This window comes from Peribacillus sp. NPDC097284, from assembly GCF_044761765.1.
Lineage (GTDB): Bacteria > Bacillota > Bacilli > Bacillales > DSM-1321 > Peribacillus.
Window position 1 is genome coordinate 246505 of the sequence record NZ_JBIWCZ010000003.1, and the last position, 115343, is coordinate 361847.

Annotated in this window: 114 protein-coding genes, 1 pseudogene and 1 riboswitch (2 of these 116 only partly in view); of the genes and pseudogenes, 99 read left to right on the top strand and 16 right to left on the bottom strand. The window is 37.7% G+C overall.

Going from position 1 to position 115343, the window contains the following annotated elements; all coding sequences use genetic code 11:
* Positions 1-27, bottom strand: the 5' portion of a protein-coding gene (locus ACIQXU_RS09205) for an OsmC family protein (protein ID WP_402988461.1). The gene continues 426 nt to the left of window position 1, outside the view; the window shows 27 of its 453 coding nt (coding positions 1-27); the start codon lies at positions 25-27; its stop codon lies beyond the left edge, outside the window.
* 202 nt (positions 28-229) lie between these two features.
* Here ACIQXU_RS09205 and ACIQXU_RS09210 point away from each other — a divergent pair, with 202 nt between their 5' ends.
* Genes ACIQXU_RS09210 through ACIQXU_RS09220 form a run of 3 tightly spaced genes read left to right on the top strand, consistent with a single transcriptional unit; the run spans position 230 to position 2527 of the window.
* A complete protein-coding gene (locus ACIQXU_RS09210) occupies positions 230-1006 on the top strand; it encodes an SDR family oxidoreductase (protein ID WP_402988464.1) in 777 nt (258 codons plus the stop codon).
* A gap of 22 nt (positions 1007-1028) precedes the next feature.
* Positions 1029-1463 carry a hypothetical protein gene (locus tag ACIQXU_RS09215; protein WP_402988467.1) on the top strand — a complete coding sequence of 145 codons (435 nt, stop codon included), beginning with the start codon at positions 1029-1031 and terminating at the stop codon, positions 1461-1463.
* A gap of 2 nt (positions 1464-1465) precedes the next feature.
* Complete coding sequence (locus ACIQXU_RS09220) at positions 1466-2527, top strand: alpha/beta fold hydrolase (protein WP_402988470.1); 1062 nt, start codon at positions 1466-1468, stop codon at positions 2525-2527.
* Between the two features lie 165 nt (positions 2528-2692).
* Here ACIQXU_RS09220 and ACIQXU_RS09225 read toward each other — a convergent pair whose 3' ends face one another.
* Positions 2693-3292 carry a nitroreductase family protein gene (locus tag ACIQXU_RS09225; protein ID WP_402988473.1) on the bottom strand — a complete coding sequence of 200 codons (600 nt, stop codon included), beginning with the start codon at positions 3290-3292 and terminating at the stop codon, positions 2693-2695.
* 578 nt (positions 3293-3870) lie between these two features.
* Here ACIQXU_RS09225 and ACIQXU_RS09230 point away from each other — a divergent pair.
* The 11 genes from ACIQXU_RS09230 to ACIQXU_RS09280 all read left to right on the top strand — a co-directional run bounded on the left by ACIQXU_RS09230 (position 3871) and on the right by ACIQXU_RS09280 (position 16492).
* Positions 3871-4479 carry a flavin reductase family protein gene (locus tag ACIQXU_RS09230; RefSeq protein WP_402988476.1) on the top strand — a complete coding sequence of 203 codons (609 nt, stop codon included), beginning with the start codon at positions 3871-3873 and terminating at the stop codon, positions 4477-4479.
* Positions 4480-4686: 207 nt separating this feature from the next.
* Positions 4687-5133: an SRPBCC family protein gene (locus ACIQXU_RS09235; protein WP_402988479.1), complete on the top strand. Its 447-nt coding sequence runs from the start codon at positions 4687-4689 to the stop codon at positions 5131-5133.
* A 136-nt stretch (positions 5134-5269) separates the two neighbouring features.
* Positions 5270-5533, top strand: coding sequence for a metal-sensitive transcriptional regulator (locus ACIQXU_RS09240; RefSeq protein WP_402988482.1), 264 nt, complete (start codon positions 5270-5272; stop codon positions 5531-5533).
* A 248-nt stretch (positions 5534-5781) separates the two neighbouring features.
* Positions 5782-7239 carry a cardiolipin synthase gene (gene cls / locus ACIQXU_RS09245; protein WP_402868691.1) on the top strand — a complete coding sequence of 486 codons (1458 nt, stop codon included), beginning with the start codon at positions 5782-5784 and terminating at the stop codon, positions 7237-7239.
* 48 nt (positions 7240-7287) lie between these two features.
* Positions 7288-8037 (top strand): (S)-benzoin forming benzil reductase, encoded by a 750-nt coding sequence (locus ACIQXU_RS09250; RefSeq protein WP_402868690.1) that lies wholly within the window; start codon positions 7288-7290, stop codon positions 8035-8037.
* Between the two features lie 323 nt (positions 8038-8360).
* Positions 8361-9620: a glycoside hydrolase family 18 protein gene (locus ACIQXU_RS09255; protein ID WP_402988485.1), complete on the top strand. Its 1260-nt coding sequence runs from the start codon at positions 8361-8363 to the stop codon at positions 9618-9620.
* Between the two features lie 178 nt (positions 9621-9798).
* Entirely contained in the window at positions 9799-10569 is a 771-nt protein-coding gene (locus tag ACIQXU_RS09260; protein ID WP_402958723.1) for a hypothetical protein, read from the top strand.
* A gap of 200 nt (positions 10570-10769) precedes the next feature.
* Positions 10770-11765, top strand: a complete 996-nt coding sequence (locus ACIQXU_RS09265; RefSeq protein ID WP_402868684.1) for a cation diffusion facilitator family transporter — start codon at positions 10770-10772, stop codon at positions 11763-11765.
* Positions 11766-11884: 119 nt separating this feature from the next.
* Positions 11885-12625, top strand: a complete 741-nt coding sequence (locus ACIQXU_RS09270) for a Cof-type HAD-IIB family hydrolase (protein WP_402868682.1) — start codon at positions 11885-11887, stop codon at positions 12623-12625.
* Positions 12626-12783: 158 nt separating this feature from the next.
* Positions 12784-13782, top strand: coding sequence for an NAD(P)H-dependent flavin oxidoreductase (locus tag ACIQXU_RS09275; protein WP_402958727.1), 999 nt, complete (start codon positions 12784-12786; stop codon positions 13780-13782).
* A 319-nt stretch (positions 13783-14101) separates the two neighbouring features.
* Positions 14102-16492 (top strand): YhgE/Pip family protein, encoded by a 2391-nt coding sequence (locus ACIQXU_RS09280; protein WP_402988490.1) that lies wholly within the window; start codon positions 14102-14104, stop codon positions 16490-16492.
* 176 nt (positions 16493-16668) lie between these two features.
* On the opposite strand, the gene ACIQXU_RS09285 is transcribed toward ACIQXU_RS09280, so the two are convergent.
* Positions 16669-17268: an exonuclease domain-containing protein gene (locus ACIQXU_RS09285; RefSeq protein WP_402868676.1), complete on the bottom strand. Its 600-nt coding sequence runs from the start codon at positions 17266-17268 to the stop codon at positions 16669-16671.
* A 201-nt stretch (positions 17269-17469) separates the two neighbouring features.
* The gene (locus ACIQXU_RS09290) at positions 17470-18096 is read right to left on the bottom strand and encodes a CAP domain-containing protein (RefSeq protein WP_402958731.1); all 627 of its coding nucleotides are present in this window, start codon (positions 18094-18096) and stop codon (positions 17470-17472) included.
* Positions 18097-18440: 344 nt separating this feature from the next.
* Between ACIQXU_RS09290 and ACIQXU_RS09295 the strand changes: the two genes are divergently transcribed.
* The 8 genes from ACIQXU_RS09295 (at position 18441) to ACIQXU_RS09330 (ending at position 27559) form a co-directional block, all read left to right on the top strand.
* Complete coding sequence (locus tag ACIQXU_RS09295) at positions 18441-19676, top strand: NAD(P)/FAD-dependent oxidoreductase (RefSeq protein WP_402988493.1); 1236 nt, start codon at positions 18441-18443, stop codon at positions 19674-19676.
* Between the two features lie 63 nt (positions 19677-19739).
* Positions 19740-20321: a GNAT family N-acetyltransferase gene (locus ACIQXU_RS09300; protein WP_402868670.1), complete on the top strand. Its 582-nt coding sequence runs from the start codon at positions 19740-19742 to the stop codon at positions 20319-20321.
* A gap of 531 nt (positions 20322-20852) precedes the next feature.
* Entirely contained in the window at positions 20853-22487 is a 1635-nt protein-coding gene (locus tag ACIQXU_RS09305; RefSeq protein ID WP_402988495.1) for a peptide ABC transporter substrate-binding protein, read from the top strand.
* A 119-nt stretch (positions 22488-22606) separates the two neighbouring features.
* The gene (locus ACIQXU_RS09310) at positions 22607-23536 is read left to right on the top strand and encodes an ABC transporter permease (protein WP_402869855.1); all 930 of its coding nucleotides are present in this window, start codon (positions 22607-22609) and stop codon (positions 23534-23536) included.
* Positions 23536-24465 carry an ABC transporter permease gene (locus ACIQXU_RS09315; protein ID WP_402988497.1) on the top strand — a complete coding sequence of 310 codons (930 nt, stop codon included), beginning with the start codon at positions 23536-23538 and terminating at the stop codon, positions 24463-24465. The genes ACIQXU_RS09310 and ACIQXU_RS09315 overlap by 1 nt, the downstream gene beginning before the upstream one ends.
* Before the next feature lie 48 nt (positions 24466-24513).
* A complete protein-coding gene (locus ACIQXU_RS09320) occupies positions 24514-25524 on the top strand; it encodes an ABC transporter ATP-binding protein (protein WP_402868665.1) in 1011 nt (336 codons plus the stop codon).
* A 12-nt stretch (positions 25525-25536) separates the two neighbouring features.
* Positions 25537-26529, top strand: a complete 993-nt coding sequence (locus ACIQXU_RS09325; RefSeq protein WP_402868663.1) for an ABC transporter ATP-binding protein — start codon at positions 25537-25539, stop codon at positions 26527-26529.
* A gap of 199 nt (positions 26530-26728) precedes the next feature.
* Positions 26729-27559, top strand: a complete 831-nt coding sequence (locus ACIQXU_RS09330; protein ID WP_402868662.1) for an enoyl-CoA hydratase-related protein — start codon at positions 26729-26731, stop codon at positions 27557-27559.
* 218 nt (positions 27560-27777) lie between these two features.
* Here ACIQXU_RS09330 and ACIQXU_RS09335 read toward each other — a convergent pair whose 3' ends face one another.
* Together ACIQXU_RS09335 and ACIQXU_RS09340 are read right to left on the bottom strand one after the other, a co-directional pair.
* Positions 27778-27978, bottom strand: coding sequence for a cold-shock protein (locus ACIQXU_RS09335; protein ID WP_071349777.1), 201 nt, complete (start codon positions 27976-27978; stop codon positions 27778-27780).
* A gap of 180 nt (positions 27979-28158) precedes the next feature.
* Positions 28159-29124: a D-2-hydroxyacid dehydrogenase gene (locus ACIQXU_RS09340; protein ID WP_402958739.1), complete on the bottom strand. Its 966-nt coding sequence runs from the start codon at positions 29122-29124 to the stop codon at positions 28159-28161.
* Between the two features lie 393 nt (positions 29125-29517).
* Here ACIQXU_RS09340 and ACIQXU_RS09345 point away from each other — a divergent pair, with 393 nt between their 5' ends.
* From ACIQXU_RS09345 to ACIQXU_RS09355, 3 genes are all read left to right on the top strand, one after another.
* Positions 29518-30858 carry an aspartate aminotransferase family protein gene (locus ACIQXU_RS09345; RefSeq protein WP_402868657.1) on the top strand — a complete coding sequence of 447 codons (1341 nt, stop codon included), beginning with the start codon at positions 29518-29520 and terminating at the stop codon, positions 30856-30858.
* A 314-nt stretch (positions 30859-31172) separates the two neighbouring features.
* On the top strand, positions 31173-31787 hold the full coding sequence (locus ACIQXU_RS09350; protein WP_402868655.1) for an NUDIX hydrolase: 615 nt from the start codon (positions 31173-31175) through the stop codon (positions 31785-31787).
* Positions 31788-31877: 90 nt separating this feature from the next.
* Positions 31878-32675, top strand: a complete 798-nt coding sequence (locus ACIQXU_RS09355) for an endonuclease I family protein (protein ID WP_402988500.1) — start codon at positions 31878-31880, stop codon at positions 32673-32675.
* A gap of 159 nt (positions 32676-32834) precedes the next feature.
* Here the strand turns inward: ACIQXU_RS09355 and ACIQXU_RS09360 are convergent, their stop codons facing one another.
* From ACIQXU_RS09360 to ACIQXU_RS09370, 3 genes are all read right to left on the bottom strand, one after another.
* Positions 32835-33896: a lactonase family protein gene (locus ACIQXU_RS09360; protein WP_402988815.1), complete on the bottom strand. Its 1062-nt coding sequence runs from the start codon at positions 33894-33896 to the stop codon at positions 32835-32837.
* A 136-nt stretch (positions 33897-34032) separates the two neighbouring features.
* Positions 34033-35796 carry an adenine deaminase gene (ade, locus tag ACIQXU_RS09365; protein WP_402988505.1) on the bottom strand — a complete coding sequence of 588 codons (1764 nt, stop codon included), beginning with the start codon at positions 35794-35796 and terminating at the stop codon, positions 34033-34035.
* Between the two features lie 35 nt (positions 35797-35831).
* A complete protein-coding gene (locus ACIQXU_RS09370) occupies positions 35832-36299 on the bottom strand; it encodes a nucleoside deaminase (RefSeq protein WP_402958745.1) in 468 nt (155 codons plus the stop codon).
* A 340-nt stretch (positions 36300-36639) separates the two neighbouring features.
* On the opposite strand from ACIQXU_RS09370, the gene yknW reads away from it, so the two are divergent.
* From yknW to ACIQXU_RS09440, 14 genes are all read left to right on the top strand, one after another.
* Positions 36640-37314: a YknW family membrane protein gene (gene yknW, locus ACIQXU_RS09375; protein ID WP_402988510.1), complete on the top strand. Its 675-nt coding sequence runs from the start codon at positions 36640-36642 to the stop codon at positions 37312-37314.
* Positions 37314-38435 carry an efflux RND transporter periplasmic adaptor subunit gene (locus ACIQXU_RS09380; RefSeq protein WP_402988513.1) on the top strand — a complete coding sequence of 374 codons (1122 nt, stop codon included), beginning with the start codon at positions 37314-37316 and terminating at the stop codon, positions 38433-38435. Before yknW ends, ACIQXU_RS09380 begins: the two co-directional genes overlap by 1 nt.
* Positions 38432-39121, top strand: coding sequence for an ABC transporter ATP-binding protein (locus tag ACIQXU_RS09385; protein WP_402988516.1), 690 nt, complete (start codon positions 38432-38434; stop codon positions 39119-39121). Before ACIQXU_RS09380 ends, ACIQXU_RS09385 begins: the two co-directional genes overlap by 4 nt.
* Positions 39121-40314: an ABC transporter permease gene (locus tag ACIQXU_RS09390; RefSeq protein WP_402868645.1), complete on the top strand. Its 1194-nt coding sequence runs from the start codon at positions 39121-39123 to the stop codon at positions 40312-40314. The genes ACIQXU_RS09385 and ACIQXU_RS09390 overlap by 1 nt, the downstream gene beginning before the upstream one ends.
* Positions 40315-40554: 240 nt before the next feature.
* Complete coding sequence (locus ACIQXU_RS09395; RefSeq protein WP_402869851.1) at positions 40555-40965, top strand: hypothetical protein; 411 nt, start codon at positions 40555-40557, stop codon at positions 40963-40965.
* A gap of 459 nt (positions 40966-41424) precedes the next feature.
* Entirely contained in the window at positions 41425-42153 is a 729-nt protein-coding gene (locus ACIQXU_RS09400; RefSeq protein WP_402868643.1) for an amino acid ABC transporter ATP-binding protein, read from the top strand.
* Positions 42154-42175: 22 nt separating this feature from the next.
* On the top strand, positions 42176-43003 hold the full coding sequence (locus ACIQXU_RS09405; protein WP_402868641.1) for a transporter substrate-binding domain-containing protein: 828 nt from the start codon (positions 42176-42178) through the stop codon (positions 43001-43003).
* A 122-nt stretch (positions 43004-43125) separates the two neighbouring features.
* Positions 43126-43764 (top strand): amino acid ABC transporter permease, encoded by a 639-nt coding sequence (locus tag ACIQXU_RS09410; protein ID WP_402958753.1) that lies wholly within the window; start codon positions 43126-43128, stop codon positions 43762-43764.
* A 14-nt stretch (positions 43765-43778) separates the two neighbouring features.
* The gene (locus ACIQXU_RS09415) at positions 43779-44429 is read left to right on the top strand and encodes an amino acid ABC transporter permease (protein ID WP_402868637.1); all 651 of its coding nucleotides are present in this window, start codon (positions 43779-43781) and stop codon (positions 44427-44429) included.
* Between the two features lie 141 nt (positions 44430-44570).
* Positions 44571-44837, top strand: coding sequence for a DUF4190 domain-containing protein (locus tag ACIQXU_RS09420; protein ID WP_402958759.1), 267 nt, complete (start codon positions 44571-44573; stop codon positions 44835-44837).
* Between the two features lie 123 nt (positions 44838-44960).
* The gene (locus tag ACIQXU_RS09425; protein WP_402988520.1) at positions 44961-45311 is read left to right on the top strand and encodes a hypothetical protein; all 351 of its coding nucleotides are present in this window, start codon (positions 44961-44963) and stop codon (positions 45309-45311) included.
* A gap of 472 nt (positions 45312-45783) precedes the next feature.
* Positions 45784-46206, top strand: a complete 423-nt coding sequence (locus ACIQXU_RS09430; protein ID WP_402988525.1) for a nucleoside 2-deoxyribosyltransferase — start codon at positions 45784-45786, stop codon at positions 46204-46206.
* A gap of 114 nt (positions 46207-46320) precedes the next feature.
* Positions 46321-46443: a hypothetical protein gene (locus ACIQXU_RS09435; protein WP_402868629.1), complete on the top strand. Its 123-nt coding sequence runs from the start codon at positions 46321-46323 to the stop codon at positions 46441-46443.
* 563 nt (positions 46444-47006) lie between these two features.
* The gene (locus ACIQXU_RS09440) at positions 47007-47465 is read left to right on the top strand and encodes a YueI family protein (RefSeq protein ID WP_402988534.1); all 459 of its coding nucleotides are present in this window, start codon (positions 47007-47009) and stop codon (positions 47463-47465) included.
* A 93-nt stretch (positions 47466-47558) separates the two neighbouring features.
* Here ACIQXU_RS09440 and ACIQXU_RS09445 read toward each other — a convergent pair whose 3' ends face one another.
* The gene (locus tag ACIQXU_RS09445) at positions 47559-48635 is read right to left on the bottom strand and encodes an AI-2E family transporter (RefSeq protein ID WP_402988541.1); all 1077 of its coding nucleotides are present in this window, start codon (positions 48633-48635) and stop codon (positions 47559-47561) included.
* Positions 48636-48918: 283 nt separating this feature from the next.
* On the opposite strand from ACIQXU_RS09445, the pseudogene ACIQXU_RS09450 reads away from it, so the two are divergent.
* Positions 48919-49126: pseudogene (locus tag ACIQXU_RS09450) on the top strand (IS1595 family transposase); the annotation flags it as partial.
* A 73-nt stretch (positions 49127-49199) separates the two neighbouring features.
* The gene (locus tag ACIQXU_RS09455) at positions 49200-49514 is read left to right on the top strand and encodes a hypothetical protein (protein ID WP_402988546.1); all 315 of its coding nucleotides are present in this window, start codon (positions 49200-49202) and stop codon (positions 49512-49514) included.
* A gap of 120 nt (positions 49515-49634) precedes the next feature.
* On the opposite strand, the gene ACIQXU_RS09460 is transcribed toward ACIQXU_RS09455, so the two are convergent.
* Positions 49635-50447 (bottom strand): formate/nitrite transporter family protein, encoded by an 813-nt coding sequence (locus tag ACIQXU_RS09460; protein ID WP_402868623.1) that lies wholly within the window; start codon positions 50445-50447, stop codon positions 49635-49637.
* Positions 50448-50820: 373 nt separating this feature from the next.
* Positions 50821-52092, bottom strand: coding sequence for an L-lactate MFS transporter (locus ACIQXU_RS09465; protein WP_402988551.1), 1272 nt, complete (start codon positions 52090-52092; stop codon positions 50821-50823).
* Between the two features lie 549 nt (positions 52093-52641).
* Here ACIQXU_RS09465 and ACIQXU_RS09470 point away from each other — a divergent pair.
* Entirely contained in the window at positions 52642-53730 is a 1089-nt protein-coding gene (locus ACIQXU_RS09470) for a branched-chain amino acid aminotransferase (RefSeq protein WP_402988556.1), read from the top strand.
* A gap of 198 nt (positions 53731-53928) precedes the next feature.
* Here the strand turns inward: ACIQXU_RS09470 and ACIQXU_RS09475 are convergent, their stop codons facing one another.
* The gene (locus tag ACIQXU_RS09475) at positions 53929-54183 is read right to left on the bottom strand and encodes an alpha/beta-type small acid-soluble spore protein (protein WP_402868617.1); all 255 of its coding nucleotides are present in this window, start codon (positions 54181-54183) and stop codon (positions 53929-53931) included.
* 240 nt (positions 54184-54423) lie between these two features.
* Here ACIQXU_RS09475 and ACIQXU_RS09480 point away from each other — a divergent pair, with 240 nt between their 5' ends.
* The 7 genes from ACIQXU_RS09480 (at position 54424) to ACIQXU_RS09510 (ending at position 65176) form a co-directional block, all read left to right on the top strand.
* Positions 54424-55158 carry a YqcI/YcgG family protein gene (locus tag ACIQXU_RS09480; protein WP_402868614.1) on the top strand — a complete coding sequence of 245 codons (735 nt, stop codon included), beginning with the start codon at positions 54424-54426 and terminating at the stop codon, positions 55156-55158.
* Positions 55159-55328: 170 nt separating this feature from the next.
* Entirely contained in the window at positions 55329-57125 is a 1797-nt protein-coding gene (gene pepF, locus ACIQXU_RS09485; protein ID WP_402988559.1) for an oligoendopeptidase F, read from the top strand.
* A gap of 216 nt (positions 57126-57341) precedes the next feature.
* Positions 57342-59588 carry an AAA domain-containing protein gene (locus ACIQXU_RS09490; protein WP_402988562.1) on the top strand — a complete coding sequence of 749 codons (2247 nt, stop codon included), beginning with the start codon at positions 57342-57344 and terminating at the stop codon, positions 59586-59588.
* Between the two features lie 271 nt (positions 59589-59859).
* On the top strand, positions 59860-60858 hold the full coding sequence (locus tag ACIQXU_RS09495) for an LLM class flavin-dependent oxidoreductase (RefSeq protein WP_402988565.1): 999 nt from the start codon (positions 59860-59862) through the stop codon (positions 60856-60858).
* Between the two features lie 88 nt (positions 60859-60946).
* Positions 60947-61969, top strand: coding sequence for an LLM class flavin-dependent oxidoreductase (locus tag ACIQXU_RS09500; RefSeq protein ID WP_402988568.1), 1023 nt, complete (start codon positions 60947-60949; stop codon positions 61967-61969).
* Between the two features lie 89 nt (positions 61970-62058).
* Positions 62059-63807 (top strand): aminodeoxychorismate synthase component I, encoded by a 1749-nt coding sequence (gene pabB / locus ACIQXU_RS09505; RefSeq protein ID WP_402988571.1) that lies wholly within the window; start codon positions 62059-62061, stop codon positions 63805-63807.
* Positions 63808-63841: 34 nt separating this feature from the next.
* Complete coding sequence (locus ACIQXU_RS09510) at positions 63842-65176, top strand: D-serine ammonia-lyase (protein WP_402988574.1); 1335 nt, start codon at positions 63842-63844, stop codon at positions 65174-65176.
* Between the two features lie 13 nt (positions 65177-65189).
* Here the strand turns inward: ACIQXU_RS09510 and pdxR are convergent, their stop codons facing one another.
* A complete protein-coding gene (pdxR, locus tag ACIQXU_RS09515; RefSeq protein ID WP_402988577.1) occupies positions 65190-66617 on the bottom strand; it encodes a MocR-like pyridoxine biosynthesis transcription factor PdxR in 1428 nt (475 codons plus the stop codon).
* Between the two features lie 132 nt (positions 66618-66749).
* On the opposite strand from pdxR, the gene pdxS reads away from it, so the two are divergent.
* The 25 genes from pdxS (at position 66750) to ACIQXU_RS09640 (ending at position 89332) form a co-directional block, all read left to right on the top strand.
* The gene (pdxS, locus tag ACIQXU_RS09520) at positions 66750-67637 is read left to right on the top strand and encodes a pyridoxal 5'-phosphate synthase lyase subunit PdxS (RefSeq protein ID WP_402958802.1); all 888 of its coding nucleotides are present in this window, start codon (positions 66750-66752) and stop codon (positions 67635-67637) included.
* Positions 67638-67639: 2 nt separating this feature from the next.
* Entirely contained in the window at positions 67640-68221 is a 582-nt protein-coding gene (gene pdxT, locus ACIQXU_RS09525; RefSeq protein WP_402988580.1) for a pyridoxal 5'-phosphate synthase glutaminase subunit PdxT, read from the top strand.
* Positions 68222-68426: 205 nt separating this feature from the next.
* On the top strand, positions 68427-68963 hold the full coding sequence (gene ssuE / locus ACIQXU_RS09530; protein ID WP_402873154.1) for an NADPH-dependent FMN reductase: 537 nt from the start codon (positions 68427-68429) through the stop codon (positions 68961-68963).
* Between the two features lie 241 nt (positions 68964-69204).
* Positions 69205-69312, top strand: a riboswitch (SAM riboswitch).
* 168 nt (positions 69313-69480) lie between these two features.
* Positions 69481-69597 (top strand): YezD family protein, encoded by a 117-nt coding sequence (locus tag ACIQXU_RS09535; RefSeq protein WP_402873240.1) that lies wholly within the window; start codon positions 69481-69483, stop codon positions 69595-69597.
* A 167-nt stretch (positions 69598-69764) separates the two neighbouring features.
* Entirely contained in the window at positions 69765-70469 is a 705-nt protein-coding gene (locus ACIQXU_RS09540; protein ID WP_402958856.1) for a phosphoadenylyl-sulfate reductase, read from the top strand.
* 27 nt (positions 70470-70496) lie between these two features.
* A complete protein-coding gene (gene sat / locus ACIQXU_RS09545) occupies positions 70497-71645 on the top strand; it encodes a sulfate adenylyltransferase (protein WP_402988583.1) in 1149 nt (382 codons plus the stop codon).
* Between the two features lie 29 nt (positions 71646-71674).
* Complete coding sequence (gene cysC / locus ACIQXU_RS09550) at positions 71675-72274, top strand: adenylyl-sulfate kinase (RefSeq protein ID WP_402958809.1); 600 nt, start codon at positions 71675-71677, stop codon at positions 72272-72274.
* 16 nt (positions 72275-72290) lie between these two features.
* Positions 72291-73919 carry a nitrite/sulfite reductase gene (locus ACIQXU_RS09555; RefSeq protein ID WP_402988586.1) on the top strand — a complete coding sequence of 543 codons (1629 nt, stop codon included), beginning with the start codon at positions 72291-72293 and terminating at the stop codon, positions 73917-73919.
* A gap of 14 nt (positions 73920-73933) precedes the next feature.
* On the top strand, positions 73934-74152 hold the full coding sequence (locus ACIQXU_RS09560) for a DUF3906 family protein (RefSeq protein WP_402988589.1): 219 nt from the start codon (positions 73934-73936) through the stop codon (positions 74150-74152).
* 18 nt (positions 74153-74170) lie between these two features.
* Complete coding sequence (gene cobA / locus ACIQXU_RS09565; protein ID WP_402988592.1) at positions 74171-74947, top strand: uroporphyrinogen-III C-methyltransferase; 777 nt, start codon at positions 74171-74173, stop codon at positions 74945-74947.
* Positions 74947-75708 (top strand): sirohydrochlorin chelatase, encoded by a 762-nt coding sequence (locus ACIQXU_RS09570; protein WP_402873138.1) that lies wholly within the window; start codon positions 74947-74949, stop codon positions 75706-75708. Before cobA ends, ACIQXU_RS09570 begins: the two co-directional genes overlap by 1 nt.
* A complete protein-coding gene (locus tag ACIQXU_RS09575; RefSeq protein WP_402873135.1) occupies positions 75689-76303 on the top strand; it encodes an NAD(P)-binding protein in 615 nt (204 codons plus the stop codon). The genes ACIQXU_RS09570 and ACIQXU_RS09575 overlap by 20 nt, the downstream gene beginning before the upstream one ends.
* Positions 76304-76900: 597 nt before the next feature.
* Entirely contained in the window at positions 76901-77122 is a 222-nt protein-coding gene (locus ACIQXU_RS09580) for a hypothetical protein (protein WP_402988595.1), read from the top strand.
* Between the two features lie 227 nt (positions 77123-77349).
* Positions 77350-77856, top strand: a complete 507-nt coding sequence (locus ACIQXU_RS09585; protein ID WP_402988597.1) for a mismatch-specific DNA-glycosylase — start codon at positions 77350-77352, stop codon at positions 77854-77856.
* A 25-nt stretch (positions 77857-77881) separates the two neighbouring features.
* Positions 77882-78619: an AzlC family ABC transporter permease gene (locus ACIQXU_RS09590; RefSeq protein ID WP_402988600.1), complete on the top strand. Its 738-nt coding sequence runs from the start codon at positions 77882-77884 to the stop codon at positions 78617-78619.
* Entirely contained in the window at positions 78610-78936 is a 327-nt protein-coding gene (locus ACIQXU_RS09595) for an AzlD domain-containing protein (protein ID WP_402873123.1), read from the top strand. Before ACIQXU_RS09590 ends, ACIQXU_RS09595 begins: the two co-directional genes overlap by 10 nt.
* A 269-nt stretch (positions 78937-79205) precedes the next feature.
* Positions 79206-80219 carry a glycoside hydrolase family 15 protein gene (locus ACIQXU_RS09600; RefSeq protein ID WP_402988603.1) on the top strand — a complete coding sequence of 338 codons (1014 nt, stop codon included), beginning with the start codon at positions 79206-79208 and terminating at the stop codon, positions 80217-80219.
* 257 nt (positions 80220-80476) lie between these two features.
* Positions 80477-82417: a 1,4-alpha-glucan branching protein GlgB gene (gene glgB / locus ACIQXU_RS09605; protein ID WP_402988607.1), complete on the top strand. Its 1941-nt coding sequence runs from the start codon at positions 80477-80479 to the stop codon at positions 82415-82417.
* Entirely contained in the window at positions 82417-83583 is a 1167-nt protein-coding gene (locus tag ACIQXU_RS09610; RefSeq protein ID WP_402873115.1) for a glucose-1-phosphate adenylyltransferase, read from the top strand. Before glgB ends, ACIQXU_RS09610 begins: the two co-directional genes overlap by 1 nt.
* A gap of 16 nt (positions 83584-83599) precedes the next feature.
* A complete protein-coding gene (gene glgD / locus ACIQXU_RS09615; RefSeq protein WP_402873112.1) occupies positions 83600-84706 on the top strand; it encodes a glucose-1-phosphate adenylyltransferase subunit GlgD in 1107 nt (368 codons plus the stop codon).
* A 13-nt stretch (positions 84707-84719) separates the two neighbouring features.
* Complete coding sequence (gene glgA, locus ACIQXU_RS09620) at positions 84720-86156, top strand: glycogen synthase GlgA (RefSeq protein WP_402988610.1); 1437 nt, start codon at positions 84720-84722, stop codon at positions 86154-86156.
* Positions 86157-86258: 102 nt separating this feature from the next.
* On the top strand, positions 86259-87764 hold the full coding sequence (gene cls / locus ACIQXU_RS09625; RefSeq protein WP_402988615.1) for a cardiolipin synthase: 1506 nt from the start codon (positions 86259-86261) through the stop codon (positions 87762-87764).
* A gap of 77 nt (positions 87765-87841) precedes the next feature.
* Entirely contained in the window at positions 87842-88597 is a 756-nt protein-coding gene (locus ACIQXU_RS09630) for an exodeoxyribonuclease III (protein ID WP_402873103.1), read from the top strand.
* A gap of 64 nt (positions 88598-88661) precedes the next feature.
* Positions 88662-88865 carry a hypothetical protein gene (locus ACIQXU_RS09635; protein WP_402988621.1) on the top strand — a complete coding sequence of 68 codons (204 nt, stop codon included), beginning with the start codon at positions 88662-88664 and terminating at the stop codon, positions 88863-88865.
* Positions 88866-89053: 188 nt separating this feature from the next.
* Positions 89054-89332 (top strand): HNH endonuclease, encoded by a 279-nt coding sequence (locus tag ACIQXU_RS09640; RefSeq protein ID WP_402873097.1) that lies wholly within the window; start codon positions 89054-89056, stop codon positions 89330-89332.
* Positions 89333-89372: 40 nt separating this feature from the next.
* On the opposite strand, the gene ACIQXU_RS09645 is transcribed toward ACIQXU_RS09640, so the two are convergent.
* A complete protein-coding gene (locus ACIQXU_RS09645) occupies positions 89373-89903 on the bottom strand; it encodes a DUF2179 domain-containing protein (protein ID WP_402958845.1) in 531 nt (176 codons plus the stop codon).
* A gap of 347 nt (positions 89904-90250) precedes the next feature.
* Here ACIQXU_RS09645 and ACIQXU_RS09650 point away from each other — a divergent pair, with 347 nt between their 5' ends.
* From ACIQXU_RS09650 to speD, 4 genes are all read left to right on the top strand, one after another.
* Positions 90251-90829 carry a histidine phosphatase family protein gene (locus tag ACIQXU_RS09650; RefSeq protein WP_402988627.1) on the top strand — a complete coding sequence of 193 codons (579 nt, stop codon included), beginning with the start codon at positions 90251-90253 and terminating at the stop codon, positions 90827-90829.
* Between the two features lie 60 nt (positions 90830-90889).
* Positions 90890-91567 (top strand): oxidoreductase, encoded by a 678-nt coding sequence (locus ACIQXU_RS09655; protein WP_402958851.1) that lies wholly within the window; start codon positions 90890-90892, stop codon positions 91565-91567.
* 268 nt (positions 91568-91835) lie between these two features.
* Positions 91836-92981, top strand: a complete 1146-nt coding sequence (locus ACIQXU_RS09660; protein WP_402988632.1) for a S1C family serine protease — start codon at positions 91836-91838, stop codon at positions 92979-92981.
* A gap of 356 nt (positions 92982-93337) precedes the next feature.
* Positions 93338-94153: an adenosylmethionine decarboxylase gene (gene speD, locus ACIQXU_RS09665; RefSeq protein ID WP_402988637.1), complete on the top strand. Its 816-nt coding sequence runs from the start codon at positions 93338-93340 to the stop codon at positions 94151-94153.
* 74 nt (positions 94154-94227) lie between these two features.
* Here the strand turns inward: speD and ACIQXU_RS09670 are convergent, their stop codons facing one another.
* Positions 94228-94896, bottom strand: coding sequence for a VTT domain-containing protein (locus tag ACIQXU_RS09670; protein WP_402873077.1), 669 nt, complete (start codon positions 94894-94896; stop codon positions 94228-94230).
* Between the two features lie 703 nt (positions 94897-95599).
* Here ACIQXU_RS09670 and ACIQXU_RS09675 point away from each other — a divergent pair.
* The 21 genes from ACIQXU_RS09675 to ACIQXU_RS09775 form a co-directional block, all read left to right on the top strand.
* Positions 95600-97558 (top strand): lasso peptide isopeptide bond-forming cyclase, encoded by a 1959-nt coding sequence (locus tag ACIQXU_RS09675; protein WP_402988641.1) that lies wholly within the window; start codon positions 95600-95602, stop codon positions 97556-97558.
* 4 nt (positions 97559-97562) lie between these two features.
* Positions 97563-97694: a paeninodin family lasso peptide gene (locus tag ACIQXU_RS09680; protein ID WP_402988644.1), complete on the top strand. Its 132-nt coding sequence runs from the start codon at positions 97563-97565 to the stop codon at positions 97692-97694.
* 115 nt (positions 97695-97809) lie between these two features.
* Complete coding sequence (locus ACIQXU_RS09685) at positions 97810-98745, top strand: HPr kinase/phosphorylase (protein ID WP_402988647.1); 936 nt, start codon at positions 97810-97812, stop codon at positions 98743-98745.
* Positions 98738-99034 (top strand): lasso peptide biosynthesis PqqD family chaperone, encoded by a 297-nt coding sequence (locus ACIQXU_RS09690; RefSeq protein ID WP_402988650.1) that lies wholly within the window; start codon positions 98738-98740, stop codon positions 99032-99034. Before ACIQXU_RS09685 ends, ACIQXU_RS09690 begins: the two co-directional genes overlap by 8 nt.
* A 30-nt stretch (positions 99035-99064) precedes the next feature.
* Positions 99065-99538: a lasso peptide biosynthesis B2 protein gene (locus ACIQXU_RS09695; protein WP_402988653.1), complete on the top strand. Its 474-nt coding sequence runs from the start codon at positions 99065-99067 to the stop codon at positions 99536-99538.
* A gap of 1 nt (position 99539) precedes the next feature.
* The gene (locus ACIQXU_RS09700; protein ID WP_402988656.1) at positions 99540-100727 is read left to right on the top strand and encodes a nucleotidyltransferase domain-containing protein; all 1188 of its coding nucleotides are present in this window, start codon (positions 99540-99542) and stop codon (positions 100725-100727) included.
* Positions 100724-102514 carry an ABC transporter ATP-binding protein gene (locus ACIQXU_RS09705; RefSeq protein ID WP_402988659.1) on the top strand — a complete coding sequence of 597 codons (1791 nt, stop codon included), beginning with the start codon at positions 100724-100726 and terminating at the stop codon, positions 102512-102514. The genes ACIQXU_RS09700 and ACIQXU_RS09705 overlap by 4 nt, the downstream gene beginning before the upstream one ends.
* 114 nt (positions 102515-102628) lie before the next feature.
* A complete protein-coding gene (locus ACIQXU_RS09710) occupies positions 102629-103348 on the top strand; it encodes a YveK family protein (RefSeq protein ID WP_402988662.1) in 720 nt (239 codons plus the stop codon).
* Between the two features lie 39 nt (positions 103349-103387).
* Complete coding sequence (locus ACIQXU_RS09715) at positions 103388-104092, top strand: CpsD/CapB family tyrosine-protein kinase (RefSeq protein ID WP_402988665.1); 705 nt, start codon at positions 103388-103390, stop codon at positions 104090-104092.
* A 279-nt stretch (positions 104093-104371) separates the two neighbouring features.
* A complete protein-coding gene (locus tag ACIQXU_RS09720) occupies positions 104372-106198 on the top strand; it encodes a polysaccharide biosynthesis protein (RefSeq protein WP_402988668.1) in 1827 nt (608 codons plus the stop codon).
* 12 nt (positions 106199-106210) lie between these two features.
* Positions 106211-107089 (top strand): UTP--glucose-1-phosphate uridylyltransferase GalU, encoded by an 879-nt coding sequence (gene galU / locus ACIQXU_RS09725; RefSeq protein WP_402988671.1) that lies wholly within the window; start codon positions 106211-106213, stop codon positions 107087-107089.
* 35 nt (positions 107090-107124) lie between these two features.
* Positions 107125-108279 (top strand): glycosyltransferase family 4 protein, encoded by a 1155-nt coding sequence (locus ACIQXU_RS09730; protein ID WP_402988674.1) that lies wholly within the window; start codon positions 107125-107127, stop codon positions 108277-108279.
* Positions 108264-109370: a glycosyltransferase family 1 protein gene (locus ACIQXU_RS09735; protein ID WP_402988677.1), complete on the top strand. Its 1107-nt coding sequence runs from the start codon at positions 108264-108266 to the stop codon at positions 109368-109370. Before ACIQXU_RS09730 ends, ACIQXU_RS09735 begins: the two co-directional genes overlap by 16 nt.
* A gap of 7 nt (positions 109371-109377) precedes the next feature.
* Positions 109378-110259: a glycosyltransferase family 2 protein gene (locus ACIQXU_RS09740; RefSeq protein WP_402988680.1), complete on the top strand. Its 882-nt coding sequence runs from the start codon at positions 109378-109380 to the stop codon at positions 110257-110259.
* Positions 110260-110281: 22 nt separating this feature from the next.
* A complete protein-coding gene (locus ACIQXU_RS09745) occupies positions 110282-111364 on the top strand; it encodes an EpsG family protein (RefSeq protein ID WP_402988683.1) in 1083 nt (360 codons plus the stop codon).
* Between the two features lie 24 nt (positions 111365-111388).
* Positions 111389-112459 carry a UDP-glucose 4-epimerase GalE gene (gene galE, locus ACIQXU_RS09750; protein ID WP_402988686.1) on the top strand — a complete coding sequence of 357 codons (1071 nt, stop codon included), beginning with the start codon at positions 111389-111391 and terminating at the stop codon, positions 112457-112459.
* Positions 112460-112478: 19 nt separating this feature from the next.
* On the top strand, positions 112479-112622 hold the full coding sequence (locus tag ACIQXU_RS09755) for a YwzD family small protein (protein WP_402988689.1): 144 nt from the start codon (positions 112479-112481) through the stop codon (positions 112620-112622).
* A gap of 19 nt (positions 112623-112641) precedes the next feature.
* A complete protein-coding gene (locus ACIQXU_RS09760; protein ID WP_402988692.1) occupies positions 112642-113256 on the top strand; it encodes a sugar transferase in 615 nt (204 codons plus the stop codon).
* Positions 113253-113897, top strand: a complete 645-nt coding sequence (locus tag ACIQXU_RS09765) for an acetyltransferase (RefSeq protein WP_402988695.1) — start codon at positions 113253-113255, stop codon at positions 113895-113897. The genes ACIQXU_RS09760 and ACIQXU_RS09765 overlap by 4 nt, the downstream gene beginning before the upstream one ends.
* A 49-nt stretch (positions 113898-113946) precedes the next feature.
* Positions 113947-115053, top strand: a complete 1107-nt coding sequence (locus ACIQXU_RS09770) for a DegT/DnrJ/EryC1/StrS family aminotransferase (RefSeq protein WP_402988818.1) — start codon at positions 113947-113949, stop codon at positions 115051-115053.
* A gap of 69 nt (positions 115054-115122) precedes the next feature.
* Positions 115123-115343: the 5' portion of a helix-turn-helix domain-containing protein gene (locus tag ACIQXU_RS09775; RefSeq protein WP_402988698.1), read on the top strand. It continues 118 nt past the right edge of the window; only the first 221 of its 339 coding nucleotides appear in the window; the start codon lies at positions 115123-115125; its stop codon lies beyond the right edge, outside the window.

Genomic DNA, 115343 nt, shown 5'->3' on the forward strand with positions numbered 1-115343 from the left:
GCGTAAATGAAAATGATGTAATGTCATAAGTCTCCCCCTTACATTTCTTTAGTTTAAACCTTATTGGAGGATTTTGCTCGTGTAGAGTATGCACCGTCCATAAGCTGTTGAAAATGATAATTCCAAACAGGCTGGGGCATGAGACTATTTTAAGCACAATATCGTATAGGCTTTTCTATAATAATATAGATTGTAAAAGAAATGATTTTATAATGAAGGGGCTGGGGAGTTGACTACATTTGATCTATTCGACTTGACGAATAAAACGGCTATTGTAACAGGAGGCGGGAGAGGTCTCGGAAAACAAATAGCGTTGGCACTGGCTATGGCGGGTGCAAATATTGTAATTGCTTCACGGAAACTTTCTGTATGTGAAGAAACTTGTAAATACTTACATTCAATGGGTACGAAGGCGTTGGCCATTGAATGTGATATTACGAACAAAAGCGATATTGATTCAGTTGTAAAAGAAACAATGGATCATTTCGGTAGCATTGACATTCTTGTCAATAATAGCGGGACCTCATGGTCTGGTCCGTTAGAAGATATTCCCGAGGATAAATGGGAAAAGGTAATGAACGTTAATGTTACAGGTACATTCTTGTTTTCACAGGCCGTAGCAAAAATCATGATGTCACAAAAATCCGGGAAAATTATTAATATCGCATCGGTATCAGGGCTTGGAGGCACTCACCCTGAGTTGATGGTGACCATTCCTTATAACACTAGCAAGGGAGCTATCATTACCTTGACAAAAGATCTTGGTGTCAAATTAGCTAGACATGGTATTCAGGTGAATGCGATAGCACCAGGCTTTTTTCCAACTAAGATTACAAAGAAAATCCTTGAAGAATCCGATTATGACATTCTTGGAAAAACTCCGGCACATCGATTTGGTAATGGTGAGGATTTAAAAGGAGCGGCAATACTTTTAGCGTCGAAAGCTTCAGACTATATAGTGGGGCATGTTCTGATCGTTGATGGAGGCATCGCCGCTACAATCTAAACAAAGAAGAGGGGAAGCATAAATGCCAAAAAAAACAGATTTTTATAAAGGGTTAAAACTCTTGGGCACTCAAAAAGAACAAGAGTTAAATGATAAAATTCGTGAGTTCATTAATAATAGGAGTTTTATTGAATCCATCAGCAACAATTCACAGCAACAGGTTCCGCGTATAAATAAGTTTCAGGAAGCTTCGGAGAGAATGTCCATCATCATGAATTACCCAACCAAACAGGATGTTGCTAATGTAGCCAAATTAGTCATTCAACTTGAGGAAAAAGTAGACAAGGTTGAAGAGCTACTTTTACATCTCACTGAAGGGGAAAAACGATCCAGTAGAAGAAGTTCACGAAATAAAAAAAGGGAAAGTACAGGGCAGGTACGTGATAAAAAGAAGATCAGTGACTTTCTTTTTGATTCCTTATTATCCAACGCCAAGGTACAAGTAAAAGGTTTATGAACATGAAGGAAATGAATAAATCAGGTCGTAAAACTATGGCGACGCCTAAATGGAAACACTTTTTGGATATTCCAAATCAGCCGATGCCGGAAATGGGCACTACACCGAGGGTACGGGTTTGGAACAAGAACAAATCAACATTATGGTATTATCCGCCGATCAAAAAAAAATATAAAGTACCAGTATTTCTCATCTATTCATTGATTAATACACCTGTAATTCTTGATCTAGGACCAGGAAATAGTTTGATAGAAGCTTTTGTTAACGAAGGCTTCGAAGTGTATTTGATTGATTTTGGTAGTCCAGGCTATGAAGACGGAGATACGACGATAGATGATTATATTATAAAATATATCCGGAGTGGGGTACGGCGTGCGCTTCTTCACTCAGGTGCATCGGAAATTTCCATAATGGGCTTTTGCTTGGGTGGGACGATAGCTACGATGTATGCTGCTATTGCAAATGAGCCAATTAGAAACCTGATTCTTTCGGTGACACCCATCGATTTTAGTGATTCGCAAGTATTCGATCAATGGCAGGCATCGATGAGGGATGGAAGTGCCAATTTTGATGAAGTGCTTGACATCATGAAAGTCATACCGGCCAGTGGGGTGAAAAATGGCATTCGATTAATCACTTCACCTATTTACTTTTCTCCATATTTATCTTTGCTAAATCAAGCGGATAATGAACAATATGTTCAAAACTGGCGTAGGTTCAACGCTTGGACGAATGGTCATGTCCCTTTATCTGGTGCAGTTGCAAAACAACTAACAGATGACCTTATTATCAATAACCGTCTGGTTAAGGGACACTTGAAAGTGAAGGGTGAAAAAGCAAAAATCACCAATATTGATGCAAATGTTCTAGTGGTTGCAAGTGAAAACGACCGTTTAGTACCACAGGAAATGATTTTCCCCATAATGAAGCTTCTAAAAAGTAAGGACAAAACCTACAAACTCCTTCAAAGTGGACATGCTTCCAACAACTATGCCGGTAAGCTACCCCAGTATCTTAAAGAGTGGCTTCCTGCGCGATCTTCACCCATCAAGAAAGTAAAATAGTACGGAGAAGGGGGCTATATACCATGATAAAGGAAAATAATGAATATAAAGTTATGTCAGTGTTAGGATATTTAGGATTTGCATCGGTCATATTCTCAAGGTTTTTTGCAGGGGAACTTTAATTTAGAACAAATGAGGCTGGCTCACTCATGAACCAGCCTTTCTTTATGGAAAATATTTCACTCGCTCATCAAGCGGAACGATTTCTTTATCCCCTGGCTCAGCAGTTGGTTTTCCGAATGGCATCTGCGCAATTAGTTTCCACTTCCTCGGCAAATCCCATGTTTTTGTAACTTCCTCATCAATTAATGGATTGTAATGCTGGAGGCTGGCTCCAAATCCTTCACCCTCCAAGGCGGTCCAAACCACAAATTGTAACATGCCTGAGGATTGATTGGACCATATAGGGAATTTATCCGCATATGATTTAAATTCTTCTTGAAGATGTTCCACTATTGATTGATCTTCAAAAAATAGTACAGTTCCATATCCATTTTTAAAGGAAAGCATTTTGTCTTCTGTTTGTTTAAAGTCTTTTTCGTCAACGATTTTTCGGAGGGTTTCTTTGGTGATATCCCAAAACTGATCGTGGCTTTTACCTGTTAGAACGACTACTCTTGCACTTTGAGAATTGTAAGCCGTTGGGGAATATTGAACAGCATGATCGATCACTTCCTTAATCCTGCTATTTGGGACAACCGTTTCTTTGCTGATTCCATAATAGGACCGTCTATCTTCAATCGCCTGCCAAAAATCTTTCTTCATATTACTAACCTCCATTAAATCTACTACATAATTATGGTGCCTCGTAATGGTAGGAATATGTTAAGAAATAAATGGATTCAGGCCAATGGTGTTTACTTTTGGCATTGGTGAGGGTAGGTAAGTGGGGTATAAGCGGCGAGTAAAATCCGTCTTCTTCTGCAATTTCAGGCTGACTTTTTGTTTTTCTTCTATATAATAGAATTATAGATAGCTTTCACTCGATCCTCATAGAGACCGCCCGGTGTTTCAACGAATTCTACAGGTTCGGCGTAGTGTTCATGGTCGTAGGGATTCATTAAGCCTAGGGGTGTTTACAATTGAGACACGGAATCGCTCGCCTAGGCATTTGGTGAGTTTGCGGTGCAACTTTTGCTATGGTCCGAGTACATAGGAGATGTTCTTTCGCGAAGAAGAGATGACGAATCATATAAATAAGTATTTCTGAGTAAGAGTATGAAAATATAAGAGGAATTCAGTCAGGCTTTGGCAATGAGGTGGTCCATTCACACTCTCTTTGTGGAGGTAATCATGGCTATTCTTTGATCTGAGCACTAATGATAATTGAGAGGGGATAAAAAATGATTTCAATAAATCCTGAAAGCTTAAGTGAGCGGGAAAATTATAAATTTCTGACGGGGAGTATAATTCCAAGACCCATTGCTCTTATTACGACACAATCAGAAACTGGCATAATAAATGCAGCACCTTTTAGTTTTTTCAATATAGTCAGTTCCAATCCTCCTATGCTTTCTGTTTCTGTTCAAAGAAAAAAAGGAGTCCAAAAGGATACCGCCCGAAATGCGATTAAAAGTGGGGAATTCATCGTTCATATCTCAGATGAGGACATTGTTGAAGATGTTAACCAAACGGCGGCAGAGCTCCGACCTGAAGAGAGTGAATTAACTCTCACTAAATTTACCACTGTTGCTAGTGATAAAGTGGCAGTGCCTGGCTTGAAAGAAGCAAAAGTGCGTTTTGAATGTAAATTGGAACGAGCTATTCCTTTAGCGGGTTCAGTGGACGATCCAGGCTGTGATTTATTAATAGGTAGAGTAGTCTGCTATCATATCGACCAAGGCATCTATCAAGAAGGAAGAATCGACCAGAATGGCCTTAAGCCGGTAGCTCGTTTGGCTGGACAAACTTATACGAAACTTGGGGAGTTATTTGAACTACAACGTCCTTGATTCCCCCTCGACCCTTAATTTGACAAATGGCGATATCTATCAAAAGATATCGTCCTTTTTCATAGAGAAGATTTCTTGTAAATTAGGTAACCATTTCAGGTGGCATGGCTCATTTTTTCAAGTGCATTCTGGGTTTAAAGTGGTTCTAATAATGTATGGAAGGCATAGGGTTTGATGATATAGTAAAATATGTAAGGGGGACCCCCAGTGACAGAAGGATTACATAGTATTGACTTATCCGTACCTATTGAGAAAGTTTGGGCATTTGTCAGTGATATTGAACAATGGGCACCGCTAGTGCCAGGCTATATCAAGCACGAACTGTTAAATGAACGCACCCTTATTTGGGAGTTTAAGAGTGATCTCGGTTTAATGAAAAAGAAAATCAAGTTGGCAGTTGAGATAATGGAATGGCAAGTACCAAATAAGATCACGTTCAATCTTCAGGGAATAAACGAGAAGTTTGATGGATCTGGTTACTTTTTGGCTGAAAGTGTAGAAATGAAGCGAACAAAGATGACTGGGTGCTTAGATATTACAGCAAAAGGAGCAAAGGCCCCTATTATCAACGCATTAATGAAATCCCATGTCCCACAAATGACGGTTGAATTTGCTGAAACCATTGCTCAAAGGCTTCATTTGCAAAAAAGGTGATTTGGTACATTGGCTAAAACATCTCTCATGGGGTATAAGATGTAAAATACGTTTAAACTCTGGGAAAAGGGATGAACATAGTAATAAGCACGTGGTAAGATAAAGGATGTAAAGTGAAATAGGAGGTAAACCTCACATGGAATATGAAAAGCAAATGAAGAACCGTGTTAAACGGATAGAGGGTCAACTACGGGGTATCTTGAAAATGATGGAAGATAATAAGGAGTGTAGGGAGGTAATCACCCAATTGTCTGCTACAAGATCTGCCATAGATCGGACGATAGGTGTAATTGTAAGCTCCAATCTTGTAGAGTGTGTACGTGAAGCAAACGAGTCTGGAGACAAGAACCCGGATGATCTTGTTAAAGAAGCAGTTAATTTGTTGGTGAAAAGTCGCTGATGATTAAAGATTCTTCTTACTTTTACATGGTAGAGGCAGATCATAATATGGGTAGAGGATTACGTAGGTATCATCAATTTTCATTAATGGATTGGATCCAGCACCGCTTATATAGGGAAGCTGGATTTTTTATTTGAAATCTCGGGAAATGCAACTACATCTTGGCCAGTTAGAGCATGATATCGCTTTGTTATAAAAGGATTTGCGTGTTATTCTTAAAGGGATAAAAATTATGTGAGGGAATTGCCATGGAAATAACGCAAATTACATCCGTATTATTCGGTCTCATTCTTATTTTAAATATATTATTTGCCACGGTCGTAATATTTTTTGAAAGAAAAGAAGCAAGCAACACATGGGCCTGGCTGTTAGTCTTGTATTTCCTTCCCGTTGTTGGTTTTATTTTATATCTCCTTTTCGGGACGAGTTTGAGACACGCCCACTTGTTTCAGTGGGAGGACAAAAAGAAGATCGGGATTGAGGAAATCCTAAAAAAACAAATGATTGACCTTAGCACAGACGATTTTCCATATCGTAATAATTCATCGAGCCATTATCGTGATTTGATCTATATGCACCTTCGATATAATGATGCCGTATTAACGGAAGATAATCAGGTTGATATTTTTACGGACGGAAGAGAAAAGTTCGAACAACTTTTTAAGGATATTGAGGCGGCTGAAAATCATATACATATTCAATATTACATTATCCAAAGAGATGTTCTGGGCAAGCGGTTCATCGAGGCTTTGACCAGAAAAGCCAATGAAGGAGTGAAGGTCCGCTTATTATATGATGAATTGGGATCGAGGAAATTGACAAAAGGCTTTTTTAAGGAGTTTAGACAAGCAGGTGGGCGAGTGGAAGCGTTCTTTCCATCTAAGTTGAAATTCATAAATTTACGCTTGAATTTTCGAAATCATCGTAAACTCGTCATTATTGATGGGGAAGTCGGTTATGTTGGCGGCTTTAATGTAGGAGATGAATATTTAGGGTTGAATCCCAAATTTGGATATTGGCGTGATACACACCTTCGAATCAAGGGCCCTGCAGTTAAAGCCATCCAAACCCGTTTCATTCTGGATTGGAATCAAGCATCGAAGCATCATGACATAACCTATCAACCGCATTATTTTCCGACCCCTGTTTATCAAGGTACTACCGATTTGCAAATTGTAACCAGCGGACCCGATTCGGAATGGGAACAAATAAAGAATGGCTATATTAAATTAATTTCTTCAGCGAGACATTCAATTCTTATTCAAACTCCTTACTTCATTCCGGACGCAAGCTTATTGGATGCGCTCCGAATTGCAAGTTTATCGGGTATTGATGTAAATATCATGATTCCCAATAAACCTGACCATCTTTTCGTATATTGGGCAACCCTCTATAATGTTGGAGAGTTATTAAAGGCAGGGGCTAAAGTATATATCTATGATAAGGGCTTTATCCATGCAAAAATGATTGTCGTGGATGAAGAAGTTTCTTCGGTCGGGACGGCAAACATCGATGTCCGAAGTTTTAAACTGAATTTTGAAGTGAATGCTTTCATTTATGACGAAGGAATTGCCGAAAAATTGACGAAGATTTTTTATAGGGATATAGAGGTTTCCAAACCGTTAACCATAGAAGAATTTGAAAAACGTTCTAAGTGGATTCGATTTAAGGAGTCCATCGCGAGACTGGTATCACCGATTTTATAATGCGGTGTATCGGATAAAAATACATTTAGAAAAAGGCGGGATATTGCGGTGAAAACTTTTATAATTACAGGGGCTTCAAGAGGTCTAGGAGCAGCTCTAGCAGAGCAGTGCTTGAGCGACGGGAATCATTGTATCTTAATTTCTCGTACCCCTCATCCTGAAATGGCTGAAAAAGCAGTTATGGCCGGAGCGAAGCTTAGTTTCATCTATATGGATCTATTCGACGGTTCACAACTTGCGCCATTAATCGATAAGATTTTTACAGAATTGGATGAAGATAGTGATGTTTATTTTATCAATAACGCAGGTGTTATTGATCCAATCAAGACAGTTGGGAATTTAGCACAAGAAAATATAGAACTCAGCCTACGTGTGAACTTCATGGCACCTGTTGTGTTGGCGGATGCATTCATCAAACGTACAAAGGAATGGAAACAAAAAAAGGTGATGGTCAATATTTCATCAGGAGCAGCCAAGAATCCTTATCATGGCTGGGCAGCCTATTGCAGTACAAAAGCGGGTCTTGAAATGTTCACCCGTGTAGCTGGACTAGAACAGGAGAAAGAAACTTATCCGACGACGCTCATATCTTTTTCACCAGGGGTGATGGATACAGGAATGCAAGAAACCATCCGTTCTGCTGATGAAAAGGACTTTTCAGACAGAACTAAATTTCATGACTATAAGGAAAAGGGGCTGTTGAGGAGCCCAGAACTCGTGGCAGAAAAACTGTTGCAATTGTTAGAGGTCAATAAGCTGGAAAATGGGAAGTTTTACGAACTCAATCAATTACTTTGATCTTTATGAATAGGTAGCAAATAAGCTCTAGTAAAAGGGGACCTCCATATAGAAGGTCCCTTTTGCCTTCCTTAGAACCTGATTATCCATGGAATTGTTGAAAAATCAAAGCCTCTCCTCTATGTGTGAAACTAAGCTCCTATTTACATAACAGCGTCTAAGGGTACAAGCTACATCCCTGCTATCCCCATGTTAAAACTAATTAGATGAAATTACACATTTAGGCCATATCAATAGAATACATTAATGATAAAGGTCAAAATGAAAAGGGTAGTGACACTAGTATAACTTTACATTTACTTTTGTGAGGAGTGGAGGGTGAGATGACAATCCAGGTCGTCAAAAGAGGAGATACTTTAGAGGCCATAGCTCAAAAGTACAAGGTTGATTCTGCAAGGATAGTGGAAGTGAATGGTCTGGAAACGACAGCACTGGTTCCTGGTTTAGCCCTATATATCCCCGAGACAGGAGTTAGAAACCGTACATATCTAATCAAACAGAATGACACGCTTTCAGGGATTGCAAAGAGATATATGACGAGCGTATCAGCCATTAAAAAAGCTAATCCGGGTCTATCAGCCATACTTAAGATAGGGGAAAGAATACTCGTTCCTTCCCCCTATAAGAAAAGATTGATTACGATGGGCTTTTCTTTTCCAGTTTCAAGCGGTACAGTGTTTGAAATGCTTGAGGAGAACGGGGATAAGCTAACCTATCTGGCTATTGTAGCCTATTCATTTACGCAGGCAGGCTTTGCCTATATAGAAGGTGACGATTTACCCCTTATAGAGAAATGTGAACAAAATGGAGTGACACCTTTATTGATGATTCGGAATTTTCAGAACGGGAATTTTGATGCGGACTTGGCGGGTGATGTCCTCACCAGTTCCATTTATCGTAGAAATCTCATCACAAGTATGATGAATTTCGTGAAGGAAAAAGGGTATGGCGGAGTGAGTATGGACCTGGAATTCGTCCCTCCAGGTAAACGGGAGGAATATGTGACTTTTTTACAAGAGCTAAAAGCGGAATTGAACGGACTGACTTTACAAGTTAATGTACATGCGAAAACGGAAGATAATCCAGAAAATCGAATTGTTGGCGGACATGATTATAAGGGCATTGGAAAGGTTGCCGATTTAGTCGCCGTAATGACCATCGATTATGGTTACCCGACCGGCCCCCCAGAACCAATTTCCCCTATTTGGTGGATGACTGAGGTCATCCAGTATGCTATATCTACGATGCCTACGAATAAATTACAGGTAGCCATTCCTATGTACGGATATGGTTGGCTCGTCCCTAGCAATGAGACGAGCGCGATGTCAGCACAAAATGCCCAAAACTTAGCAATCGCAACAAATTCAGAAATTCGCTTTGATAGGAAAGCCGCCTCTCCTACTTACTCATATACACAAGAAAAATCAGAACATATCGTTTGGTTTGAAGATATTCGCTCAATAACTGCAAAATATCAAGTGATTGATGCATATGAACTGGCTGGTACCACCTATTGGCATATTGGTTTGCGTTTTCCACAGAATTGGGCATATATACAGGAGAATATTTTGATAATAAAATAGTTATACAGTTTTTTTCGATACGAATAGGGAAACGATGAGAGACAGAAATAATTTATGTAATACCACTCAAAGCATACAGAGTAATGACAGAAGTTTTTAGTAAATCATGCCCATTCATTTGCAACTTGCCATTCCTTTGCTAATATATAAGCATACAGAAAAAATAGGAGTGTTGACTGTGGCTGAAACTCCAGCAGAAACTAAGGAACTGGTTCACTATATTGAACCAAAAGGAGATTATATCTCTTTTTCAGATGAAGAGGATTATATTGCAAAAGGGGTAGAGTGGAAACTGTTCACTGCTCGATCAGTAAAAAAAGAATTACTATATAAAAGTGGAAGCTTTCAAACAAAAGTAAAGTTGGCCGGTTATGAACAATATGGAAATGGTCTGGATACTATTGTTGTCGAATTTGATAATGGCAGGCTTAGCTGTATTCATCCCGCTTATTTAAAGGAAATGCAAAGTTCGAATTTTGGGAAAGAATTATTGAGCGGTCCTGCTGCTCCAGGGTCTTTGACCGAAGTTGTACAGGATGCGAAAGGTAAGGGAACAGAGGACCCTGGAAAGAGCAGCACTGAAGCGCCGAAAGCTACACCAAAAAAGGAAAAGTCAAAGAGTAAAAAGGAACCGGCTAAACCGAAATTGGACTTACCTGCTGAAAAAGTTCATTTTACGGCAACAGTCAAAGAGTTTACAGTCAAAATGAATCATTTTACGGGTGAAGAGGATGAAGTCATCTTATTAGAAAACGTAAAAGTTACCTCGGATCCAGAACTTCTCATTGGGGATGCATGGTGTGGTTATAGCAAAACTTTAAAAAAAGCTGAACTTATAGAAGGCGACGCTCTAGAATTTGACGGTAAAGTCGTAGAGAAGAAATACAATAAGGAAATTCGTTATAAAGTGAACAACCCATCCAAACTGGTTAAAAGCACGGAAGCTTGATTCTATAATCATATTTTTTAAAAAAGTGGTAATAGGCCCTTGGTCTACTACCATTTTTTGTGTTATAAAAGATTCAAAATACGGCGTCGGATGGCCCTTTGTAAGTACAATCCCGTTTTGCTTTTATTATGATTCATTTAAATGGCTTTGGAGATAATACAACTTATGAAATCATAAAAAGTGAAGAGGGTATGCCTGATATGAAAAAATTAATGTTATTGCTTAAGCAGGGCAATAAATCAGCTTTTATTGCAGCCTGTGTTAATAGTATCATCGCCATTTTAAAGGGAATTGCCTATTTTATGACCGGAAATGTCGCGATGTTCGCCGAAACACTCCATTCTTTGGGGGATGCTGCCAATCAGTTTTTCGTTTTCATTGGTTCTGCCTTAAGTAAAAAGGCACCGACAGAGCGCTTCCCGGAAGGCTTTGGCCGTTTGGTGAACCTGGTGCTTTTAGGAGCTGTATTGATTGTTGGGATCATGTCTTATGAAACGATAAAGGAAGGCTTCCATCATATTTTGCATCCTACTGAATCAACTGGGATTGTCATTAACTTAACCGTTTTATTCGCAGCGGTTGTCCTTGAATCCTATGTCCTGTTTAAAGCAATGAAAGAAGTGGTTAAAGAAGTGAATATCGAAGCAAAGGGGGCTGCTGCGGTTATAGTTAAAAGCTTTTCGGGTTTAAGGCGTGCAAAACCAGCCACAAAACTGGTGTTTATGGAAGATATGGTAGCGACAGGTGGTGGTCTACTCGCAATCATAGCGATTTTACTGGCGAACTTCACTCCTTTTAGGCAAGCAGAAGGGATAGCTTCTGTATTCATTGGACTCGGAATGTTTTACGTAGTGGGTCGGGTATTCCTTGAAAATGCAGCAGGTGCACTAGGTGAAGCTGACGTTGATATGCGCCTGAAAATCGGAACGATGGTCATGAAAGATCCAGAAGTTCGTGATATTCAGAAACTTGCCGTTATTAAAGAAGGGGAAAACTTTCATGTGGAACTTGAGGTTGAGCTGGATGCGCATATAACGATTGCTGAAGCAGATATGATAAAGGACAGATTGATTGCAGAAATCTTCAAAGAAAGAGGAGTCACGGATGTCATTATAGAGTTCGATGAAAATGACGGTGTTGCAAATTGGCAGGAAAAGATTCATTCCAAAGTGAAGGAAGAGAAAAAGAAGAGATGAGCAAATTTTTGACTAAGTAAGATGAGATCTTTTACCTATACAATCAGATTTCTTCCTTGGAACAGCAAGATACAGTATGCTATAGGTATCTACATAGAAAAGAGAAAGGGTGTTTATTCATGGATAACATAGACATACGATTAGTTGCACTCGATATGGATGGGACGCTTTTAAATGAAAAAGGGGAGATTTCAGAAGAAAATCGACGTACGATTAAAGAAGCAGAACAGCGGGGAGTTCATGTAATTTTGAGTACGGGAAGATCCTTTGCTACATGTAATGACTTTGCCAAGTCCATGGAACTTCAATCATACTTAATAACGGTCAATGGCAGTGAAATATACAATAACGATGGTGAATTGGTGGAAAGGCATATTGTCGATAGCGAATATGTACAATGGATGTGGGAATTAAGCCAAAAGCATGGAACCCATTTCTGGGCAACCAGCTGTGATCGTGTCTACCGGGCTGAGATGCCCGAAAAAATTAATGAATCACAATGGCTTAAATTTGGATTCGATACCAAGGACGATGCCATCCGTCAACTGATTATGGAAGAGCTTAGGACAAAAGAGAATCTTGAAATCAGTAATTCCAGCCCAACGAATATTGAAGTGAATGCTCATGGCGTAAATAAGGCAAAGGCAATTGAACGTGTTTGTTCAATGCTCGATCTTACTATGGACCAAGTCATGGCAGTAGGGGATAGTCTAAATGACCTTGCCATGATTCGAGAAGCAAAAATAGGAGTAGCTATGGGGAATGCCCAACAAATCGTTAAGGAAGAATCCGATTGGGTGACCTCGACCAATCAGGAAGATGGAGTGGCAAAAGCGATACGTAAATGGGTACTTTCTTAATAATGAAAACGATGCTGTATGTGGAATCGCCTTCCATATGCAGTTTTTTTCTACACGTTAAAATGGACAATTATTTCTTGAAAATTTTGTATTTTAGAAGTATGATACTCTTGTAGTGTAATATTTTGGTAATATATTAACATTGGGAGGTTATAATGATGAGCAAATCTATTCCTGAGCACTGGTGGAGTCAACTTTCTTTACCGGTCATATCTGCACCCATGTTTTTAATTTCTGGTCCGGATTTAGTAAAAGAGTGTTGTTTGAATGGGGTAATAGGCTCGTTTCCAGCTCCGAATGCAAGGCCTATCGAAGTCTTGGACCAATGGATGGGTGATATTAATGATACACTCATTTCGGCAAGGGACAAGGATCCAAACAGCAAAATCGCGCCGTGGGCAATGAATATGGTAGTACATCGGACCTATAGTCGCCTAGAGGAAGAATTGGAATTGGTCAAAAAGCATCAGCCTCCCATCATCATAACTTCACTCGGATCGCCAAGACATGTTGTGGATGTTGTACATAGCTATGGAGGCCTAGTTTTTTCTGATGTCAGCAGTGTGGATTTTGCAAAAAAAGCCGCTGAATCCGGCGTGGATGGTTTAATCCTTGTAGCATCAGGTGCAGGAGGACATGCAGGTGAAATAAATAGCTTTGCTTTTGTGGACAGTGTCAGGACATTCTGGGATGGAATCATTCTACTCGCCGGATCAATTAGTACGGGTCATAGTATATTGGCCGCCCAGGCTGCAGGAGCTGACTTGGCTTACATGGGCACCCGTTTTATCGTGGCAAAAGAGAGCATGGCGAATGACCAATACCGTCAAATGCTTGTAGAGTCTAATCAAGATGATATTATTTTGACTGATGCATTTTCAGGTGTTAACTGCAATATGCTTAAACCAAGTATTAGAAAAGAAGGATTGGATCCAGAGCAATTAGCCAAAAAAGAAAAAGTCGATTTTGATAGCATGTCAAAATCATCGGAATCTAAAGCATGGCGTGATATCTGGTCTGCAGGTCATGGTGTCGGCGCCATAAAGCAGATTGATACAACAGCTGGTATTATCAAGCAACTCGAAAATGAGTATCGTGATTCCCTTGGAAGATTAACCGAACAGGCCGGAAAAATAAAAGGAATCATATCTAGATGAATTGAAAGCGCTTTAGCTGATTTGTGAAAGTTGTAGAGGGTCCATACTGGGCCCTCTATTTTAATTGGACATGATCCTATTGCATGAATTTGGTAGTGATTTGGAATGGATAATTTCCGAGCATTATATACAATTCTGATGATAGCTGAATAACGCAAAGCCCAAAATCCTATCCATGACCACATTCAGGAAAATCGTTATCATTTTGAATTCTAACGATTAAAAGGTTGAAAAATAACATAAGAAATGGTATATTACTCGCAGATAATGACCGAATGAATGAATTGGTCAGTACTTCTTGGAGGAGGATTTGAAAATCATGTTTAAATCGTTAAAGGGTGAATTTTTGGCGATTATAAAGAATCCTATAATACTAATCTCAATCATAGGGATCATCAGTATTCCCCTTCTTTATAGCGGAACGTTTTTGTGGGCATTTTGGGATCCATACGGAAAGGTTGACCAACTGCCGGTCGCCATTGTCAATAATGACGTTGGGGCTGAATTTAATGAAGAGGAACTCACCATTGGAAAAGATTTAGTGGGAGAGTTGAAGGAAAAGAAAGACTTTGATTGGCATTTTGTTAGTCAAAAAGAAGCGGATCAAGGACTGAAAAATCTGGACTATTATATGAAAATAGAAATTCCAGAGGATTTCTCTAAGAATGCAACCACTTTGCAAGATGATGAACCGGAAAAATTGGATTTGATTTACACATCTAATGAAGGCTATAACTACATTTCCACTAAGATTGGTGATGCCGCATCCGAAAAAATCAAGGCAGAGGTTTCTTCAGCAGTTACGAAAACTTATGCGGAGTCGATGTTCGATAGTTTGCAAGATGTTGCCAGCGGCCTTAAAGATGCTAGCGATGGAGCAGGTGAGCTGAAGGATGGTACGGATAGTGTGAAAGACGGAACAAAAGAACTAGGTACCGGAATTAACTCTGCCAAAGAAGGCGCAGAGAAAGTGGATGAAGGAATTAGTTCTGTTCAGTCAGGATCGGTTGAAATCCAAAATAACCTTGAAAAGTTGGCCGAAAAATCGGTGACCTTCTCGAATGGTGTCGGTTCAGCAGCGAGTGGCTCAAAAGAGCTAAACCAAGGATTACAGCAATTCAGTTCTGGTTTCGGGCAAATGAAAGCAGGACAAACGGAACTTTTAGAGGGAGCAAAGAAATCTGAAGCAGGAACGGGTACGTTAGCAACAGGTTTGCAACAATCCTTGGAAGGTTTCAATCAGATTGAAGGAAAACTTCCAACTCTGTCTGAAGGAGCTAATGGTGTAGCGGCGGGTGCAAGTCAACTTTCATCTTCATTGAACGATTGGAGTGCTGCTGCCAGTGAAGCAAAAACAGGTGCGGCTCAAGTTTCTGCGGGGCTCGATGAAGTTATTTCCGGATTGAAACAACAATCTCAGGCTTCGGAAGACCCAGCTGAAAAAGCGCGTTTGGAAGGTCTTATTACATCATTGACTAAAATTAATGAGGGAAGCAAGGGAGTTTCCGAGGGAGTAGGTAAACTTTCAGCTAGTGCTTCTGAAATTTCCAAAGGCAGTACAAGTCTTAGCAATGGTGCCAGTCAAGTTGGAAAAGGAACGGACGCGCTTAGTGATGGTTTCAGCCAATTGTCCGAAGCACAAGGAAAACTGGCTAGTGGAGCAAGTGAACTAGAAAGTGGACAGGGACAATTGGTAGCCGGTTTAACGACATTCGGTGAAAGCATAGATACGGCTCAGAATGGACTTGGTCAATTAACGGAAGGCAGCAATAATTTGGTCACGGGACTTGACCAATTAGAAGATGGTTCCAAGCAATTATCTAGTGGAACTTCCCAACTTTCAGAAGGATCGAAAAGTCTGGTTGCTGGAACAGATAAATTGAAAGACGGATCATCGAGCCTGACCAATGGAATGGGAGAATTGGCCAATGGAGCCATTAAGCTTGAAGATGGCGTTGCCAAACTCTCGGATGGATCAAAAGAATTACATGATGAATTGAAAGATGGAGCGGAGGATGCAAGTGACATCAAAGCGGATGATGATGTCTATGATATGTTTGCAAGTCCGGTTAAAGTCGATAAAATCCCAATAAATAATGTACCGAATTATGGTACAAGTTTTGCACCATATTTGGTTTCATTGAGCTTGTTTATTGGAGCAATCGTATTGACGATTATTTTCCCGTTGAGGGATCCAGCCGTCATTCCTAAAAATGGGTTCGGTTGGTTTATCAGTAAATATAGTGTCATGGCTCTAGTCGGGCTAGGTCAAGCCATTTTGGTGGATACGATATTGATATTAGGCTTAGAAATTGAAGTTACAAGCATCCCGCTATTCTTCATGATTAGTATTATGGCCAGCTTCACTTTTATGGCGATCATCCAGTTCCTAGGTGCAGCTTTCGATAACCCGGGGCGTTTTATAGCCTTGCTTATTTTGATTCTTCAGCTGACTAGTAGCGGGGGGACTTTCCCGAATGAATTGGTGCCTAATTTCTTGCAACACTTTACACCATTCTTACCGATGACTTATTCGATTAATGCTTTTAGAGCGGTTATCTCCACAGGCGATTATGGTTTCATGTGGCATAATCTTGGCACTTTGGCGATTTTCTTGGTAGTGGCTTTGATTCTATCTATCGTTTACTACAGCTTAAGATTCAAAAAGCAAAAAAATGCATTAGCTAAAGAAGAAGAGTTAGCGGTATAAGGGAAGGCGGACTCAATCTGAGTCCGCTATTTTTTTGAATGGGTGTAGGTGATAACAACGACAATATGGTGAGCCAGTCTCATTCGTTATATCGTTTTAAAGAGTGTTGGCTTTTTTTGCAGAACGGAATAAACGTGGAAAAGCAGGAAAATTCACTGGGGATTTTCCTGCTTTTTTTATACATGAGATTTTTGAGAAGAAGGCGAATATTTTCTCATTGGTTTTTTAGCGATAACATCCTTTAAATAAGGAAGGCCTAATGGATTTGATTTTTGCAACAATTGCATTAAGTATGAAATGTCATCCATGGCTCGATGTGTTTGAAAGTTAGTGATGTCATGGGCTTGAAGCAGGGTTAATAGTTTACTATTTAGGAAACCATATTGTTTCCAAGGGACATTTCGCATTGTACAAAACCACTTATGATCATTGATTTCCGGATACATCTGGTAGAGAAAACTGCGGTCAAAGGAGGCGTTATGGGCGAAAATGGAATCGGCACGGTTTATATATGATTTGATTTTTTCATCATGAAAACTTTTCCCCTCTACAGAACTATAGGATATTCCATGAACTCTGTATGCTTGACCGTAATTCCGTTTTGCTTGATATGAGAGTGGTTCTCTTAAAAATGAATCTTGTTCAATTAGACTTAAAATATTTCCAGTCTCGCTGTTATAGGTGAAAAGGATTAAAGCGAGTTCGATAATTTCATCCGATCCCGGTCGCAATCCTGTCGTCTCAACATCCAGAACTAAACCTACTCTATTAGACAATTACTTTTCCTCCAATGTATACTACTATCTGAAATTTTTTATTTAGCGAACGGAGTATAATATCAGCCGTTAAAGACTAGTATAATATAAAAGTTTAAAAAAAGATGCAAACAATGAAAGGAGCCATCTATACATTCAGGGGGATTTTTATTAAAGCCAAAGGGTAAAGAAAAAAATGCAGCGAATAAGCTGCATTTTTTCTTATTTTCCGATGAATTGCTGCGTCCAATAACGGCTGTAGGTTCCGCCTTGAACATATCCAACTCCAATATGCGTATAATTCCCATTCAAAATGTTGGCTTTATGTCCGGGACTATTCATCCATGATTTCATCACTGCAGATGCACTTGTTTGGCCAGCTGCAATATTTTCCCCTGCATATGTATAACCAATACCAAAGGACTTCATCATGTCGAAAGGGGAACCATAGGTAGGACTTGTATGGCTGAAGTAATGATTGTCACGCATATCCCCTGATTTTGTTTTTGCAACATTTGAGAGCTCTTGATCCAATTCCAAGTCTTTCAGTCCAGCTTTTGAACGTTCAGAATTTACTAGGTCAAGAACTTGTTGTTCAACTGAAGAGTTACTTTCGTGGGTTGTTTCATTTTTGGTGGTGGGTATGGAGATAGCCTGGCCAATTTTAATTTGATTAGGATCATCTAAAATAGGATTCGCCATAAGCAAATCGGAAAGGCTGATACTATGTTCAGTAGCAATCTTCGTTAAAGTATCTCCATTATTCACTGTATAGGAATTGGACCCTAAAGCCACAGTTGGGAAAAGTAGCGATAAAGTTAGTACAGACGGTAAAATTATTATCTTCATTGAACTTCCTCCTTTTACAAAATTCAGTAATGAAAATCTAGTATGCTATAAAATTAGGATAACGTAAACTGGTTAATTTTTGAAAAGGGGAAAACCAGGATGAAAGAATTAGCTCTATCTAAAAAGAAAGTAGGTACATACTATCTTGATTTGGATGGCGTAATGGTATAGCTAGTCCATTGTCTCCGTATGATATCCATCAATATTTGTTCGGAAAGAATTATTTTTTTGTTTGCATTTTACCATGATAAGGGTAAAGAAGGATTAGTTTATAAGACTCTATTGTATAGATATAGAACTAAAACAAGTACAAATCGTACATTAATAGGAAGGTGAAGGTAAGGATGGATTTGAAATCCGGAAAGTTATATTGGAATGAGACTTACCATGAAGAAATGAAATATCCAATATTGGAAGAAGACATTATGTGTGACGTTTGCATAGTGGGATCTGGTTCGTCCGGAGCACATTGTGCTTATTTTTTCGCTGAGACGGGACTTAATGTGGTTCTTGTAGATAAGAGGGACTTAAGTACAGGCAGTACGGTGGCTAACACGGGTCTTTTACAATATTCAAATGATAAATCCTTAACTTCTCTGATTCATAGTTTTGGAGAAGAAGCTGGTACTCGACATGTCCAGCTCTGCTTGGAAGCCATACGTACGCTTGAAAAAAAGGTTGTCCCAAGCTTAGCTGATGACTCAGACTTTAAGATTAGAAAGAGTTTGTATTATGCTTCTAATCCAGAGGATGTTTCTATGTTGAAAGAAGAGTATCAGAACCTTCAAAACCGCAACTTTCCAGTAGAATATTATTCGGAAAACGAAATAGGAAAACATTTTTCCTTTTTTAAAGCAGGGGCGCTTGTCACAGGGAATGACGCCGAAATAAATCCCTATAAGCATGCTCATTTATTACTGAAAAAGGCTTATCAACAAGGTGTGCGTATATTTTCCAATACGAAAATCAATGGAAAAATCTTAAAAGATGATCATACGGAGTTAATCACCGATACAGGTCATTCTATCCGTGCACATCATGTTATTTTTGCCACAGGCTATGAAGCCCAAGAAGAAGTGAATGATCCGAATGCTATGATTCTCAGTTCCTATGCCATTGCAACGAATCAGATTGCGAATCTTGCCAAATGGGATGAAGGAATGATGATTTGGGAAACGGCAAGGCCTTATTTATATGCAAGGAAAACGGTTGATAACCGGATCATCATAGGTGGATTAGACGAAAGGACAACCTATTCCGAGAAGAGAGATTCAAAAATCATACATAAGCGGGATGAATTGTTGAGTCAACTTGTCTGTTTATTCCCAGAATTGGAGGGCGTGGTCCAAGCAGATTATTATTGGGGTGCATTCTTTGGTGAGTCACATGATGGTTTACCAACCATTGGGATCTATCCGAATTACCCTAACTGCTATTTCTTAATGGGGTATGGTGGAAATGGTACAGTTTATAGTGTCATTCTCTCACAAATCATTAGAGATTTGATAACAAAGAATTGCCATCCCGATTCAAACCTATACTTAAAGGAAAGGTCTCTTATGAAAGGAACTATCGGTTAAACAGGAAACACGCCCTAGAGTATAGAATAATAGAGGAAAGGATGATTACTGGGGGTAAAAGGAATGAAGTTTCCTGAATTAGAGACGGATAGGCTGTATTTGATAGAAATAGGTAAGCAGCATGCAGAAAGTCTGTTTGATATCCTTTCAAGGGAAGAGGTAACCCGGTATGGGGGCATTGAAACATTGCTTCGCTTAGAAGAGTCACAGAGGATTATTCATTCTTTTAGAAGCTCATACATTAATGAAAGAGGAATCCAATGGGGAATGGTCTTAAAAGATACAGGAAGGTTCATTGGGACGGTAGGTTTAAATCATTTGAATAAGTCTAATAAAAGGGCAGAAATAGGTTACGAAGTTCACCCTGATTATCGGCGAAAGTACTATACGTGGGAAGCGGTCAGAGAAGTATTGAGATTCTCTTTTCATGAACTTGAGTTGCATCGCATTGCCGCGATGGCTTTTCCGCATAACATGCCTTCGACTAACTTATTGAAAAAAGTTGGATTTCAGGAAGAAGGAACGCTTAGAAATTATCTATATTTTAATAAAGAATCTCAAGATGTCCGGATCTTTTCGTTATTGAATAGTGAATATAGTGCATTGAATTCTGGCTCATTGCCCCCCGCTTTCTATAGGGACTGAAACAGAGAGTTTTGTTTAGTGCATCAGAGAAAATGCCCAATCATGGGCTTTTTTTGTGCCTGATATGTGAACATTTATAGATGAACGTCCAAAGTTCCATCCATTCATCGTTTTGTTAGAATCATAAACCATCCAGCCATTTGAAACCAGATTATCCGGGAACTTAGTCCACTTTTAAAGCTGTATATATTTAAAAATGTAGTATAAGGGGTACAAAATAGATTATTTAATTTTGTAATATTTTGAAGGGTTTAGCAAATTATGGTCGAATATAATAATATTATCCTTTTGCGAGGTTTGAAAGGAAGGTGGTTTTAAGCTATTAAACTGCTGTTTTTTGGGTTTTCCGAGGAAAAGGGCAAAACGAGTGTAATCGGTTTGCTGACTAAGTGTAATGATGAACGCTAAACTTCTAACTAATCCTCGCAGAAAATTTCCGGAATGAAATAAGCCGGCAGTTGATAGAGTAGAAATGGGAGGGGCCTGAGCTTGGGTGACTCCACAATTAAATCGTACAGAGGGGGAAAACATTTGAAAAAGTCTAAATTTTCAGTACTATCATTGTTTTTAGCCATGATACTGGTACTGGCCGCGTGTAATGGAGGATCGAAGGAAACTTCGAAAGAAAAAGAGGAAGGCACTAATAAATCCACTGAACCAAAGGTGTTAAATCTGAATAACTCATCCGAACCTGGATCACTACACCCTGCTAAAGCACAAGGAACTCATGATTCTTGGATTCTAAATCATACCTTCGAGGGGTTGACTAAGAAGACCGAGGAAGGCGAAATCGTTCCAGCAGTTGCAGAATCATGGGAGACTAGTGAAGATGGCAAAACTTTGACATTTAAATTAAAAGATGGTTTAAAGTGGTCGAATGGAGATCCCATTACCGCCAATGACTTTGAATATGCATGGAAATATGCTTTGAATCCTGACACTGCGGCTGACTATGCTTACCAACTTTATTATCTTAAAGGGGGAGAAGCGTACAACGCGAAAAAAGGCAAGGAAGAGGATGTTGGTGTAAAGGCTGCGGATGATCTTACATTAGAAGTTACATTAGAAGAGCCTACTCCATATTTCTTGGACTTAACATCATTCTATGCATTTTTCCCAATCAATAAAAAAGTCCAAGAAGAAAATCCTGAATGGGCTCAAGAGGGAGAGACGCATGTTTCGAACGGACCATTCAAATTAACAGAATGGAAACATAAAGAGAGCATTAAAATCGAGAAGAACGAAAATTATTATGATAAAGATCAAGTTAAATTGGATGCTGTAAATTTCGCTCTAATTGAAGACGAAAATACAGCATGGCAAATGTATGAGAATGGTGAACTTGACCTGGCATATCCATTACCAGTGGACAAACAAGGCCAGCTGGTTAACTCTGGAGATAAAGAATTCCAAAATGGTCCAGAACTTGCCGTTTACTATTACAACTTAAATACTAAAGTGAAACCATTCAATAATATTAAAGTCAGAAAAGCTTTATCCATGGCCATTGACCGTAAAATGATCACGGATAATGTTACTCAAGGTGGCCAACAGCCAGCCTATGGTATCGTTCCTCCTGGTATTCCTGATGCCACTGGTGATTTCCAGGAAAATACAGGCAACCTTTTTGAAGAAAATGTAGATGAAGCTAAAAAGTTATTAAAAGAGGGCCTTGCAGAAGAGGGTATGAAAAAAATGCCTGATTTCTCCATTTTATTTAACACATTAGATGCCCATAAGAAAATTGCCGAAGCTGTACAAGAAATGTGGCGTAAAAATTTAGGTGTTGAAGTCAAATTGGAAAATGCTGAATTCCAGGTTAAATTAGACCGTGAAAAAGCGGGAGATTTCCAAATTTCACGTGCTGGCTGGGTTGGTGATTATGTCGATCCAATGACATTCATGCTTTGGGAGACTGATGGCGCTTATAATGATGCCGATTGGTCTAACAAGGAATACGACAAGTATCTTAAGGAATCAAAAACTGCATTGAAACCGGAAGATCGCATGCCTATTCTACACAAGGCTGAAAAAGTATTAATTGATGAAATGCCGATTATCCCGATTTACTTCTATACTAAACCATACATGGTTAAATCGAATGTTACAGGAATTTATGCACCAATCAACGAATATCCAAACTTTATTTACGCAGACAAAAAATAAAGGCACGATAGTGATGGGAGGTATGTCCTTATTCGGACATACCCCATTTTTCAGTTGAAAATTTCATGAATTCATTTCTGCTTTAAACTTCTATGAAAACGAGAATTGAGGTGATTACCATGTTGAGATATACGATGAATCGATTAAAATGGGCAATTATAACTTTATGGGCGGTCATTACAATCACTTTTATCATTATGCATTCCATACCAGGAAATCCTTTTGCTAAAGAAGGGACAATGCCTCCTGCAGTATATGAAAATCTACAAGCCCATTATGGATTAGACAAACCACTATTAGCCCAATATGGGAATTATTTATTGGAAGTGCTTCGGTTTGATTTTGGTCCTTCCTTAAAATCTTCATCCATTTCCGTGAATGACTATATTGTGAACGGGTTCCCAGTATCTTTACATTTAGGTGCGCAAGCGTTGGCCATTGCCGTTTTCTTTGGTCTGATTCTAGGTGTAGTGGCTTCCTTATATCGAAATAAAATACCTGATTATCTATCAATGATCATTGCGATTGTTGGTATATCAGTGCCGAACTTTATCTTAGCTACAGTGCTGATTAATTATCTCGCTATAGAATTCAAAGTGTTTCCAGTTGCTACATGGGCGACTTGGAAACATACGATTTTACCTTCTATCGCCCTGTCCATGATGCCACTGGCCTTTATTGCAAGGTTAATGCGGACGAGCATGCTGGAAGTCATGGGTCAGGACTACATATTGACCGCTAAGGCCAAAGGCTTGAAAAGAAGTAGCATTATTATCAAACATGCGATTCGAAATGCCATCTTACCTGTCATTACGATTCTTGGCATTTTGACGGCCAACATTGTAACGGGAAGTTTCATTATTGAGCGCATTTTTGGAATTCCGGGGATGGGAGAGATGTTTGTAAAAGGAATCTTCAATCGGGATTACCCGGTTATTCTTGGTTCCACAATAGTGTATAGTGCAGTGCTTGTCATATTGATTTTCATAGTGGATGTAGCCTATACGTTGATTGACCCGAGAATTAAAGTGACGGGGGAGAGTAAATAATGGCAGAAAAAGTGCATTTAACCGAAGAAATGTTCTCGCCCGCAGAAGATAATTTTAAGGAAGCGGAAAAAATATCAAGGCCAACCATATCATTTTGGTCTGATGTATGGCGAAGGTTTAAGCAAAATAAGCTGGCCATGGCAGGTTTTGTTCTTATTGTCCTATTAGTGTTTATGGCTATTTTCGGGCCCTACATGAATGGATATTCATATTACGAACAAGATTTTGCAAAAAAGAATCTTAGACCAAACGCTGAACATTGGTTCGGTACGGATACAGCCGGAAGAGATTTATTTACGAGAGCCTGGTATGGGGCGAGGATATCCTTATTTATAGGATTGATGGCTGCTCTTATCGATTTTATAATCGGTGTCATTTATGGTGGGATTTCAGCTATACGTGGTGGGCGCACGGATAATTTAATGATGCGGTTTGCCGAAGTCATCTATGCCATTCCATATTTACTGATGGTCATTCTAATGATGGTAGTTTTAGATCCTGGTATATTACCAATTATCATCGCAATGACGATCACAGGCTGGATCCCAATGGCTCGATTGGTCCGGGGCCAGGTATTACAGCTAAAGGAAAATGAATATGTCCATGCAGCCACTATCTCTGGTGCCAATACGAATTGGACATTAAGGAAACATATGATTCCCAATACAATGGGACCTATTTCAGTAAATTTAACATTGACCGTTCCTACTGCAATTTTTGCCGAGGCGACGTTGAGCTTTTTAGGTCTAGGTGTGCCAGCTCCTCAAGCTAGTTGGGGTACCCTTACAAGTGATGCTTTGGGAAGTATTTTAGTCGGTAATTTCTATCAGCTTTTAATCCCAGCCATCCTTATTTCGGTGACGATGTTTGCCTTCAATGTAGTGGGTGATGGGCTTCAGGATGCACTGGATCCAAAGCTTAGAAAATAATAGAGTCCTAATCATAAAGATATTGAAACTAGAATAGGAGGGACGTTAATGGGGAAATTGTTAGAGGTCAATGATCTGCACATCACCTTCCATACGTATGCGGGTAAAGTGCAGGCTGTCCGAGGTGTGGACTTCCAGGTGGAAAAAGGGGAAGCCATTGGGATTGTAGGAGAGTCTGGGTGCGGAAAAAGCGTAACGGCGAAGTCCATAATGAAATTATTGGAAACACCACCGGCGCAGTATGAAAAAGGATCGATACTATTTAATGGAAAAGATCTCGTTAAAGCCAATGAAAAGGAAATGCAGAAAATTCGAGGCAATGATATCAGTATGATATTTCAAGATCCGATGACTTCGCTTAACCCGACAACCAAGATAGGCACTCAAATCATGGAGTCTATTTTAAAACATAAAGAAATCTCTCGTAAAGATGCATATGAAAGGGCCTTAGATACTTTAAAGTTGGTGGGCATCCCACAACCGGAAAAAAGGATGCAACAATATCCGCATGAGTTTTCGGGGGGGATGCGTCAGCGGGCAATGATTGCGATAGCCCTGGCCTGTGATCCACAATTATTAATTGCTGACGAGCCAACAACTGCATTGGATGTAACGATTCAAGCACAAATCTTAGAACTTATGAAAGATATTCAGCGAAGGATGGATACTTCTATTATCCTTATAACACATGATTTAGGTGTTGTTGCAGAAACCTGCGATCGCGTAATTGTAATGTATGCGGGCACGGTTGTGGAGACTGGAACGGTAGAAGCGATATTTGCAAATCCACAGCATCCCTATACAAAGGGTCTTCTCAAAACCGTGCCAAGGCTAGATATGGAAAAAACGGATCCGTTGATTCCAATCATTGGGTCTCCTCCCGATTTATTAGATCCACCAAAGGGCTGCCCCTTTTATCCAAGATGTGAATATGCAATGAAAGTATGCAAAGACCATAACCCGGAACTTGAAGAGGTGGAAGTGGGACAGACGGCAGCATGCTGGCTTCATCATCCGATGGCAAAAGCAACAAGAGATCAATCTACGACTACGGTATAAAGGAGGAGAGTCATGGTTTCATTGAAAAATGAGTCATTAAAAGAAAAAGATCTCAGCAAAAGATCTCGTCTTGTTGAAATAAAAAATTTGAAGAAGTATTTTCCTATCGGTTCCGATTCGTTGAAAGCTGTTGATGGACTGGACCTTACGATATTTGAGGGGGAGACTGTTGGTCTAGTTGGGGAGAGCGGCTGTGGTAAATCCACGGCAGGACGTACAATCACACGACTATATGAGCCGACAGATGGAGAAGTCCTTTTTCAAGGGAAAAATATTTTTGATTATAAACAGGGGGAAATGTCGAAAGTCCGTCGAGAAATCCAAATGATTTTCCAAGATCCGTATGCATCGCTAAACCCTCGTATGAAAGTAGAGGAACTAATAGGAGAACCTCTTGCCATTCATGGGATTTTAAAAGGAAAAGAAAAAAAGAAGAGAGTAGAAGACTTGCTAAAGCTGGTTGGTCTAAATCCTGAACATATCAGTCGGTTCCCACATGAATTCAGTGGCGGACAACGTCAGCGAATCGGGATTGCAAGGGCGTTAGCGCTAAATCCAAAATTCATTGTGTGTGATGAACCCATATCAGCTCTTGATGTATCCATCCAAGCCCAAGTAGTAAATTTACTCAAAGAATTGCAGAAGGAGATGGGGTTGACCTATTTATTCATCGCTCACGATTTATCAATGGTAAAGTATATCTCAGACCGTATTTTAGTTATGTACTTAGGTAGGATGATGGAACTTTCGGATAGTGATTCTCTTACTAAGGATCCGCTACATCCTTATACACAAGCATTACTATCTGCTGTACCCATTCCAGATCCTACAGTTAAAAGGGAGCGGATTGTTTTGAAAGGTGATGTACCTAGTCCAATCAATCCACCGAGTGGGTGTGTATTCCGTACACGTTGCCCAAAAGCCATGGAAGTGTGTTCCAGTGCCATACCAGAATGGAAAGAACAAAAGCCAGGGCACTTCGTTGCTTGCCATTTATACTGGTGAATCAAATAGCAAGACCGGTTGGCCTTTGTGCAACTGGTCTTTTTTACATCCAAGGGATGAATCTCAACTAAATAGACAGAAAAGATTAAGGACTCTTATACTTAATTCTATCTTTTGGGAAATCAAACATATAAAATGTTATTATATGTAAAAATATTATTCGGTGTCTTTATGCTCTGTGAGATAAGGAGGAATAAAAGTGTATTCTACAATAAAAGCTGAAATTGTTGATCATGTTATGATCATTACACTCAATCGCCCTGAAAGAATGAATGCTTTTAATGAAAAAATGTGTCAAGAGCTGATTCAAGTCTTTGATAAAGCGGATGAAAATGATGAAGTACGGGCGATTATAATGACCGGTGCCGGAAAAGGGTATTGTTCTGGTATGGATTTGGAAAAAGGCGTGGAAACATTTATGGACCATACTCCTTTAGTGGAATATCGAGATGCTGGTGGGGTCTTGTCATTACGAATATTTGATATGAAAAAACCAATTATTGCCGCAATTAATGGTTCTGCTATCGGGATTGGAATCACTATGACTTTACCGATGGATATCCGGCTTGCTTCATCTGATGCGGAAATGAGCTTTGATTTTGCAAAGCGGGGAATTACGATGGAGGCCTGTAGTGGATGGTTCCTGCCAAGACTCGTGGGCATGGGTAAGGCAACTGAATGGGTGTTTACCGGTAGAATGATTTCCGCACGAGAAGCGTATGAAGCAAGATTAGTAAACGAAGTTGTCGAGCCTGATCAGTTGATGGCTACAGCCATGAAAATTGCCAATGAGATAGCGGTAAATACCTCTTCTATTTCTGTTACATTATCTAGGCAACTAATGTGGACGATGCTGGGGGCCAATCATCCCCATGAATCACATAAAATTGAATCTAAGATGCTCCATTGGACTGGGAAGCAAGCGGATGCACAAGAAGGGATTGGAGCTTATCTGGAAAATCGGAAAGCAAAATTTACGATGAAGAGCAGTACGGATATGCCACCGTTCTATCCATGGGGTGTCGAATGAATAGGAGCAATTTCGATAATATAATGAAGTAAACAGGCTTGTTATTGTACTTTTCGGAATAATTAGGGTTTCCGTTCTTAGTGTGTTATACTTTGGTTACCATTTACTAAACTTGTTTCGTGTACCCCATCAATTTGATGGGGTTTTTTTGATTTCTATAAAAAACAACAACAAAAATGGACTCTACGAGTAGAGTCCATTATATATGATGGATATTATTATGCTTTTTGAACGTTAGTAGCTTGGGGTCCACGTTGACCTTGCTCAACTTCAAAAGTAACTGATTGACCTTCGTCTAATGATTTGAAGCCTTCGCTTTGAATAGCTGAGAAATGTACGAATACATCGTCTCCGTTTTCGCGTTCGATGAAGCCGAATCCTTTTTCTGCGTTAAACCATTTTACTTTACCTTGTTCCATTTTTGTTGCCTCCTAGTGTGAATCCACACATTGTGTTACTACCCTTGCTCAATTTTCAGAAGGAAAGTGTTTCACTTATCAATCTTCAAGAACAAAAATAATTCTTTTTAAGAATAACAGATACTGTCGGATTTTGCAATGGATATAGTATTGATCCTTTTATTTACATGGTAAATCCCGTCAATAACCTTTTTTATAATTTAATAAATTGATTTCAGGGCTTTCACCAGAAAGGAAGTTCTTTAAATTCGGTATAAAGATTTCTTCAATTAGACGTTGATCGTAAAATTCAGTATTTCCTGAAGTGTGTGGAGTCATGATGACATTATCCATCTCCCATAATCGGCTAGTTTCTGGAAGTGGTTCAGTTTCAAATACATCAAGCCCCGCACCGGCAATCTGATGAGCGTCAAGGGCTTGTATCAATTCGGTTTCAATTACGATTGGGCCACGACCAACATTAATGAAGAAAGCAGAGGACTTCATCGAGTTGAACTCATCTGTGCCGAACATATTCCTTGTTTTAGAGGTTAGAGGTAAAGTGACGATTACGTAATCACATTTAGGAAGAACATCTTGTAATTGGTCCTGTTTGAACATTTCATCCACGAATTCTTCTGGCCTACCTGACTGGCGAACTCCGATGACCGTCATCCCGAAGGCTTTGGCAATCTTCGCCGTTTCTTTACCAATTTTCCCAACCCCTATGATTCCGATAGTCTTATTGTGAATTTCCTGTTTCATATGAGCGTGATGCCAGTTTTTTTTCTGTTGTTGTTTAACATACGTATCAATTTTTCTAGTGAAAGCAAGGAGTAAGCCGAAAATAGTTTCAGAAATAGGGTAGGCATGAACTCCATTTGCCGTCGTAATCTGAACATGATCTTTTTCAAGGATATCCAGTGGCAAAGCATTTACTCCTGCACTCCATGTCTGTACCCATTTTAAATTTTTTCCTTCCCCTTGTATAATGGGTTGCTTCATTTCTGCTTTCCAACCTGCAATTATTTCAGCTTCATGAATATGATTCTTCCATATCGCTGGATTTCTCCCTATTATAATATTCCACTCCGGAATCAACTCTTTAATTTGATTCAGCAACTGTTCATTCAAGTCCTGGCTTATAATGATTTTCCGCTTATTCATTTAAACCCTCCCATCTAATTCACTTTTCTGAATTATACGTAAACTTCTTTGGGAATACAATGATAGTGCCTTTTATAGGCTATTTATATGTGAGGGAAATTTGAAGAGGAGATAAAAACTTTGATATTCACCATGATGGTTTATCACGGCGAACAAAATGTTTAAATATTCAATCGTTTACTTTACAAAACGTCTAATGTAAAAAATCCGTTTAAAAAATATAATGAAAACAAGAAATATCTTTCGGATGGAATCAGAGGTCAAGAATGAAAAAGTGGGATCCAGCAACCGTAAAGAAAAAAGCGATTTATGGCTAAATACTCATACGAAATAGGGGTCGAAACATATCAGGTTCGACCTTTCTTTATAGAATAGAAAGGGGTGCAGAGGATTATGCAAGTTAAAAAAGAATTGAAGGATTTACAACAAATGGACGAAAAGTATATTTGGCATAATATGAAAGGTGCTGGACCAAATCCAGGAACGATGGTAGTTGAAAAAGGTAAAGGGGCTTGGATTACTGATATTGATGGAAATCGTTATCTGGATGGAATGTCTGGTTTATGGTGTGTCAATGTAGGATATGGAAGGGAAGAACTTGCTGAAGCAGCTTATGAACAGTTAAAGGAACTTCCCTATTCTCCTTTAACGAATAGTCATATTCCAGCTATTAAACTGGCAGAAAAATTGAATGATTGGCTCGGCGGTGATTATGTAATTTTCTTTTCCAACAGCGGTTCAGAAGCGAATGAAGCAGCATTTAAGATTGCAAGGCAGTATCATCAGCAAAAAGGGGAACATGGCCGTTATAAATTCATTTCTCGTTACAGGTCCTATCATGGGAATACAATGGGGGCGTTGGCAGCAACAGGTCAGGCACAGAGAAAATATAAATACGAACCGCTTGCTCCAGGTTTTCTTCATGTGACGCCTCCTGATTCATATCGAAATCCAGAGGACGAAAGTGGAGAGAAAAGTGCCTCTGAAATTGAACGTGCCATCACATGGGAATTGAGTGAAACTGTTGCTGCAGTTATTATGGAACCAATCATTACAGGTGGAGGTATTCTTATGCCTCCAGAGGGGTATATGAAGAAGGTTAAAGATATTTGCGATAAAAATGGCGTTTTGCTGATTTCAGATGAGGTGATTTGTGGTTTTGGTCGTACGGGTAAGAAGTTCGGTTTTATGAATTATGATGTACAGCCGGATATCATTACGATGGCAAAAGGGATTACAAGTGCCTATCTTCCTTTATCCGCAACGGCTGTCAAACGGGAAATATATGAGGCATATGTAGGTACAGAAGATTATGACCGTTTTCGGCATGTAAATACATTCGGTGGTAACCCTGCTTCTTGCGCACTCGCCTTAAAAAATATGGAAATCTATGAAAAAGAAAATTTGATTGAACGCTCGAAAGAACTAGGCCTTCGCCTTTTGCAGGATTTAGATGAAATGAAATCCCACCCTAATGTTGGTGACGTACGTGGTAAAGGCTTGTTAGTCGGAATTGAACTTGTAGAAGATAAGCAAACGAAAAAACCGATTGAATTATCCAAAATCAATAAAATTATTGCTTCTTGCAAGGAAAATGGATTGATCATCGGAAAAAATGGCGATACGGTAGCAGGTTTTAATAATGTATTGACACTAGCACCCCCGTTAAGTATCACCGAAGAGGATTATTCTTTCATCGTAACAACCTTAAAGCGAACTTTAGCTGAGTTTTAAAGATAGAAACGGAAATGTATTAAGGCGGAACAGAAGATATCTCATTCTGTTCTTTCTTTTTGTTTATTAGCCATTGGAAATGATATACTATAAAAAATATTTTGTTTAAGGGTGCTTAGCGTTAAGTTAGCTCTCTTGTAAAGTAAAGAGATACAGGCCATTTTTCTTTATTAAATTGATAGTTTGATAGCACTTCATTTGAATGGAAGGGGCTATCAACTTTTTTGGTTTAAAAAAATGGTCTTTTTGGTACATAATAAAAGTATGTAGACAAGAACTAGAAAAATGATTAACTCTCAAAAGAGGTGTGGTTCATGAACAATGAAGAAATAACGAAAAAATTAACTTTACATACGCCTGTTATTTTAGGCAGTGGGGACTTTGCAAAATATGCAGTTTTAGTACCGCTTATCGAAAAGGAGGATGGCATACACGTCCTGTTTGAAGAGCGCTCACATCAATTGAGAAGGCAACCGGGGGATATTTGTTTTCCTGGTGGAAGAATTGATCATCTTGATATGGATGAGCAGACGGCTGCCCTTCGTGAAACGTACGAAGAACTAGGTGTGGCAAAAGAGGATATATATAATGTATTTCCAATCGATTATCTTGTATCCCCTTTTGGGATGATTGTGTACCCATATGTGGGATTTATCCGAGGTGATCAACCATTGGCACCCAACCCATCTGAAGTCGAAACGGTCTTTACTGTTCCACTTTCGTTTTTCATGGAAAAGCCTCCAGAGATATATCATGTGAATTTTAAAGTCGAGCCATTAGAAAACTTTCCACACGATTTAGTTGTTGGTGGAGAGAATTATAAATGGCAACCAAGACAGACGAAAGAATATTTCTACCAATATGAAGGCCGTGTCATTTGGGGAATGACGGCAACCATACTTACCCACTTTATTAAAATTCTACGTTAGACCCTTCTAAAGCACCTTTTCTTTATCAGTAAATCCAAATAAACTATATATATGGTAAAAAACGGTTTTTGATGAAGAGGGGGATGAGGGATGAGATACACGCTGAGACGATTGGAAATTGAACGAGAACAATCTATAGCAGAGCTTAAAAAATATAAAGTGAGCCATGAGTACTATGATGAAATAAAAGATTTGAAAAGTCGGGAAATTTATTATCTTGGCGGTCCCTGGACTAGGGAACACTTAAACTCCTTGTTAAGAAGTACTCATGTAAACCAGCCGAGTTACTCACCCCATCGTTTTTTATATCCATGGGTTGATCTTCAGGAAGATGGAAAGCTGAAAAGCTTGTATTCCGGTAAAGGTATGGATCCTGTCGAAGTCATAGAAGCAGATATTCGAGTTCTTGAACTGTTAACGAAAGGAAGTCAATCCTTTGAGGTTAATAGTATGTCTCTTAATTGTGAACATGTCGTTCCTCAATCATGGTTTAGTAAAAAAGAACCGATGAGAGGGGACTTACATCATTTATTTGCCTGTGAGCCAACTTGTAATAGTAGCCGCGGGAATTCCCCTTATCATGACTTTGTGGACTATTCCCCAGAACCTCAAGTACGAGGGATAAAAGCCGGATGTGGCAAAGCTGAAAAAGGAAAATTTGAGCCTGAATATGGAAAAGGAATCGTAGCGAGGGCCACTTTGTATTTTTTACTGCGATATGAAGGGATTATTGATCAAGAGAATATCGATATCAATCTATTATTGGACTGGCATCATCGTTTTCCGGTTAACTTATATGAAAAACATCGTAATCAGGCCATATTCGAAGTACAAGGGAATCGCAACCCATTTATCGATTTCCCCGAAATGGCAGGTGAGTGGACTTAAAAAGACGTTTGTTTTACGAACTAAAATATGTATGGACATGAGGTTAGGGTTTCTCTTGAATGTTATATTGAAAGAAGCCTACAGGATAATGAACTCAAAAAGGATTGAGCAGCTTCCACTGCTTCAATCCTTTTATTTTTTATATGGTATGAAAAGGGTTTAAAGAAACTTCACGCAAACTGGGAATGGCACTTGGATATCTTTTTGAAGTAACGTTAATTTACCATTTATATCATTTCGAGAAAACAACGTCAAGGTCCCTGATTCCTCATTAGAGGCAACAAGGAACTTCCCACTAGGATCAAGGGCGAAGTCACGTGGCCAGTGTCCTTCTGTTGAAACTAATTCAACCAAGGTTAGTTTTCCGGTTTTTTTATCGGTTTGGAAGACAGCGATGCTATCATGCCCACGATTTGCTGCATAAACGAACTCCCCATCCGCAGATATGTGGATCGCACTTCCTTGATTGTTTTCACGGAAATTTTCTGGGACTGTCCGGATGGTTTGCAATTCTGAAAAACTTCCATTTTGGGAATCGTACGCCAATACAATGACTTCAGGTGCAAGTTCTGTCATAACATAAGCGATTTTTCCATTAGGGTGGAAGGTTAGGTGTCTTGGCCCGCTTCCAGGAGTGACTGCCAAACTATTAACTTTTTCCAATACTCCATTATGTATTCCATATGTGTTTATTTGATCGATTCCAAGATCAACGACGGCAATGTATTTTTCATCAGGTGAAAAGCCTGCATAATGTGCATGTGCCTTTTCCTGACGCTCTTTGTTAGGTCCCATTCCGGTATGGCGTATCGTGGATGATACTGAAGCAGGTGTTGCGTCGGGGTTAAGTTTGTAAGCTTCGATAATCCCATCTCCGTAATTGGCTGTGACCAAAACATTTTTTTTGCTATCGATACTAATGTGGCAATAGGATCCATTAGGAGTTAGCTCCTTACCTAAGTAAGTAAGATCACCTGATCCTTCATCAATAGAGTATGCAGCAACACCGCCGCTACCGGCCTCTTTTAAGATGGCGTACAAATGTTTTTTGTCTTCACTAATCGTTACATAAGTAGGATCCTTTAATTCAGCAGCAAGGACGGGCGTTGTAATCTTCCCTTCGTTACTATCAAGTGTGAAACGATAAATGCCTTTACTGTCTCCTTTCGTATAAGTACCGATGTATCCGGTAAAGGTTTGTTTCGGATTTTCCATATTGATTCCCTCCTAGAAAGATAATGAGTTTATTTTAACATACGATGAACTCATATATCTTTCCCCGAATTTAATGGAGTTGAATCTTAATTAACAATAAAATTTTGCTGAAACAGAAAAAGGTACTCGTTTAGTGAAGATTTTATATGGTTTCGATTTTTTTAGATGTACTGGCTTGGTTTGATATATGTTGAAATGATGAAACTAAAAATAAGCCTTGTGTTGTTAATTTAATTTCAGGTATAACGGGAAGCGCTAAAAAAGCAAGCGTCAGGAATGGATTAAAGTGTCTGTTGGCACCAATCTTCAATAACCCGTGATTCATTTCCTTTAAGTTGTGTAAAACTTCCGCATACGTCCCTGTGCTCATTAGTCCAGCAATCGGAAGAGGTAGGGAGGCAAGAGTTTTACCATCTTGGATAATGACTAATCCTCCCTGCATTTTTTTTATTTCCTCAGCAGCTACCAGCATATCCTGGTCATTCGTACCAGCGATAATTAAGTTGTGCGAGTCATGGGAAACCGTTGTGGCGATTGCACCTGATTGTAGGCCAAGACCCTTGACGATTCCAAGGCCGATTTTTTTTGTCTTTTGATGCCGTTCTATAACAGCAAGCTTTACGTGATCCATGGAGGGGGAAAATTGAAATAGGCCATTTTGATTGAGAGCGACCGGTTCGATTATATGTTTTGTAACTAGACTGTTCGGTATGATTTCAATAAGGTTGGCAAGGGCATTGTGTAAGGTTATATGAAAATCTATATCTGACAAATCTTGAAGGTGTACCGTCTGTGTTAATTCTTCCTCCAACTTGTGTTTCGGGGCTTCAGGGAAGTTCACTAACTGGCCATCTTTAGAAATTAGTTTGCCATCTTTAAAAACGGATTGAATTTGGATGGATTGGAGATCTTCGAATAATAGAAAGTCGGCTTTATATCCAGGTGCAATGGCACCATGTTCTCTTAACCCGAAGCATTCGGCGGCATTTATTGTTGCCATTTGAATCGCGGTCAGAGCGGGGATTCCTTCTTCTATGGCAATTCTGACATTGTGGTCAATGCTACCTTCAGTTACAAGATCATCTAGGTGGCGATCATCGGTGACGAATAAACAACGGCGGGAATTTTGTTCAGTAACGGCAGGGAGCAGATTTCGTAAGTCTTTTGCTACAGTTCCCTCCCGAAGCATAAGGTACATTCCTTTCCGTAGTCTGTCTCTTGCTTCCTTTGCGGTGGTGCATTCGTGATCGGTTTGGATACCGGCAGCCATATATACATTGAGTTGCTGTTCAGTAAGTCCGGCAGCGTGGCCATCAATCTTTTTTTCATTCTTGTATGCATCGATGATTTTTTGAATCATATCATCATCTGCATTGGATACGGCTGGGAAGTTCATCACTTCAGCTAAACCAAGCACCCGCGGATTTTTGTAAAAAGAATATAAGTCTTCACTTTTTAAAACAGCGCCCGCATCCTCGAAGTCAGTTGCCGGAACACAAGATGGCATCATAAAGTAAAAGTCGAAAGGGAGGTGATCCGATTGTTCAATCATATATTGTATCCCTTTCCTTCCTGATACATTGGCGATCTCGTGTGGGTCCGCCACGACGCAAGTTACTCCATGTAAAAGTAGAACTTTGGCCAGTTCAGAAGGCCGTACCATGGATGATTCAATATGAACATGTCCGTCGATAAATGTAGGTGATACGTATTTACCTGCGGCATTTATTTCAGAGATTCCCTCGTAATTCCCAATACCTGCAATATAACCATCTACTATAGCAACGTCGCCAGTATAAATTTCCCCATTGAATACATCAATGATTTTCCCATTTTTAATGACGTAATCAGCAGGTATTCTACCTGCTGCAACGTCCATTCTCTTTTTCATTAAGTGTGATTTCAAAGAGACCTCCTCCTCATCTGGACTTAGGCTTATTGTCAGTATTCCACTTTAACTGCTTGAGATTCCCATGTGCGGAATGGTAAATCATGGTCGGTGAAATCTATACGATGCATGGCGATGGAGCGGTTTTCCATTGGGATCGCAAGCTCTTGATAAATAAAATCGTCATCAAACCCGATTTGAGCTGCATCTTGTTTTGTACAAGAATAATAGATTGCTTTAGGTCGTGCCCAATAAAGAGCACCAATACACATCGGGCAGGGCTCACAACTAGTATAGATTTCACAATCTGTAAGCTGAAAGCTGTTCAGGTTTTTACAAGCATCGCGAATAGCTTGGATTTCAGCATGTGCAGTGGGGTCAAGCGCCGTAGTGACATTATTACAGCCTCTTCCTATAATGACCCCATCTTTTACGATCACGGCTCCGAAAGGACCACCGTTTTGTTTCTTCACATTTTCAGTAGCCAGTTGCACTGCCATTTCCATGAATTTTATATTCATCTAAAACACCCCTCCGACTTATATTTAAAAGCTGTGTTATATTACATAACATGAAATTTATATATAATATAACATATTTAGGAAATCGTTGAACGCATTTTTGAAAATAATTTTTTAAATCATTCATTCTTGAGAAATTTATTATAGAAGAAATAATAAGGGAGGTAAAAAGGATTTATGTATTGCGAGTCATCTCGGTAAAATCGTGAATTCATCAACTTCTCCATTTTAGTTTTTTAAAAAGTTGTCCATCCGCGTTTACATTTATACTTTTTTGAAACTTAATGAAAATTTGTTCGTAGAATAAATGTAAGTAAATTCAAGGAAGAGGTGTTTTTATATGGAAAAAAGGTTGGGAGATTTAAATCAGGAGCAGATAAAGGGTCCTTCTTTGTTTGGAATGATTACAAGTCCTGTGGAACAATTCGAAAGAATCAAAAGCAAGCCAAAGATTTGGGTTCCAATGCTATTGATCACTTTACTTTTTTTAATTGGTACATATTTTTTAAGTCTATCATTAGATATCAATGAATTAATTGGGGAAGAAGTTCCTTCAGGGCAAGTTGAAATTGTTAAGATGGTTACTTTGGTTACCATGGTTATTACCGGTGTTCTTTCACCAGTGGTATCGGTTCTAATTTCCAGTGCTGTTTTGCTAGCAGTGGCTAAAATCGCAAATTCAGAAGTGAGTTTTAAACAAATATTTTCAATGAAGACGTTTATTTATTTAATCACAGCTATAGGACTTTTTTTAAACGGACTTATACGTTTGCTGATTGGTGGAAATCCTGAAGTGTATGTTACGAGTTTGGCAGGTTTACTGAACTCGGATTCTAAGATTTTGGGAGTCTTTGAGGTCTTTACCATCTGGGCCACTGTTTTGATGGCCATTGGTCTAAATAAAGTGGCGAACCTCTCTAAGGGAGTAGCTGTGACGATAGCTATTATTTTTTTCCTATTTCAAATAGGTATGGCGTTCATCGGTAGTTTATTCTCGGGAATTAGTGGCATGTAATGAAAAAGAAATGGATCATTATAGGAGTCAGTCTACTCATTGTAATAATGGTCACTGTTAGCGTTTACCGGCAGGTTTTGGCTAAAGGACCATCGATCTCGGTGATAGTTCCCAAAATGGAGGATATTTCTTCCACCATCATGATTCCAGGTAGTGTAGCGATGGAAAATCAACAGACGGTTTATTTCTCCACAGAAAAGGGAGAACTTAAAAAGGTTGAAGTCAAAGAAGGTCAGAAAGTGAAAAAAGGTGATCTTCTGCTGACTTATGAAAATCCTCAGTTAGAATCTGAATTAGAACAAAACAACCTATCAAAAGAATCTGCTTATTTGAAAATCAATCAGTTAAAAAGGCAGAAGGAACAACTTGAAGAAAAGGAAAAACAACTAAGTAAACAAGTTGGGGATGATAGAGCAGAAGAACAATTAAAACCAGAATTCGATCAAATTGATACGGATACAAAATTAGCAGATATTGAGTTGAAACAGGTGCTTTTGAAGGAAAAACAGTTGAATGAACAGATACGGGATCTGAAAGTGGAGAGTAAGGTGGATGGTGTCGTGCTCACCGTAAGTAAACAAGTAGAGTCCTTAGCTGTAACAGGTACGGCTGAACCTCTTATCCAAATCGGCAATCTTGGTAACTTGCTAGTTTCAGGAGTTCTTTCTGAATACGACACATTGAAAATAAAGAAAGGGCAAAGTGTGAGTTTTAGTTCTGATGCCGTTGAGGATGAGAAGTGGAAAGGAGAAATTGTGAATATACATTCCCTTCCTCAGAAAACAGATCTCAGTCAAGGGAATTCCCAGGCTGTCCAATATCCAGTAACGGCTAAACTAATAAGTGAAACGGATGTTTTAAAGCCTGGTTTTCAGCTTTTCATGGAAATTGAAACAGATAAAAAGAAGGCACTTGTACTCCCAATGGATGCGATTATCGATGAGGGTGACCGTATGTTCGTCTATATGGTGGACGGGAAATTCGTAAAAAGGAAGGAAATAAAGCCTGGTATCATTTCCAGAGAAAAAATCGAAGTAATCAAAGGCATAAACAAAAATGACCGAGTTGTTATCAATCCTTCGGATAAGATTGAAGAAGGAATGGAAGTGACGGTTGAATGATCGAGTTAAAAGGAATAACAAAAACGTATCAATTAGGTAAAGAGGATGTCCATGTGTTGAGAAACGTGAATGTCTCCATTGAAAATGGAGAGTTCGTTGCGATTATGGGACCTTCAGGCTCGGGAAAGTCCACATTGATGAATATAATCGGATGTTTAGATCAAGCAACAACTGGAGAGTATTGGCTTTCGGGCCAAAATATCTCTGGTTATTCAGAAGACGAATTGGCTAGGGTTCGAAATACATCCATAGGATTCGTTTTTCAACAATTTCAATTATTACCAAGACTAGTTGCTTGGAAGAATGTTGAGCTACCGATGATTTATGCCGGCGTTTCAAAAAAAGAACGTCAATTCCGTTCAGAAGAAGCATTAAAGAAGGTGGGACTTGAAGACCGAATGAGTCATCTACCGAATGCTCTTTCTGGAGGGCAAAAACAGCGTGTTGCTATTGCACGCTCTATTGTCACACAACCCCAATTAATTTTAGCGGATGAACCAACTGGTGCACTAGATTCAATCACGAGTGTGGCGATAATGGAACAATTCAGGAAGTTGAATGAAGAGGGAGTCACAATTGTTGTGGTAACACATGAAGCCGAAATTGCCGAATACGCTTCTAGGACCATATTTGTACGCGACGGTGAAATTCTTCCTGCTACCCTCATAGAAAGAGGGGAGGATTAATGAGTGTATTCGAAAATGTCACGATGGCTTTGAGTTCTCTAAAAGCTCATAAATTGCGTTCTATGTTAACGATGTTGGGCATCATAATTGGAGTAGCCGCTGTCATTATCGTAGTTGCAATAGGGCAAGGTGGGGAAGCGATGCTGAAATCGGAAATTGTAGGTCCGGGTAATACGGTTGAATTATTTTATCAGCCCTCAGAGGAAGAAATGCAGTCGAATCCGAATATTATCTATGAAGCTGCTTTTAATCAGGAAGATATCCGAATACTTGAAAATCTTAACGGTGTTAAACGGGTGGTTGCTTCAAGTTCAGAGTTTACAAAAGTTAGCCACAAACAGGAATCCATCGATAGTTCTGTGGTAGGCATAAATGATGCCTTTCTGGATTTAAATAGACTTAATGTGGCCAGTGGAAGAAATTTCACTTCTGCTGACTTTTTGGGTGGAGCGCGAGTTGCCATTGCAAGCCATACGATGCAAGAGGATTTATTTGATGGGAAATCACCAATTGGACAAGTCATTCGGATTGGAACGCAACCCGTTGAAATTATTGGAGTAATGGAAAAATCAACAGGGCTCCTTGCTTTTGATACAGTGCAATTGTATATGCCATCTAATACATGGAAAACGGTCTTCAGTAAAAATGATGTGACCTCTATTCTGTTGCAGGCAGAAAATACTGATCAATTGAACACTATCGGTAAAAAAGCCTCTGCCAAACTTAATTCAATTCACAATGCAGGGGAATCATATCAAGTTATAAATATGGAAGAAATCGCTTCGGCAATTGGTCAAATTACCAGGATCATGACTTTGATAATCGGTTCTGTTGCAGGCATTTCGCTCGTCGTGGGGGGGATTGGTGTAATGAATATCATGCTTGTATCCGTTACGGAACGGACTAGAGAGATTGGCATTCGTTTGGCGCTAGGAGCCACAAGGAGACAGATACTAACTCAATTTTTAATTGAATCGATCATCTTAACACTGATTGGTGGATTGTTGGGCATCGTTTTAGGGTGGATCGTTGTCACGCTAATTTCTCTCTTTGCGGGGCTTCCCTCTCTTATTTCTTGGCAGGTTGTCCTTGGCGGTGTAGCCTTTTCCATGACAATAGGCATTGTTTTCGGAATTTTACCGGCGAATAAGGCTTCCAAAATGAATCCGATTGAATCCTTGAGATATGAATAAGCATCTCGAAACTTGTACGTACTTGAGTACAGGTTTTTTTTCTTCTTTTCTCCTATCATGCTATTATTATGGTATACAATTATACCGGTAGGCTAACCTCCGTGTTGCACATGAATTGAAAAAACAACAAAACGTTTGTAATTGAAGGTAGTAACATAGTTTTTAGTTCTATTTTCCTTGCAGTAGATAAAACGTAATAAATCGAAAAAATATTTTTAAGATTTTGGGGGAGATTGTGTGATGAAGACTATACGACAACTAGATAACCTTAATGAAATAGATAGTATTCTTAAGCAAATGGTTCGAAATTCTTATGAAGAGGCAAGGGAAGAAGGAGAATTGTTATGTATGGAATGTGGAGACGTAGATTTATATATTGCAGCCTCGAACCATGCACGGCTACAGGATGCGATTAATATGAATTTTCGAATTGATGAGTCCGGTGAAATCATCGAACACGAAGAATATCAGCAACTTATGGATGAGCTTTCTGAGTACTTTCTGGAATTACATAAGGATAGTGAATTATTTGATTTCTTTCCTGCGGGTTCTTATGAAGTCAAAGGTGATGAGCGAGAGTCAGAAACAGATATGCTAGGTCCAAAGGGTTTATTTTCAGCACCATTTGAGGATTCTATTATAAAGGAATAAATGGTGAGAACAAGGAGTCTGAAGGGGTATAAAAAGGAGGGGCAGAAACGATTTATTATTTCTGCCCCTCCTTTTTCCATTACTTTACTAGAAAAAGATCTATTTAGAGCAGCACTCCTTCATTTAGTCTAAAAAACGTGTTGTTCTGTACGAAATATGATAAAATTCGACTTTATTAAAAATGAATAAGGTAGAAAAAATAACAAATATAAGTTTTTATGGAAATTATATGAAGAATTGGATATAATAAAAAGTGTTATAGTAAATGAATTTTTTTAGAATTAATAGTTTGATATAACTTTCAGAAGAGTTCTCTCTTAAGAAAATTATACATAGGTATAGAATGAAGTAAACTAAGATGGCCGGTATCAAAATTATTGCATTTTTCGCATTTTAATTCAGATTATTTGGACTATTTTTGTTTTTTTGAAAAATGTTGCAGGCTAGGGAGGATTAGTTATGATAGTTTTTGATCAGGTTAATAAGTATTTTGGTGATTTTCATGTATTGAAAGATATTAATCTAACAATTAATAAGGGAGAAGTGGTCGTAGTAATCGGTCCATCTGGATCAGGAAAAAGTACGCTTCTTCGTTGTATTAATCGCTTAGAAACGATATCGGAAGGTTCGCTGTCCATCAATGAGATGAATGTTGCGGATAAAAAAACAGACATTAATAAGTTGCGCCAAAACATCGGTATGGTTTTCCAACATTTTCATCTTTACCCTCATAAAACCGTATTGGAAAATATTATGTTGGCACCTAAGAAGGTTTTAGGACAAACGAATGCGCAAGCGGAAAAAATTGCCCAAAAGTATTTGGAAAAAGTCGGGATCTCGGATAAGGCGAATTCTTATCCTTCACAGCTTTCCGGTGGACAGCAGCAACGTGTTGCCATTGCCAGAGGACTGGCAATGGGACCAGAAATCATGTTGTTTGATGAACCTACCTCAGCCTTGGATCCAGAAATGATCGGCGAGGTACTTGATGTGATGAAAAAGCTTGCTCTAGAAGGAATGACGATGGTCGTGGTCACACACGAAATGGGATTTGCCCGTGAAGTGGCGGACCGAATCGTATTCATGGATGAGGGCAGGATTTTGGAGGAGGCAATACCGGCTGATTTTTACGAAAACCCTCACGAAGAGAGGGCGCGTCTATTTCTCAGCCGTATATTAAATCATTAAATAAAAAATAGGGGGGATTTACATGTTGAAGAAAAAGAGATGGTTACAATTATCATTGCTTTCAGTACTAGCTGTCATACTATTAGCAGGTTGTGGCGGGGAAAAGGATTCTGATGAAGGTAAAGATGGTGGAAGCGGCAACAAAGATAAAGATATTCTAACTCAAATTAAGGATAACGATAAAATCGTATTCGGGGTAAAGAATGATACGCGTCTGTTTGGATTGAAAAACCCAAATACAAAAGAGGTAGAAGGATTTGACATCGACATTGCGAAAGCACTTGCAGCGGAGATCCTTGGTGATGAAGAAAAAGTATTATTCAAAGAAGTAACGTCTAAAACAAGAATGCCTTTATTGAATAATGGGGATATCGATGCGATTGTTGCGACTATGACCATTACGGAAGAACGTAAAAAAGAAGTTGACTTCACTGATGTCTATTTCGATGCTGGACAATCATTACTTGTTAAAAAAGGAAGTGACATCAAAGGTATTGATAATTTAAAAGGTAAAAAGGTGTTGGCTGTAAAAGGCTCTACCTCAGCCATAAATATCCGCGAAAAAGCTCCCGAAGCAAATGTTTTGGAATTCGAAAATTATTCGGAAGCATTCGCAGCACTTAAATCAGGTCAAGGTGATGCATTGACGACAGATGATTCCATACTTTATGGTATGGCTGATGAAGATCCAAATTACGAACTTGTTGGCGGCACATTTACGGATGAGCCATATGGAATTGCAGTTAAAAAAGGAAATGAAAAATTTGTAGATGAATTGAACAAAGCTCTTAAATCAATTAAAGACTCCGGGAAATATGATGAAATTCATGATAAGTGGATTAAGCAATAACGTATTCATTTACATGTGGTAAGAAGAAATAGGATTTTTACTTACCTACTAAAAGAATAATATTTGGATCTGTCAGGATGAGCAATTTGCTCATCCTGATTAGTTAGAGGAGAGTGGATGTCTTGCTTGATTTCTCCATTTTGACAGAGAATTTAGATATGTATTTAATGGGTTTTAAAAATACAATCATATCTAGTTTAATTGCTTTAGTATCAAGCTTAATCCTTGGTGTGCTTATTGCTATCATGAGAATTGCTCCGATTAAGCCTCTGAATTGGCTTGGGACCGCATATGTGGAGTTCATACGGAATATACCCTTATTGATCATCACATTTTTCTTTTTCCTCGGCCTGAAATTAAGTGGGTTATATGCAGGTACGTTAGCCTTGACTATATACACATCATCATTTATTGCGGAAGCCATTAGAGCCGGCATTCTTTCGGTATCGAAAGGACAAATGGAAGCAGCCCGTTCTTCAGGACTGACATATGGACAGGCGATGAGATTCATCATCTTGCCACAAGCCGTGAAAATTGTCATTCCCCCTCTTGGGAACCAATTCATCAATCTCGTTAAAAATTCTTCCATTTTAGCAGTCGTTGCTGGATTAGATCTTATGTATCACGGTGATTTAATATCCTCAAGAACCTTTGTAGTGTTCGATGTTTACATTTTCGTAGCAGCGTTTTATTTAATTCTTACCATTCCTTTAAGCCTTGGCGTTGGTTATTTAGAAAAACGTCTGGCTAAGAGTAATTAAGGGAGGTATAAGACATGGATTTTTTAGGAGCATACACACCAGATCATTTAAAGTTTTTATTAGAAGGTTTTTGGGTAACGATTCAGGTGGCTTTTGTATCTATCATTTTAAGTTTTATCATCGGGGGACTAGTCGGCATTTTACGTTATGCAAAGATACCAGTTGTATCACAAATTTTAGCTGTCGGCGTTGAAACCATTCGTAATTTACCATTGTTGTTAATCATTCTTTTTACATATTTAGCGTTGCCTGAAGTAGGAATTAAGTTGGAAATTATTCCAGCTGCGATTGTTGCTTTGACCGTTTTTGAATCAGCCATGATATCCGAAGTAATACGAAGTGGGTTGAAATCAGTTGATAAAGGACAAATGGAGGCAGCTCGTTCATCTGGTTTAAGTTATGTGCAAGCCTTGATACATATCATACTTCCGCAGGCACTACGCCGAATGGTCCCACCTCTAGTGAGCCAATTCATCTCTCTATTGAAAGACACCTCATTAGCGGTAGTGATTTCTTTGCCAGAATTGACCCATCAAGGGCAAATCATCTATGGGCAAGGTCAAAATTTCTTGATTCCAATTTTAATTTTAGTAGCCCTAATGTATTTTGCCGTTAATTTTAGCTTATCTTTAGTGGCCAGGAGACTAGAATTAAAACGTACTTAAAAACTCCGACTCATATTTGAGTCGGAGTTTTTATCATATCTCAGCTATTTTTTCTTTCTATTCCATAGGAGGGGACTCGAAATGAGCGATAATGTGAATCATATGCATTTCAAAATCGTATACATATGAAGAGGAAAGAAGGTGAAAAAGCTGTCTGAAATTAAGCGTACCAATAGCAAAGCACTAGCCTCTTTAATCCTAGGAATTCTATCCCTTCTCATTCCCTTTATCGGAGTTATATTAGGGATATTAGGTCTGATTTTTGCTTCAAATGGTACAAAAGAAATTGTACATTCGGGAGAGCCTGGTATCAATTTGGCGACAGCAGGAAAAGTATGCAGTATTATGGGGATCATTTTTAATATGATCATAGTCCTTATTATCCTCTTATTTTCTATTCCGTCATAAAATAGCGATAATTCTACTTATCTAATTTGAAAATATGAAGATAAAGGAAATACTTCATAAGGATTATTTTGGGAAAATATGTTATGATTGACATGAATTAAATATTAAGGGGGGATGTTGTTTTTGTCCAATCAGATATTTAAGTATCCTGCTGTTTTTTATTATGAAAAGCACCCTTTAATCATGGATTCATTTTCAATTCAAGTGTGTTTTCCTGATTTTAAGAGAAAGGGTTTCACATCTTCCGTTAGCGGAAGAGATAGGGGCGACGCTCTAGCTTGTGCTCAAGAACTATTGTGTTCGATGGTCGAACATTTTATCCATTCAAAGAAACTAATCCCTGATGCAACTAAAATGGAAAAAGTGAATGTAGATCGAGGAATTAATATTTGCGAGGCTGACCCATTTCGCATTGAAATTGAACATATTACTTATGAAAAAGAAAGACAAAGTCTTACCCTACGGAGAGGATAAGGCTTTTTTTCTGTGTGAAAAAGGGATTCCTGTATTTAATCTACGGTTATGGAAAGTATAATGACAATTCATTTTGAATGGCAGAGGTTCTTTTTGAACGTACCTCCGAAAGGGTAGTAGAGCTTCGCACTTTAACGGTTTCAAATGGCGAGCATTTAGGAATAAGATGTATGAGGGGTTATTTAAATAGGCTATCATGCCTGTCTTTCTTCGAATTTATTGAAAAATGGTAATTACTTCGTTTAATCATTCTTAGGTAGAAAAGTATTCATATCCACTGGGAGACCAAGAAATTATAGCTTAGTTTTGTCATATTAACTTGATGCATCAATGGTGTTATTGATACTAGCCGATTTATATAGAGAATAGATACAATTATTTTTATTTTTGAAAGGATATTGAGTTCTTTATAACGAATATGTATAGTGTAGATAATATAGGTAAAAAGTATCAATAATATGGAGGTGTATTAGTGAAGTATTATATAGCATCGGATGAAAAAAATATAAAGCAAGTTAAATCATTAATAAAGAAATTGAATGCAAAGGGGTTCTCATGTGTAAATGAGTGGAATCTTTTTGACAAGAATGGTAATAAAGAAACCACTAATAGTTTAGGGGATTATGAAAAGGAAGGAATAGATGAAGCGGATTTTATGTTAATCTTTCTTACTGCGGGAAAGGGAAACCTTTATGAACTAGGACATGCCCTTTCTTCAAATAAAAAAATAGTTGTGTATTCGCCTGAAAAAGAGAATTATCATATTAACAAAAAATCAATATTCCATAATATCCCTGGTGCCATCATCTGCAGCGGGACTTTATATAAGTTGGTGAAATTAATTCAATCACTTGCCCCAGCAGAACAAGATGATCCAAGTCCTATGAATTCTTAATAATGTCTTTTGTATAAACAGTTGAATATACCCCCAAAAAAATAAAAATCAAAACGTAATGTTTAGTATATAAAAATATCGGGTATAGGTTACTAAAAAAGGGAGGAAGTTTATTTGGCTACTATAGACATTGATAAGTTATTACTAGCTACTGAAGAAATGGCCGAAGAATCAATTCCAGTTCATCTCTATACATTTGACATTGATAAGTTATTAGATAAGACGGATAATTGGTAAAGAAAAGCATGCCGCAATGGATATGCTTTTTTCTTTTGTAAATAAGTTTAACCTGATTACCAATTTTACAAGAGTAAGTAATCAGGCATGTGAGAATAGAATGAATAGTAGTGGAAATTAAAAAACGCGGCCCTTTACAAATCCTAAAATAACAAACATGGAAATAGTTCCGACAACAAAAACTGATTCAATAATCGTTAAGAGAAGTCCATCATACATCTGTATTTCCTCCTTATATGTAGTGTGTGATCAAGCTTAAATCAACATCTGTTTATTTGTAAATTATAACATGAAATTCATAAATTTAGTTGGGGAAAAGTGTCTAAATGTATAAAATTGTATCATTCTACTAGTCATTGGATTTTTAGTTTATCACTGCTAAGAGTTTTTATCCCTCACAGTTTTTTGTTCTTAAAGTTCTACATAGTACTAACGCCTCTTTAAGAATGGAGGTTAAATTTCATGTTTTTTATACATACTTATTTAGAAGCATACAGGAAATTGGGCACCATAAGAGGGAAAATGACATATAATGAAGAAGGAATGTAGGAGGTGAAAAATACTTGTCTCGCAAAGTGGAGGATTACCTCGAACAAGGAATTTATGGAACAAAAGAAATCAAGCCGGGTGAACGTAGGGAGTTTCTTGGGACGTTACGGGAAAGAGTCATTATCGTATTAACAAAATCACAAGTCTTTGAAAACAATCTATATCCAGAAATAGAAAATAGGATGAAACAATATCCACGGGCTAATTTACTTCTGAATGGTCAAATGGATTATCAGTACTTAGGGAAATACATTAAATTATCTAATCAATATAAGATTCCGTACAAGGTTGTTTTAAATCAGGAATACAATTCCGATTTAGGTCTGGTATTGGCCGAAAAAAATGCTATTGATAAAGGGAATATTTATATTGAGAAAGAGAAAGAAAAGAGTAAACCTAAAACTGTTAAGAAGAATAGTTTAAAAGCAAGGATTAAGAGATATGTAAAAAAAGTACTAAAGAAACCACGATAAGAGCAATCTAGCGAAGGTATGGGAATAGTCTATGGAAAAAAACCTCAGAAAGAGGGACCAATAATGGGCCCTCACTTCTTAGAACATATATATTTATGTTCGTTTCTTTCTCAATCTATAAAACTTCCTAAAGTTACCGATGGTCGTTTTTAGGACTGAGTAAACAGGAATTGCAATTAACATACCGATGAATCCATATATTGAACTGGCAACGAGGAGCAGCAAGATAATCGTTAATGGGTGAATGTTAAGTCTCTTTCCCATAATGTTTGGAGTAATCAGGTGACCTTCGATTTGCTGAACCACTATAAAGACAACGGTGACTTTTATCGCCAAACCAACATCTGTTTGCAAAGCGATGAAAATAGCTGGAAGTACACTTATCAGTGGGCCTAGGAAGGGTACAATCGTAAATACCATAGCTATAAGGGCAAATACTAATGCATAATCGAGTCCAATGATGAGGTATCCGATATATAATAAGACCCCAATTACGATTGATACGATGAATTGGCCGATAATATAGGTCGATAGAGTCTTATCGACGTCTTTTAATATAGTGTTTCCCTCTGCCTCCACTTCTTTTGGAATAAACTTTAATAAGAACGGCCTTAATTTTTCGCCATCTTTCAGAAAATAAAATAAAATGAACGGGGTTATGACTATAACAGTTAGAACACTTGTTACTGTAGTGAAAATGGTGTTGATATTTACCATGATCTTATCTGAAAAATTCTTAAAATAGGTTACGGAGTTCTCTTTTAGGGTTTTTATATTTACCATGCCAAAATCATTTTTCTCTATCACATGTTCGACATCTTCGGATTGTTCAGAAAGTTCCTTGACTTTACCTGGGAATTGATCCGATAATTTTTGGAATTGATCAACGAGAACTGGGCTTCCAAAGTAACTGCCATAACCAATTGCACTAAATATTATCAGAAAAACTAAGGAAATACTCAAAGTTTTAGGAATGAACTTGCTTAGAAATTGAACAACCGGCCTTAATATGTAATATAACAATCCAGCTAATAGGATGGGGAAAAATACGGCCGCAATGATATTTTGAATGGGTCTAAAAACATATTCTATCTTACCAAGTAATACAATGATCAGTATGGTTAAAATAATCCCTGTTGCATATTTAAAAAAAGGTTTGTTTATCCACACAATTGAATTCCCCCTTCTACATCTACTTTTACTATCACTATTTCCCTTGATTGACGCTATACTAAACTTTTATGCCATTTTCAGTGGTTTTCGATAGAGTAGAAATGAATGGACAAATTCTTGAATATTTTATATAAAGGCTCTGTTAAAGGTCTGATATTCACTTTAAAGGAACGAATGTTCTATGATGGGATTATCAAATATGAATGGGTGACAACTATGAGAGCAATTGAAATCCTTAAATTCATCCAAAAACGTAATCCAGCAGAAAAGCATCGGTTGTGACTACCACCGCAGACTTAAAGGATGGATACAGCGATTTAACGGTGTAGCAACCAAATATCTAAATAATTACCTCGCTTGGTTTCACCTGTTAGAAAGTATCCATCATCAAAGAAGAAGTCACAATGAAAGATATACTAGTTAAGGGGAGTTTAACTCCAAATAAAGAAATATATAGTACAATTAGGTTATCTGAGTTCGAGATATAAACTATATTTTTAACTAAATGGAGTTATATCTGGAATAAGTAAACTATACTATTTTTCGCTCGGGGGAAAACACTTGAGAAAAATCACCTTATCTAATGGAGAAACGGTAGAAGTTGAGTGTCTTAGTTTTGCATTAACAAGTGGAGTAGTTGAACCAGATGGCGGGGTGGTCATTGAAACAGAGCACTTTTACGCCCATCAAGATGTCGCATATCCCATCATTTTCATACTTGGATGGTTCCAAGATATGAATGGATGTATATTCGGGCGTTCAGTTGAGTCAGTTCGACCAGTATTACTTCACGCTAAAAATGAAATGAATGACAAGGAAAATGTTGAAGAAGTTATGGAAGCCATCAACATTCTTACCGAAGAACTAAATAAATAATTTAATAGAACTTCCGTTTTTAAGAAGTTCTACTTTTTTAAAATCAAAATTTAACTTAAACTATAACAAAGCCTATATAAAAAAAAGACCTCCATGTAAAATGGAGATCTAATCCGAACCTTATGATGACTTTTTCAAACTTTGTACTTCTTTTGCGGGTTGTTTTTCAGAACGTCCAAAAGCACCGTAGTAAAGACATCCTACCAATATTCCCCCACCGACAGCGTTACCTAGAAATACCGGAATGAAATTCATGATATAATCTCCCCAAGTAAGTGCACCTGCGAAAATACCAGCTGGAATGATGAACATATTGGCTACAACGTGTTGGAATCCAATAGCGATGAAGGCTGTAATTGGTAAGAACAAACCAACAATTTTACCAGTAGTGTCTTCTGCGCTATAGCTCATCCAAATAGCCAATGCTACAAGCCAGTTACATCCTATTGCAGAAATGAAAGATTCAATAAAACTTGCATCAACCTTTGAGTTGGCAGCTGCAATGGTTTTATCCAGGAAAACCCCTGTTTCGGTCAAACCAAGAAGGTGTCCGAATACGTATGCGACAAAGACGGAGCCTATTAGGTTTGTAACGGCAATTAAAATCCAGTTAATTGTCAATTGTTTAACAGTGACCTTTTTAGCAAGTGCTGCCATGGAGACTGCCATCATGTTTCCTGTTAGCAATTCTGCGCCTGCAACGACCGTAAGGATTAATCCTAGCGGGAAAACTAATCCGCCTATAAGATTATTCAGTGTACCCCATTCTGGCGGTAATCCGGCCGTAACGCGGATGTAAAATAGAAAACCTAAGGCAATAAACGCGCCTCCAAGGAATCCTAAAATTAAAATGCTTCTTAGTGGCAACGTGGCTTTCTTTTTCCCTGCATTGATTGCAATTTGCGCCATTTGTTGCGGGTTGTTATAACTCATTTTGCTCCCCCTTGAAAAATACTTTCTCTATTTTTTATTTTTTAGTAGTTAAGAGGCAAGGACTTACTTACCATATAAACAATACCATCAGTTATTATACACTTCTATTTAGATTTTTCTATAACAAAATAACATTTTTTTATTTTTTTTTAAAAAAAAGATAGATTTTAATGGGATTTTGGGGGTTTTGAGAAAGAATAATAAATATATCGAAAAAATAAAATAATGAAAAAATAACCAGATGCATAGTGTGCCTTGGTAAAGGATGTAATCCTCAGGCAGCTAAAAAGGCATTATCAAAAGCATGTTGCCCAAAGGGCCTGCTTCGATAATGCCTTTTTTAGCTTATTCAGTTGATGAATCAAGGCTCATGTCAGGAGATCTTTTCCACTGTAGCCTTGAATCCTTGTTGTTCCTGTGCGTTTCTCATTTTCTTGATATCTAAACGAAGCATTATTGAGATGACGAATGCAATCGTGATCAAGACTGCGAAAACGTAAAACACAGGAATGTAGCTATTTGTACTTTCTCTGATATAAGTTACCAACATAGGTCCACAAACTCCACCAAGAGACCAAGTTGTTAAAAGATAACCGTGGATTGCACCGATTTCTTTCGTTCCGAATAAATCACCGGCAAATGCAGGGAGGTTAGAGAACCCTCCTCCATAACAACTAACAACGAGTAAAATCAGACCTTGGAATAATAAGGAGTTGGTAGTTGTCGGAAGTAATAGGAATGCCGCAATTTGGATGATGAAGAAAATGACGAAAACATTAGGACGACCGATGTAATCAGAAGCGGCTGCCCAGCCAAGTCTTCCACCACCATTGAAAATCCCCATGATACCGACTAGGGTAGCCGCGCCAGCAACTGAAAGCCCGACTACATCCTGAGCCATGGGAGAAGCTACTGATATCATCATGATTCCTGCACTAGTGTTGATCAATTTCATGAACCATAACATCCAAAAGTGTTTTGTTCTAACCGCTTCCTTCGCGGTAGATTGTCTTAAATCTTTTTTCAATTCCTTTTTTCCTGATTCGATGTCTTGTTTCATGCCTTCTGGAATCCAACCTGCTTTGGGCGGTGCAATATAAGAAGCACCTAAAAACATTAGGATGAAGTATCCAGCACCTAAAATATAATAGGTAGTAGATATTCCTACAGACTGCATAAGGCTAGCTGCAACAGGCGCTGTAATAAGTGCCCCTGCACCGAAACCGAGCACTGCCATCCCAGTTGCTAGTCCTCTTCTATCAGGGAACCATTTAACAAGGGTCGAAACTGGTGATATGTAACCAATACCCATTCCTAGTCCGCTTAAAAACCCATAGGTAAGGAGGTAAAGTGGAAGCGAATCAATCATAATCGCCACGCCAGATCCGGCTTGACCTAAACCAAATAGTACCGCGGCAACCATGGCTGACTTCCTTGGCCCATTTTTTTCTACGAACTTTCCAAAGAAAGCTGCAGAGGTCCCTGCAAGTGCCATCATTATAGTAAACGCTAAAGTAACTTCAGTCTCTGACCAGCCCATTGCTTCTACTATGGGCTTTTTGTAAACACTATAAGCATATGCCCCTCCTATAGAAAGGTGGATAGCGATAGCTGATAAAGCGATTAACCATCTGTTTTTTGTCATGTTGGTACCCCTTTTCACAGTTATGAGAAAGATTCATGCGTTTTATCTATGATTCGTTAAGTTATATGCATTTTATCTATCTCGTTGCCTTAGTATATAAGATTATTATTTACTAGTAAACTACTAAATTAAATTTTTTTAATAAAAATGAGATTAAATGACAGTAGGCCTTAATTAAGGGAGTGTTTTTGTAAAAGAGTTTATAGAAGAAACATACACACCATTAAATTGAGAGAAAAGAATTTTTTTAATTAATATGTAGGGATAGGAGATAATAATCAATTAAACTGGATAATTTGCTAGCTGAAAACATATAAATATTCAATAAACGATAGCATGGGAGGGAATGATATGACCAAATAATTTACATAATAGAATGGATTTTCCTCTAAATGACGAAAAAATTAGATGAAAACGAAATTTTATTTAAAAAATTCGGAAAATTTAGTTATAAGGTCTTGAACTATGAAACCTTATAGGAGTAAACTAATTAAGATAGGTTTTATGGAAGTGAAATCTTGTAAAAATATTCAACAAGGGGTTTTGGTAATGAAGGAACAAGACATGCAAATCACGCTTAGTACAACGAAGAAAGAAAAGCCAAAGGCTGAACAGCTGGAGTTCGGTAAAACATTTACCGATCATATGTTTATTATGGACTATACACAAGGGCAAGGGTGGCATGATCCAAGAATTGTTCCTTATCAACCGCTCGAATTAGAGCCTTCATCAATGATATTTCATTATGGACAATCTGTATTCGAAGGATTAAAAGCATATGTAACAGATGAAGACGAAGTTATCTTATTCCGTCCGGAAAAGAATTTCCAACGCTTAAATAGTTCAAATGATCGTTTATGTATCCCTCATGTAGATGTCGACTATGCATTGAAGGCGTTAAAAACGTTAATTAGTATTGATAACGACTGGATTCCTAGAGCAGAGGGTACATCATTATATATACGTCCTTTCATTATTGCGACGGAACCTTATTTAGGAGTTTCTCCATCAGACCGTTACAAATTCATCATCATCATGTCGCCGGTAGGTTCTTATTATAAAGAAGGTATTCACCCAGTGAAAATAGCGGTTGAGTCATCCTTTACGCGTGCAGTGAATGGAGGTACTGGAGAAGCTAAAACCGGAGGAAACTATGCTTCGAGCCTTAAAGCTCAAGAGGTTTCCGAAAAGCTTGGTTATTCGCAAGTTCTATGGCTTGATGGAGTGGAGAAGAAATATATCGAAGAAGTGGGAAGCATGAATGTTTTCTTTAAAATCAATGGAGAAATTATTACTCCAGCTTTAAATGGTAGCATTCTTCCGGGCATCACGCGCGATTCCATCATTGAATTGTTAAAACATTGGAACCTTCCAGTGAGTGAAAAGCGAATTTCCATGCAGGATGTCTATGATGCCTATAAATCAGGTCAATTAGAAGAAGCATTCGGTACTGGAACTGCAGCCGTCATTTCTCCTATAGGTGAATTCCTATGGAATGGTGAAGAAATGGTCGTTCAAAATGGTGAAACGGGTGAACTATCCAAAAAACTATATGAAACGCTAACTGGAATTCAAACAGGTAAAATTCAAGATGAATTGGGTTGGACTACGAAAGTTGAAGAAAAAGTTACTCTCTAAGATTTTGAAGTCATACAGAAATGGGTCGGAATGTTAGGAAAAACATTTTGCCTTCATCAAAAGGGGTTTGGAATGATTTATTTCCAGACCCCTTTTTAAAATTTTGGAATAACAGAACACCATGTTTAATATAGTTTTGTTAAAGATGGGGAAGATATGTTTATTATTCTGGAATGAGGAGCCACACTTTATATAACATTACTTTTGGACTTTTAGGTTTTCTTTGGCCATTTCAACAAGTGACTTAACCATATTACCTCCCAAATGACCGCCAATTTTACCAGCTTGCTTTGCTGTCATTTGGCCATTATACCCTTTTTTTAAAGGAATGCCGACTTCATTGGCAGCTTCAAATTTCGCCTCCTCATGGGTTCTTGATCCAGCAACTTTGGCTTTTAGTTGATTAAGGTCTGCTCGGGCTTCTTCTACTAGGATTTTATTTCTTCTTGACACCGATTATCACCCCTTTATTTTAGGCTGTCCAAAAGGTAAAAAAAACATCATATGCTCATGCTAATGATTGATTGAAAAATTTTCATATGAACTCTTCTATTTGTCATTTCAAATAACGAACAAAAGGAAAGGTAAAGGGAAATTTTAACGTGGAATGTCAATAATTGCAGTCACCTCGGACGTTTTACTTTTTAGGCAACGGGTACATAAATATAAATAATATTTGTGAGGAGTAGTGAAATGCTGACTGCGAATTCTTGTTTATTAACGAAAGAAGACATGACGAACCCAAAAAGAGTACCACAATGGGTGATTAAAGAATATCAAACTTTCCATGATACGGTAACAGACAAGACTTTTCCTTGTTATTTTGGCATGAAGGCAGAAAATAAAGGTGAACTGCGTTATGCATATATCACTCAGGAAGATTGGTCCAATCTCCCAAAGGCTGTAGAAAAATTTCTGCAATTATTTCAGGAGCCTCCATATATTAGGCATGGTCTTTTTGTTTTCATGGAGCCGGAAAAAGAAGAAGGTGACTTGGAATTATATCGTAAGCGATTTTGGGATATCCTTCAATATTTACATGCCCATGATCATACACCTTGGCCTATAGAGAAGCCAAAGGATCCTGAACATTATCTGTGGGACTTTCATTTTGCAGGGGAACCCATCTTTATTTTTGGAAATGCACCGGCATATAAACAGCGTAAAACGCGTGATTTAGGTAATAGCCTCGTCCTAGGATTTCAACCTCGAATGATATTTGAAGGGTTAGAAGGAACGGAAAAGGGAGGAATCATGTCACGTGAAAAGGTAAGGGAACGAGTCGAAAAGTGGGATAACCTGCCCACGCATCCAGACATCAGTCATTATGGAGATGTCAACCACAATGAATGGAAACAATTCTTCATAGGTGATGATAGCGAACCAATCCTTGGGAAATGTCCGTTTCATCATAAAGATTCCAAGTAAACGAGGGCAAGATGCTCTCGTTTTTTCATTATCTGCTTCTTGAAATAGATAGTGAGATTTAATCCAATTAACAATAAAAAAATAAAAATCCTCAACAATGCATTTCTGTGCAGGTTTTCCGGAAAGTCGCTTATAATAAGAGGATAAGGGATATGAAAGGGAGTGTTATCATGAAAACATTCAAGACACGTGAAGAAGTAAAACAGGAAGAAACGTGGAATCTTACTGATATTTATAAAAACCAAGATGATTGGGAGAAGGATTTTCAAGAAGTCCTTACTGTAACTGATACATTAAAGGCTTTTGACGGTCATATTCATACAGCTCAAGAGTTGTTTGATTACTTACATTTAAGTGAAGAAATCGGATATACCTATAATAAACTCTATGTATTTGCCATGCTCCAAGCGGATTTGGATACCCGTGTCACCTCATCTCAGGCACTACTTGACCGAGCAGGTCAGTTAGGCAGAAAGATTAGCAGTGCATCTGCCTTCTTTATGCCATTCTTACTAGGCTTAGATGAAAAAACACTTAAAAGATACATAGCAGAAGTAGAGGGATTAAAATACTTTGAGGAAGATTTACTTGATTCATACCGTTATAAAGCCCATGTGTTATCGAAGGAACAGGAAGAAGTACTTTCCCAAATAGGTGATGCATTTTCAGCTCCGCAAAAAACTTTCGGGATGATTAACAATGCGGATATTAAATTCGGTGAAGTGACAGATGAAAAAGGTCAAAAAGTAGAGTTGACCCGCGGAATGTATTCAAAATTAATAGAAGATGATGACAGAGAAAAGCGGAAAGAGGCCTATTTGGCTTATTACCAACCTTATCTACAATTAAAAAATACAATAGCTTCCACTCTTTCAACGGCAATAAGAAATAATGTCAACTTATCGAAGCTTCGGAACTATCCATCCGCTTTAGAGAAATCCCTATTCGGGGACAAAGTGCCAAAAGAAGTGTACGATAATCTGATCACGTCCACAAAAGAAAATATCGAACCCATGCATAAATATATCGCTTTGCGCAAAAAGGTATTGGGTGTGGATGAATTGCGTGCATATGACTTAAGCGTGCCACTTGTTGAAGGCGCTAAAGAAGACATTACCTATGATGATGGATTTGCATTAATGATCGATGCGTTGAAGCCATTAGGTGAGGAATATGTGGAAATCCTAAAAAGCTTTAAGGAAAACCGCTATTATGATGTAAGGGAAACACCGGGAAAACGGTCTGGAGCCTATAACTTGGGACTTTACGGTGTGCATCCATTCATATTGCTGAATCACCGTGACGATCTTGACAGTGTGTTTACACTAGCTCATGAGTCCGGTCATGGCATGCATTCGTACTTCAGCTCAAAATATCAACCAAAAATCACAGCTGGTTATTCCATTTTTGTTGCGGAGGTAGCTTCAACCGTAAATGAGATTTTACTGATACGTCATTTACTTAAAACGACCGAGGACCTTCAAAAGAAGAAGCATTTGCTCAATCATTTTATTGATAGCTTTAAAGGAACCTTCTTCACGCAAGTCATGTTTGCTGAATTTGAAAAGATCGTCCATGAAAAGGCGGAAAATGATGAACCTCTTAATGTAGAGGTTTTGAATACAGCTTATGAAGAGATTTTTCGCACGTATAATGGTCCGGAGATCATCTTTAATGAGGAAGTGAAATATGGTTGGTCACGCATCCCTCATTTCTATCGTCCATTTTACGTCTACAAGTATGCTACGGGCTATGTATCTGCCATCACCATAGCGGATAAAATCCTTTCTGGAGACAAAGAGACCCTTGAAAGCTATTTAACGTTCTTGAAAAGCGGCAGCTCGGATTTTCCTTTAGAATTGCTTAAGAAAACCGGAGTGGATTTAACCAAACCGGAACCGATTGAAAATGCGATGAAAATTTTCAGTGATTTGGTTGACCAATTTGCCGAGCTGAACGAGGGCTAATGTACCCATTTCTTCCAAAACAGCCCATGGTACGATGAATGAAAAGATGCTATAGTAAGATTATTGGCAAAAGAGAGGCCCAATCTTCATTGATTGGGTCTTATTCCGTATGTTGAGAGAGTATACACTTTTTAGTGGTCAAATTTCACTTAAAAAAGTATTTTAGTATAGCTTTCTTTTTCATTCATTAGCATAAATTGTGAGGGAACGTGAACAATGAATTCAACGGTAAATTATATAAAAGAATGGCAACAGGCCCTTCAACTTGAAATTCTGCATCTAAAGAAATACGGAAGTACAAAATATTTAGTTTCAAATGGCCATCTCCTTTCAAGTGATGGCTCATTCACCTATTTCTTCGAAACGGGCTCTTCAGTGAAAATTCCGGTCGGGTCGATTGTACGGCTGGAATGGGGAGGAATTAAACAGGATGGGAGAGTTTTATCGTCAGAAGGAAAAAGCATCATCCTTTCCTTTGAACGGTCATTGGGTGATTTAATAGGGGAAGCATTTCTATACCACGATCCTTGGGAACTTTTAGAGCAACTAATCACAAGGTTAGATGAAGTTAAGAGAAGTAAGAAAAAGAGGCTGAGGATTAAGCGTCTTATGGATCCTTCCATGCCACAAAAACATCCTTCCAGCGAGAAACAAAGTAGTGTGAGGGAATTGTATGCACGCTCAAAGTTCAATCCAGTCACATTTGTCTGGGGTCCACCCGGGACTGGAAAGACCTACACATTGGCTCGTACGGCTGCCAACCATTATTTTCAAGGTAAAAAGATACTCGTCCTGTCTCATAGTAATCAAGCTGTTGATGTTTTGATGGCCGAAATTTCTTCATTCATAAAAAGGAAAGAACGTTTTCACGAAGGGGACGTCCTTCGATATGGGTCACAAATCGGTGAATCCTTAGCAATTCATGAAGATATTGTAACGGGGCAATTACTAGGGAAGCATGAACCGGACTTATTAGCGGATAAAGAGAAACTTGTAGGAGAAAAACGTTTATTGAAACAGGATTTAGCAGGTTCATTCAGTAAAAGGGACACCGACGAATTGCTTGAATTAGAAAAGAAATTGGCGCGGGTTTTGGAGAAAATCCGTCAAAAAGAGATAGAATTCCTAAAAGAAGCCAAAATTATCGGGACGACCCTGGCAAAAGCCGCTAAAGATGAAACGTTATACACTAGGGAGTATGACTTGATCATTTTGGATGAAGCCAGCATGGCATACGTACCGCAAGTGGCATTTGCTGCGGCTTTATCTAAACACATTTTAGTTTCAGGTGATTTCAAACAGCTTCCACCGATCGCAGCAGCCCGTGATTCCTTAGTGAAACTTTGGTTGAAAGAGGATATATTTCATAGGGCTGGAGTTGCGCAATCAGTTGAAGAAGGGACGCTTCATCCACATTTATTCCTTTTAAAAGAACAGCGCCGTATGCATCCAGAGATTTCGGCCTTTACAAACCGTGTTGTCTACAACAATTTTGTGGGAGATCATGAAAGTGTTTCGATAAGCAGAGAAAGTATCAGGGCTGCGGAACCGTTTGCCAACAAGGCTTCTGTTCTTCTTGATACGAGCTGTTCTGGTGAATATTGTATGACGGAGCGTACTTCCCACTCAAGGATGAATCTTTGGCAATTATTATTATCATTTCAGCTGATTCATGAAGCATATGTTGATGGTGCTAAATCGATTGGTTATGTGGCACCATATCGGGCACAGGCTGAATGGATGGAAAAGCTATTGGATGATCTGTACCGGAACGAACGGCAAACTACTGATATTATTGCCGCAACTGTCCATCGTTTTCAGGGCAGTGAACGTGATGTAATGGTTTTTGATACGGTAGATAGCTATCCACAGGATCGTGCTGGGATGTTATTGACAGGAAGAGAAAGTGAACGGCTCATTAATGTGGCAATAACGCGGACAAAAGGTAAATTTCTGCATGTGTGCGATACTTCTTTTATAAATAAACATGTATATCGTAGTAAAACGCTTCGACAACTTGTGGACCATCAAACGCATAACGGTCAGGTGATTCCAAGGAAAGACATTGGGAAATGGGTGAAACACCAACATTCCAGATTGCAGTGGATGCATGCACGAAAACTGGAAAAAGTCTTGGAGGATCTGGGTAATACCAACCATGAGATGATTATGGCAATCCCTGATGCAAACTTGCTGTCAGATGATTGGAAGCAGATTTTGTTGAAAAGAAACCCCAAGGTCAAGTTGACAATCATATCCGGAAAGAGAAATTCGGATATCCCTTTACATTCCTTTATAAGTTTGCCGGTTTCCTTCTCGTTTATCATCTTCGATAAACGCTTTGTCTGGCTGGGAGTCCCTATTGAGACAAATAATCGAATTCAGCCACCGTTTATATCCGCTCGACTGGATTCGTCAATCATCGCCATGGAACTTACCTCTCAATTTAAAAGAAATGAATAATTTGACGAAAAGACCCTGATTGGGTCTTTTTTTGTGAATATTTTATAGTTCAACTCGTTAAAATATATGAATAAGTAATTATTTTTGACCAAAAATCATTCATTATCCAATAGATAACCTCGCTAGAATATCATTATCACCCTTTCATCCTGAAATTTGTTCCAATCCTTATCGTCTTAGTTAAGGAATTCAACGTATAAGCCAATTAGGCGACAATTTTCTACCAATGATTTACGATGAAGTATAAAGAGAACATGAAAGGAAGGAAGAAATGAAGCTTAGTATTTTAGATCAATCGCCCATTTCATCTGGCCAAACGGCACAACAAGCTTTACATGATTCACTACTTCTAGCGCAGGAAGGTGATAGACTGGGATACAACAGAATTTGGTTGACGGAACATCACGATTTACCAGGTTTGGCCTGTGCTACACCCGAGGTGATGCTTAGTTACATTGGTACTCAAACGAAGAACATTAGAATTGGGGCAGGTGCTGTTTTACTGCCACATTATAAGCCATATCGAGTGGCTGAAACATTCAACATGCTGGCCACACTTTTCCCAGGGAGGGTCGATCTTGGGATTGGACGTGCCCCAGGTGGTTCTGCAGAAGCAACGATGGCACTGTCAGATAATTATTTGCAAAATGTCTACAAAATGCCAGAGCTAGTACAGGAATTGCTACATTTTCTGAGAGGGGATTTTCCGGAGAATCACCAGTTTTCTAATGTTGCGGCTGCACCTGTCCCAGAGACTTTACCGGAACCATGGATTCTTGGCACAAGTGAAAAAAGTGCGAAGCTTGCTGCGGAGAATGGTGTTGCGTACGCATTCGGCGAGTTCATGAGCCAAAATGATGGTGTGAAAAGTTTACAGCATTATCGCAGCCACTTTCAACCAAAAGGGAACCTTTTGTCCCCGAAAACGATCTTAACGGTATCTGTAATTTGTGCAGAAGATGAACAAAAAGCAAAAGAAATTGCATTGAGCAATACTTTATGGAGAATTCAAAGCGATAAAGGGGAAAGTAGTATGGTTCCTAGTATAGAAGAGGCTAGCGAATATGTATGGACGGATAGGGAAAAAGAATGGAAGAGGAAAATAGATGAAAAGATGATTGTTGGTTCTCCATCACAAGTCAAGCGTCGCCTTTTGGACCTAAAGGAGCAATATCAAGCGGATGAAATCATGATTATCACGATCACACATCTATTGGAAGACCGCTTGAACTCGTTCCGTTTGATTGCCAAGGAGCTTTTTGGAAAGTAAGTATAAGCAATTCATGTGCAATTTCCCTGCATTTTCTATATGATGGCTTTGCGACCATTCATTTTAAAAAGAGAAAGAAGTTGAATATATGAATTATGACACATCAACAAAAAAACTGAGTGATATTTCTTTTTCCGTATTGGACTTAGCCTCCATTATTGAAGGCGGTACAGTATCTGCAGCATTTCATAATACCGTAAACTTAGCCCAGCACGCAGAAGAATGGGGATATCGCCGCTTCTGGGTGGCTGAGCATCATAGCATGCCCGGCATCGCAAGCTCTGCGACTTCCGTGCTAATCGGCCATGTCGCTGGCAAGACGGAGAGAATCCGGGTCGGTTCAGGGGGGATCATGCTTCCGAACCATGCTCCTCTTGTTATTGCGGAACAGTTTGGTACACTTGAGGCAATGTATCCGGGCAGAATAGATTTGGGTCTAGGAAGAGCTCCAGGAAGCGATCAGTATACTGCTATGGCTCTTCGCGGTGATGTCCGTAATAATGGACAGGATTTTCCGGAACAGTTGGAACAGCTTCGCAGCTATCTAAGTGCCGATTCCAAACATAATCGGGTCCGGGCTATACCTGGGGAAGGACAGGATATCCCTATTTGGCTACTCGGTTCAAGCGGATTCAGTGCAGCGCTATCGGCAAAACTTGGTCTGCCTTTCTCATTTGCCAGTCACTTTTCACCCGAAAACACTAAACCGGCATTAGCGCGATATCGGAATAATTTCCAACCTTCCGATGTACTTGATAAACCACATGCGATGGTAGGCATCAATGTATTTGCGGCAGACACTACTGAAGAAGCACACAAAATTGCGACCTCTTATCAACAACAATTCTTAAATTTAATTCGGAATACCCCTGGCCAAATGGCGCCGCCGGTCGATTCGATGGAGGGGCTCTGGACCGAATACGAAAAAGCGATCGTCATGAAGCAATTGAACGCATCAATCATCGGGAATCCGGAACAAGTCAAGGAACAATTACAGGCTTTCCTTGATGAAACACAGGCGGATGAAATGATTATAAACTCGGCGATTTATGATCACGGAGCCCGACTTCGTTCTTATGAAATCGTTGCCGAGATCACTGGAATGAAATGAGGGTTAAAAGAGCTTGCAGAAACACTGCAAGCTCTTTTTTAAAACTGGAAACGGGATATCTTTATTCACTAAAACTGAAGGAGCAAAACATGACCCAGGAAGTTCCAATATCATTATTGTTTCATTTTACAGATAAATATGGACATAAAAAGCCCATGTATTTTAATAAGCCGAAAAAGATTCTGATTGCCCATTCGATTGAAGAAGTGGTAATCAAATTCGATGAAGTACAGAAAGCGATTGATGAAGGATATTATGTAGCAGGTTATGTTTCTTATGAAGCCGCCCCAGCCTTTAATAACTGTTTGAAAGTAAAAGAGGGTGGAAACATGCCTTTATTATGGTTTGGGATTTTTGAAAGTCCGGGAGAATTCATAGAAGAAACGTTGGGTGCCTTTCATATGGCCGATTGGGATTCCGAAACCGATTCTAAATCCTATCATGCTGGATTTCAAAGGATTAAAGAAGAGATAGAGAGAGGTAACAGCTATCAGGTGAATTACACAATGCGTTTACGATCGAAGTTTGAAGGGGATGACTATGCATTTTATAATCGCCTTGTAAGAGCTCAACGTTCCAACTATAGTGCTTATTTAAATCTGGGAACATATCGGATTCTTTCCGCTTCTCCAGAGTTATTCTTTCGATGGGAAGATGGACAATTAATCACCCGTCCCATGAAGGGGACAGTAAAGCGGGCTGGAAATAGAGAGAGAGATTTGGAGAATGCCAAATGGTTAGCCAATTCCGAAAAAAATCAAGCCGAAAATTTAATGATTGTCGATTTGCTTAGAAATGACATGGGGATGGTATCGGAAAAAGGGACTGTTAAGGTATCTAAGCTTAAGGAAATCGAAAAATATCCGACAGTTTGGCAAATGACATCGACAATCACTGCAAGTACGAAGCCGGAAACGACTATTATTGATTTATTCAAGGCACTTTTCCCATGTGGATCGATAACGGGTGCACCGAAAATTAAAACAATGGAAATCATCGCTGAACTTGAGAATTCACCGCGTGAAATATATTGTGGCGCCATTGGCTACATCACTCCTAATCGGGAAGCAGTTTTCAATGTACCGATACGGACAGTAGTAATTGATAAGGAAACTGGTCAGGCTGCATATGGAGTCGGAGGGGGAATCACTTGGGACTCGGCTTCTTTGGAAGAATACGAGGAAGCCTTCTTGAAAGCAAAACTATTGACGGAAGAGCACCCGGCTTACCAGCTTTTAGAGTCAATCAGGCTTGAGAATGGCGAATATTCTTTATTGGAGGAACATATTGAAAGAGTGATACAATCTGCAGATTATTTTGGCTTCAGGCTCCCTGAAAAGACGCTTAGAAATCAACTAATAGAATACTCCTCCATACATACCGACACGTTAGAAAAGATTCGTGTGCTAGTTTCGGAAAATGGGGAAATTAGTGTCTCTGGGCAAGTAATTGATGGGGTAAATCCGGAAATATCAGTTATCGTAGCCGAAAGTCCGATTCATAGTGAAAATCCTTTTCTTCATCATAAAACTACGAATCGAGGCGTTTATGATGAATTTAAAAGAAGGTATCCTGACTTTCATGACGTATTGCTCTGGAATGAAAAAGGGGATGTCACGGAGTTCACGAACGGAAACATTGTCGTGAAAATCAATGGGGAACTCATCACTCCCCCTTTGGAATCAGGCTTGCTTGCAGGAACTTTTCGTCGAGAACTATTAAAGAGGAAAGAAATCCAGGAAAGGGTCATAAAAAAGGAAGAATTGGTTACTGCTGAGGAAATTTGGTTTATTAATAGTGTAAGAGGAAGGATTAAGGTTCAGCTTACCAATCAATAAAAACTCTATAACATTCATTATTTGGAGGGGTGTCATGAAAGAACATACAGTTGCGGGACTGACAAAAAAAGAATGGAAGGAAAATCCATTGCTTAAACAACTAATGGACACTGAAGAAACTTTCTGGTTAAATCCGAACTACACAAGCATGTTTGATCATCCAATTGTTCAAGCAGCAAAGGTGAAAGAGGCAGAAGAAAGATTGAATAGGTTTGCTCCGTATATTGCCATAGCCTTTCCGGAAACAAAACCCATGAATGGAATCATTGAATCTCCATTAGTCGAAATAGCTTCCATGAAGAGTCGAATGGAAAAAATCTATGAAATTGCCATCCCAGGTAAACTACTGCTTAAGTGTGACAGTCATTTACCGATCTCCGGTTCCATCAAGGCTCGAGGTGGCATATATGAGGTATTAAAACGGGCGGAAGAAATAGCGATGAAAGATCGGGGGTTTAAAGAAACCGATAACTATGAATTATTGGCCAGTGATGAATATAAAGAGTTATTTTCACACTATTCCATTGCTGTCGGGTCGACAGGGAATCTAGGTTTAAGCATTGGGATAATAAGTGCCCACCTTGGGTTTAAGGTAACCGTTCATATGTCAGCTGATGCCAAGCGGTGGAAAAAGGATAAACTCAGGTCGCTCGGTGTCATCGTAAAGGAATATGAAGAGGACTACAGTAAAGCCGTTGAGGAGGGGCGCAGACAGGCCTCTCTCGATCCCAGTTGTCATTTTATTGATGATGAAAATTCAGTCGATCTACTTTTTGGTTATGCAACGGCCGCAACACGGCTAAAAGAGCAATTGAATGAAAAGTCGATTATAGTTGACGAAGAACATCCTCTGTTCGTGTACTTACCTTGTGGTGTGGGTGGAGGCCCAGGAGGGATAACGTATGGGCTTAAACTGGCCTTTCAAAAAAATGTTCATTGCTTTTTCGCAGAGCCAACCCATTCACCATGTATGACGCTCGGGTTGGCAACAGGACTTCATGAAAAAGTTTCCGTGCAGGATTTTGGGGTGGATAATAAAACGGAAGCAGATGGCCTGGCAGTCGGTAGACCCTCCAAGTTGGTTTCGAATATGATGGACTCTATGTTGAGTGGAAGTTTCACGATTGGGGACGAAAGATTATTTGACTTCCTTCGAATGATGGCTAAAACGGAAGCTTATTATTTAGAGCCATCAGCCCTGGCAGGAGCATATGGACCGGTTCAAATATTCAGTAGGGAAGAAGGAGAAAAGTATATCATTAAGGAAGGATTGACAGGAAGGTTAAATCAGTCCACGCACATCATATGGGCTACAGGGGGAAGTATGGTCCCGAAAGAAATGATGGAAAGATACTTAACAAGAATGTAACAAAAAAAGAAGTTCAGTAACCATTCTGAACTTCTTTTTTTTTGTCGAATCCCCATGAAACCAGCAATAGTTGAATGGCTTTTTCCAGTTCCTTCTCAGGAATTCCTGCAAAACCAAGAATGATTTTGGGTGGACTTTCTTTCTTATGTTGAATGCTATAGGAAGATAGTCCGTAAATCTTAATATTAGCATTTGAAGCTCTTAGGATAAGATCCTCTTCATTCATACCATTTTTAACGATGAGGACGATGTGAAGTCCTGATCGCTCGCCAATTATCGTTATCTGCTGATGATGGGGTTTAAATAGTTCCAAAACCTTTTCCAACTTTCTACGATAAACTTTTCTCATTCGGTTTAAATGTTTCTCGAAATCTCCTTCTCTCATAAACTGTGTCAAAATATGTTGATCGATTCGGGAGACAGTTGAATGGTAAAAAGATAATTCCTCTTTATGTTTTTCTAGTAAAGCGAGAGGCAAAACCATATAGCTGACCCTAATAGAAGGAATCAATGATTTAGAAAATGATCCTAAATAAATCACTTTATCACCAGCATCCAAACTTTGTAGAGAGGGAATCGTTTTTCCACTATAACGAAATTCACTATCATAATCGTCTTCAATGATATAGCGGTTTTCCGTCTCTTGAGCCCAGTTCAACAAGCGAGTACGTCGGTTAACGGACAAAACCGTTCCATAGGGAAAGTGATGAGAAGGGGTTATATAAAGGACGTCAATATTGGATTGATCGATTCTATCCACCTTCACGCCTTCTTCATCCACTTCTAGTGGATACACATCATTTGGATAGCCTTTCAGAAGCCGTAAAATTAAATGGTATCCGGGGTCTTCGACACCATATACTGTTTTTTTATCAAACAGTAGTATCAGTTGTTGCAGTATAATCTCCAGCCCTGCACCGATAATGATTTGCTCGGGCACACACCGGACTCCGCGAGAATGGTACAGGTAATGGGCAATTTCACAACGTAACTCATATTCGCCTTGAGGGTCTCCTAGTAAAAGGAGTTCTTGATTTGATATGTCTATAGTGTTTTTTGTATATTTACGCCATTTTTCAAAAGGAAAATTTTCTGTATCTATCTGGCTGGGGTGAAAATGAAACAGGAAATCTTTCTTGTTATTGACCGTCTTTTCGACTGGAGCATTCACAGGTTGTGTGTATTCCAAATCCTCGGAAGTTTGAATGTAATACCCTTTTCTTGGGATGACTTCAACATAGCCTTCTGCACATAATTGCTCATATGCTGTCTCGACAGTATTTTGACTGATGTGGAGAAATTCCGCTAGTTTCCGTTTTGAAGGCAACTTTGTACCAAAAGGGAGCCGGCCATTTATAATTTCCGTTTTTATGTGTGAATATAACTGTTCATATAATGGCACTTCATCCATACGGTTTAAATTACATGCTAGCATATCCATTTTTTTTACCGACCTTTTCGTGGTTTCTATCTGACCCTATCATTTTCATTAAAACTGACACTTTCAATGTGGTCAACTATTTCTTATACTAATGAACAAATCTTAATTATGCAAATATTAGGGGGAAGAAGAATGGAAAAGCTTGTAGGAACCGACACAGTCAAAAGAGGAATGGCGCAGATGCAAAAGGGTGGCGTAATCATGGATGTCATAAATGCAGAGCAAGCAAGAATTGCTGAAGCGGCGGGGGCGGTGGCTGTCATGGCTCTTGAGAGGGTACCATCAGATATTCGTGCTGCAGGCGGTGTGGCAAGGATGGCCGATCCAAGGATCGTGGAGGAAGTGATGAAAGCTGTTTCGATCCCAGTGATGGCTAAAGCAAGGATCGGTCATATTGTGGAAGCGAGAATCTTGGAATCCATGGGAGTGGATTACATTGATGAAAGTGAAGTACTGACTCCAGCCGATGAAGAATATCATATTTTGAAAAGCGATTATATAGTACCTTTTGTATGTGGTTGCCGGGATTTAGGGGAAGCCTCCCGACGTATCGGCGAAGGGGCCTCGATGCTTCGGACGAAGGGAGAACCTGGGACAGGGAACATTGTGGAAGCTGTACGGCATATGAGAAAAGTTCAATCTCAAATTCGTAAAGTATGCATGCTGAGCGAGGATGAATTAATGACTGAAGCAAAAAATATTGGTGCTTCTTATGAAGTTCTGAAGGAAATCCGGCGCACAGGGAAATTACCTGTAGTAAACTTTGCAGCAGGTGGAATTGCGACTCCTGCAGATGCCGCCCTGATGATGGAACTTGGGGCAGACGGTGTATTTGTGGGCTCAGGAATCTTTAAATCGGAAAATCCCGATAAATTCGCTGCTGCCATCGTACAAGCAACTACATACTTCACCGATTATGATTTAATAGGCAAGTTGTCTAAAGAATTGGGAAGCGCGATGAAAGGAATTGATATTTCTAAGTTGGCCCCAGCTGAGAGAATGCAGGAGCGTGGATGGTAAACATGGTAACCATAGGTGTTTTAGGTTTGCAGGGTGCTGTAGAGGAACATATGAACCAAATCAAGGAAGCCGGTGAGCATGCGATATTAGTTAAGAACCCAGAACAGTTAAAGGATATCGATGGCCTGATCATTCCTGGTGGAGAAAGCACCACTATGAGAAAACTAATGGACCATTATGGTTTCATGGAGCCGATTACGGCATTTTTCGAACAAAAAAAACCGATTTTCGGAACTTGCGCAGGGATGGTATTAGTGGCAAAGGAAATGGTTAGTTTGGAACATCCCCATCTTGGTTTTATCAATATTACAGTAAATAGAAATGGTTTTGGTCGTCAGAGGGAAAGTTTTCAAGCACCCCTTATAGTTAAAGGAATGGAAGAACCTTTCATGGGTGTCTTTATCAGAGCACCTTTTGCCGTTGGCGTAGGTGAAGATGTGGAGATATTAGCAAGTTATGACGGGAAAGTAGTGGCGGCTAGACAAGAACAGGTTCTTGTCAGTTCGTTTCATCCAGAACTGACCGGTGATCAACGATTTATACAACTTTTTTTAAAAATGGTGAAAGACTCAATCAATCAATAGAGTTGAAAAGCTTTAAAAATCCTGCCCTAACGGGGCAGGATTTTTAGTCAATGGCATAATACAATTCTTATTAGTGTTTCAAAAATATAAATTCCAATCAAGTTACTTGACTTTTATTTTTCTGATAATTAAGATAATTAATTGAAGTTGCTTAACTGGAAAGGACCCAGATCCTTTGCAGATTTTACATACAGGAGGAATATATATGAGCGAAATTATAATTTTATCAGGCAGCCCTGCTATACCATCAAGAACAGATATTTCATTAAAATATATCCAAACGTTGGTGGAAAAAGAAGGATTTACGACGGACTATCATTCTATTACCGAGTTTTCTGCAAACGACTTATTCCAAGGTCGTTATGATAGCGAGGATATTCTAAGACTTTCAGAAAAGATTAAGCAAGCTAATGGTATCATTATTGGTTCACCTGTCTATAAGGCATCTTATACAGGAGTGTTGAAAGCTCTAATTGATTTATTACCCGAGGGCGCGTTTAAGGATAAGCCAGTTTTGCCCATAATGGTTGGGGGAAGCAACAGGCATTTATTAGCTATAGATTATGCGCTGAAACCTCTTATATCAATATTAAAAGGGGAACCGATGCAGGGGTTATACTTTGTCGATAAAGAAATCGATAAGCAGAATCCAAAACATCCGATTAAGGAAGTGGAATTACTTGATCGTACAAAGAGTCAAGTAAAGGAATTTGTAGAAGCCATACAAAAAAGAAGAAATTGATCATTTCTTCTTTTTATCTTGACCCTTCCCATCAACAAGTTAAGTTATTAGGCTACTTTAAAGGTTTATTCAAGCTTGTTCAGGATGAATGAACCTTTTTTACTGGCTTAACAAATCACTGTAACAAACTTGAACTATTTGTGTATAATAATTGAAGTTAAACCAAAATATTAAACCAAGTTAATTTATATGAAAACTCCATTGACAATGATTTGATATGTGTTAATATTTAAAATAATAAAACTTATCAAGAGCGACGGAGGGATTTGGCCCTTTGAAGTCCAGCAACCTGCATCATGAATGCAAGGTGCTACATCCAACAAAATGTCATCATTTTGGAAGATAAGGTAAATAAGATTACCTTATCAATCTTTCCATCTTGGCATGGAAGGATTTTTCTGATTGATTTTATTAATTTGGGGGAATTCATTTACAAGCTGATCATCTTACGACAAGCTAGTCGACGAGTTTTCTTAAAGGAGGAATAGCCTTGGAAAAGGAAAATCAGCTGGGGGAAATATTTGAAAGACTGCAAGAAATGCTAAAAACTATGAAATATGGATCCATAACCCTTATCGTTCAGGACGGTAAGGTTATACAAATGGAAAGAAACGAAAAATTGAGAATTAAATAAATGGACTGCTGACTAGAAAACTAGAGGTGGATTTAGCTGATATAAATAGGAAACTATTGGTTAAAGCCGCCTTTTTCATTATAAGAAATGGTGTTTCAAAGGCTTTCAAAGATATCTGCTGTACCATAGGGTGATTCTTAAAAGGGGGTATAGAGTTGGCAGAGCTAGTGGACTATGAAAATATTGATACAGCGACATTACCTTCGTTCCCGGAAGATAGCGATACAAAAGGCGCTTTAGAAGTATTGGAATGGGCAAATTCAGAGTACGGAGATAAACTCATTTATGCCTGTAGTTTTGGGATTGAAGGAATTGTACTGACAGATTTGCTGGCAAAGGTTAATCCTTCCGCCAAAATCGTATTCTTGGATACGGATGTTCATTTCGCTGAGACTTACCAATTAATCGAACAAGTGAAAAATCGTTACCCACGGCTTTCCATTGTAATGAAGAAACCGGAAATGACATTGGAAGAACAAGCCGCTGAATTTGGTGATGAATTATGGCTTCATGACCCAAATCAATGCTGTAACATCCGCAAAATTACGCCGCTCACTGAAGTATTATCAACAGCGACGGCTTGGCTCTCGGGACTGCGCAGGGAGCAATCGGAAACCCGTGCATTGACTGAATATATAAACAAGGACAACAAATTCAAATCTATCAAAATTTGTCCGCTCATTCATTGGACATGGAAAGATGTATGGCGTTATGCGCATAAAAATGGCTTACCATATAATGTGCTTCATGATAATGGATATCCAAGTATTGGCTGTAAAACATGTACAGCACCTGCCATTAATGCTGATGATCTTCGTTCAGGACGATGGCAAGGTGCCCAAAAAACAGAATGCGGATTACATTTATCATAATTATAAAAAATTCAGGGGGAAATCAGCATGACCATTAGCTTGCCGCACGGAGGAACATTAATCAATCGCTTTGAACCAGACTATGATTTAACTAAAATAGAACAATCCGTTGAAATTGATGAAATCTCATTAAGCGACTTGGAACTTATAGGGACTGGAGCATACAGCCCCATTGAGGGATTCTTTTCAAAAGAAGACTATCAAACAGTAGTAAAGGATATGAGGCTTAGCAGCGGGCATGTCTGGAGTATTCCTATTACATTACCACTTTCCGCTGATGTGGTAAACGCTCTTACAATCGGAGAAGAAGTAAAGTTAACTCATGAGGGCCAAACTTATGGAGTCCTTGCCGTTTCCGATATATTTACACCTGATAAGCAAGTGGAGGCAACTTTAGTTTATCAAACGGATGATGAGAATCACCCAGGTGTAAAAAATCTATATAATCGTGGCGATGTATATGTAGGTGGTAAAATCAAGCTTATTAAACGGATCGAGCGTCCATTATTCGAGGATCATTATTTAGACCCAGTTGATACCCGAAAAACATTTGAAGAAAAAGGGTGGAAAACGGTTGTCGGTTTCCAAACAAGAAACCCCGTTCACCGTGCCCATGAATATATTCAAAAAACAGCATTGGAGATAGTGGATGGCTTATTCTTAAACCCATTAGTTGGTGCCACGAAGTCCGATGACATTCCTGCTGACGTTCGGATGGAAAGCTATAAAGTATTACTTGAAAAGTATTATCCAAAGGACCGTGTCTCACTTGCGGTATTCCCAGCAGCCATGCGATATGCAGGACCTAGAGAAGCGATTTTTCATGCAATGGTTCGTAAAAACTACGGATGTACTCACTTCATTGTCGGGCGCGACCATGCAGGTGTGGGCGATTATTACGGTACGTATGACGCACAAAAAATCTTCGGGAACTTCACTTCTGATGAGTTAGGGATAACATTATTATTCTTTGAACATAGCTTCTATTGTAAAATATGTGGGAATATGGCTTCTGCAAAAACATGTCCGCATGGTAAAGAAGATCACGTCATCCTCTCTGGGACGAAGGTTAGGGAAATGTTACGGAATGGGGAAATTCCACCAGCGACTTTCAGCCGCAAAGAAGTAATCGAAGTATTGATAGAAGGGCTTAAGAAGAACGAGGTATATAACTAATTATTGTAAGTTTTAGAAGGAGGATCCTCATGAGTAAAAGTACTAATGTAACTTGGCATGATGCATCGGTAACGAAGGAACTTAGACGGAAGCAAAACGGTCATGAGAGCACGGTGATATGGTTTACCGGGCTTTCAGGTTCTGGGAAATCAACGATCGCCAATGCTGTTGCAAAAGAGTTGTATAATCGGAATATCCGAAATTATGTTTTGGATGGGGATAATATCCGTCATGGACTTAACAAGGATTTAGGCTTCTCAGAAAAAGATCGCACAGAAAATATTAGACGGATTGGAGAGGTCTCCAAGCTCTTCGTGGACAGTGGTCAATTCGTATTAACGGCATTTATATCACCTTTTCGTGCAGATCGTCAAATTGTTCGGGACCTGCTTGGAGAAGGCGAGTTTATTGAAGTGTACATAAAATGTCCACTTGAAGAATGTGAAGTCCGTGATCCAAAAGGCCTTTACGACAAGGCTCGTAAAGGTATCATTAAAAATTTCACTGGAATCGATTCTCCATATGAAGAACCGGAACATCCGGAAATCGTATTGGAATCCAGTCAGTTTAGTGTAGAAGAGTGCGTCGAACAGGTTATAGACTATTTGACAACAAAGAGAGCGATTTAACCTAGGGGGAAAAGAAATGGTGTACGAGAAGATTTGGGCGGACAATCCAGCGCTTGCCAAAAACAAAATGGAAATTCGGAAACTGGAAAAAGATGCTTTGAAGATTTTTGACGATATTCCTCATTACGCGGCAAATGGATTCGATTCCATCCCTAAAGAAGAATGGGATGTGTTCAAATGGGCAGGTCTTTACTTACAACGTCCTAAAGAAGCTGGTTATTGGATGATGCGTGTTGTGATTCCAGGAGGGATTCTCACATACGACCAACAGATCACCCTTGCAAATATTGCTAAGGATTATGGCCGCGATGTCTATGACATCACTACACGGCAAGCTATACAATTTCATTGGTTGACGATAGAGCAGGTCCCTGATATATTAAATCGTCTAGATCAGGTAGGATTGACAACAGCGGGTGCTTGCGGAGACATAACACGGAATATTATCGGCAACGCTCTTGCTGGAATCGATCCAGATGAGTTATTCGATACGCGGGAAGTCCTTAAGGATGTATTTGAATACTTCAGAATGAATGAAGACTTTTCGAACCTTCCACGTAAATATAAAATGTCAGTCAGTGCTAATATACATAATGCTTCAAACGCCGAAATCAATTGCGTTTCCTTTAATCCGGCAACAAAGGTCATAGATGGGAAAGAAGAAGTCGGCTTTCATGTGAAAGTTGGTGGGGGTCTATCCTCAGTCCCTATGCTGGCACAAGAACTGGAATTATTCGTTTTACCTGAGAAAACGGTAGAAGTGGCTGCAGCGATCACAACGATATTTCGTGATTTCGGATACCGGGAAAAACGCCACCGTTCACGTTTGAAGTTTCTTGTTGCTGATTGGGGCCCTGAACAATTCACGGAAAAAGTACTGGAATACACTGGGCCGCTACCTGACAAGGGAGAAAGTGCGTTGAAGGAATGGAATGCTGGTTATTTTTACGGCATACATAAACAAAAACAGGAAGGACTCAACTATGTGGGTGTCAATATTCCAGTTGGTCGACTAACGCCCGAAGAGGTTATCGAGTTCGCCGAAATAGCTAAAAGATATGGAAATGGGGAAATCAGGAATTGTAATTCACAAAACCTGATTATTCCGAATGTATCGGATGGAAATCTGGAAGCCTTAAAACAGGAAACAATCTTTGAAAGATTTCCATACGAGCCCAAGAAATTTCTCGGTTACTCCGTTTCCTGCACAGGTATAGAATATTGTAACCTAGCACTTGTTGAAACGAAAAACAGGATGAAAACCATTGCCGAAACATTGGATAAGGAAATTGATCTAGATGTACCGGTAAGGCTGCATATGGTTGGCTGCCCTAATAACTGTGGCCAGCGAGCGATTGCTGATATAGGATTACAAGGGATAAAAATGAAAAACCAAGATAAAAAGATGGTTGAGGCTTTCGAAATATACGTGGGCGGAACATTAAATGCTGGCGGAAAATTCAATGAAAAACTAAAAGGAAAAGTGGAAGCGGGACAACTTTATCATGTCTTGAAAGAGCTAATTCTTTATTTTAAAGACAAAAAACTTCCCTCGGAAAGTTTTCTTGAATTTGTTGAACGGGTTGGAACGTCGGAATTACAGAATAAACTGGATAATGTCTTAGCGAGCATGATTGCTGTTTAAAAAGAGGTAAAAAAATGATGAATCTTTATCGCTTTGAAGTTACAATTAAGAATGAATTATGTCATGTCGTCATTGCCGCAGATTCAGATGAAATGGCTTTCCAGCTTGTCGATATCGAGCTGGAAAAACGGTTTTTGAAAATGCCGATGGTTAATGACGTATCATTATATGAAAAGAAACAAATTAAAAATGGAGCAGGTTTCGTTTTAACGAATTTCGAAACAGTACTCTGAGGAAAGGCGGATTGCAAAATGGGGAAAGTATATCTAGTAGGAGCCGGTCCCGGAGATCCAGATTTAATTACAGTAAAAGGGTTAAGATGTATTCAGGAAGCTGATGTTATTTTATATGACCGCCTTGTAAACAAAGAGTTGTTGACTCATGCCAAAGATGGCGTAGAATTGATTAATTGTGGAAAACTGCCGGATTACCATCTCTTGCAACAAGAAACAATCAATCGTTTTCTCGTCAAATATGCAAAAAAGGGTAAGGTGGTCACCCGATTAAAGGGCGGAGATCCTTTTGTGTTCGGTAGAGGCGGAGAGGAAGCAGAGGCTCTTGTCGAAAATGGAATACGCTTTGAAATAGTACCGGGCATTACAGCTGGCATAGCCGCATCGGCCTATGCAGGTATTCCGGTTACCCATAGAGACCATGCATCATCATTTGCCATTGTAACCGGTCATCGTAAAAAGGGTGAAGACGATAACATCAAATGGGAATCGCTTGCTAAAGGCATCGATACATTGGCGATATACATGGGTATTAAGAACCTTCCGTATATTCAAGGAAAACTCTTGGAACATGGGAAAAGCCCAGACACACCTGTAGCATTAATCCATTGGGGGACATTGGATACACAAAAGACGGCTATCGGTACATTAGGCTCTATACTAAAAACTGTCCAAAACGAAGGAATCTCAAATCCCTGTATGATCGTCGTTGGAGAAGTGGTTAACTTAAGTGGGAAAATTAATTGGTTCGAACCAAGGGAAGTCGAAAAGTTATTGGCTAACGAGGCCTTTTAATGGAAGCGATTCTTTACATATGTCATGGTAGTCGCGTTAAAGAGGCTTCCGCGCAAGCTATCGATTTTATTCGAATTTGTATGAAACGACACCCCAATGTTATTCAAGAGTATTGCTTTCTGGAATTGGAAAGCCCGACCATAGAAGAAGCATATGCAGCTTGTGTATACAGGGGAGCAACAAAAATTAAAGCGATCCCGATTCTCTTATTAACTGCTGCGCACGCTAAACATGATATTCCACAGGTTTTACGTAAAATGAAAAACCAATTTCCTGATGTGGAAATGAAATATGGTAGGCCAATAGGGGTCAGTGAGAGAATGGTGGATATCTTAGAGGAACGTTTGGTAGAAACAAAAGAAAAGATAACGGAAAATTCACTTGTTTTATTGGTTGGGCGGGGAAGCAGTGATCCTGATGTAAAAAGAGACTTAGGCCATATAGCCAATTCACTTCAAAACAGGATACCAAACACTAGAGTGAAGGACTGTTATTTGACAGCGGCGTCACCAAGCTTTGGAGAAGCACTGTTAAAAGCGAATTCGACTCCCGTAAACCAAATTTTCGTAATCCCTTATCTATTGTTTACTGGTCTTTTAATGCAATCGATGGAAAGGGCAATATCGGAAGTCCAGAGAAACAGCGACAAGAAATTTGTCCTTTGTCCTTATCTTGGCTATCATCCTAAGATTGAACAAGCAATATCAGATAGAATTCAGGAATTATCTGGGGAGAGTGCTTATGTATCCGATTACGCTTAATCTCGAAAATAAAAAGTGCGTCATTATCGGCGGCGGTAAAATAGCCTTTTTTAAAGCTAACCCTTTAATAAAAGCAGGAGCTATTGTCACTGTGATAAGTCCTGAGATTTGTGAAGGGTTCCAGCAACTTCAAGAACAAGGAGCCGTTCATGTTGTTCGTAAAGAGGTGGAAGCAGCGGATTATCAAGAAGCCTTTTTAATCATTGCCGCAACCAACTCATCCAAGGTTAATGAAGAAATCTACAAAAATGCTCATGAAAATCAACTCGTAAATGTCATCAGTAATCACGAGATGGCAAACTTCCACATTCCGGCAACTTTACATAGAGGAAAGCTTTCAATCAGTGTTTCCACAAATGGGGCAAGCCCTCAGCTAGCTAAACAGATCCGTAATGATTTACAGGAAGTATATGATGAATCGTATGAGGATTATCTCGAATTCCTATTCGAAGCAAGACAGCATATAAAAAGCAGTTCATTTTCAAAAACAGAAAAATCCAGGTTGTTAAAAAATTCAATCGACGTGTTGTATAAGCATTCCGTTAAGGAAAGATATCGTTTTTTAGTGAGTCTTATGCCAGTTGAAATTGATTAATAGATTGCGCTCATCAGAGAAAAGGAAGGCACCATGCAATGATAATTTATCATTGCAAGGTGCCTCTTTTGACTATACATGAATGGTGTATGTAAGGTCAGTGTATTAATCTAGGAAAATGGGGAGGAAGTCATGGGAAAGTTCATCTTCACTCCAATTGATGTTTTGAATTACTCCAGCAGTTGCTTCAGTTTAGCATGTTATCCGTCCCTTATCAGAATTCGAACCACCGCTGTTTCAGTGGCCTCGTCTATCAACCTTGGTATTGTAGACAAGAATATAGTCTATCGCATGGTTTCCAGGGGAAATGGAATACATGTCTTTTTAGGCTGTCTCGGAATCTACCATAGAGTCACAAAACTGTCTTTAGCAAAAAAGCTAGGAACTTATTCAGCCTAAGCGAATTGACTCTTAAACAACCCTTGTGGTTGTCTTTTGCATTCCATGGAAACCTCATTCTAAAATTTAATCAGTTCATTTATACGAGGAATTTAGTTTCTTCCCTTTTAAGAAGTTTTCTTACTATAATAAGTCCAATCGAATGAGACAAGGTATCCATATACTATTGTTGAGGCTAAATAAGAAAGGGGTACATCAATGTCCATTTTTTCAAAAGACTCAACAGGCTCAAGGCTAGGCAAAGTTCTAGCACGGTTTCGGGCTGGCGATTCATTTTCATTAGAGATCATTCCCGGGTATATCTTCACAGTCAATAACAAGTTCAACGCTACACTCAAGAAAAAAAAGGAGAAAGAGTGTAAGCAAGATGAGACGTGTCAGGAACGAAAAAACAAATACGACAATAAAGAAAATGATTAAACCATTCCATGATTTATGTGTCAAGATTGGCCAGCAATCTTCTTAAAGAATCAGTCATCTGAATGGATGGCTGTTTTTTTATAGGTCGATCTATAAAGAGTTTTGCCTTTTTAAGTCATCGTGGATTTATTATCGAGATAAAAACATCTGAAAAGGTAGTTAAATATTTTACAGTTTTGTACAATAATATAAAAGAGATAACTTAACGTTATAAAAGGAGTTTTAAAATGTACAGCATACCCGATCACCTAGCGGAAAATTTGGATATCCTGTTTGTTGGCTTCAATCCTAGTATCCGTTCAGGACAGACAGGACATCATTATGCCAATCCAAATAATCGCTTCTGGAAGATTCTCTTCGAAGCTGGATTAACCGAAAGAAAATACGATCCTTCTGAAGACTTCGCTTTATTAGGGTTGGGTTTTGGATTTACTAATATTGTTTCTAGACCGACAAAAGGGGCTGCCGATATCACTAAAGAAGAATACAAAGAGGGAAGAAAACAACTACTTGCAAAGATAAAGCTTTTCAAGCCTAGGATTGTTTGTTTCGTCGGTAAGGGAGTATATCAAGAGTATCGGCAGAAACGAGACGTACCATGGGGCTTACAGAAAGATCCTTGGTCGAAGGAAACGATGGAATTTGTAGCCCCATCTTCAAGCGGTTTGGTTAGGATGAGGATAGAGGATATTATTGAAATCTATCGAGAATTGCCGGAGCTTTTGAAGAAGTGAAAATACATAATAAGGGCGGAGACTTATGAGGCAGGATAGTTTGGGAGAAGAGCGTATCTATACAGATGTCAATGAAGGGCAAAGTTTCTGGGAAGGGGTGAAGGACTGTATCCCTACTTTACTGGGATATCTAAGTATCGGCTTTGCGGCTGGGGTAGTCGAAAAAACATCGGGCTTAAGCATGGTGGAAATTGCCCTTATTTCCCTCTTATTATATGCAGGATCCGGTCAATTTATAGCGTCAGGCATGATTGCGGCAAGTCATCCGATCTCTGCCATTGTTTTTACGATCTTTTTCATCAACAGCCGCCATCTTTTACTAAGTGCGGCATTGGCACCATATTTCCGTCATCAAACAACGAAGCAAAATATACTAACAGGTGCCTTGTTAACAGATGAGACTTTTGGCGTTGCCATTAATCATGCAAAGCTAAATAGAGCCATCAATTTTAAATGGATGTTAGGTCTGAATGTTGCCGCCTACTTTAATTGGTTCGTGGCAAACATGGCAGGGGGCTTTTTAGGGCAATGGATTCCCAATCCCGAGAAATATGGCATGGACTTTGCATTGCCTGCAATGTTTATTGGGCTTCTTGTTTTGCAGATTTTAAGCCATAAAAAGTATTTTCTTGACTGTTTGGTAGCTCTCAGTGCCATCATAATTGTAGTGGCTTCAAGCTTTGTTTTTTCTGGAAGCACAGGTGTCATCGTTGCAACAATATTAGCATCAACCATAGGGGTGGTGATTGAAAGGTGGAAATAAACGCATATATTTTCTATGTGATCTTAGGGGCCGCCATCGTTACTGTCATCCCTAGAGTCTTACCATTAGTGTTACTTAGCAAAATGCATATTCCTGAGTGGGGCATCAATTGGCTGAAACATGTTCCTGTTGCTGTCATGGCTGCCCTACTTGCTCAAGAACTTCTTTTAGTGGATCAATCGTTTTCTATAAGGGAAAATTTATTGAGCCTAGCCGCTGCCCTGCCTACATTTGCAATAGCCATTTTTACACGAAGCTTACTAATTACCGTACTTGGAGGTGTTCTTTCTTTAATGGCATTAAGAATATTCTTTTAAAAAAATTTAAAAAGTGCTAACTTTTTAGTGAATGCGTCGATATAACTAGTGAGGTTCGCCTCACTGGTTTTTTTGGTGCGTGATAATTGGGTGGGGATTTATCTTAACTTATAAGGTTTAGGAAGCTTGATTATCAAAAACGCGCGGGCTTACATATTCTATAATAAAAGAATTCGTATTGTAAGCGCTTTAAAGATTGGATGAATGTTTAATAATTGAATGGCTGTTAATAATGGAAATAAGCAAATTGCTACGGAGGTGTTTAAGTAATGAATATAAATGGAGCCTTAGAAGTCCTTGATCGTATGCGTCTTTCTAATGGGGCATATACAGCAAGTCTTTCTGAAGATTATAATTATGTATGGGTTAGGGATGTAGTTTACACAGTGTTACCTTTTTTAACTGATTCATCCGATCGATATATGAATGCCTATCATGCATTATTTGATATATTTCGTATGTATGAATGGAAAATAGACATTCATACCGAAAAAAAACCTCAATATCTTTTTGAATATATTCATGCTCGGTACTCCACTGATTTAAAAGAACTTCCAGTTGAATGGGGTCATGCCCAGAATGATTCAATTGGTGCTTTTTTATGGGGGGTTGGCGAAGGTTACCGGAATGGGCAAAAGGTCATACGAGATGAACATGACTTGGAAATTGTGCAAAAGTTAGTCGATTATCTTGAGTGTCTTCAATATTGGCAGGCCGGAGATAATGGGATGTGGGAAGAGAACATTGAAATACATGCTTCAAGTATTGGAGCTTGTGTAGCCGGTTTAACTTCCGTAAAAATGCTTGTGACAGTTAAGGAAGAATTAATTAAGAAGGGTGAGGAAGCTCTTCGTTTCCTGCTTCCACGAGAAAGCTATATGAAGGAAACCGATCTTGCCCTTTTATCATTAATTTATCCATACCGTCTAGTTGATCGCAATACTGCCCTAAAAATTTTAGAGAATGTTACGAATCGTCTTGAAAGGACTTACGGTTGTATACGTTATGAGAAGGATCTTTATTATAATGAAGGGCAAGAAGCCGAATGGTGCTTCGGGCTCCCTTGGATTGGACTTTGCTACCTTGAACTAGGTATGGTGAACAAGGCGATGGATTATATTGATAAAACAAAAAAAATCATTCCTTTAAATTGGGAGGTGCCCGAATTATATATTGGAGGAAGAGACGTCCCTAACGGAAATACCCCGTTAGCTTGGTCAGTTTCTTTATCATATTTATTTTTGGAGAAAACAAATATGATGCAGAATGAAAAAATTAAATAAGTCATTTAGAGCATGAAAATAAGCTCTTCCCATCCAGGGAAGGGCTTACATTTATTTTTGGGGAAATATTTTATTACATTTATTGGATATTCTTCCATTAAAATGTTTAAAGGTAGTGCAAAAAGGGCATTTATTACAATATATCGCCTCTGTTTGAAGGATAAATGCCATTTTTAACGAATATATATATTAACTGGTACTTATTGATACGAATATGCTATCGAGTTTATATTGTTCATGTTGATGGAGGCGGATAAATGAAGACAATGATTGGCCAACTAGAAGATAGTTATCCAAGTGACTTTGATTTATATTTATTTCATGAAGGTACGCTTTATGAAAGTTATAAAATGCTTGGGGCGCATATTCTAACATCATCAGGTATAGAAGGTGTAAGATTTGCGGTTTGGGCACCTCATGCCAAGAAAGTTTCAGTAGTGGGAAACTTTAATAATTGGGACGGTACAGATCATTTTATGAAACGTATCGATAATTCCGGTATCTGGGTATTATTTATACCTGGATTAAAAGAAGGTGATTTGTATAAATACGAAATACATTCACCGGGAAATAAGCAATTTCTAAAGGCAGATCCTTATGCTTTTTATTCTGAAAAAAGACCAGATACAGCCTCCATTGTCCATGGTTTGAATAGCTTCGATTGGGCTGACTCGAAATGGCTGAGTGATAGGAAAAAGGGAAATGTTTATCAAAAACCCATGTCCATTTATGAAGTGCACCCTGGTACATGGAGACAGACAGCGATGTCCGAGTTTTATACCTATCGAGAGTTGGCTGATAGCTTAGTAGAGTATGTGGTTGATAATGGATTTACCCATATTGAACTGATGGCCATAATGGAACACCCTTTCGATAAATCATGGGGATATCAGGTGACCGGTTATTATTCAGTAAATAGCCGCTTTGGATCTCCAAATGATTTTAAATACTTGGTGAACCTTTGCCACCAAAAAGGGATAGGTGTCATATTAGACTGGGTTCCCGCACACTTTTGTAAGGATTCCCATGGTCTTAGCTGTTTTGATGGTACTCCACTCTATGAACCAATTGAATTTGATCGAGCTAATCGACCAATATGGGGAACATTTAATTTTGATTTTACGAAACCAGAGGTTATTAGTTTTCTCATATCAAATGTGATGTTCTGGATGGATGTATACCATATTGATGGTGTACGTGTGGATGCCGTTTCTTCCATGATTTATTTGAATCATGATAATCCCTTGCCAGTAAAACTTAAAAACCAATATGGCGGGGAAGAGAACCTAGAAGCGATTCGGTTCTTACAAAAATTGAATGAAGTGATTTTTGATAAGTATCCTAATGCCTTAATGATGGCTGAAGAAGCAACAGATAGACCCCTTATTACTTCTCCAACTGATATAGGAGGTCTAGGCTTTAATTATAAATGGAATATGGGATGGTCAAATGATATCCTCCGATATATGCAATTGGAAACAAGTGATAGACCTAGTCATCATAACCTCTTAACCTTCTCATTTCATTATGCATTTTCAGAAAATTTCGTCTTGCCTTTCTCTCATGATGATGTGGTTCATGGAAAGAAGTCTTTATTGAATAAGATGCCGGGAGACTATTGGCAGAAGTTTGCTAATTTGCGCTTGCTCCTCGGGTATTTCATGACGCACCCAGGAAAAAAGCTTCTCTTTATGGGCGGGGAATTTGGACAGTTTATTGAATGGAAAGATGATGAACAGTTGGATTGGTTTCTTTTGGAGTATGAGTCCCATACAAAGTTAGCTCTTTATTTTCGAACCCTGCAACAATTTTATCGAGAACATTCATCTTTATGGCGACAGGACCACGTACAGGATGGTTTCGAATGGATAGATCCCAATAATCGTTCCCAGAGCATTCTTACATTTATGAGAAAAGGTAAGCGAAAAGGAGATTATTGTATCGTGGTTTGTAATTTTTCAGAACAGACACACTATCAGCATAAAATTGGTGTCCCATCTCTAGGGAAGTATATGGAGGTATTTAACAGTGATGACCTTACCTTTGGAGGGTCTGGACAAATCAATCAAGAACCTCTTCATGTTAAAAAAGAACCTTATCATAACCAAAGATACAGTATGAATATTACAGTTCCTCCATTAGGGGTTTCAATTTTTATGAAGCAAACAAAAAAAAGGGCTGGGAGAGTGAACGAATAATGGGAGCAAAAAAGTGGATTGCGATGTTATTGGCAGGAGGTCAAGGCTCAAGGTTAGGTGAATTAACTATTGGATTGGCAAAACCTGCAGTTCCTTTCGGTGGTAAATATAGAATCATAGATTTTCCATTAAGTAACTGCACTCATTCCGGTATCGATACGGTTGGGGTCCTGACTCAATATCAGCCATTGATACTTAATGATTATGTCGGAAACGGAAAAGCATGGGACTTGGATTTAGATGTGGGTGGCGTTTCTGTCCTTCCCCCTTATCAAGGAAAAGAGGGTGGGGAATGGTATAAGGGTACAGCTAATGCTGTTTATCAAAATATTCAGTATATCGATAACTATGATCCTGAGCATGTGTTAATCCTCTCAGGCGACCATATTTATAAAATGGACTATAGCAAAATGCTGGACTATCATATCGAAAAATCTGCTGAGGCAACTATAGCAGTGATTCAAGTACCTTGGCAGGAAGCAAGCCGCTTCGGCATTATGAATACGAATGAAGGTGATAGGGTCACTCAATTTGATGAAAAGCCAAAATACCCGAAGAGTAATCTGGCGTCAATGGGTGTATACCTTTTCAACTGGAAAACATTAAGAAAATATCTTATAAATGATGAAAAAGATGTGAATTCTTCCAATGATTTTGGCAGCAATATCATTCCAAAGATGCTGGAAGATAGAAAGAAATTGTATGCTTATCGATTTAATGAATATTGGAAGGATGTTGGAACGGTTGAGAGCCTATGGCAAGCCCATATGGACTTATTGGAAGAAAACCCTAATTTCCAGTTAGATGACCCGCAATGGAAAATTTTCGCCCGAAATGCTAATCATCCGCCACAATATATTTCGAGAGAAGCGGAAGTCACACAATCGCTCGTGAATGAAGGCTGCATGATTTATGGGAACATTGACCATTCCGTCTTATCCTATAATGTCAAGGTTGGATTTGGCTCAACCATAAAAGACTCGGTCATAATGCCGAATGTCACCATTGGCAATAATGTCCACATTGAAAGAAGTATCATAGCAAGTAATTGCGTGATTGAAGACGGAGCAGTGGTAGGTAATTCAACCGTGACTTCTGACATTACCTTAATTGGAGAAAATCAGACCATTACTGATTCAAATAAAAAAAAGATAACTCTTAATTGATCAAGGGGGAGCTGCAATGGAAAATGTGTTAGGAATCATCAATTTAATTAATGAAAAACAACATTTAAAAGAATTGACTGCTCACCGTAATGTGGCATCTGTGCCATTTGGCGGACGATACCGTCTAATCGACTTCACAATGTCGAACTTTATCCATGCGGATGTTTCAAAGGTCGCTGTCTTTCCAAAGGAAAAATACCTCTCTGTTATGGACCACTTAGGATCAGGGAAAGAATGGAACTTAGACCGGCGTTCAGGTGGATTATTCATTTTGCCACCTATACATCCTGATGAAACGGTCACTGGAGACATGAAACAATTTTATGACCATCTCAGCTTTTTTGAACGGGCAGATGCCGACACCGTCATCATATCTCCTGGATGCCATGTTTGTAAATTGGACTTTAACGAAGTGCTTGCTTACCATAAAAAAGAGAAAGCGGATATCACTGTCGTCTATAAAGATTATGTGGGAGAGTCCATTGAAAAACCCATCTACCACAAATGTTCAGTGAATTCGGATGGCGCCATCACCGACATTAGCTTTTTTACCATACCTCAACCGGGAGACCATGTTTGTCTAGAAACCTTCATTATCAGTAAAAGCCTTTTGGTCAATTTGATTAAGAGCTGTGTTGCCAATGGGGAATACGATTTCTTGAAAGATGCGGTTAAAGCCAATCTTCATCGTTTTACGGTTAAAGGCTATCATTTCACTGGAGAAATGCCGTTCATACATTCTATTGAAAGTTTTCATTCGAGTAATATGGATTTCTTGAATCCTGCCGTCATTCGGACTTTCTTTGGGGATACATGGGATGTCTATACAAAAATTAAAAACGAGGCTCCGGCTAAATACACACAATCCTCCAAGGTTACTAATTCATTGATTGCCAATGGGTGTAATATTGAAGGTACAGTTGAAAACAGTATTCTATTCAGAGGAGTCAAGGTGAAAAAAGGGGCAGTCGTAAAGAACAGCATCATCATGCAAAAAGGTGAGATAGAAGAAGGGGCAGTCGTAGAAAATATTATAACGGATAAAGAAGTTAGAATTACACGGGATAAAGAAGTAATTGGCCTACAACAACCAACTGTAATAAAGAAAGCAGAAGTTATTTAATGGAGGTACAGCTATGAATGTTCTATTTGCCGCTTCAGAATGCGCTCCTTTCATAAAAACCGGAGGACTTGGAGACGTGATAGGCGCACTTCCAAAAGCACTTAAAAAACAGGGAATCAATGTAAGTGTAATTCTTCCAAAGTTTAAAGACCTTCCTTTTCAAATTAAACAGGAAATGACACACGTGACCAGTATCGAGGTCCCTGTAGGCTGGCGCCAACAATTTTGTGGAATTGAAAAGTTGGTTGCCAATGGGATTACATATTATTTTCTTGATAATGAATATTATTTTAAAAGACACGGAAGTTATGGATATTTTGATGACGGTGAAAGGTTTGCATTTTTTTCCCGTGCCATATTAGAATCCATACCTTTTTTAGACGATCACCCAGAAATCATCCACTGTCATGATTGGCAAACAGGTCTTGTGAGTGTCTTGTTGAAAGCACATTATCAAAAACATCCATTATATGAAAATATTAAAACGGTATTCACCATACATAATTTACTCTATCAAGGTGTCTACCCTAAAACTGTCCTAGCGGAATTGTTGGATTTAAGTGAATTGTATTTCAATATGGATGGTCTTGAATTTCACGGTAATGTGAGTTATCTTAAAGCGGGTCTGGCCTTCTCTAACTATATTACAACCGTAAGTCCAAGTTATGCAGAAGAGATACAGACTCCCTATTATGGAGAGCAACTGGATGGCTATCTGCGTAAACGGAACGGGGATCTTAAAGGCATCATAAATGGGATCGATAATGAATCCTATAATCCTGCTTCAGATGAATATCTACCCGTGCCTTTTTCCACATATGAAGGGAAAATGAAAAACAAGCGCGAATTACAGGAAATATTGAATTTGCCAGTCAATGATGAGGTTCCAGTTATATCAATGGTGACACGATTGGTTGACCAAAAAGGGATAGACCTTATCCTGCATGTCTTCCATGAAATGATGGGTCAAGGCATTCAATTCATATTACTAGGAACGGGCGAGGAAAAATATGAATGGGCTTTCCGTAATTTGGCTGAGCAATATCCTAATCAAGTATCAACCAACACATATTTTGATGAAGGAATGGCCAGGAGGATTTATGCGGGCTCTGATATTTTTTTGATGCCGTCACAATTCGAACCATGTGGAATCGGTCAGCTCATAGCAATGCGCTATGGTGCTTTGCCGCTAGCGAGAGAGACTGGTGGCCTTCGTGATACGGTCATCCCTTACAATCAATTTACAGGCGAAGGTAATGGTTTTAGTTTTACGAACTATAATGCTCATGATATGCTTCATACTATTGAACAAGCGGTAGGAATGTATAAATTCCAACCAAAAAGATGGAAGCAGTTGACTGAAAATGCCATGAATGAAGATTTCAGTTGGGATTCCTCATCTTCCGAATATATAGATTTATATGAAAGCTTATTAACAATCAAAAAATAAGACAGTATAAAACACTTACGATTAATTTTCGTAAGTGTTTTTGTTTCTTTTGTCATACTTCATGGGTATATATAAATATAAATTATTTGTAGGAGAATGAAAATGAAAAGTAGAAGAAGAATGGAAATTGTGTTTTTATTTATTTTAATCGCATCTGTTTATATGGTTTTATTTAGCTATGCTAGCTTCAATGTGAAGCTATTTTTTATGGGATTATATATCTTGGTTATGCTTATTACGATGATCTCACTTATGCTAGAAAATAGATTTGCCCATGATACACTTTTATGGATGTATGTTCTTTTTTGTTTTCCTGTTTTTGGATTTATTTTCTATTTGTTTTCAGGTCAACTTTATCTAAAAGGATATTTATTTCAATCTAAAAGAAGAAAAGATAGAGAAGAATGGAAGAACCTTGTCAATGACATATCAGCTCCTGATTTATCGTTTCTGAATAATCATCAGCAATCTTTTGCGGATTTTGCAAAGAATGCTTCAGAAACAACCATCAGTACATCTTCAGAAACGAAAGTTTTGAAAAATGGGAATGAAACATTTACAGAAATCATTCAACAGTTAAAAAAGGCGGAAAAGTTTATACATATAGAATATTATATTTTTCGTTCTGACAGGCTTGGTAAGGAAATCATCGATATCCTCATTGAAAAAGCAAAGGAAGGGGTAGAGGTATTATTTATCTTTGATGCAGCAGGAAGCTTAAGTCTAGCAAATAAAGAAATCAATAGAATGAAAGAGGCAGGTGTGAAGATATTTCCATTTTCGCCGTTAAAGCACGGATTTTTTAATCAAAAATTCAATTTTAGAAATCACCGGAAAATAATCATCATAGATGGAGAGATTGGTTTTGTTGGCGGACTGAATGTAGGGGAAGAATATCTTGGAAAAAATAAAAACATTGGATTTTGGCGTGATACACATATGGTTCTTAAAGGGGAAGCTGTTTATATGCTCCATACCGTATTCCTGATGGATTGGGAATATGTAAGTGGAGAAGATGTCTTAGAAGAACGACCAAAAATGAATAAATTTGAAAAGGGAGATGGAGCTGTCCAAGTTGTTGCGAGTGGACCCGATACCCAGCAGGGAATCATGAGCGATTATTATTTTTCCCTCATAACGACTGCAACCAAATCAGTTTGGATAGCAAGTCCATACTTTGTCCCCAATCAAGCAATTAAAGCTGCGATGAAGAATGCTGCTTTAAAAGGGATACAAGTTCGTCTTATGGTTCCTGCTGTAAATGACGGGTTCTTAACCCAGTATGGGAGCCGCTCCTATTTTGGTGAGCTTCTACAATTTGGCGTAGAAATATACTCCTATAAAAAAGGTTTCCTACACCAAAAAATAATCATTGTGGATGGAGACATGGCTTCGATAGGTACGGCAAATATGGACATGCGAAGCTTTCATTTAAACTTTGAGGTAAATGTCTTCTTGATGGGTAATAGTTCCATTGCTGATTTAGCCACTCATTTTCAAGAAGATATAAAAGATTGTGAAAAGATTGATCCATTAACCTATAAAAATAGGACACTATTGGAACGTTCAAAAGAATCATTTGCCCGACTATTTTCCAATATTCTATGATGGGCATGCATTAAGAAATCATAGTATAGTAGGATTGGAAGTCAAAACAGATAGATATAAGGAGAATAGAATAAAAAATGAAATTGGTATCTTGGAACGTAAATGGCATAAGAGCGTGTGTGAAAAAGGGATTTTTAGATTACTTTAAAGATGTGGATGCCGATATTTTTTGTCTGCAGGAAACAAAGCTTCAAGAAGGGCAAATCACACTTGATTTAGAAGGCTATTATCAATATTGGAATTATGCTTTGAAAAAAGGGTATTCAGGAACGGCGATATTCACGAAGGAAAAACCTATTTCGGTTAAATATGGAGTTGGTGACCGAGATGAAGAGCCTGAAGGAAGAATAATAACTCTTGAATTTGAAAAATTTTATATGGTAAACGTGTATACGCCTAATGCCAAACGAGATTTAACGAGACTGGACTATCGTTTGGAATGGGAAGATGAAATGATCGAATATCTAAAAGCCTTGGATATGAATAAACCAGTCATTTATTGTGGGGACCTTAATGTAGCATACTCCGAGATAGACTTAAGAAACCCCAAAACGAATGTTGGAAACTCCGGCTTCACCCTGGAGGAAAGAGGTAAAATGACTAACTTGTTAGAATCGGGTTTCATTGATACTTTTCGTCATTTTTATCCAAACAAAGAAGGTTCATACTCTTGGTGGTCTTATATGAGCAAGGTAAGAGAAAGAAATATTGGCTGGCGGATTGATTATTTTATTGTTTCGGAGCGGTTGGCTGTAGATTTAAAAGATGCTAGCATTCATTCAAATATAATGGGTAGCGATCATTGTCCAATTGTCTTGGAAACGGCCTTTTAAGTAGGATAAATCTGATGGTATGGGAATATACTATCCGTTATCCAGTTTAACGGGGGGTGACGTGATGAGAACGTTTATTGCAAGCTTCCATCAAGAAAATCATATAGATAGCATGCAAGTACAAAAGCTTACAGCCAGTGAATTTATTGAAGCAGGGGCAAGTGGTTTCCGAAGGTTATTCGAACTTGAAAAAGATGTAGGTAGCTTTGTCTTTTTTGACCAAAAATGGAGACGGACTCCTTTCCCATCTCATCCTGCTATATCCTGAAGAAAACAATGATCCTAGTGATTGTTATTCATTTTCAAGAAATGATTGTTATGAATTCATGGTTCTTTATTTGCAAGGGATGGAGGAAGAAGAGCAAGAGTATGGTCCAATTCATCACATGGAACATTTGATGTTTCATATTGTGGAAGAAGGTAAAATATTGAACCATTAATGGATGAGGTGGAACCATGCAAGGGACGTGTGAGCTTTGTTCTCGAAGTGAGATAGAACTGACTGTGCACCATCTAACGCCCAGGGAGGAAGGAGGCAGTCAGTTACCAACCGCTTTTCTTTGTAAATCGTGCCACAAGCAAATTCATGCCTTATATTCAAACCGGGAGTTAGCCATAAGATTATATACCGTTATTTTGTTAAAAGATGATGAAGCTTTGAAAAAATATATAAAATGGATCAAGAAGCAACCTGCTAGCAAATCTGTAAAAACAAGAAAGTCCAAAACTAAATAATACGAAGGCCCATCTTGAATTAGATGGGCCTTCGTATTATTTATCTATTCATGCTTCCCCTATTCTTTAAACGATCCAGTAAAAATCCACCTTTAAAATACCTCGGTTCATAAGAAATGATGAAAGCTTTAGGTTCGAATTTTTCAATTGTAGCAATTAATTCTTGTTCTCGGTTACGTTTTGTTAATATTTCCATCCGATAACGGTTACTATCCCTTCCTTCGCCTGTATAGAGAGTAACACCAAAGCCGTTGTTCCTTAATGTGTCCATCAATTGGGTGTTTTTCGTCTGTGTATTAACGGTAACATTGATAAAACCAATAGCAAGTTTTTGCTCAATTTTCGTCCCGAATATGATACCTATTCCAAAACCAACTGCATATACAACCATGGCCAATATGCTTTGGTCTCCACCAAATACGAGGGATAGTCCAAATACATAAACTAACATCTCGGCTATGCCTAAAATAGAGGCCAAAGAGGTTAAGTTTTTGACTAAGAATATGGTACGTAATGTATAGATGGGAACATAAATAAGTTGCAATAATAAGATTAATAATATTTCCTTCAATTGGGCACCTCTCCATTATAATTAAGTCCATTAACTATTCTATATGAAACATCTTCCATAATCTAAACATATGGCACACAATAAAGCTATGGAAATATTATGCATGAACATGGGCATGCACATCCTATCACTTTTTTAGTTAGTAGTTCTAGGTACTAAATCAATCTTAAATTTGGTATTATTGTTCTAACTATTTATCACATGTGAAGAAGAGGGTGTCTTCTGCTTTCACTTGTTGGTCCAATTCATGTTAAATTGCCTTGTATTAAGGATTTTCATGTTCACTTGCAAAAGCATGCAAAGGAAATTTAAAACTGTGAAAAGTTCACCACTCTAAAACGAAAGGGTTGAAGGTTATTACAACGATTTGTATAGTACGCCATGGAGAAACAGATTGGAATGTAGAAGGACGGTTACAGGGACAAACAGACATACCACTTAATGAAAATGGAAAGAGGCAGGCCAGGAAGTGTGGAGAGTTTTTATTCAAAGACAAGTGGGATGTAATTTTTACTAGTCCTCTAAAAAGAGCAAGGGCTACAGCCAATATTATAGGTGCAATAATCGATTCCCCAATTATTATTAAAGAGGAATTCATTGAAAAGAATTTTGGGGACGCTGAAGGAATGACAGCTGATGAGAGGGAATCCACATTTTTTAATAAAGAATACCCTAATCAGGAAGACCAGGAAAGTTTACGAGAACGCCTTATGAAAGGCCTACAGGATATTGAAGCAGAATATCCTGATAAGAAAGTAATTTTAGTTGCACATGGGGCGGTCATTCATATGATTTTACGTATGATGTCGAATGAAAAGATTGTATCAACTGAAACCAGATTATCAAATGCTTGCCTGAGTACAATCAAGTTTGAACTGAATTCATGGGTTATAGCCGATTATAATCAAGTGAATCACTTGTCCTAATCCTTTCTAATTTAACAGTTCGGTTGCTATTGAGCAGCCTATACGAGAAAGAAGGAAATCATGACTAAAAAAACTGCGTTAGTTTTAGGTGCAACTGGGGTTGTAGGCACCCAACTATTGAAAAGGTTATGTACTAGTAAGGATTATCAAACCATACATCTATTTACGAGAAGAGAACTAGAATATAAAGATTCCGTCTGTAAAGTGCATATTGTCGATTTTGATAATATGAAAGAATTTGCAGATTTGTTTCATGTCAATGATGTGTTCATATGTTTAGGCACTACGATTAAAAAAGCGAAATCTAAAGAAGCTTTTCGGAAAGTTGATTATGATTACGTTGTAGAGGCGGGAAAATTGGCAAAAGCGGCAAATGTAGAGAATGTGTTAGTTATAAGTGCTATCGGTGCTGACTCTAAATCAAGTTTCTTTTACAGTCGAGTAAAGGGAGATATGGAAGAAATACTAAAACAATTAAAATTGAATTCTTTACATATTTTCAGACCTTCGTTACTAATCGGAGAACGAAAAGAACTCCGTATCGGTGAAAAGATATCCGGTAAACTGAGTTCGATTTTTAAATTTTTGTTAGTGGGACCTCTTCGCCCATATCGCGCCATACATGTAGAAACGGTGGCTACTGCCATGAGTATTGCGGCAAAATCCGTTAATTCAGGAAACCATGTGTACCAGTCCAATGAAATAGAGGAACTTGCTAATGAGAGAGAACTATATTAGGAGTTTGATTGATAAGATAAAAAAACGAAAGCGGGCCAATTATATGAGGCTCGTTTTTATTTTTATGAATTTTGATATATAAGTTCCTTATTTTTCAATATAATAGGTATAAAGTCTTAGAGGAATAGGTGATATTTTGTTTTGTTCAACATGTGGTAAGAAACTATCAAGCGATGGTCGCTATTGTCCTAGTTGTGGGAATAAGAAAAAGAAATCTAAATTAATACCATTCTTAGTTATATTAAGTATTTTAAGCACATTAACTTTTGTGTTTACCATCAAATATTATTGGGATGAAGCGGACAATAAAAAAACAGCCACTATACCTACTGTAGTAGAAACCAAAAAAGATAAAAATGAAACGGGGAAAAAGAAAGAAGTAACAAGGGTGGTTGCATCAAAACCAGTTGAGAAGATGAATGAAGATACAAAAAAAAGTGTTACGCAAATCATCGAGGAATCTCAGAAAAAAGTGTATACCATTTTTGCCGGGAACAGCCAGGGTTCGGGATTTTTAATCAATGACAAAGGTGATGTCCTGACAAATGCACATGTTGTGGAAGGGTATCTTGAAGCAAGCATTAAAGATAAAGGTGGCACAGAGTATAATGGAAAGGTTATCGGCTATTCGACCGATACAGATGTAGCCATTATTAGAGTTCCCAAATTAGCCGGGATAAAGCCAATTGATCTTGAAAAAACAGGAGGGGCCAAAATTGGTCAGGAAGTAGTCGCACTTGGCAGCCCTTTGGGTCTTGAGAATACAGCAACGCTTGGGACCATAACTGGAGTGGATCGCAGTTTCTTTATTGGAGAGCGTTCATATGATAATATTTATCAAATGTCAGCTCATATTGCTCCAGGAAGTAGCGGTGGACCTCTTGTTTCCATGGAAACAGGAAAGGCTGTGGCCATTAATTCAGCAAGATTAATAACGGATGAATCCGTAGGATTCAGTATACCAATAAAGGATATATTCCTGTTAATCGAAGGCTGGATCGCCCAACCTCTCTCAGAACAGGAAATTAGCGATTTATTTTACAATGATTCCGGCAGTTATTATTACGAAGACGAATCAGATGGTGATTGGTATTTCGAGGGGGGCGATTATAATGATGAAGAAGACAGTTATTATGATATCCCAGATGAATGGTCAGAATCAGATGAAGATTTTGAAGACTACGATGAGTACGAAGACTTTGAAGACTATGAAGAGGAAATTATAGACGAAGATGATAGTGAAGATATGGATGAAGATTATTATTCGGACTATGAAGACGAAGACTTGGCTGAGGATGGCGAAGATTATTCTGACGAAGATGGTTATGAAGACGAAGATGAGGATGAAGACTACGAGAATTATGAGGATAACGAAGGTAATGAAGATGGCAATGAAGATGATAGTGATTATTAAATGACGGGCTTTGAAACTTATAACTGTAAAGAATCAATTCCGATTAAACAGGGATGGATTTTTTCCTGAAAACACTATTTTCCAGAAAAAAATTAATAAAACTACCTTTTTTATAGAATATTAAAATGTCTTAAATATTTATTCCAAAAACAACCTCGCTAGAATATATCATTTTAAAATCTAAATAGTTGTTAAGATATAAACAACAATTTAAAATACATTTAATTCCCATTACCTATTTTAGTTTAATTTAGAAGTTATATATAGGTAAACTCATCTACCATTTTAAAAGTTTTTATTCTCAAATAATGGGTAACTATAAGTATGGTTGGTAAAAAAATTAAGGGGAATCGTTCATGAAAATTACACCTGAGCAAAGAATTGAACTTCATGGCTTTAACAATCTTACTAAATCATTAAGTTTTAATATGTATGATATTTGTTATACGAAAACAAAAAAGGAACGTGAAGCATACTTAGAATATATTGATGAACAATACAATGCGGAAAGACTCTCTAGCATATTGAAGAATGTATCGGATTTAATTGGAGCTCATGTTTTGAATACAGCCAAACAGGATTACATACCACAGGGAGCAAGCGTGACGATGCTTATTTCCGAGGGGCCCGTCGTAGAAGTACCCACCGATACCTATAAGGAAACGCCTGGACCTTTGCCGAACAATGTTGTCATGCAATTGGATAAGAGCCACATTACGGTTCATACATATCCTGAGTTTCATCCCAATGAGGGAATCAGCACATTCAGGGCTGATATTGACGTATCTACGTGTGGGGAAATTTCTCCATTAAAAGCACTCAATTACCTGATTCATTCTTTTGACACCGATATCATCACGATAGATTATCGGGTTCGAGGATTTACCAGAGATACAAATGGTCGCAAATTGTTCATCGATCATGATATAAATTCCATTCAAAATTATATCCCTGATGAAGTAAAGGGATTATACGATATGATAGATGTGAATGTGTACCAAGAGAATATCTTTCATACTAAATGTAAACTGAAAAGATTCGAGCTAAACAATTATCTATTTGGTTATTCAGAAGAAAAACTAAAACCAGCTGAACGTGATGAAATTATCGAAAGGCTTCAAACGGAAATGGATGAAATTTTTTACGGGGCAAATGTTCCGGTACCCAAGTAAGACTAGCACCTTGGGTAAGAATAACTTGTTAACTTTACAATAGTAATTGAAGCCAAAACGGCTGCAGGCAAAAGTCAGATTTCAAGGACTTTTGCGGCAGCCGTTTTCTTTTTCGCATATTCAATGGTAAACGCGATGAATGGAGGGATAAAGCTGATAAGAGTAATGCCGAGCAATGAGAGGAATAAATGACTACCTACCCATGTAAGGTTGCCGAGTAGGTAACCCGCACATACCCAAGTGATCGTCCAGACCATCGCTCCGACCATATTATGTCCGATAAATCGTTTGAACGAATAGCGTGTGAACCCACTAATGAAAGGTAAGGTTGTGCTAAGTAAAGGAACGAATCGGGAGAACATAATCGCGTATTTTCCATAACTGGTTAAAAATCGATGGGTCTTTTCAATAGATTTATTTGGGATGTACTTAAATACTGAGTATTTTTTTTCTTTCTTCGTGGATTTCCCAATCAGGTTCCCGATAAAATAATTCTGGGCGTCCCCCGCAACAGTTGCAAGGAAGAAAAGGAACAAAAGTGTAGGGAAACTCAAGTGTCCAATCGCAGCAATGGTACCGCTGGCAAACAAAGTCGCATCTCCAGGCAGGAAAGTCAGAACAATATAAGCCGTCTTCGCGAAAATGATGATGAATAAAATGACATAAATTTGTTTACCGAAAACAGTGATATATTGAGTCAAATCCGTATCGATCGATTGAGTAAAATGTAAAAGATTATGCAAATTAATGCACCCTCCTTTATGAGATTAAAAAATTCTAGAATGTAGTTTGATAAAAATAATTCCAAAGACGGATAAAAAGATAAAGAAAAAAGCCAGATTTACACCCTTAGTAATATTACATATTATATTATGCCAAGTAAATGGTTTATAACTGGGAATATGGGGATGAATTGAGTATTAAAATGTAATGGGGGGCGAAAAATGTTTGTATTGGAGTATAGGACTTCAAGGATGGGTCCCACCTTGTTGAGAAGAGTGCGGTAAGACTGCTATTCTGTGATTGTTAGCAAAATCTCAGGTGTGAAGATAACCAAATTAAATATAAATTGTTCAAGTTCAAGAGGAATTCATAAGATGGCCTTTTTCTTTATTCAATGAAAGTAAAGAGAATTCGTAAAAAAATTTAATGGTTTGAGTTCTTATTATCTCTTGGTGAATTCATCTCTGTAAGACTACATATTAAATAATTTTATACCCAAATATATACATGATAAATAAAGTAAATGTCGAAATAGAAGGAAAAGTTTAATTATTGTACAAATCAATTTACAAGTTATTGACATTTAATAGAGAGAGATGTTACTTTGTACATATAGAAGTTCTTTATAAAGAACGAAAAAGGAATCTTACATCTTTTTTTATGATAGGTAGTTAATAAAGGACTTTAATAAGCTTTTTTAATCATCGCTGGGAGGAAGAGAACATGAGTGCAATCGCGGGACTCTATCATTTAAATCAAGAACCAATCGATCTCCAGCATGGAGAGCTATTAATGAATTCATTTCGTAAGTTCCCGGCCGATAGCATTCAAGTTTGGAATGATGAAAAAATCTTCCTTGGTTGCCACAATCAGTGGATCACTCCTGAATCGGTGAATGAAACTCTGCCATTCTATGATTATGCTAGACAACTTGCGATAACAGCTGATGCGATCATTGATAATCGAGATGAATTGTTCAATCGCTTACAGGTAGAGAAATCGGATCGACCATATATGACCGATAGCCAGTTAATCCTGCTAGCCTACCATAAATGGGGAGATGAAACACCAAAGTATTTAGTGGGTGATTTTGCTTTTATGATTTGGGATCAAAAACAACACAAGCTTTTCGGAGCAAGAGACTTTTCAGGAAGTCGGACTCTATATTATTTCAAGAATGAAGATAAATTAGCATTTTCAACGACGATAGAACCGCTGCTTGCATTACCTTATGTCGAGAAGAGGTTGAATGAGGAATGGTTGGCTGAGTATTTGGTAATATCAGGTATGATTGATGCGGTGGATTCTTCCATTACCCCTTATTTAACTATTAACCAAGTACCTCCTTCTCATAGCATTTCAATAGAAAACAATAAAATAACTTTTAAAAGGTATTCGTATTTAACAGAAGTTGAAACTCTTAAACTAAAATCAAATGAAGAGTATATCGAGGCATTTCAAAGTATCTTTCAAGAATCCGTTACATCACGGTTAAGAACACATAAGAAAGTAGGTTCTCAATTAAGTGGTGGTCTGGATTCAGGAGCCGTTGTTAGTTTTGCTGCTCAACCATTAAGAAAACAGAATAAAGAATTACATACCTTTAGTTACATTCCTCCAGATGATTTTAAAGATTTTACTCCAAGATATTATGTGGCAGATGAAAGGCCTTATATTAAATCAACCGTAGAGTTTGTAGGGGGAATTAAAGATCATTATTATAACTTTCAAGGGAAAGATTCATTTTCTGAAATTGATGATTTTCTTGAAATAATGGAAATGCCTTATAAATTTTTCGAAAACTCCTTTTGGTTAAAAGGCATGTTTGAAAAAGCGAATGGGGAAGGAGTGGGTATATTACTAAATGGTGATAGAGGGAATTTTACTATTTCCTGGGGTTCGGCTTTAGATTATTACTCCATTCTATTAAAAAAGGTCAAATGGGTTCGGCTTTTTCAAGAACTAAACAAATATAGCCAAAACGCAGGTGGAGCTAGATTAAGAAATTTACCGCTAATCGCAAGAATAGGGTTTCCTATGATTGATCGTATATTTCCAGATAAAAGGTCAAATAGTACTACTTACCCTCAACTTATTAATCCTGAATTTGCGGAGAATACAGGAGTTTATAAAAGATTCGGTGAACAAGGGATCAATCAAAGAGGACAAATGTTTTCCTCAGATAATAAATATCTGATGAGGAAAAGACATTTTGATGATGTCTTTAACTGGAATGCTGGAAATACACTTTCTACGAAACTTTCATTACGTTATTCATTATGGAAGAGGGATCCCTCTAATGATATACGTGTAGTTCGGTTTTGTTTGTCTCTACCAGAGCATCAATATGTTCAAGACGGGTTAGATAGGGCCCTGATTCGCAGATCAACTGTAAACTACTTACCAGATAATGTGAGACTAAACCAAACTATTCGCGGTGTACAAGGGGTAGATTGGATGCATCGAATGATACCTCAGTGGGAAACGTATAAAACTGAACTGGAACAATTGAATACAGATAAAAGCCTTTTAAAATATGTCGATGCTCAAGTGATTCAAGAGGGATTATCAAAGGTTAAGTCAGGGGTTAAACCTGACCAGGCTATTGACCCAAATCTCAAGCTTTTAATGCGTAGTCTAATTATTAATCGATTTCTAAAAAAAATACCTGAGGGGGGGTGAAAATATGAAAAAAGAATGGAAGAAACCAAAATTAGAATTACTTGATGTCAATATGACTCTGTTAGGAAAAGATGGTGACTATACAGACGCCACTTTTCCTGATGACACACCAAGAGGCAAACTAACATTTAGTTAATGAAGAAGTAAAAGTTAAATTATCATGATATATTTGTTATCCCCTATATGTATGATTATATAGGGGTCTCCTTATATCATAATAAAGTTACTTTAACTAATGGGGGAACATTTACATGCAAGATATGAAAATATATGAAGCATTCGGATTTACTTTTTCTAGTGAGTTTTCATTACCAGAGTTAAACAAAAGTGAAAGACTGAATCCGAAAATTGATATTGTAATTGAAAAAGATGAATTATATAGTCTTTGGTCTGAACAAGAAGATTTAATTAACGACGGATTTATCATTCAAAGAAATTCCGTCATGTTTTTTGTTCCAGGTACGGGAATCTTTTTAATTCAAGGTGGGAATAAGATTATTATTTCACCTCTAGATCCTATTAAAGAAGATGAAATCCGATTATATACTCTTGGTACTTGTATGGGTGCAATATTATTGCAAAGAAAAATTCTCCCTTTGCATGGGAGTGCTGTTGTAATAGCTGGAAAAGCTTATGCGATTATAGGTGATTCTGGAGCAGGAAAGTCAACCCTTGCATCTGCCTTTATAAGAAGAGGATATCAATTACTTACGGATGACGTGGTTCCAGTCAGCTTAAATAGTGAAAATATTCCTGTTGTAACACCAGCTTATCCTCAACAGAAATTATGGAAAGAAAGCTTAGATTATTTTGGAATGGAATCGGATAATTTTCAGCCAATTATTCAAAGGGAAACAAAATTCACTGTTCCTGTCAAATCTCATTTCGCTTCAGAATCTATTCCACTTGCAGGAGTCATTGAATTGGTCAAAATAGAAACTGATGAAATAAAGTTACATTCATTACAAGAAAATTTACAGAAACTCAATACATTGTTAACACATACATATCGTAACTTTTTTCTTGCAGACTTGGATTTAATAGAATGGCATTTTAGTATTACGGCTAAAATTATCGATAAGATACATTTGTATCAATTAGGTAGACCATCTTCTCATTTTACTGTAGAGGATATAACAGATTTATTATTAGAAACATTGAATAGGGAGGAAAAAGTATATGATTAATAGTGCAACTGTTAAAGAAGAATATGTAATACACCAAGTCCCTGGTAATCTAGTGAGTGACATGGCTGGAGAAAAGGTAATGCTGAGTATTGAAAATGGAAAGTATTATAATCTAGGAGAAGTTGGAGGGGAAATTTGGGAATTGTTGAGCGAACCTATTACCATTCAAAAACTAATTTTAACCCTTCAATCTCAATATGAAATAGATCAATCTGAATGTGAGCAACAAGTAACCATTTTTTTAAATCAATTATTAAAAGAAGGATTAGTTCAAGTGGAAGCTCCATAGATTTATGATGTAGAGTCATAGGAGGGAAATATGATTTTATTCAATAAATTCAGAACGTTCTTTAAGTTAGGTGGTCAAATGCAAGTTATGCTTATAGAGGCTTACTGTTACTTAGCGTGGGGAAGATATTTAAAAATGTTGAATTTTTCAAGAGTTGCTCCTACTCTAGGAAAAAGTATGTCTGAAACATCGTGTTCGACTAAGACATCTGATAAACAAACTTTACAAAATGTATCAGCAGCGATTCATCTTATGAGTAGGTATACATTTTGGGAAAGTGAATGTCTTGTAAAAGCAATTGCTGGAATGAAAATGCTTGAAAAAAGAAGGATTGAAAGTACTCTGTATTTAGGGACAGCTAAAGAAAAAACAGGGAATTTAGTTGCTCATGCATGGTTGCGTAGTGGTCCATATTATATATCAGGATGGGAAACGATGAATAAATTTACGGTTGTAGCTTCTTTTGCAAAGGAAAACAGGAATAAAAAGGCTGAAGGTGAATAAAATGGGTAATACTCTTAATGTAGCCAATATACCTGAAGAATTAAGATTGTTACTGGAACTTGTGAAAATAGAAAATAATAAAGACATTTTAAAAAGGTTTAATAAAAAAGAGATTGATTGGGATCTTTTTTTAGATCTTACATGGCATCATCGCCTTTTTCCTGTACTATATCCTAAGTTGAAAAAGATAGAAGAACAAGTTCCACCATTCGTTTTAAAAACCTTACAGGCAAAATATCAAGAAAATACTATTCATATGTTGCAATTAACTGCCACCATGATAAATATAAGTCATGCTTTAAGGAACAATCAGATTCGCACCCTCTTTTTAAAGGGACCACTGTTAGGTTTAGAGCTATATGGTGATATTTCGTTACGGACATCAAGTGATTTAGATTTTCTAGTTCCGCTTGAAGACCTTGGTAAAGTAGAGAATTTACTTATTAGCATGGGATATGTAAAAGATGACTATTTTCAATCTGTATTAGGTGACTGGAAATGGAGACATCATCATATAGCCTTTTTTCATCAAAAAACTAATACGAAAATTGAAGTACATTGGAGATTAAATCCAGGACCAGGAATGGAACCATGTTTTAATGAATTATGGGAAAGGAAAAGGACTAACCTAATCACAGGCTCTCCAATTAATTTGTTAGGGAAAGAGGAATTATGCTTTTTTTTGATAACACATGGAGCACGTCATGGCTGGTCACGGCTTCGTTGGTTATTAGATATTAAATACTTGTTAAACCAAGAATTAAAATGGTCAGTTTTATCAAAATTACTTAAAAAATATCATTACCTACACTTAGGTGGTCAAGCAATCATTCTATCCTCTCAACTGTTGGGTGTATCAATAAAAAGAGAAATGGAATCTTTGATAAGAGGGACGCGGGCACAAATATTAGCTCAAGAATCTATATTCTATCTGGAAAGAATGGTAAACCTACATACAGAACCCTTACCTGATGATATTGCACGTTTTCATAAAAAACACTTATATTCTCTGCAGTCCTTTCAACAAAAAACATTGTATATCTTAAGTATAATGTATCCTTACCCAACTGATTTAGAGACATTGCCATTGCCAAAGAACCTTCATTTTTTATATTTTCCTTTACGTCCTTTCTTAACAGTATGGAGGATAACAAAGAAAACTGCCTATTCTAGGAGGGCAAAGGAATGAAAGAACTCCTATATTTCGCAAAACAAATACATTCTTATTCAGGTAAAATCTTATATGTCAATATGATAGCCATGCTTTTAATTAGTGTTTTTGAAGGGATTGGCATTTTTTTATTAGTACCTTTACTTGGTCTCATTGGTGTTGTAGAACTAGGAGAAAATACAAGATTATCATGGGCTTCTAACTTATTCGATGGTATTCCTGAAATAATAAGCTTACTTATTATCTTAAGTGTTTTTATCGTTTTAATAATTGGCCAAGGTTACTTTCAACGCCAACAATTAATTTTAAATGTTAGGATTCAACAGAGTTTTACAAGGTATTTAAGAGAGGAAACTTATAAGAACCTAATTCAGGCCAATTGGTTTTTCTATCTAAATAAGCGAAAATCGGATCTTATCAATTTAATGACTACTGAAGTGTTTCGTGTAAGTGGAGGAATTAGCTTATTTTTTCAATTTATTTCTTCGTTAATATTTACGATGATTCAAATTGGTTTAGCCTTTTGGTTATCCTATCAAATGACTAGTTTAATTCTCCTATTTGGATTAGTACTGATAGTTTTCTCAAGAACCTTTTTGAAGAGGTCCCAAACCTTAGGAGAAGAGACCCTTCAAATTTCTCAAAATTACTTAGGAACAATAACTGATCATTTTAATGGGATCAAAGATATAAAAAGCAATACAATGGAACAATCTCAGTTAACTAGTTTTCTTAATTTAAGTGAAAAAATGGAGAAGAATTATGTCAATTTCACAAAACTAAACACTCTATCAAGTTTGGTATATAAATTGGTATCAGCTTTCCTCATAGCATTTTTAGTTTTCTTTTCTTTTAGTTACTTCGAATCACAACCTGCGCAAATGTTAATGATTTTAGTTATCTTTTCAAGGTTATGGCCTAGAATCACTGGTATCCAATCTAATATGGAATATTTAGTAAGTGTTATTCCTTCATTTAAGGCGCTAATAAAGCTCAAAAATCAAAGTTCAGAGGCCAAAGAAATCAATACGAGTAATTATCAAAGTATAAAACCATTGAAAATCGAAAAGGGTTTGGAATTTTCTCATGTATCATATCGTTATAATTCAAAAGAAGATTCATATGCGCTCAAAGATATTAATCTATTTATTCCCTCTAATCAAATGACCGCTGTTGTAGGTAGGTCTGGTGCGGGGAAAAGTACATTGATTGATATGATATTGGGTTTAAACCGTCCTGAAAAAGGAGAAATCCTTATAGATCATGTAGCTCTTACTTCCGACAATTTATTAACCTTAAGAAAATCTATTAGTTATATTTCACAAGACCCATTTTTGTTTAATGCTACTATTAGGGAAAATCTATTATTAATGAAACCCGATGCAACGGATGAACAAATCTGGGAGGCATTACACTTTTCTGCAGCAGCGGATTTTGTAGAACAACTTCCGAAAGGAATGGATACTGAAATTGGAGATAGGGGAATACGGCTCTCAGGTGGTGAACGTCAAAGAATAGTCCTTGCTAGGGCCATTTTACGTAAACCAGCAATTCTTATATTAGATGAAGCTACAAGCGCATTAGATACCGAGAATGAAACTAAAATTCAAAAAGCACTAGAAAGCTTAAAAGGCCATATGACTATTGTTGTGATTGCACATCGTCTATCCACCATTTCAAACGCCGATCAAGTACTTGTTTTAGATCAAGGTGAAATTATTCAACATGGACGATTCAATGAACTTGCCCAAAGTAGGGGACTATTTAACCAACTATTAGGGGGTCAACTAGAAGTTATCTCTTGAAATAATTTAGTTGAATGTCAAAAAAAGTTTTTTTGTAACGTTTTGTTGACATGTTCTTTATAACGAACTAAAATGGTAGTATAGTCCTTACAAAATATTGAAAAAGGTGGTTCTATGTCAAACCCATACAATACAAACTATGAAAAACAAAAATCAGCAAAAGAGATAAATATAAAACAATTATTTGAAATCATTGGTAGGCGGTTATGGATTGTTATTATTGTAGTACTATTGTTCACTCTCGCAGGCTATCTTAAAACCTTATCAACTACACCTCTATATCAGTCATCCACTAGAATTATCATAGAGGCTAATCAAGATAAAATGAAAACACTTCAAGTTATTATAAAAGATTCTACGGTTTTACAAAAAGTCATTAATGAGATGGAATTACCAATGTCTCCAGAAGCTTTAGCTGGATCTATTAATGTTAACAGTGTTGAGGACTCTGAAGTTGTAAGTATTAGCGTCACATCATCTGATCCTTATATGGCTGCTAACATTGCTAATAAAACAGCTGAAGTCTTCAGAAATGAAGCACCTAATATTATTAACTTTAAAAAAATCAGGAATTTGTCACCAGCAAAAGTAAACTTATCACCCATTAATGGTGATGATAATGGAACCATTATGAAAACCGGTATTATCGGTTTTGTTATAGGGATTGGGTTAACATTCCTATTTAATTCTCTGGATTATACGGTCCGTAGTGAGCAAGAAATCGAGGAAATTATAGGATTCCCAGTTATAGGACGCGTTTCCAAAATGAATAAAAAGAACTCAAATATTAATAAAAAGAATATACAGAAATTCGAGAAGAACTCAGCAAGCTAAACTTACAAAACGCTAGGGTAGAATTGTGAGGCGGAATAAATGTCGATAATTCAACAAAAATCAGGTCATAAACTTAATAAAAGAAATTTGATAGCTTATTCAAGTCCAGATTCACTAATCTCTGAACAATTTAGAACGATTCGAACAAACATCAAATTTTCAGCAATATCGAAAAAAAGGAATATTATCATGATTGCCTCACCAACAGCTGGAGAAGGAAAATCAACTACTGCAGCAAATCTAGCAGTTTCCATGGCACAAAATAAAGAGAAGGTTCTGTTAATAGATGCTAATTTTAGAAATCCTACTATTCACTCGATTTTTAAGATTCCAAATAAAGTCGGATTGACTAATATTTTATCTGATTCAATTCACTCATCACTTGAGAAGACGGTGTACAAAACAGGAATGGGTAATTTAGATGTGTTAACTAGCGGTCCTATTCCCTTCAATCCGGGTGAAATTATAGGTATGACAGTTATGCAAAATTTTTTAACACATTGTGAAGAGCTTTATGATGTGATTCTTATAGACTCTCCATCCATACTGGAATTTACGGACACGAAAATATTGGCGAATTATTGCAATGGAATCGTCCTCGTATTTAATAATGGAAAAACGCAGTTGAAAAATGCTTTAGCAACAAAGAGAATTCTTGAATTTGTTGAAGATAAAATGGTTGGGGTCATTTTAAATTCAAATCCACAAAATTGGCTTACTAAATTATTCAATAGAATCATTTAACTAACCAAATTTTTTTCACTTAGATGTTCTTTATTAAGAACTGATGAACCTTTACATGTAAATAGTATTTGGTGATGTCTCCTTGCCATTATACACGGAGGCACTCGATCATGCTGTGGGTTGTAAAACCTTAGACGCCAGTCGTCAAGAGTGTGGGGTGAGGAGGGGTTAAATGCCCTATATTCTATTAAAGTACTAATGCATACAGTTTTAAGTAAAACTGTATGCATTAGTACTTTATCGACAAAAAGATAAAAAGAAAAAGTGAGGTGAATTGGTTTGACGTATAAGCAAAGACTATCACTATTTATATTAATAGACTCGTGTATTGTCATATCAGCTATTTTCTTAGGTCGTTTTTTAGTAAATGCTAGTATTTATGTTTTTACAATTCCAATAGTGCTAAGCTCTATTACACTCCTACTCAGCCATCATTTATTTGCCATTTCTTTTCACTTATACAAGAAGGCTTGGGAGTATGCAAGCATTGGTGAATTAGTGATTATTTTCAAGACGGTTACATCATCCATTTTTATAACAGGACTTGTGCAGGCACTTCTTTTTCAAGATGTATTTTATCGTTTATTGGCGGTAACTTGGCTACTTCATATGTTGTTGATAGGTGGGTCTAGATTTTTCTGGAGAATGTATAGAGATCAATATTTACTAAAAAATGAAAATAAAAAAAGAACGTTAATTGTAGGAGCAGGATCAGCTGGAACGATGGTTGCAAGGCAATTACTAAAAAATAACGAGGTGGATTTATTACCTGTAGCATTTATTGATGATAACTATCGTAAACAAAAGCTCGATATTTTAGGGCTTCCAGTAGTTGGAGGAGTAAGCAAAATTGCAAGAAAAGTTGAAGCCTTACATATTGAACATATTATTATTGCCATTCCTTCGTTAAATAAACAGGAAATGAATCGAATATTTCAAGAATGTGCAAAAACCAATGCGAAAACTCAAATCCTCCCTATGTTAGAAGACTTGCTGACAGGAAAAGTATCTGTTAACAAATTTAGAGATGTGCAGGTACAGGATCTTCTTGGAAGAGAACCGGTGGAGCTAGATATCGACGGAATTTCAGAATATGTAACCGAAAAGGTCATCTTAGTCACGGGGGCTGGCGGTTCTATTGGTTCAGAAATCTGTCGGCAAATTTCAAATTTTAACCCCTCAAAACTAATTTTACTTGGTCATGGAGAAAACAGCATCTATACAATAGAAATGGAATTAAAGGAGACCTATCAAAACTCTAAAATAGAGTTTATAACAGAAATTGCTGACCTTCAGGATCATAAAAAGATGCTATCAGTCATGGCTACATATCATCCAGATGTCGTCTATCATGCAGCTGCACATAAACATGTGCCACTAATGGAACGGAATCCGGAAGAAGCGGTCAAAAATAATCTGATTGGGACGATGAATGCAGCCAATGCAGCTAGTTGGATTGGAGTTAAAACCTTTGTGATGATTTCAAGTGATAAAGCCGTTAATCCTACAAGTGTAATGGGATCTACCAAAAGACTTGCGGAAATGACGATTCAGCAAATGAATCAGGAGAGTGAAACTAAATTTGTTGCAGTTCGTTTTGGGAATGTATTGGGCAGTCGTGGAAGTGTCATCCCCTTATTCACCAAGCAAATTGAAAAAGGTGGACCCATTACTGTTACACATCCTGATATGATTCGTTATTTCATGACAATCCCAGAGGCTTCTAGACTGGTCATCCAAGCGGGGGCCCTTGCTAAAGGAGGCGAAATTTTCGTGCTAGATATGGGGCATCCTGTAAAGATAGTCGACTTGGCTAAAAACTTGATTAAACTTTCAGGACATTCGGAAGAAGATATATCCATAGAATTTACTGGAATGCGACCGGGAGAGAAGCTATTTGAAGAATTGTTAAATAAAGAAGAAATTCATGAACAGCAAATCTACCCCAATATATATGTAGGCAAGACAGGCAAACTTTATTCTAAAGAAATTGAGGATATCATAAATAGTTATTTAGATATGGATAAAGAAGCATTACGAAAAATACTTGTTGATTTGGCCAATGAGCGTATCACCACACCTTCGCTGGTGCCACTCTCAAACTAAGGAGGAATCACCTTGAAAATTAGAAAAGCCATCATACCGGCTGCAGGATTAGGAACGAGATTTCTTCCGGCAACAAAGGCTATGCCGAAGGAAATGTTACCAATTGTTGATAAACCTACCATTCAATATATCGTAGAAGAAGCAATTGAATCAGGCATTGAAGATATTATTATTGTGACTGGGAAGGGGAAACGAGCAATAGAAGATCATTTCGATCATTCCTTTGAATTGGAACAAAACCTTTTCGAAAAGGGAAAGTTTGAATTATTAAAGGAAGTTCAGAAATCTTCTAAGTTAGTTGATATACATTATATTAGACAAAAAGAACCTAAAGGATTAGGACATGCAGTATGGTGTGCGCGTAAGTTTATAGGTGACGAACCATTTGCCGTCTTGCTGGGTGACGATATTGTAGATGCAAAAAAACCTTGTCTACAACAGATGATTGAACAGTATGAAATGTCTAAAGCATCAATTCTTGGAGTACAAAAAGTTTCTAATGAGGAAGTATCCAGATATGGAATTATTGAAGCCAATGAGATTGGAAACCGTTTATACAATGTTACAAGTCTAGTTGAAAAGCCAAAACAAGAAGATGCACCTTCAAACTTAGCTATTATGGGAAGATATATTTTAAATCCTGGAATTTTCAAAATTCTTGGAGACCAGCCTCCTGGTGCAGGTGATGAAATTCAATTAACAGACGCAATCAGCCGCTTGAATGAATATGAAAGTGTTTATGCGTATGATTTTGAAGGCATCAGGTATGATGTAGGTGAAAAGATGGGCTTTATTCAAACAACTATTGAAATGGCTCTACAACGTGGGGACTTAAGAGAAAATATATTAAATTACTTAACAACAGTATTGAATCGAGAATTAATTAAATGAAAAACTTGAAATGGATACGGAAAGGACGGTGACTCATGGAGAAGAAAGTCCTATTTTGTGCAACAAAGGATTATCATTTTGAAGCGTTTCACCTACCTTACTTTAAATGGTTTAAAGAGCAAGGATATGAAGTTCATACAGCTGCACATGGTGATTTAGTTCTTCCTTTTGTTGATAAAAAGCATATTATACCCATTCAAAGGTCTCCGATTAAAATTGAAAACCTTAAAGCCTACAAAGATCTAGAAAAGCTCATTGAAAGTAACAACTTTCAACTTGTTCATTGTCACACTCCTATGGGAGGAGTTCTTGCTAGGCTCGCTGGACGGAAAGCAAGAGAAAAAGGAACAAAGATGATCTATACGGCACACGGATTCCATTTTTGTAAAGGTTCTCCTTTAATAAACTGGCTGCTCTACTATCCTATTGAAAAATACTTGGCAAAACTAACAGATTGTTTGATTACAATCAATGAAGAGGATTTTCAACTTGCAAGGAAAAGAAACTTCAAAGCACAAGAGATTAAACATGTTCATGGTGTTGGAGTTGATACAGAACGTTTTCATCCAGTTTCTCCTTTTTACAAATCTGTACTTAGATTAGAGAAAGGGTATCGTGATGATGATTTTCTTATGTTCTACGCGGCTGAATTTAATAAAAATAAAAACCAACAATTATTATTGCGATCTTTTTCCTTAATTAAGGATGAGATACCAAATGCTCGGCTACTATTGGCTGGAGAAGGTCCTTTATTAGATGACTGCCGGAAACAGGCAGAGACTCTAGGTATAAGTGAAAATGTTGACTTTCTAGGTTTTCGGAATGATATTGATGTGTTACTGAAGATAAGTGATCTTGCTGTAGCATCTAGTTTAAGAGAAGGATTACCGGTTAATATTATGGAAGCAATGGCATGTGGGCTACCTGTTGTTGCGGTTAAAAATAGAGGTCACTCTGAATTAGTAAAGAATAACCAAAACGGGTGGCTAATTGATAGAAATGACGAACGTAATTTTACAGAAAAAATCTTAAAGGTTTTTGGCGATAGTGAACTGAGAATAAAATACGGGAAAAACGGTCGGAAAATGATTGAATATAAATATAGTACAAAAAAAATTCTAGAAGAAAAAAGCGAAATTTATAAATTATATATGATAGATAAGGAGGATATTATGTGGGCAGTCCACTAAGAATCTTACATGTTGTCGTTAATATGAATAGGGGAGGAGCGGAAACCCTTATCATGAACTTATATCGTAATATTGACCGCTCGAAAATTCAATTTGATTTTCTTACATCCAAAGAGGGTGTATTTGATACTGAAATCTTAAATCTTGGTGGTAAAATTCATAGAATTCCATATCTTACCGATGTCGGACATTTTAAATATAAAAAACAATTAGACGAATTTTTCAAGGAGAATCATACCTATAAAGTTGTTCATGCCCACATGGATAAAATGAGCGGGCTCGTTCTTCAATCAGCTAAAAAAGCTGGAATACCAAAAAGAATTTCACATAGTCATAATACACAAAGTGAAGGAAGCTTGGCTGTAAGAATTTACAAATGGTATGCAGGAACATTAATCATGCCCAATGCAACTAATTTTTTAGCTTGTTCGAGACAGGCAGCAAAATGGTTATTTAAAGAAAAAAACAATGCCAATATTTTAAAAAATGGGATTGATTACAATCTTTTTTCTTTCTCATCTGAAATAAGATATAAAGTGAGAAAAGAATTAAATATTGCAAATGATGCATTTGTTTTAGGTCATGTCGGAAGATTTGCTCATCAAAAAAATCATACTTATTTGATTGATATCTTTGCAAATTTTAATAAACAAAAAGAGAATTCCATCTTAATCTTAGTAGGAGATGGTCCTTTACAACCAGAAATCTTAGCTAAAGTTAAGTCTCTTAAGCTAGAAAGTAAAATTAAATTTATAGGGGTCCGTAGTGACATTAATCGAATACTTCAAGCATTCGATGTATTTGTCTTTCCTTCTCTACATGAAGGTTTGCCAGTTTCACTTATAGAAGCTCAAGCAGCGGGGCTGCCATGTCTGATATCCGATCGAATTTCAAAAGAGGTAGATTTGGGTATCAATCTTATTGAATTTCTCCCTATTGATAATTGTTTAGCATGGGTAGCTAATTTATTAGAAATAACATGTCGCAACACGACAAGAACTATTAAATCGGATTCCTTATCTAAACAAGGGTATTCCATATATGAAACAGCCGATAAAATAAAAGATTACTATTTATCGATGACAGGGTGAATCAAAAATGAAAACTTTAACAGTGTTTACACCAACCTATAATAGAGCTTATTGTCTCGGGAAATGTTATGAAAGCTTAGTTCGTCAAAATAATAAAAATTTTATTTGGTTAATCATTGATGATGGATCAACAGATCATACAAAAGAGTTAGTAGCTAGTTGGATAAATGAAAATAAAATTGATATTACGTATTGTTGGCAAGAAAATCAAGGAATGCATGGAGCGCATAACACAGCCTACAACCAAATAGAAACTGAATTAAATGTATGTATAGATTCTGATGACTATATGGCAGATGGGGCAATTGAAAACATCCTATCATTTTGGCGAAAGCATGGCAGTGCAAAGGTCAGTGGAATCGCAGCTCTAGACGCAACAAGTAATCATCAAATCATCGGTTCAAAGTTACCTGAGAAACTTTTTTCTGCTACTTTATTTGATCTTTATTACAAATATGGTGTTACAGGAGATAAAAAACTTGTTTACCGTACTGATTTAACGAAGCTATATCCTTATCCCATTTTTAAAAACGAGAAATATGTTGGATTAGCTTATAAATACTATATGCTGGATAAACAATATGAATTGTTACTTATGAATGAAGTAGTTTGTCATGTTGAGTACCTTCCTGATGGATCTTCTCTCAATATGTATAACCAATACCTCAAAAATCCAATGGGCTTTGCATTTTATCGGAAAGAACTAATGAAGTTACCCTTTGGAGGTAATCTTTTTAAATATAAACAAGCGATTCATTATGTTTCTAGCAATCTTCTTATGAAAAACCGGAAACTATTCCTAGAAACACCTAAGAAAGTTTCAACTATATTTGCCTTTCCTTTTGGCTTCTTATTATATTTACTCATTATAAGTAAAACTAGGTCTTAAGTTATTGAAGGGAATTATTTAAATGACTATACTTTGGATTAATCTCGCCATTGTATTAATTTTTTCATACCTAGCAAGGTACTTTTCTACTTATTCATTTATTACACCAACTGGCTTTCAAATTTACAAGCCTAATAAGATATGGGTTTTGGGAGTTGTTTTGTGTCTGGTCTTTATTTCAGGCTTAAGAACAAATATTGGTGATACCTTCAACTACAAAAATATTTATAGAGAAAATGACTTTACGTGGGAGTATATCACTTCACAAAAAGATATGGGCTTTGGTATTTTACAGATGATTTTAAAGTATTTTTCGGAAGATCCACAGATCATGATCTTTACTACAGCTTTAATAACAAATGTTTTAATAATTGTAGTTCTATATAAATACTCACTTTTTTTCGAGATGAGTACATTTGTATATATTACAGGTGGGCTGTATTTAGTTTCAATGAATGGAATTAGACAAGTACTAGCAGCAGCCATTTTTTTCACTGCAACAAAGTACTTATTAAATGGAGATTTCCCGAAATACGCAATGATCGTTCTATTTGCATCCACCTTTCATCAAAGTGCACTCATACTCTTACCTATTTATTTTTTAGTAAGAACAAAAGCTTGGACTAAATCGACTCTAGCCTGGTTATCTTTTTCGGTAATTATCGTACTCGGTTTTGGTCAATTTACATCTTTATTATTTTCAGCTTTAGAAGATACTCAATATAGCGACTATTCAAATTTCAATGAAGGTGGTGCCAGTGTAATAAGAGTAGCAGTAAGTGCTGCACCATTATTAATTGCTTACTTAGGCAAAGAAAAACTTCGAGAAATATTTCCGAAAAGTGACTACATAGTAAATATGGCTCTATTAGGTCTGGTTTTTATGATCATTTCAACACAACAATGGATATTTGCAAGGGTCTCTATTTACTTTAATTTATACCAACTGATTCTAATATCGTGGCTTATTGAGCTTTTTAATAATAAGGATCAGAAGCTAATATATTATTTAATTCTTGTCTTGTTTTTTATTTTTTATTTTTATGAAAATGTCATTAGTTTGAATATTTTGTACGAAAGTGATGTATTAAATAACTTATTTTAAAACAATCTTAATGGAGGTGTTTTTTTGGCCATTCTTGTTACTGGCGGAGCTGGATTCATAGGAAGCCATACATGTGTAGAGCTCTTGAATGAGGGCTATGATGTTATTGTGGTTGATAATTTTTCTAATAGTAAACCAGAATCTTTAAAGCGTGTTTGTGAAATAACAGGGGAAATAATAAAGATTTATCAGGTCGACCTTTTAGAGGGAGATCTTTTCGAAAAGGTGTTTATAGAAAATAAAATAGATGCCGTTATCCACTTTGCTGGACTTAAAGCAGTAGGAGAATCCGTCGATCTTCCACTTAAATATTATCAAAACAATATTACGTCTACCATTATTCTTTGTGAACTCATGCAGAAGTACAAAATAAAAAATCTTGTATTTAGTTCTTCTGCTACTGTTTATGGAATGCCGGAGAGTGTACCCATTTCAGAAGATTTTCCTTTACAAGCATTAAATCCATATGGAAGAACCAAGTTAATGATTGAAGAAATACTTCAGGATTTATATATAGCAGATACTGAATGGAGCATTTCAATTCTAAGGTACTTCAATCCGATTGGAGCTCATGAAAGTGGAGAGATAGGTGAAGATCCTTGGGGAATTCCTAATAATCTGATGCCTTATATTACCAAAGTAGCTGTAGGAGAATTAAAAGCACTTCATGTTTTTGGGAAAGATTATCCAACTATCGATGGTACAGGTGTCAGAGACTATATTCATGTAGTCGATCTTGCACACGGTCATGTATTAGCACTTGATAAAACTCTAAAAGCATCTGGAGTAAATATCTATAACCTTGGTACTGGAAATGGTTACAGCGTCTTAGAAGTCTTATCAGCATTTGAATCGACAACTGGAGTTAACATTCCATTTAAAATTACACACCCTAGACCAGGAGATGCTGCAGTCTGCTATGCTGATCCTACAAAAGCAGAAAAAGAGTTGAAATGGACTGCAAAAAGAAACATCAGTGATATGTGTCGAGATTCTTGGAGATGGCAATCTCAAAATCCTAATGGGTACAAAAAGAATAAAGATACGGAAAATCCTCGCTTGGAACAAAGTGAGGATTTTTTAATACAAAATTAATCGAAATATGGTGAAAAGAATGGAACAAGAAGATCTAAATAAGGAAAAGTTCAAAGATCTATTATTGCATGCTTACAAATTAGGTACGGAATCAGAAAACATGAAGGTTTCAAATTTAATAGAAGAGATCAAACAACAGTTAGTTGTTTCAAACCGTAAATAAATCCGCTGGAAGTGAAATTATGAAGAGAATGTTTGATTTATTCATATCAATCATTTTATTACTTTGCTTAAGCCCTCTAATAATAATTATTGGTGCATTTATAAAGATTAAATTTGGATCACCTATTCTTTTTAAACAGATGAGACCAGGTATTAACGGAACTCCATTTTATCTTTATAAGTTTCGTTCCATGAATAATCAAAAGGATGATAAAGGGAAACTTCTTCCAGATCATTTGAGATTAACTCCATTTGGTAACTTACTTAGAAAGTTCAGCCTAGATGAATTGCCTCAGCTAGTTAATGTTGTTAAAGGAGATTTAAGTTTAGTAGGGCCACGTCCGCTTTTAATGGAATACCTTCCGTTATATACAGAAGATCAAGCTAAACGTCATCATGTTCGCCCTGGTATTACTGGATGGGCACAGATAAATGGACGAAATGCAATAACATGGGAAGAAAAATTCAAATTGGATGTTTGGTATGTAAAGCATCATACATTCCTACTAGATATTAAAATTTTATTGTTCACGGTATCCAAAGTGATTCAATCTGAAGGGATAAATTCTGCAACACATGTAACCATGAGTCCTTTTAAGGGTTCAGCAAGTAATGAAAGAGAGGAGCAGAGATGAGAATTGTAATAATTGGAGAAGGTGGTCACAGTAAAGTTATAAAAGACATAATAGATTCAATTAAGGGCTATGAGGTTATTGGATTTTTAGACGATAAATATGAACAAACACTAGTTAAAGAACATCTATTTTTCGCACCGCTTTCAACGGTATCTAATTTACTAGATCATTTCACGGATATAAAGTTCATTATTGCAATTGGTGACAACCATGTTCGGAAAAAGATTGCTCATGAATTGAATATATCTGATTCTTTTTATGTAACGTTACAGCACCCTTCTTCAATTATCAGCTCAAGTACACAAATAGGTGTAGGCACAGTAATCATGCCATTTTCAGTCATTAATGCAGATACTAAAATTGGTCGTCATACAATTATCAATACTGGTGCTGTGATTGAACACGATAACAACATTGGAGACTTTGTACATATATCACCTCATGCTACATTAACTGGTTCTGTCAAGGTAGAAGATGGAGTTCATATTGGTGCAGGCTCTACACTAATACCAAATGTGGAAATTGGAGAATGGTCCGTAATCGGAGCTGGAGCTACAGCTATTAATAACATTCCACCTCATAGTTTAGCTGTCGGTACTCCAGCCATGTTGAAAAATAAAATAGGATTAGGTGGTGTATAAAGTGTTAAATGCGACTATTAAAAAGCGAATTTTCCTTTCATCACCACATATGAGCGGAAATGAACAGAAGTATATTAATGAAGCTTTTGAAACAAATTGGGTTGCACCAACAGGACCAAATATTGATGCTTTTGAAAAAGAATTAGCAGAATATGTAGGAGTGAAAGAAGCCGTTGCAGTCAGTTCTGGAACTGCAGCGATTCATTTGGCTCTTTCTTTATTGAATGTGAAGAAAGGAGATACAGTTTTTTGCTCAAGTCTTACATTCGTTGCAACTGCAAATCCAATTCTGTATCAGAATGCTGAACCTATTTTCATTGATTCAGAGCCGGAAACTTGGAATATGTCACCACTTGCCTTAGAAAAAGCATTTACAGAAGCTGCTAATTCAGGAAAGCTTCCAAAGGCTGTAATCATTGTGAATCTATATGGTCAACCCGCTAAAATGGATGAACTGCTAACAATCTGTAATCAGTATGAAGTTCCAATAATTGAAGATGCAGCAGAGTCACTTGGAGCCACTTATAAAGGAAAAGCCAGTGGTACATTTGGAGACTTAGGTATTTATTCATTTAACGGAAATAAAATCATTACAACTTCTGGCGGGGGAATGATTGTTTCTAATAATACTTCAGCAATGGAACGAGCTCGGTTTTTAGCCACTCAAGCAAGAGATACAGCCCCTCATTATCAGCATAGTGAATTGGGTTACAATTATCGAATGAGCAACATTCTTGCAGGAATTGGGAGAAGTCAACTAGAGGTGTTAACGGATAGAGTAAAAGCCAGAAGAGAAATTTACAATCTATATTATCAAGAAATGGCTTATCTACCTGGAATTACATTTATGCCCGAATTAGAAAATACCCAATCTAATCGGTGGCTGACAGCATTGACAATGAATGAAAAAGAAATAAAGATTCCTATACCTGAACTACTAAATTTTCTTGAAGGAGAAAATATTGAGGCACGACATGTCTGGAAACCACTTCACTTGCAACCTCTTTTTAAGAATTACAATTACTATCCTCATACTAAAGAAACTGATGTTTCTCAACATCTTTTCAAGACGGGTATCTGTCTGCCATCTGGGTCCAATATGACCCATGACGATCAACTGAGAGTAATTCATTCAATAAAAAAAGCATTAACATAAAGAATGGTTACACTCCATTAATCCATTACTCTAATTGGTAAATGGAAAAAACATTGAAGAGGTAAACATATGATTGGAAAAAATATTTCAGAGTTAAGAAAGAGAAGAGGTTATACCTTATCTGAACTTGCTCAACAGGCAAAAATTTCGAAGTCTTATCTAAGTAATATAGAACGTAACCTTAATAAAAATCCCTCATTGCAAGTTATGGAGAAAATTGCGAACGTATTAAATGTTGACTTCGTAACACTACTAAAACAAGAAACTACCAAGGTTAATCCATGCTACTT

Coding starts and splice junctions, on each gene's coding strand:
- ACIQXU_RS09215 (WP_402988467.1), top strand. CDS start 1,029: ATGCCAAAAAAAACAGATTTTTATAAAGGGTTAAAACTCTTGGGCACT.
- ACIQXU_RS09220 (WP_402988470.1), top strand. CDS start 1,466: ATGAAGGAAATGAATAAATCAGGTCGTAAAACTATGGCGACGCCTAAA.
- ACIQXU_RS09225 (WP_402988473.1), bottom strand. CDS start 3,292: ATGAAGAAAGATTTTTGGCAGGCGATTGAAGATAGACGGTCCTATTAT.
- ACIQXU_RS09230 (WP_402988476.1), top strand. CDS start 3,871: ATGATTTCAATAAATCCTGAAAGCTTAAGTGAGCGGGAAAATTATAAA.
- ACIQXU_RS09240 (WP_402988482.1), top strand. CDS start 5,270: ATGGAATATGAAAAGCAAATGAAGAACCGTGTTAAACGGATAGAGGGT.
- cls (WP_402868691.1), top strand. CDS start 5,782: ATGGAAATAACGCAAATTACATCCGTATTATTCGGTCTCATTCTTATT.
- ACIQXU_RS09255 (WP_402988485.1), top strand. CDS start 8,361: ATGACAATCCAGGTCGTCAAAAGAGGAGATACTTTAGAGGCCATAGCT.
- ACIQXU_RS09265 (WP_402868684.1), top strand. CDS start 10,770: ATGAAAAAATTAATGTTATTGCTTAAGCAGGGCAATAAATCAGCTTTT.
- ACIQXU_RS09270 (WP_402868682.1), top strand. CDS start 11,885: ATGGATAACATAGACATACGATTAGTTGCACTCGATATGGATGGGACG.
- ACIQXU_RS09275 (WP_402958727.1), top strand. CDS start 12,784: ATGAGCAAATCTATTCCTGAGCACTGGTGGAGTCAACTTTCTTTACCG.
- ACIQXU_RS09280 (WP_402988490.1), top strand. CDS start 14,102: ATGTTTAAATCGTTAAAGGGTGAATTTTTGGCGATTATAAAGAATCCT.
- ACIQXU_RS09290 (WP_402958731.1), bottom strand. CDS start 18,096: ATGAAGATAATAATTTTACCGTCTGTACTAACTTTATCGCTACTTTTC.
- ACIQXU_RS09295 (WP_402988493.1), top strand. CDS start 18,441: ATGGATTTGAAATCCGGAAAGTTATATTGGAATGAGACTTACCATGAA.
- ACIQXU_RS09300 (WP_402868670.1), top strand. CDS start 19,740: ATGAAGTTTCCTGAATTAGAGACGGATAGGCTGTATTTGATAGAAATA.
- ACIQXU_RS09310 (WP_402869855.1), top strand. CDS start 22,607: ATGTTGAGATATACGATGAATCGATTAAAATGGGCAATTATAACTTTA.
- ACIQXU_RS09315 (WP_402988497.1), top strand. CDS start 23,536: ATGGCAGAAAAAGTGCATTTAACCGAAGAAATGTTCTCGCCCGCAGAA.
- ACIQXU_RS09320 (WP_402868665.1), top strand. CDS start 24,514: ATGGGGAAATTGTTAGAGGTCAATGATCTGCACATCACCTTCCATACG.
- ACIQXU_RS09325 (WP_402868663.1), top strand. CDS start 25,537: ATGGTTTCATTGAAAAATGAGTCATTAAAAGAAAAAGATCTCAGCAAA.
- ACIQXU_RS09335 (WP_071349777.1), bottom strand. CDS start 27,978: ATGGAACAAGGTAAAGTAAAATGGTTTAACGCAGAAAAAGGATTCGGC.
- ACIQXU_RS09340 (WP_402958739.1), bottom strand. CDS start 29,124: ATGAATAAGCGGAAAATCATTATAAGCCAGGACTTGAATGAACAGTTG.
- ACIQXU_RS09345 (WP_402868657.1), top strand. CDS start 29,518: ATGCAAGTTAAAAAAGAATTGAAGGATTTACAACAAATGGACGAAAAG.
- ACIQXU_RS09350 (WP_402868655.1), top strand. CDS start 31,173: ATGAACAATGAAGAAATAACGAAAAAATTAACTTTACATACGCCTGTT.
- ACIQXU_RS09355 (WP_402988500.1), top strand. CDS start 31,878: ATGAGATACACGCTGAGACGATTGGAAATTGAACGAGAACAATCTATA.
- ACIQXU_RS09370 (WP_402958745.1), bottom strand. CDS start 36,299: ATGAATATAAAATTCATGGAAATGGCAGTGCAACTGGCTACTGAAAAT.
- yknW (WP_402988510.1), top strand. CDS start 36,640: ATGGAAAAAAGGTTGGGAGATTTAAATCAGGAGCAGATAAAGGGTCCT.
- ACIQXU_RS09380 (WP_402988513.1), top strand. CDS start 37,314: ATGAAAAAGAAATGGATCATTATAGGAGTCAGTCTACTCATTGTAATA.
- ACIQXU_RS09385 (WP_402988516.1), top strand. CDS start 38,432: ATGATCGAGTTAAAAGGAATAACAAAAACGTATCAATTAGGTAAAGAG.
- ACIQXU_RS09390 (WP_402868645.1), top strand. CDS start 39,121: ATGAGTGTATTCGAAAATGTCACGATGGCTTTGAGTTCTCTAAAAGCT.
- ACIQXU_RS09395 (WP_402869851.1), top strand. CDS start 40,555: ATGAAGACTATACGACAACTAGATAACCTTAATGAAATAGATAGTATT.
- ACIQXU_RS09400 (WP_402868643.1), top strand. CDS start 41,425: ATGATAGTTTTTGATCAGGTTAATAAGTATTTTGGTGATTTTCATGTA.
- ACIQXU_RS09405 (WP_402868641.1), top strand. CDS start 42,176: ATGTTGAAGAAAAAGAGATGGTTACAATTATCATTGCTTTCAGTACTA.
- ACIQXU_RS09415 (WP_402868637.1), top strand. CDS start 43,779: ATGGATTTTTTAGGAGCATACACACCAGATCATTTAAAGTTTTTATTA.
- ACIQXU_RS09460 (WP_402868623.1), bottom strand. CDS start 50,447: ATGAGTTATAACAACCCGCAACAAATGGCGCAAATTGCAATCAATGCA.
- ACIQXU_RS09465 (WP_402988551.1), bottom strand. CDS start 52,092: ATGACAAAAAACAGATGGTTAATCGCTTTATCAGCTATCGCTATCCAC.
- ACIQXU_RS09470 (WP_402988556.1), top strand. CDS start 52,642: ATGAAGGAACAAGACATGCAAATCACGCTTAGTACAACGAAGAAAGAA.
- ACIQXU_RS09480 (WP_402868614.1), top strand. CDS start 54,424: ATGCTGACTGCGAATTCTTGTTTATTAACGAAAGAAGACATGACGAAC.
- pepF (WP_402988559.1), top strand. CDS start 55,329: ATGAAAACATTCAAGACACGTGAAGAAGTAAAACAGGAAGAAACGTGG.
- ACIQXU_RS09490 (WP_402988562.1), top strand. CDS start 57,342: ATGAATTCAACGGTAAATTATATAAAAGAATGGCAACAGGCCCTTCAA.
- ACIQXU_RS09495 (WP_402988565.1), top strand. CDS start 59,860: ATGAAGCTTAGTATTTTAGATCAATCGCCCATTTCATCTGGCCAAACG.
- ACIQXU_RS09500 (WP_402988568.1), top strand. CDS start 60,947: ATGAATTATGACACATCAACAAAAAAACTGAGTGATATTTCTTTTTCC.
- pabB (WP_402988571.1), top strand. CDS start 62,059: ATGACCCAGGAAGTTCCAATATCATTATTGTTTCATTTTACAGATAAA.
- ACIQXU_RS09510 (WP_402988574.1), top strand. CDS start 63,842: ATGAAAGAACATACAGTTGCGGGACTGACAAAAAAAGAATGGAAGGAA.
- pdxR (WP_402988577.1), bottom strand. CDS start 66,617: ATGGATATGCTAGCATGTAATTTAAACCGTATGGATGAAGTGCCATTA.
- pdxS (WP_402958802.1), top strand. CDS start 66,750: ATGGAAAAGCTTGTAGGAACCGACACAGTCAAAAGAGGAATGGCGCAG.
- pdxT (WP_402988580.1), top strand. CDS start 67,640: ATGGTAACCATAGGTGTTTTAGGTTTGCAGGGTGCTGTAGAGGAACAT.
- ssuE (WP_402873154.1), top strand. CDS start 68,427: ATGAGCGAAATTATAATTTTATCAGGCAGCCCTGCTATACCATCAAGA.
- sat (WP_402988583.1), top strand. CDS start 70,497: ATGACCATTAGCTTGCCGCACGGAGGAACATTAATCAATCGCTTTGAA.
- cysC (WP_402958809.1), top strand. CDS start 71,675: ATGAGTAAAAGTACTAATGTAACTTGGCATGATGCATCGGTAACGAAG.
- ACIQXU_RS09555 (WP_402988586.1), top strand. CDS start 72,291: ATGGTGTACGAGAAGATTTGGGCGGACAATCCAGCGCTTGCCAAAAAC.
- ACIQXU_RS09560 (WP_402988589.1), top strand. CDS start 73,934: ATGATGAATCTTTATCGCTTTGAAGTTACAATTAAGAATGAATTATGT.
- cobA (WP_402988592.1), top strand. CDS start 74,171: ATGGGGAAAGTATATCTAGTAGGAGCCGGTCCCGGAGATCCAGATTTA.
- ACIQXU_RS09570 (WP_402873138.1), top strand. CDS start 74,947: ATGGAAGCGATTCTTTACATATGTCATGGTAGTCGCGTTAAAGAGGCT.
- ACIQXU_RS09575 (WP_402873135.1), top strand. CDS start 75,689: ATGTATCCGATTACGCTTAATCTCGAAAATAAAAAGTGCGTCATTATC.
- ACIQXU_RS09580 (WP_402988595.1), top strand. CDS start 76,901: ATGTCCATTTTTTCAAAAGACTCAACAGGCTCAAGGCTAGGCAAAGTT.
- ACIQXU_RS09585 (WP_402988597.1), top strand. CDS start 77,350: ATGTACAGCATACCCGATCACCTAGCGGAAAATTTGGATATCCTGTTT.
- ACIQXU_RS09590 (WP_402988600.1), top strand. CDS start 77,882: ATGAGGCAGGATAGTTTGGGAGAAGAGCGTATCTATACAGATGTCAAT.
- ACIQXU_RS09600 (WP_402988603.1), top strand. CDS start 79,206: ATGAATATAAATGGAGCCTTAGAAGTCCTTGATCGTATGCGTCTTTCT.
- glgB (WP_402988607.1), top strand. CDS start 80,477: ATGAAGACAATGATTGGCCAACTAGAAGATAGTTATCCAAGTGACTTT.
- ACIQXU_RS09610 (WP_402873115.1), top strand. CDS start 82,417: ATGGGAGCAAAAAAGTGGATTGCGATGTTATTGGCAGGAGGTCAAGGC.
- glgD (WP_402873112.1), top strand. CDS start 83,600: ATGGAAAATGTGTTAGGAATCATCAATTTAATTAATGAAAAACAACAT.
- glgA (WP_402988610.1), top strand. CDS start 84,720: ATGAATGTTCTATTTGCCGCTTCAGAATGCGCTCCTTTCATAAAAACC.
- cls (WP_402988615.1), top strand. CDS start 86,259: ATGAAAAGTAGAAGAAGAATGGAAATTGTGTTTTTATTTATTTTAATC.
- ACIQXU_RS09630 (WP_402873103.1), top strand. CDS start 87,842: ATGAAATTGGTATCTTGGAACGTAAATGGCATAAGAGCGTGTGTGAAA.
- ACIQXU_RS09635 (WP_402988621.1), top strand. CDS start 88,662: ATGAGAACGTTTATTGCAAGCTTCCATCAAGAAAATCATATAGATAGC.
- ACIQXU_RS09640 (WP_402873097.1), top strand. CDS start 89,054: ATGCAAGGGACGTGTGAGCTTTGTTCTCGAAGTGAGATAGAACTGACT.
- ACIQXU_RS09655 (WP_402958851.1), top strand. CDS start 90,890: ATGACTAAAAAAACTGCGTTAGTTTTAGGTGCAACTGGGGTTGTAGGC.
- speD (WP_402988637.1), top strand. CDS start 93,338: ATGAAAATTACACCTGAGCAAAGAATTGAACTTCATGGCTTTAACAAT.
- ACIQXU_RS09675 (WP_402988641.1), top strand. CDS start 95,600: ATGAGTGCAATCGCGGGACTCTATCATTTAAATCAAGAACCAATCGAT.
- ACIQXU_RS09680 (WP_402988644.1), top strand. CDS start 97,563: ATGAAAAAAGAATGGAAGAAACCAAAATTAGAATTACTTGATGTCAAT.
- ACIQXU_RS09685 (WP_402988647.1), top strand. CDS start 97,810: ATGCAAGATATGAAAATATATGAAGCATTCGGATTTACTTTTTCTAGT.
- ACIQXU_RS09690 (WP_402988650.1), top strand. CDS start 98,738: ATGATTAATAGTGCAACTGTTAAAGAAGAATATGTAATACACCAAGTC.
- ACIQXU_RS09695 (WP_402988653.1), top strand. CDS start 99,065: ATGATTTTATTCAATAAATTCAGAACGTTCTTTAAGTTAGGTGGTCAA.
- ACIQXU_RS09700 (WP_402988656.1), top strand. CDS start 99,540: ATGGGTAATACTCTTAATGTAGCCAATATACCTGAAGAATTAAGATTG.
- ACIQXU_RS09705 (WP_402988659.1), top strand. CDS start 100,724: ATGAAAGAACTCCTATATTTCGCAAAACAAATACATTCTTATTCAGGT.
- ACIQXU_RS09710 (WP_402988662.1), top strand. CDS start 102,629: ATGTCAAACCCATACAATACAAACTATGAAAAACAAAAATCAGCAAAA.
- ACIQXU_RS09715 (WP_402988665.1), top strand. CDS start 103,388: ATGTCGATAATTCAACAAAAATCAGGTCATAAACTTAATAAAAGAAAT.
- ACIQXU_RS09730 (WP_402988674.1), top strand. CDS start 107,125: ATGGAGAAGAAAGTCCTATTTTGTGCAACAAAGGATTATCATTTTGAA.
- ACIQXU_RS09740 (WP_402988680.1), top strand. CDS start 109,378: ATGAAAACTTTAACAGTGTTTACACCAACCTATAATAGAGCTTATTGT.
- ACIQXU_RS09745 (WP_402988683.1), top strand. CDS start 110,282: ATGACTATACTTTGGATTAATCTCGCCATTGTATTAATTTTTTCATAC.
- ACIQXU_RS09755 (WP_402988689.1), top strand. CDS start 112,479: ATGGAACAAGAAGATCTAAATAAGGAAAAGTTCAAAGATCTATTATTG.
- ACIQXU_RS09760 (WP_402988692.1), top strand. CDS start 112,642: ATGAAGAGAATGTTTGATTTATTCATATCAATCATTTTATTACTTTGC.
- ACIQXU_RS09765 (WP_402988695.1), top strand. CDS start 113,253: ATGAGAATTGTAATAATTGGAGAAGGTGGTCACAGTAAAGTTATAAAA.
- ACIQXU_RS09770 (WP_402988818.1), top strand. CDS start 113,947: ATGAGCGGAAATGAACAGAAGTATATTAATGAAGCTTTTGAAACAAAT.